General features: G+C 69.3%; 43 protein-coding genes. 11 read left to right on the top strand and 32 right to left on the bottom strand.

Annotated elements, in window-relative coordinates; genetic code table 11:
- The 15 genes from pglZ to HUW62_RS01725 all read right to left on the bottom strand — a co-directional run.
- Positions 1 to 2,650 (bottom strand): BREX-6 system phosphatase PglZ (gene pglZ / locus HUW62_RS01795; protein WP_176433377.1); only part of this gene is annotated, 2,650 nt, incomplete at its 3' end.
- Positions 2,647 to 6,585 carry a BREX-6 system adenine-specific DNA-methyltransferase PglX gene (gene pglX, locus HUW62_RS01790; RefSeq protein ID WP_176433376.1) on the bottom strand — a complete coding sequence of 1,313 codons (3,939 nt, stop codon included), beginning with the start codon at positions 6,583 to 6,585 and terminating at the stop codon, positions 2,647 to 2,649. The genes pglZ and pglX, both read right to left, overlap by 4 nt.
- Positions 6,582 to 10,193, bottom strand: coding sequence for a BREX system P-loop protein BrxC (brxC, locus tag HUW62_RS01785; RefSeq protein WP_176433375.1), 3,612 nt, complete (start codon positions 10,191 to 10,193; stop codon positions 6,582 to 6,584). Before brxC ends, pglX begins: the two co-directional genes overlap by 4 nt.
- Positions 10,194 to 10,207: 14 nt before the next feature.
- Complete coding sequence (locus HUW62_RS01780; RefSeq protein WP_176433374.1) at positions 10,208 to 10,846, bottom strand: BREX protein BrxB domain-containing protein; 639 nt, start codon at positions 10,844 to 10,846, stop codon at positions 10,208 to 10,210.
- A complete protein-coding gene (locus HUW62_RS01775; RefSeq protein ID WP_176433373.1) occupies positions 10,843 to 11,574 on the bottom strand; it encodes a DUF1819 domain-containing protein in 732 nt (243 codons plus the stop codon). The genes HUW62_RS01780 and HUW62_RS01775 overlap by 4 nt, the downstream gene beginning before the upstream one ends.
- Positions 11,561 to 12,160 (bottom strand): BREX-6 system BrxE protein, encoded by a 600-nt coding sequence (gene brxE, locus HUW62_RS01770; protein WP_176433372.1) that lies wholly within the window; start codon positions 12,158 to 12,160, stop codon positions 11,561 to 11,563. The genes HUW62_RS01775 and brxE overlap by 14 nt, the downstream gene beginning before the upstream one ends.
- Positions 12,161 to 12,484: 324 nt before the next feature.
- On the bottom strand, positions 12,485 to 13,636 hold the full coding sequence (locus tag HUW62_RS01765; protein WP_176433371.1) for a C-terminal helicase domain-containing protein: 1,152 nt from the start codon (positions 13,634 to 13,636) through the stop codon (positions 12,485 to 12,487).
- A gap of 252 nt (positions 13,637 to 13,888) precedes the next feature.
- Positions 13,889 to 33,448, bottom strand: a complete 19,560-nt coding sequence (locus HUW62_RS01760) for a non-ribosomal peptide synthase/polyketide synthase (protein WP_176433370.1) — start codon at positions 33,446 to 33,448, stop codon at positions 13,889 to 13,891.
- A 369-nt stretch (positions 33,449 to 33,817) separates the two neighbouring features.
- Positions 33,818 to 35,173: a glycosyltransferase family 87 protein gene (locus tag HUW62_RS01755; RefSeq protein ID WP_176433369.1), complete on the bottom strand. Its 1,356-nt coding sequence runs from the start codon at positions 35,171 to 35,173 to the stop codon at positions 33,818 to 33,820.
- 74 nt (positions 35,174 to 35,247) lie between these two features.
- Complete coding sequence (locus HUW62_RS01750) at positions 35,248 to 36,243, bottom strand: NAD(P)-dependent alcohol dehydrogenase (RefSeq protein ID WP_176433368.1); 996 nt, start codon at positions 36,241 to 36,243, stop codon at positions 35,248 to 35,250.
- A gap of 26 nt (positions 36,244 to 36,269) precedes the next feature.
- A complete protein-coding gene (locus HUW62_RS01745) occupies positions 36,270 to 37,919 on the bottom strand; it encodes a cyclic peptide export ABC transporter (protein ID WP_176433367.1) in 1,650 nt (549 codons plus the stop codon).
- The gene (locus HUW62_RS01740; RefSeq protein ID WP_176433366.1) at positions 37,919 to 62,464 is read right to left on the bottom strand and encodes a non-ribosomal peptide synthetase; all 24,546 of its coding nucleotides are present in this window, start codon (positions 62,462 to 62,464) and stop codon (positions 37,919 to 37,921) included. Before HUW62_RS01740 ends, HUW62_RS01745 begins: the two co-directional genes overlap by 1 nt.
- 84 nt (positions 62,465 to 62,548) lie before the next feature.
- Complete coding sequence (locus HUW62_RS01735; protein WP_176433365.1) at positions 62,549 to 63,955, bottom strand: cytochrome P450; 1,407 nt, start codon at positions 63,953 to 63,955, stop codon at positions 62,549 to 62,551.
- A gap of 175 nt (positions 63,956 to 64,130) precedes the next feature.
- Positions 64,131 to 64,814, bottom strand: coding sequence for a putative 2OG-Fe(II) oxygenase (locus HUW62_RS01730; protein ID WP_163870831.1), 684 nt, complete (start codon positions 64,812 to 64,814; stop codon positions 64,131 to 64,133).
- A gap of 253 nt (positions 64,815 to 65,067) precedes the next feature.
- The gene (locus tag HUW62_RS01725; protein WP_255203170.1) at positions 65,068 to 66,099 is read right to left on the bottom strand and encodes an aldo/keto reductase; all 1,032 of its coding nucleotides are present in this window, start codon (positions 66,097 to 66,099) and stop codon (positions 65,068 to 65,070) included.
- Between the two features lie 267 nt (positions 66,100 to 66,366).
- Between HUW62_RS01725 and HUW62_RS01720 the strand changes: the two genes are divergently transcribed.
- From HUW62_RS01720 to HUW62_RS01705, 4 genes are all read left to right on the top strand, one after another.
- Positions 66,367 to 67,875 (top strand): hypothetical protein, encoded by a 1,509-nt coding sequence (locus tag HUW62_RS01720; protein WP_176433364.1) that lies wholly within the window; start codon positions 66,367 to 66,369, stop codon positions 67,873 to 67,875.
- A gap of 22 nt (positions 67,876 to 67,897) precedes the next feature.
- Positions 67,898 to 68,551: a hypothetical protein gene (locus tag HUW62_RS49825; RefSeq protein ID WP_368670321.1), complete on the top strand. Its 654-nt coding sequence runs from the start codon at positions 67,898 to 67,900 to the stop codon at positions 68,549 to 68,551.
- 236 nt (positions 68,552 to 68,787) lie between these two features.
- The gene (locus tag HUW62_RS01710; protein WP_163870833.1) at positions 68,788 to 70,251 is read left to right on the top strand and encodes an ATPase domain-containing protein; all 1,464 of its coding nucleotides are present in this window, start codon (positions 68,788 to 68,790) and stop codon (positions 70,249 to 70,251) included.
- A complete protein-coding gene (locus HUW62_RS01705; protein ID WP_163870834.1) occupies positions 70,248 to 71,327 on the top strand; it encodes a hybrid sensor histidine kinase/response regulator in 1,080 nt (359 codons plus the stop codon). The genes HUW62_RS01710 and HUW62_RS01705 overlap by 4 nt, the downstream gene beginning before the upstream one ends.
- 42 nt (positions 71,328 to 71,369) lie before the next feature.
- Here HUW62_RS01705 and HUW62_RS01700 read toward each other — a convergent pair whose 3' ends face one another.
- The gene (locus tag HUW62_RS01700; RefSeq protein ID WP_163870835.1) at positions 71,370 to 71,987 is read right to left on the bottom strand and encodes a hypothetical protein; all 618 of its coding nucleotides are present in this window, start codon (positions 71,985 to 71,987) and stop codon (positions 71,370 to 71,372) included.
- 116 nt (positions 71,988 to 72,103) lie between these two features.
- Here HUW62_RS01700 and HUW62_RS01695 point away from each other — a divergent pair, with 116 nt between their 5' ends.
- Entirely contained in the window at positions 72,104 to 73,222 is a 1,119-nt protein-coding gene (locus HUW62_RS01695) for a hypothetical protein (protein ID WP_163870836.1), read from the top strand.
- A gap of 21 nt (positions 73,223 to 73,243) precedes the next feature.
- Here the strand turns inward: HUW62_RS01695 and HUW62_RS01690 are convergent, their stop codons facing one another.
- Positions 73,244 to 74,485 (bottom strand): GNAT family N-acetyltransferase, encoded by a 1,242-nt coding sequence (locus tag HUW62_RS01690; RefSeq protein WP_176433363.1) that lies wholly within the window; start codon positions 74,483 to 74,485, stop codon positions 73,244 to 73,246.
- 31 nt (positions 74,486 to 74,516) lie between these two features.
- Complete coding sequence (locus HUW62_RS01685) at positions 74,517 to 75,203, bottom strand: glutathione S-transferase (protein ID WP_163870838.1); 687 nt, start codon at positions 75,201 to 75,203, stop codon at positions 74,517 to 74,519.
- 104 nt (positions 75,204 to 75,307) lie between these two features.
- Between HUW62_RS01685 and HUW62_RS01680 the strand changes: the two genes are divergently transcribed.
- Complete coding sequence (locus tag HUW62_RS01680) at positions 75,308 to 77,611, top strand: lantibiotic dehydratase (RefSeq protein WP_255203169.1); 2,304 nt, start codon at positions 75,308 to 75,310, stop codon at positions 77,609 to 77,611.
- Positions 77,612 to 77,648: 37 nt separating this feature from the next.
- A complete protein-coding gene (locus tag HUW62_RS01675) occupies positions 77,649 to 79,106 on the top strand; it encodes a hypothetical protein (RefSeq protein ID WP_255203168.1) in 1,458 nt (485 codons plus the stop codon).
- Positions 79,107 to 79,122: 16 nt separating this feature from the next.
- Here HUW62_RS01675 and HUW62_RS01670 read toward each other — a convergent pair whose 3' ends face one another.
- From HUW62_RS01670 to HUW62_RS01640, 7 genes are all read right to left on the bottom strand, one after another.
- Positions 79,123 to 80,001 carry a cupin-like domain-containing protein gene (locus tag HUW62_RS01670; RefSeq protein ID WP_176433362.1) on the bottom strand — a complete coding sequence of 293 codons (879 nt, stop codon included), beginning with the start codon at positions 79,999 to 80,001 and terminating at the stop codon, positions 79,123 to 79,125.
- Between the two features lie 22 nt (positions 80,002 to 80,023).
- The gene (locus tag HUW62_RS01665) at positions 80,024 to 80,356 is read right to left on the bottom strand and encodes a hypothetical protein (RefSeq protein ID WP_163870840.1); all 333 of its coding nucleotides are present in this window, start codon (positions 80,354 to 80,356) and stop codon (positions 80,024 to 80,026) included.
- Between the two features lie 22 nt (positions 80,357 to 80,378).
- Positions 80,379 to 81,167, bottom strand: a complete 789-nt coding sequence (locus HUW62_RS01660; protein ID WP_163870841.1) for a thioesterase II family protein — start codon at positions 81,165 to 81,167, stop codon at positions 80,379 to 80,381.
- Positions 81,164 to 82,471, bottom strand: coding sequence for a glycosyltransferase family 4 protein (locus HUW62_RS01655; protein ID WP_163870842.1), 1,308 nt, complete (start codon positions 82,469 to 82,471; stop codon positions 81,164 to 81,166). Before HUW62_RS01655 ends, HUW62_RS01660 begins: the two co-directional genes overlap by 4 nt.
- A gap of 32 nt (positions 82,472 to 82,503) precedes the next feature.
- Positions 82,504 to 85,584, bottom strand: a complete 3,081-nt coding sequence (locus tag HUW62_RS01650; protein WP_368670320.1) for a type I polyketide synthase — start codon at positions 85,582 to 85,584, stop codon at positions 82,504 to 82,506.
- A gap of 15 nt (positions 85,585 to 85,599) precedes the next feature.
- Complete coding sequence (locus tag HUW62_RS01645) at positions 85,600 to 90,204, bottom strand: type I polyketide synthase (protein WP_176433361.1); 4,605 nt, start codon at positions 90,202 to 90,204, stop codon at positions 85,600 to 85,602.
- 199 nt (positions 90,205 to 90,403) lie between these two features.
- Positions 90,404 to 91,447 (bottom strand): LLM class flavin-dependent oxidoreductase, encoded by a 1,044-nt coding sequence (locus HUW62_RS01640; protein ID WP_176433360.1) that lies wholly within the window; start codon positions 91,445 to 91,447, stop codon positions 90,404 to 90,406.
- A 235-nt stretch (positions 91,448 to 91,682) separates the two neighbouring features.
- Here HUW62_RS01640 and HUW62_RS01635 point away from each other — a divergent pair, with 235 nt between their 5' ends.
- Positions 91,683 to 93,050, top strand: coding sequence for an MFS transporter (locus HUW62_RS01635; protein ID WP_163870845.1), 1,368 nt, complete (start codon positions 91,683 to 91,685; stop codon positions 93,048 to 93,050).
- 18 nt (positions 93,051 to 93,068) lie between these two features.
- Here HUW62_RS01635 and HUW62_RS01630 read toward each other — a convergent pair whose 3' ends face one another.
- Entirely contained in the window at positions 93,069 to 94,511 is a 1,443-nt protein-coding gene (locus HUW62_RS01630) for a hypothetical protein (RefSeq protein ID WP_255203167.1), read from the bottom strand.
- Between the two features lie 115 nt (positions 94,512 to 94,626).
- On the opposite strand from HUW62_RS01630, the gene HUW62_RS01625 reads away from it, so the two are divergent.
- Positions 94,627 to 94,986, top strand: a complete 360-nt coding sequence (locus HUW62_RS01625) for a hypothetical protein (RefSeq protein ID WP_163870847.1) — start codon at positions 94,627 to 94,629, stop codon at positions 94,984 to 94,986.
- A gap of 95 nt (positions 94,987 to 95,081) precedes the next feature.
- Entirely contained in the window at positions 95,082 to 96,410 is a 1,329-nt protein-coding gene (locus HUW62_RS01620; RefSeq protein WP_176433359.1) for a DUF2254 domain-containing protein, read from the top strand.
- Between the two features lie 4 nt (positions 96,411 to 96,414).
- On the opposite strand, the gene HUW62_RS01615 is transcribed toward HUW62_RS01620, so the two are convergent.
- From HUW62_RS01615 to HUW62_RS01605, 3 genes are all read right to left on the bottom strand, one after another.
- Positions 96,415 to 97,989 carry an AbgT family transporter gene (locus HUW62_RS01615; protein WP_217911045.1) on the bottom strand — a complete coding sequence of 525 codons (1,575 nt, stop codon included), beginning with the start codon at positions 97,987 to 97,989 and terminating at the stop codon, positions 96,415 to 96,417.
- 71 nt (positions 97,990 to 98,060) lie between these two features.
- Positions 98,061 to 98,879, bottom strand: coding sequence for a YdiY family protein (locus HUW62_RS01610; protein ID WP_176433358.1), 819 nt, complete (start codon positions 98,877 to 98,879; stop codon positions 98,061 to 98,063).
- A gap of 63 nt (positions 98,880 to 98,942) precedes the next feature.
- Positions 98,943 to 100,640, bottom strand: coding sequence for an alpha/beta-hydrolase family protein (locus tag HUW62_RS01605; RefSeq protein ID WP_176433357.1), 1,698 nt, complete (start codon positions 100,638 to 100,640; stop codon positions 98,943 to 98,945).
- 279 nt (positions 100,641 to 100,919) lie between these two features.
- Here HUW62_RS01605 and HUW62_RS01600 point away from each other — a divergent pair, with 279 nt between their 5' ends.
- Positions 100,920 to 101,741 (top strand): siderophore-interacting protein, encoded by an 822-nt coding sequence (locus HUW62_RS01600; RefSeq protein WP_176433356.1) that lies wholly within the window; start codon positions 100,920 to 100,922, stop codon positions 101,739 to 101,741.
- A 56-nt stretch (positions 101,742 to 101,797) separates the two neighbouring features.
- On the opposite strand, the gene mxcL is transcribed toward HUW62_RS01600, so the two are convergent.
- The 3 genes from mxcL to HUW62_RS01585 all read right to left on the bottom strand — a co-directional run.
- A complete protein-coding gene (gene mxcL / locus HUW62_RS01595) occupies positions 101,798 to 103,066 on the bottom strand; it encodes a myxochelin B biosynthesis transaminase MxcL (protein ID WP_176433355.1) in 1,269 nt (422 codons plus the stop codon).
- A 66-nt stretch (positions 103,067 to 103,132) separates the two neighbouring features.
- The gene (mxcK, locus tag HUW62_RS01590; RefSeq protein WP_176433354.1) at positions 103,133 to 104,356 is read right to left on the bottom strand and encodes a myxochelin export MFS transporter MxcK; all 1,224 of its coding nucleotides are present in this window, start codon (positions 104,354 to 104,356) and stop codon (positions 103,133 to 103,135) included.
- A 40-nt stretch (positions 104,357 to 104,396) separates the two neighbouring features.
- The coding region (locus tag HUW62_RS01585) for a TonB family protein (RefSeq protein ID WP_176433353.1) at positions 104,397 to 104,966 on the bottom strand (570 nt) is incomplete at its 5' end.

Below are 104,966 nucleotides of genomic sequence, written 5' to 3'. Positions count from 1 at the left end.
GTGCGGGCGGGGCCTTCTGCGCCAGTGCGAGTGGAGCCGCGGGTGCGGGTTCCGGTGCCTCCGGCTCCTTGCGAGTCGCTGGCACGTAGGACACAGGGTAGGTGGTGGGCGGAGAGGCCTTCACCGACAGGTCGCCCGCCAGCGCGAGCTCTACCGCGAGCCTGTCATTCACCGCGCCCTCGAGGACGAAGTACACCTCGGCCCACTCGCTCGTGCCCGGGCGGAGGCGGAAGCCCCCAGGCTGGGCGACGGCATCGGCTCCCGTCACGTCCTTCACCACCATCCGGACGTCCGTGTTGCCCGCCACCCGCATCACCACGTCCACGGGCTGTGAGCTGGCGAACTCCAGGGGCGCCTGTCCGCTCCGCTTCGCGGGACTCACCCGCACGAGCAGCCGCTGCACGCCCATGGCGGCGCTGGCGGGCTCGCATTCGATGGCGAAGCGCAGGCCGGTGTCCGCGGCGGCGCGCTTGCGCGAGACGTGCAGCACGGGGATGACGCGCTCCTGGAGCGAGTTGCCGCCGTGGGTGAACGAGCCCGGCGCGCGGCCCACGTCGTACTCGGCGGTGTCCTCGCGGAACACCAGGAAGCCCGGGGCCTCGTAGTGCAGCGAGGCGAGCGGCACGCAGAGGTGGCCCGCGTCCGTCCGCTCCATGTCGCTGAAGACGTAGCGCCGGTCCGCCTGCCCGCGCGCGCCGAACCCCTGCGTCCGCACTCCGCGCTGGAGCAGGAAGCCGTGGTCCGAGGTGAAGACGAACTGCTGCACGCCGGCCAGTTCGAGCTGGTGCCTCGCGGCGACGATGTCCCGGATGATGCCTCCGAAGACGCGGACCCCGAAGTCGGCCTCGCCGGCCTGGTCGATGTCGAGCCCGTGGACGACGATGAGCTGCGCCTGCTCGACGCGCTTCTTCAGCCGCGCCACCGACGTCTGGCCCACCTCCGCCAGCGGGAGCTGGAGCGGCGCCTTTCCGGCCGTGCGCGAGCCCATCACCTTCACCCGGTCATCGGGGCGGGTGACGGTGCCCTCGCCGGTGCGGAAGCCGGTGAAGCGGCCGTCTTTCACCAATGGAGTGAGCCGGCCGTCGCGCTCGATGGGGGGCAGGGCGTTCATGCCCACGGCGGTGACGGTGGGCAGCTCGGCCAGCCGGGCGCGCAGGTCCACCTGGACGCCGCTGCCCAGCAGTTCGTCGCGCAGCTCCAGCGCCATCTCGAAGCGGAGCGCGTCCAGCACGAAGAGGGCCACCTTCTCCCCGGTGCCCAGCAGCGGCAGGACGGCCTGGTCGAAGAGGCTCCGCTGTTGCAACTCGGGAGGGGGCAGGGCGCCGTGCTCGCGGCACACGCGCGCGAAGTCCCTCGCGAGCACGTCCGCCCAGTCCGCCCACGCGAAGCGCAGCTTCTCGAAGGCCAGGTTGAGCGCGGTGAGCTCCGGCAGTAGGGGCCCGTAGAGCGCGGCGTGGCGCTGCTCGAAGTGGCGGTGGGCCAGGTCCACGGGCGCGGCGGCCTCGGTGTAGCGCTGGACGGCCTCTTCCAGCCCGGTGACGCGCTCCAGCGGACGCGGGGCGCCCAGCAGCGCGACGCCCAGCCGCGCCGCGTCGCCCACCAGCGTCCAGGCCCACTGGCGCGGCGGCTCCTGCTTCACCCAGAAGCCCTGGCTCGCCTCATGCGCCTCCACCCAGTGCAGGGCCTGCGCATATTCACCGGCTGCCAGCGCCTGCACCGCGCCCCGGTAGATGGTGAGTGCTTCGAACTGGAAGGTGTCGATGCGGCCCAGGTCCTTCGGCTCGGTGTCCTCCTTGTCGCGAAGCCACAGCTCCACGCCGAGCGCCCACGTCCGGTAGCGCTCCGGCTGCTGCTGGCGGAGCCGGGTGGCCTCCTGCTGGCAGCGTTGGACGGTCTGCGGCGGCAGGTCCTTGAGCCGGGCTAGGTCGAGATGGCGCGGCGGCCGGCGAAGGTCATGCACGAACTCGACGCAGAGCAGCCAGGCGACGACGGACTCGGTCAACTCGGGGAGGGTGGCGAACCACGGGCCGTCGGTGCCGAAGAGCGTCTCGGCTCGGGCGCGGAGAGCGGACTCCACGCCCTGGAGGTTGGCCGCCTCGGTGCCGGTGAGCTGGTTGAGGAGCTCCGGGGCACTCAGACGGGAGATCCACTCGACGTGGGTGTCCACTGTGGGGGCTCCCGACTCGGCGAGCCACACGTCGGCGGCCGCGAGGGTGAGGCCGGGAGCGGCGACGAAGGCCTCGATGTCCGGCAGCGTCCGGCGGCCGTTGGCGGCGGCGCTGACGAGCGAGGCAAGGTTCTGCTGGAAGGGGTGCGCGCTCTCGTAGAGCTCGAGAAGGGGCGTGCCCCGGACTGAGCTGGGGCTCTGCTGCGCGGGGAGGTTGTTGTAGCCGGGGAGGTGGACGAGCAGGAGCGGCTTGTCGATGGTGCTGCCCTCGTGCTCGAGCGCGAGCATCAGCTCCAGGAAACTGTCGCGGAACGCGAGCACCGGCACCGGGAACTGTTTCGCCTGGGCGCGGAGGCGCAGCGCATCGACGAATCCCGTGTAGTGGCCCTCCACGTCCAGCCACACGACGAGCTTCTTGTCGCTCAGCGTGGAGAGGAGCTTCTGCTCGAGGAATGCGCTGACCGGGCCGAAAGAAGTTGTCATGCGGACACGGCCTCCTCGTCCTCGTCTCCCTCCGCTTCGGAGAGGTCGAGCTCCTCCTGATCCTGCTTCCGGGCCTTGCGCTCGCGTCGGGCCTGCTCCGCCACTTCGAGTTCCCGCGCTCGCGCGGGTTGCTTGTCGAGGAAGGCGGCGCGCAGGGCGCCCGAGTCCTTCTCATCCAGCTTGAAGTCCGGGCCGATCTCGTTTTGGAGCCGGAGTTCCCACTGGTAAGCCTTCTCCGGGTGGTACTTCCAGAAGCCTCCGTGGGCCACCGCTAGCGACGGGTCTTTCTGGCACTTCGCGTCTACGCGGTCAGGGAAATAGCGGGCGGCGAGGTGGGACCAGTCGTAGTCCTTTCGGCCCTTCGCATTGGCGAGCTCCTTCCACCACTTCTTCGGGTCCTTCCAAGCGGGATCGAGCAGCGGCCAGAGCGCACTGCTGTTCACCATGACGCCGTCGTCAATGTCCATGCGGTAGGGTGCGTCCACTTCACGAGGCTTCGTCTTGTCGTCCGGAGCGGGAGGGCCCTTCTCGGCGACCTCTCGCACCTTCTGGATGAACTCTTCCAGTTCCTCCAGCCACTTCATGTGCTGGGCGTAGTTCTTCTCGACGGCGGCGCGGATCCTCCTGTCCGGATTGTTGCGAGCGCTTCGCATGTCCACGAGAGCACCCTGGATCGCTCTTTGATCTGGGAGGAGGTGGTCGGCGAGAAGGGTGCTTAGTGTTGCCTCTGTCCAGCAATGGACCGAGATGAACGCGACGAACGACTTCTTCGCCGAGGACAGCGGGAAGTAGATCGGGCGGTTTTCATAGAGTTGGCGATGGTAGTCAAAGAAGCCTTCGCGTAGCCAGACGGAGACGTGTCCACCCGAATGGCCGCTTTTCGTAAATGCCTGTTGCAGCTTTGCCACAGTGTCGTCAGCCGAGTGGATGCCTCTTCGAGCGGACACATACAACATGGGGAAAGCGACGGATGCCTTCGATGCGCTGCCAGCGTCGCGTATGCCGCCGTGCTCAGAGAATCGGCTGAGCGCTACTCCGATCTGAAAGCTTAGTTCAGCGGTTGCGTCACTTGGATCCGGCATCGGCCTCCACGGCGGGAGCGTTGATTCTTCCAGTCTGTCTACGGCGCTACGAGCCCACTGTTGCGCGTATTCCCAAGATGCGGGGCCGGGCTTGAAGAATTCAATTGACGTCTCACGACGTTTTTCGTGCTCGGAAAACGACTCCTCGACTTGACGAAAGATGGCTTCTGAGTCTCGGATATGGAAAAGCGGTAGGCGATTGACGTCGGCAATCTCAAAGCCCATCCCCGCGCTAAGTGACTTCATGATGTGCTTAGCGTGGCTTGAGTTCAGAAGGCAAATCGCAGCCGCAACTTCCGGTCCCGGTGGGTAGAGCGAACATCCCTTTTTGCCGATGAGCCCCGGTGTTCGGTGCACCCGAGCTTCGAACTGAATTGATATCATTGAGAAGGCTATCCCTCTCTTGTAATAGTGTTCTGGATTCCCAAAGCGAGGGCTCTTGGAGACCTCTCTAAACATGGCCAATTCAAGTCCGCCATGGTGAAAATTTATGGCAAAGCGGGCCGGCTCAAACCAAGCCAGTCCCTTGGCACCCATCGTGAAGTAGGACCAGTGGCTCGTAGGTTTGTTGCCGACGTGGACTTCCCAGATGTATCGAGTGAAGCGTGTATCGTCGCCAGTGACGATGCCAGCTTCGGCTGGCCACTTGTTGCCAAGTTTTTCCGATTGGGTGTATGCTTCACGCACCGCTGCGGGCCACCAATAAATGACTGGCGTGCCGTCAATAGCGCTAAGGAAATTCGTAGAGAAGTCGTGCATGCCCGTCTGGGAATGTAGCGATGCGCGCCGACGGTCGGGCTTGCCAGCATCCCTTGTTGGATCTGAAAGAGGGGCGGCTTGGATGCCTATCGAACTAGACTGCGGAGGGATCTGTCTCACTACGGCCAATGCAGTGGAAATGATGTCATCCATTGACCGGGAACTGAACGCGCCAGTCCCTATGTCTGCGATCAATGAGAGATGGTGTCGGCTCAAGAGCCAAGTACGCAGGCTCTCGAATTGTCCTAGAAACATCCAGCCTCGCATCGTAACCATCGCGGAAGCGCCACCAGGTCGGCACAGGTCCAGGCCGCGCTCCAGGAACGCGGCGTATAGATCTGCCTTCCCGCGTGGATAGTGCTTCGCGATGTATCCGGCATCCTTCATCCGGGACGTGCCCTGGTACGGCGGATTGGCAACGACAAGATGGTACTCGCCATCGCGGACGATACTGGCGAACCGGAGCCCGGCCGTGAGTTGCCTGCCTCGCAGCCTGAGCCCCAAATCCTCCTCCCCCGAGTGGTCCGCGAGGAACGCATTCAGGCGCTCAAGGATGAGCTTCTTCGCGTCCTTCTTGTCCACAGCGATGCGCTTCTGATCCTCCGCTCCCGCGAACAGGTCGCCTTGCCGGCGCGCCTTTCCGAGCTTGCCCTCGTAGGCATTGATGGCGCGGTCCACGGCGTCACCCACCTTGAGCAGCGTGCCCAGGTGGTCCACGCCTTTGAGTACGTCCAGCAGTTGCCGGGTCAACTCTGGCGGGATGCCAGTCTCCAGCTCGATGTCCCGCTCCAGCTTGAGCAGCGCCGGATCCTTCTGGTCGAGCGCAGACAGCCGCAATGCCGGAGCAACCAAGTTCACCTGTCTGGGTGACGCTTCCTTCGCGAGCGTGCGAGCCTTGAGGAAGGTCGCCGCAGCGGCGATCTGCACCGCGCGCGGGTCGATGTCCACGCCGTGCAGGTTGTTCTCAAGAATCCACTCGGCGATCTCACGGTCCGACCAGCTCTCGCCACGGTGCCGCGCCTCCTCGCGGTAGAACTCCACGAGCAGGTCGAAGGCGACCACGAGGAAGTGGCCGCTGCCGCACGCCGGGTCGATCAGCTTGAACTCCCGGATAGACGCGGGGGCATGATTCACCACGTCGTCAGGCAGAGGCTGGGGCACGTAGTACTTCCAGCACTCTTCGAGCGTCCCCTCTGTAGGCATAAGCGCATCCAGCGCCACTGCGCCGGCCTCACGCTTCTTTCTCCACTCTGCCCGGCGCTCGTCCAGGGACTTGAGGATGCCGCGCTGCTCGACCTCCGCCACCCACCCGTTCTTGCGGCACATCGCTAGCCAAGTGGGGCTGAGCGAGTTTTGGAGCAGCCACTCCACCATGTACCGCTCGGTGAACATCTGCGTCTTGGACGCGAGTTCGTGCGGCTCCAACTTCTCTCTATCGAGAAGCTTCTTATCTAGCGCCTCACGGTCCGGGTCATTCCAGTACTGGTAGACCCAGCCGAGTGTCATGTCGTCGCGCCAGGCCTCCGCCGGCACCTCGTCGAGCTCCTCGACCACCGCGCGCAGTGTGGCGGGCGAGGCGGGGAACAGGGAAGTGAGGCCCACCTCACCGAACAACCCAGGGAGCTGCGCCGCCAGTTCGTCGAACAGGAGCCGGAGCAGGACGCCGTAGCCCTGGGTCTCGTCCTCAAGAAATCCTGGCGAGTACTCACGGAACTGCTGGTAGCCCAGACTCTTCCAACCGCCCGTCACCACCACCGGCCTGGACAGGCCCACCGCCTCCAAGTGCCGGATCAGCACCAAGCGATTCAGCAGCGTGGCGCCAGCCTCCTTGACGGCGTTCTCCAGCGCCCGCTTTCGATCCTCCGTCGTGCCACCTTCCTCCGCCGCGCGCTCTGCGAGCGCGGACTCCAGCCGCCTCCGATGCTCGCGCATCGTCTGGGACAGGCTCGCCTTCGCGAAGGGGACATTCAGCTGATACCGCTGCTCCGCGTACCCGCGCAGCTCCTCGAGGAGCTTGACCCGGAGGTCCCGGATGGTCTTCCGGAGCGCCGCCTTGGACTCAGGGGTGAGACGCGCCGACAGGTTGCCGTTCATCCAAGCCTCACTTTGTGCCCGCGCTCGAGCTGCTGGGTGACGCGCTCACGAATCTCATCCAGCACACGCCCGAGCTCGTCCGTGTCCGCCACCTCGCGCCCGCGCAGGTTGAGCTCCACCCGGACCACCGGCTTCTGGTCCTTCGCGGAGACGAGCTCATCCAGGGTCGCCTCCGCATCCTCCGCCGCTTTGTCGAGCCGCTGGAGGAAGTCCATCCGGAGCTCGTACAGCGTGGGGGCGATGGCCTCCGGCGAGCTGCGCGCCAGCGACTGCCCGATGGGCCGGAACACCTGGTGCGTCTCGTCGTCGTTCAGCTTCTCGAATCCGGCCCGCTGGCGCAGCCGGGCCCGGACCGCCTCGGCGCGCTTCTCCTGGTCCTCGAGGAGCGTGCCGCGCCGCAGCCGGTAGTGCGCGCGGATGCGCTCAAGCGGCGCGTCGATGGAGCCCAGATCCACCCACGGTCTCCGTCCGCCAAGCTGCGCTTCCACGGCCTTGACGTCCTCCGCTACCGCCTCCGAGGAGCCGTCCTTGACGAGTTGCTGGACGTGGTGGTCGCGGACGTCCGCGGCGGCCCGGACGCGCTGGATGACCTCCTCCGTCAGGTCCGTGTAGAGCCGGTTGAGGAGCTGGGCGCCTTCCTGCAACGCGGGTAGCGCCTCCTTGAGGGCCCGCACCGTCGGGTCGATGTCGCGCACCCGTCGGCAGGACTCCAGCGCGGCGGCGAGCTTCTGGAGCGGTTCCTCCGGCGCGGGCCGTCCAGGCAGCACGCTGAAGCGCTGCTCCAGCGTGCGGAGCCTCTCGCGGAGCGGAGCGAAGTGCTCGAAGACCGCGGCGGCCAGAGCCTCGTCGATGGGCTCGACGTCCTTGCCGAGCAGCTCGAAGAAGCGCCGCATCGCAGTCCTGTCCCGGGGCGTCACCGTCTCGTCGCGGTTGGGAAACAGGCTGGCTCGCTTGAGCTTCGTGACCTGGAGGAACACCTCCCTCGCGCTGGCGTCCATAGGCGAGGTGAGGACGGTGCCGTCCTCCGTCTTCACCTTCACCTTGCGCGCGCGCAGCAGGGCGAGCAGGCACGCGCGGACCACGTCCGGCGGGTAGCCGTAGGGCGGGCGTGCGAAGTCCTGCAGGAGCACGTTGCCCGCCGTGCCGTCGTGCTTGTCGACATACGAGAGGATGGCCGAGGGCACCGTGCCCTGGCAGCTCGGGAGGAAGTGGACGCCGTCCTGGGTTAGCAGCCCCAGTCCCTGCTCGAGGAACTTCTGCGAGACTCCCGCGAGCGTCGGCGCGAGCAGTTGCTCCAGCTCCCTGTCCGGCACCGCCACGTCGGTGTGGTGGGTGTAGAGCTGGGGAAGGCGCGCGCTGCCCACCGCGGACATGATGGTGCTGAAGGTGCCGCCGTGGTCCTTCGCCGGCTGGTGCTGGCCTCGGAAGTAGAGGTCGCCTTCCACGAAGGTGCGCTCAACGAAGGCGCGGGCCTTCGTCTCCAGGTCCTCGGCGCGGATCTCCTCGTCGAAGAGCAGCCGCTGCCGCTCCTTGGACATGGAGGCCTTCCGGGGGGCGTACTTGGCAATCATGCCTCGGGACTGGCCTAGCTCCCTGAGCGTGTCGCCCAGCTCGCTCTCGCCCGCGACCCAGACGATGCGGTCTTCGAGCTGCTTCTCAGCGCTGCGCTTCGACCACTCGGTGGGGGAGCGGTCCGCCTTCCCGGAGAGAAAGCGGAAGTCGAGCGTCACTGCGGCCTCGTCGCCCGCGTTGAGCAGTCGCTCGTCCTTCAGCTGCCGCCCGTCAGAGAAGTACGCGGTCCAGTAGAAGGCGCGGCCCTTCAGGCGCGGGCGCTCCGGATCGCGCATCAGCTCCGCCAGCTTCTCGCGGACCAGCCGGTGGCGGTCGTCGATGCTGACGGGCACCTCCTCGCGATCGCGCTGCCACTCCTGCCCGGCGGAGCTCTGGATTTTATAGCCCTCCTTCTCCGAGAACCCGATGAGGTTCAGGTTCCGGAGCCGCTCCAGCGCTGGCTTCACCTCGTTGAGCGGGTTGCCGTCGCCCAGCCGCGAGTAGAGGCACGAGGCAATCAGCTCCTGGGTGACGCTCGTCTTGTCGTTGTTGAGCTCGAGCAGCGCGATGGCCTTCACCACCCTCCGGGCCCAGGCATCGTCGGCGAGCGCCTGCTGCGAGAGGATGCGTGCCATCGCCGCCTGCACATCCGAATCGAACGCCGTCTGCTGGACGTCGTAGATGAGGTCGAGCGTGACGAGCTCGCCCACGTCCCGGGTGGCCAGCTTCTGCTCACGGAACAGCTCGCCCAGGAGCTGGAGGAGGCCGCGGATGGCGTAGTCGTCCCCCTGGGTGCGCGTGGAGCGCTGGCGGAGGCTCGTCGTCAGCGCCATGAGCAGGTCCACCTGCCCGGGCAGCATGGGGTAGACCTCGACGAAGTCCTCCTCGGTGAGGCCGCCGCACTCGTATCCGAACAGCTTGAGCTGCGCGCCGTACAGGCCGAAGAGGCGCCGCAGCTCCGGCTCACCGTCGCGGTGCTTCTTCAGCAGGCGTCGGTGCACCACGTCCCGGATGTTGGTGGTGGCCAGGTGCACCCGCAGCGACGGCGGGAAGCGGTCCTTCAGCTTGCCGATGGCGACGTTGGTGGACGCCTCCTCCAGCTTCTGCTGGCCGGTGGCGAGCAGCCAGGCCTTGCCCTTCAGCCGCTGGCCCAGCTCCGAGACGAAGCTCTGCAGCTTGAGCATCCGGTCGTCGTTCTGGTGGACGTACTGACTGACCTCGTCCACGACGATGAAGAGCGTCTTCCCGGGAGCCCGGCGCGAGAGCATGGCTTCCAGGTTCCGTACCGTCTCCGCCGAGCTCAGGCCGGTGTGGCGCGAGGTGCCCACTCGGCTGTCGAACCAGGTCATGGTGCCCGAGTAGGTCGCCGGCTCCATCACGCTGATGATGCGGGAGAAGTGCTCATCCGCCCGGGCCGTGGTGCGGACCTCGCTCCACTCGCGGCCGAGCGTCCGCCGGGCTACCTCGAGGAAGTGCTCCCACTGCTGGTCCTTCTCCAGGCGCAGCTCCGCATCCGCGACCAGCGGGTCAGTGCTGTAGCCCAGCCGCCGCTGCACCATCCGCGCGACGGCGGAGTGGATGTGCTCCCCGTCGTTCGCCTCGCCGCCAATGTCGAAGACGACGGCGAGGGAGTCCACCTTGCGCGCCAGATTCTCCCACGCGTCCACCAGCGCCTTGCGGTTCGGCGAGTCGTCCCGCGCGAGCAGGGCCTCGGACAGCTTCCGGCCGTCGGGCAGCGGGCGGCCGTCGAGCGCGAGGCCGAGGAGCTTGGCGAAGCTCGACTTGCCGGAGCCATAGAAGCCGGAGATCCACGAGGCGGGCAGCTCCGGGCCGGGCTTCTTGTCCAGCTCGCGGGCGATGTTGTTGAGCAGGCGGACGTACTGCTCGTGGATGCCCAGAGGGACGCGGCGGTGGCGCTCGTCGGCCTCGGGGTATCCGCCGGTGATGATGTACTCGCTCACCTCGTCGGCGAGCTTCTCGGGGCTCTGCTCGTGAAAGTAGACGACGGGCGGGATGTCGCGCGTGACGTCACGAGCGAAGAGGTCGGAGATCTTCAAGGGAAGGCTCACTTTCAGGCGTAGATGCGCGGCCGGTAGTCGCGGTCGGGCTCCAGCTCCTGCATGAACGAAAGGCCACCGTCCCGCTGCTCACCGGGGTAGAGCAGCACGACGGGCACGTTGTCGGTGCGGCCGCCCAGGTGCTTGAGCAGCGCGGACGAGCGGAAGAACGGGTAGAGCGCGCCGATGCGGCCGAGCAGCACCAGGGTGCGGTCCGGGTCCGCGGGGCGCCGCTCGCGGAAGGCCTTGATGCGCTGCTCGATGTCCGCCGCGAGCCCCCCCGGCCCGTCGATGTGCTCGGCGAGCCGCTGCCGGAGGTCGTTCATGGCGCGCTCGGGCGAGCGGGCGTGGAGGCGGCGCTCCCGCTCCACCAGGGACTGGAGCTCCTCGGCTCCGAGCCGCGTGCGGAGCCGCTCGAAGAGGACCTGGTGCAGCGCCAGGGAATCGACGGCCCAGTGCTCGGCCTCGAGCCGGCCAATCATCGTGCGGAGCAGCTGGCGGAGCTGGAACTCCTTGTCGGGCCGGTAGACCAGGATGGCGAAGTTGTGGTTGCGCATGGTGCTGATGCGCGGACCGGTGGGGGCGGTGAGGTCCCGTTCCAGGGCCATGACGGCGCCAGCGAGCCCCTCGCCAGGGTAGAGGTCGTCCGTCATCCGAGTGCTCCCAGCGGGCTCGCGTTCAGCTCCACCAGCGAGCCCATGCGGCGGTAGGTGACATCGGGAAGCCTCCGCAGGCGGGCGTCGACCGCGTCGTGCGTGAGTCCCACCGAGCGGAGGTAGGGATTGTCTTCCCAGCCACCGGTATGGGTGACGACCTGGAGGAGGCGGACCAGATAGCCGAGCGCCTCGTCGGGGACGCGGGGCAGCAGGGCTATGCGGGGGGCCTTTCCGGCGGAGACCAGGCCGGCCTCGGCGGCGGCCCGGGTGAGCTTGGTGGCGAACCCATAGCGGGTGGCGGGGGCCCAGTCGGCGTCCGGCCGAGCGCCGACCCAGCGCGCGACGGCGTCGGCGTCGAACTCCTTGCGGCCGTCGGCGAGGCGGGCGGGGAGCCAGTCACCAGTGAAGGCGCGGTAGAGCGGGTCCGCGAGCTGCATGTGCCAGTGGCACAGGAGGGGACGGGTGCCGGGGTCCGCCGGGCGCCAGCGCCGCAGCGCCGCGAGCGCGTCCGGGTAGGCGTCGAAGCGGACGGCGAAGTTGGCGAGGAGGAGCTTCACCCGGGCGAGGCTCTTGTTCCCGAACCAGCGCTCCGAGAACGCGCGCTCGACGCGGGCCGGGCCACGGACCTCCGGGTCCACGGCCTCCCAGTAGGCCCGTGACTCCTGCACCGCGAGCGTCAGTCGCAGGATGCGCGTGTGGAACGCGTCGACTTCAGCGCTCGCCACGGTCCGCCTCGGAGAGGATGAAGGAAAGCGGATAGGCCGCGGGAGGCTCGGTGAGCATGACGGCGGCGAACCGCCGGGCCTGGAAGACGGGCCCCTCTTCGGATCGAGCCTTCAGCTGCCGGGCTCCGAAGGCGGCGACCTTGTACGCGACGTCGAGGTTGGGGCTGTAGAGGCGCGAGAAGAGGGCCTCACGGTCGAACGGCGCACCGGTGACCTGGAGGAGTGGGAGGACCTCGACGGGCGGGTGCGCCTCGAGCTTGTGGTGGGCGAGCCGCTCGTCCAGCGCTTCGTCGATTTCGAAGCCGAAGTGGAAGAGGGTGCGCATGTCGTCCGCGCGAGCACTCTCGCGGCGCAGGCGCTCGTCGACGCGCCGCGCAGCGCGGCGGGCGGCGTCGAGGCCGGCCCAGTGGTGTGTGCGGGGCAGCAGGCGGCGCCAGAGGTCTCCGCCACCGTCCGGGTCGACGAGGTCCGTCTTCCACCAGCCAAGCCGGGGCTGCTGACCGCCGGGGGACTCGCCCGCCCATGCAAGTACGAGCTGAAGGGCTAGAATCTCATCCAGCTGTTCGGAGGCTACGCCGTGCGCCATGCTGGTGGTTGTACCAAAGCCACGCCTTTGAGTGCCGACAGAAGAATCCGCGCACTCACTCTTGAGCTGGCTGGCGCAGGACGCCGGGTGCGAGGCAACGGGCGCATCCCTTTTCCGGGCACCGCCCACATCGCCCAAATCGGAAGGCCTGGGGTGATTCGGAACCCCGTCAGGGTTCGGCCCAGAGGTCACGCCCATGGCGGCGGTCCACCCATCTTGAGCAGCCTCGAGCTCCGGCTCGGCCCCCAGGGCGATCGGTTCAAGAACCCGCGCTTCGTGGAGACCCTCAGCACGCACGAAGCGCCTCCGGGCGGCGTGGATATCTCATGCGGATGGAATCAGCACCGCGATCAATTCGCTCTCGAGAGCGCGAAACGGAAGGCGCTCTTTCTGCAGATGTTGATCGAACCTTCTGTGAAGGGATTCGACATCAGCGCTTTCGGAGCCCGCCAGCCTGTCGCTGCTTTGCGTACGCGCGAGCGCGACCGGACGTTCAAGGATCAGGTTGAGCGATCTGATGAGCTCCCAGTCCTCCAACACTGCGGGACCTTCGGATTTGACCTGGGCACCGAAGACAACCTTCCTCACGACCCCCGAGGCATCGGTCACCCTGTCCCGAACCGCCATGATGACAATCATGGACTCAAGGCCCGGGACCCGGGCCCGTGCATGCTCCAGCTTCTCCCCAACTTCGAGCGCCCGGTTGACGACGATGTGCCCGACCCCGGCGACATCGTCCTTGGTGCGCGTGCGCAGCCGCTCGAACGCCAGCCCATAGCGAGCCTCTAACTTCCAGTCCTCATTGCGCCAGCCGTCGGGTGTGAGGAAGGTGATCCGGTTGCCTTCCTGCTCCGGCCTCCGTCCCTCCAGGATCAGCAGCCCCTTCATGAACGGAATGAGATCCGGCAGGTCCACCTGTGGGATCTCGGCGACCGTCCTCCCGGAATCGAACTTCGACACGGCGCCGACCATCTTCTCCACGACGCGGACCACCGGTTCGCCCCCGAATGCCGCGGTTCGGGCGTCGAACCACGACGAGAGCTTCTCGCGGGACACAGCTCTCGGCGCGTCCGCGAAGAGTTGCTCGAACAACCCGGGCGGTGACATCCCGAGCACCAGCTGCAACATGTCCTCGGGATCGTCCATCGCGCGGGTGAACGCTTGCGAGATCCGCTGGAGCTTCTGCTCAAGGCATTCCCAGATCCGGCTCTCGAGGGTGTCGGGGTTCCTCAGGTTGAACACGTGCACCGGCTCCCGCTGGCCATATCGGCTCAGGCGGCCGACGCGCTGGTGCATGCGCATCGGATTCCACGGCAGATCGACGTGGATGAGCGCCGAGCAGCGCTCCTGCAGGTCGATGCCCTCGCCAGCAGCCTCCGTCGAGACGAGGAAGCGAGCCTTGCCCTCGTTGAACGCTTTGGCCGCGTCCGCGCGCTTGGACTGCAGCGTCGTCGTTCCTCCCGCCGTGGTGCGCACCTCCTCAAGGTAGCCTTCCCCTGTCGCCCCGACCGTTGGAGGCACTGGAGTCCTTGGCGAAAGCCGGTGACTCCAGGGCCTTCACCTTTTGGGCTCCCGGACTCCCTCAGCAAACAGAGACATCGCCTCGGACTCCAGTCAGCAACCGCTTTTCTCTCGGTGAACACAACCTGGGGCCTCCTCCATGGGTCCATGCCTGCTTCCTCTGGGGGCATGGACCCATGTGAGCACTCCTGGCGCGGACGCCGCTCCTCAGGACTCCTCTTCCAACTCGGCCATCATCCGGCTCAGTTCCTCGGGGTCGACCTGAGACGTGAGCGCGGCTTCGATGTGAGTGGAGAGGTTGGCGATGGTGGGGGTTTCGAAGATCTCTCTCAGCGGCAGTTGCACACCGAAGAGCTCATCGACTCGCGAGATGGCTTGTGTGGCCAGCAGTGAGTGGCCGCCCAACTCGAAGAAGCTGTCGTTGCGGCCAACCTGCTCGACGCCCAGTAGCTCCATGAAGATGGCGCCGAGCTGCGTTTCGATTTCGCCCCGTGGCGGCTCGAAGTCCACTCCCTGCAGCAGGGCCCGGTCCGGAGCGGGCAGAGCGTTGCGGTCGAGCTTGTCGTTGGAGGTGAGGGGCAGGGCCTTCAGTGTGACGAAGGCGGAGGGCACCATGTACTCGGGCAGCCGCTGGAGCAGGTGGGCTCGCAGCGCGGCCGTGTCCAACTCGTGGCCGCCCACCAGCACGGCGTAAGCGACGAGTCGGCTGTCACCGGGCACGTCTTCGCGCACGAGGGCGACGGCCTCGTGGATGGAAGGGTGCTGAGCGAGCACGGCTTCGACTTCGCCCAGTTCAATGCGGAAGCCACGCAGCTTCACCTGAGAGTCGGCCCGGCCAAGGAAGTCGAGCTCACCCGAGGCCAGCCACCGCACGCGGTCCCCGGTGCGGTACAGGCGCGTGCCGGGCTGGGTAGTGAAGGGGTTGGGGACGAAGCGCTCGGCGGTGAGGTCTGCGCGGTGCAGGTAGCCACGGGCGAGGCCGGGGCCGCCGACGAAGAGCTCTCCCGGGACGCCGAGGGGCACCGGGTGCAGGGCGGAGTCGAGGACGTACAACTGCACGTTGGGCAGTGCGCGACCAATGGTGAGGTGATTGGGATTGACGGGGCCGGGAGTCACCGAGGCGCAGACGGTGACTTCGGTGGGGCCGTAGGCATTGAGAAGCAGGCGTCCCTGGCCCCAGCGTCGGGCCAACTCAGCGGGCAATGCCTCACCGGCGGAGGCGAGCGTGCGCAGCGAGTCCAGGCCGTCGGGTGAAGTCTGTGCCAGCACCGAGGGCGTGAGGGTGGCGGTGGTGATGGCTTGCTTCTGCAGCAGCGAGTGCAAGGGCAGGCCGGGCATGAGGGCGTCGCGCGGCGCGAGGCAAAGCTGGGCGCCGCTGAGAAGGGCGGAGAAGCATTCCCACACCGAGGCGTCGAAGCCGAAGGCGGCGAATTGCAGTGCCTTCTGTCCCGGCTCCAGGCGCAGCGCGCCCGCGGCGGCGAGGGCGGTATTGCACAAGCCCCGGTGCGTCAGCAGTGTGCCCTTGGGTTGGCCAGTGGAGCCGGAGGTGAAGATGACGTAGGCCAAATGGTCGGCCTGGGCCACGGGCGTCAGGTCGTCGTCGGGAAGCGAAGCGAGCTGGGCCCAGTCGGAGTCGAGGCAGAAGAGCATCTCACTCTGGCTGGGGAGCTCGTCGGCGAGGTGCTGCTGGGTGAGGAGCACGGGGACGGCGGCCTGCTGAAGCATGAAGGCCAGACGCTGGGCGGGGTAGCTGGAGTCCAGCGGGACATAGGCGCCACCGGCCTTGAGGACGCCGAGGATGCCCACCACCATGTCGAGGGAGCGCTCGACGCAAAGGCCGACGAGAGTATCGGGGCCGACGCCGAGGGAGCGCAGGTGGCGAGCGAGTTGGTTGGAGCGGGAGTTGAGCTGGAGATAGGTGAGGGAGGAGGACTCGAAGCTGACGGCGGGAGCGTGAGGCGTACGCTGAACCTGGGCTTCGAAGAGCTGGTGAGCGGTGGTGTCCGGACGCGCCTGGTGCGTCTGATTCCAGTCCACCAGCACCTGCTGGCGCTCGGCGGCCGGCAACATGGACAACTGGGAGAGGCGTTTGCTGGGAGCGGCCACGGCCGATTCCAGCAGCGTCTTCAGGTGGCCCACCATCCGCTCGATGGTCCGCGCCTCGAACAGGTCAGTGCTGTACTCGCAAGAAGCCGTGAGGCCATGCTCGGTCTCATTGAATGACAGCGTGAGGTCGAACTTGGCGGTGCGGTGGTCCACCGGCACCAGCTCCAGCGTGAGGCCTGGCAGCTCCAGTTTGGATTGAGGCTGGTTCTGGAGGACGAGCTTGACCTGGAAGAGGGGCGCGTGGCCGAGGCTGCGCTCGGGGTTGAGTTCGCGCACCAGCTCCTCGAAGGGCACGTCCTGGTGGGCGTAGGCGCCCAGTGAGGCCTCGCGCACGCGGCCGAGCAGCTCGCGGAAGGTGGGGTCACCGTCGAGCTTCGTGCGCATGACGAGCTGGTTGATGAAGAAGCCGATGAGGCCTTCGGTCTCCGAGTGGGTGCGGTTGGCGATGTCGGTGCCGACGACGATGTCCGTTTGTCCGGAGTAGCGGGCCAGCAGCACGTCGAAGGCGGCCAGCAGCGTCATGTACAGCGTGACGCCCTCTCGCTGGCTCATCGTCTTCATCGCGGTCACGAGCTCCACGGAGAGCCCGAACTGGTAGTTCTCTCCGCGGACGGTGCGGCTCGTCGGGCGCGGCTTGTCGGTGGGCAGTTCGAGCAACTGCGGGATGCCGTCGAGTTGCTGGCGCCACCAGCCGAGTTGACTCTGGAGCACCTCACCCGCCAACCACTGGCGCTGCCACGCGGCGTAGTCGGCGTATTGGATGGCCAGCTCGGGCAGCGGCGAGGGCTGACCCGCGATGAGTGCCCCATAGCCCGTGGCCACCTCGCGCACGAGGATGCTCATGGACCAACCGTCCGAGATGATGTGGTGCATCGTCAGCAGCAGCACATGTCTGCGCTCAGCCAGTCGCAGCAGCGTGACGCGCATCAGCGGCGCCCGCGCCAACTCGAAGGGACGCTTTGCCTCTTCGTTGGAAAGTCGCTCTACCTCGGCCTCCAGCTCGGTGGACGGCACACCGGACAGGTCCAGCACAGGCAGAGGCAGCGTCAACTCGGGGGCGATGTGCTGCACCATGGAGCCCTGCTCCGCATGGAACGTGGCTCGCAGTCCCTCATGGCGGCGGATGAGCTCGTTGAAGCTCTTCTCCAGCGCGGAGGCGTCCAGCACGCCCTCCAGCCGCAGGACCGCCGGCATGTTGTAGAGCGGGCTGTCCGGCTCGAGCTGGTTGAGGAACAAGAGGCGGTGCTGAGCGAACGACAGCGGCAATGCGCTCCCTCGCGCATGGGGTCGGATTGGCGGAGCCTGGACTCCATGCCCGGCCCGTGCCGCCGCCTCGACGCGCGCCGAGAGCGCTGCCACGGTGCGCAGCTCGAAGAGGTCGCTCAGCGGCACTTCCACCTGGAAGGCATTGCGAATGCGGCTGATGACCTGGGTGGCCAGCAGTGAGTGGCCGCCAAGGTCGAAGAAGTCATCATCCGTGCTCATCACATCCACGGCCAGCAGCTCACGCCAGATGGCGGCGATGATCTCCTCCGCCGGCGTACGCGGAGCGATGAAGGGCTTGGCCTTCTCGCGCGAAATCTCCGGAGCGGGCAGCGCGCTGCGGTCGAGCTTGTCGTTGGAGGTGAGGGGCAGGGCCTTCAGTGCGACGAAGGCGGAGGGCACCATGTACTCGGGCAACCGCTGGCGCAGGTGGGCGCGAAGCGCGGCCGTGTCCAACTCGTGGCCGTCAGCCAGCACGGCGTAGGCGACGAGGCGGCTGTCACCGGGCACGTCCTCACGCACGAGGGCGACGGCCTCGTGGATGGACGGGTGCTGAGCGAGCACGGCTTCGACTTCGCCCAACTCAATACGGAAGCCACGCAGCTTCACCTGAGAGTCGGCCCGACCGAGGAAGTCGAGCTCACCCGAGGCCAGCCACCGGACGCGGTCCCCGGTGCGGTACAGGCGCGCGCCGGGCGTGGTGCTGAAGGGATGGGGGACGAAGCGCTCGGCGGTGAGGTCGGCGCGGTGCAGGTAGCCGCGGGCGAGGCCGGGGCCGCCGACGAAGAGCTCTCCCGGGACGCCGAGGGGCACGGGGTGCAGGGCGGAGTCGAGGACGTACAACTGCACGTTGGGCAGCGCGCGGCCAATGGTGAGGTGATTGGGATTGACGGGGCCGGGAGTCACCGAGGCGCAGACGGTGACTTCGGTGGGGCCGTAGGCGTTGAGAAGCAGGCGTCCCTGGCCCCAGCGTCGGGCCAATTCGGGGGGCAGGGCCTCACCGGCGGAGGCGAGCGTGCGCAGCGAGTCCAGGCCTTCGGGCGAAGTCTGCGCGAGCACCGAGGGCGTGAGGGTGGCGGTGGTGATGGCCTGCTTCTGCAGCAGCGAGTGCAGGGGCAGGCCGGGCATGAGGGCGTCGCGCGGCGCGAGGCAAAGCTGGGCGCCGCTGAGCAGGGCGGAGAAGCATTCCCACACCGAGGCGTCGAAGCCGAAGGCGGCGAATTGCAGTGCCTTCTGTCCTGGCTCCAGGCGCAGCGCGCCCGCGGCGGCGAGGGCGGTGTTGCACAAGCCCCGATGCGTCAGCAGCGTGCCCTTGGGTTGGCCGGTGGAGCCGGAGGTGAAGATGACGTAGGCGAGCTGGTCGGCCTGGGCCACGGGCGTCAGGTCGTCGTCGGGAAGCGAAGAGAGCTGGGCCCAGTCGGAGTCGAGGCAGAAGAGCATCTCACTCTGGCTGGGGAGCTCGTCGGCGAGGTGCTGCTGGGTGAGGAGCACGGGGACGGCGGCCTGCTGAAGCATGAAGGCCAGACGCTGGGCGGGGTAGCTGGAGTCCAGCGGGACATAGGCGCCACCGGCCTTGAGGACGCCGAGGATGCCCACCACCATGTCGAGGGAGCGCTCGACGCAAAGGCCGACGAGGGTATCGGGGCCGACGCCGAGGGAGCGCAGGTGGCGAGCGAGTTGGTTGGAGCGGGAGTTGAGCTGAAGGTAGGTGAGGGAGGAGGACTCGAAGCTGACGGCGGGGGCGTGAGGCGTGCGCTGCACCTGGGCTTCGAAGAGCTGGTGTGCGGTGGAGTCCGGACGCTCCTGGTGCGTCTGGTTCCAGTCCACCAGCACCTGCTGGCGCTCGGCGGCCGGCAGCATGGGCACTTCGCCTAGCGACCCGGAGGCATGCGCCACCACCCCTTCCAGTATCACCTGCCAATGCCCAAGGAGCCGGTCGATGGTCTCGGGACTGAAGCGCGCCTCCTCATACGAGAAGGTGAGCACCAGTTGCGGTCCCGGTGTGATGCCAATCGCCAGTGGATAGTTGGTGTGATCGAAGGTCTGGCTGTCGACCACCTGGAGGGCGCCGGAGCCCTGCCGTAGGGAGGCATCGAGGGGGAAGTTCTCGAAGACCAGCAGCGAGTCGAAAAGCGAAGAGCCGCGAGGCAACTGGCTCCAGGACTGCACCTGCACCAGGGGGGTGTGCTCGTACGCTGCCTGGGCGGACTGGCGCTCCTGAAGCTGGCGCAGCCAGGAGAGCACCGGCTGGTGGGCGTCGAGCTGCACGCGCACCGGCAGCGAGTTGATGAAAAGGCCCATCATGGACTGAGAGGAGGGCAGCTCATCGGGGCGCGCGGCGGAGGTGGCCCCGAAGACGACATCGGAGTCGCCGGAGTAGCGGCTCAGCAGCAGGGCCCAGGAGGCTTGCAGGAGGGTGTTGAGGGTGAGCTGGTGGCCGCGGGCGAAGTCCTGGAGGGCAGAGGTGGAGGAGATGGAGAGCGCCAGGGAGCGCTTCCCCATGGACCTCGGGCCGGACGCCGGGACGGAGGAAGACGCGCCCGGAAGCGGCGTGGGAGAGCGGAAGCCCTGGAGCTTTTCGCGCCAGAAGGACTCGGTGGAGGGGCGCGAGGGGTGGCGCAGCCAGGCGATGTAGTCGCGGTAGAGAGGCCTGGGCTGCAGGCGGGGCGGACGGGAGTGCAGCAGGGCCTCGTACGTGGCGAAGAGGTCCTGCAGAAGCTGACCCACGCTCCAGCCATCCAGGAGCAGGTGGTGCTGGCTCCAGACGAGCTGCCAGGAGGACTCGCCCATGCGGAGGATGGCCAGACGCATGAGGGGAGGGCAGGTCAAGTCGAAGCCGCGAGCGCGGTCCTCGGCGAGGAATGCGTCGCGCTGGGCCTGCTGCTGATCGGCGTCAAGGTCGCGCCAGTCGTGCTGGAGCCAGGGGAGCTCGGCACGCGAGTGCACCACCTGGAGCGGCTCGGTCAGCCCTTCCCACACGAAGCTGGTGCGAAGGACGGGGTTGTGCCGCACCAACAGCTCCCACGCGCTCCGGAAGCGCTGCGGATCGAAGTGGCCCTGGAGTCGGAACGAGGACTGGACGAAGTAGACCCCCGAGTCAGGGGCGAGCAGGGTGTGGAAGAGAATGCCCTGCTGCATCGGGGAGAGCGGGTAGATGTCCTCGAGGTCCGGACCGAGGCGCTTCAGGAGGCGGTCGAGCGCGTCCTGCTCCAGGGCGGCGATTGGGAAGTCCGCCGGAGTGAAGCGGCGCGCGTCCTCGGTGGTGCGCCCGGCGATCAGCGCGCGCAGACCGGACAAGAGCCCCTGCGCGAGCGCCTCCACGGTGGCGCGCTCGTGCAGGTGCGTGCTGTATGTGAAGGACAGATGCAACTGGCCTCCGCGCACGAGTCCACCCACCTCGAGCTGCTGGCTCGACTCGTGGCCTGGAGCCACCGATTCACCCACTGACTCATTCGCCAGGGCGAAGGTGGCGCTGCTAGCGGCGTCGAATTGACCGAGGTAGTTGAAGGAGACCTGGGCGCGCGGAAGGGCGCGGAGGCGAGCGGCGGCCTCTCCAGAGGTGAGATGCCGCAGCAGTCCGTACCCCAGGCCCTTGTTGGGCAGCCGGCGCAGCTCGTCGCGCACGGCGCGCAGCGCGTCGCCCGGCGAGGAGGAGTCGGGCAACTGGAAGAGGACGGGGTAGGTGGCGGTGAACCAGCCGACGGTGCGCGACAGGTCCACGCCCTCGAAGAGGTCCTCGCGGCCATGGCCTTCCAGCTCCACCAGCACGGAGCCGTGGCCCGTCCACTGGCGGAGGGACTGGGTGAGCGCGCCCAGCAGGACGTCCTCGAGGCGGGCCCGGTAGGCGGCGGGCACCTCGTGCAGCAGGGTGCGCGTCTCGTCGGCGTCCAGCGAGAGGCTGAAGGTGCGAGACGAGGCGAAGGTGTTGGGGCCGGCGGCGCGGTCCACCGGAAGCGGACGCACCTGGGCCCTGGCGTCGTTCAGCCAGTAGTCCAACTCGTGCGTCAGTGCTTCGGAGTGGGCGTGCTGCTGGAGCTTCTCGGCCCAGGCCTTGAACGATGTGGACTTGGCCGGCAGCTCGGGCTTCTTGCCCGAGCGCAGCTGGGTGCAGAGGCTCTCCAGGTCCTCGACGAGCACGCGCCAGGAGACGGTGTCGACCGCCAGGTGGTGGGCCACCAGCAGCACACGGGCTGGACGGTCAGCGCCCAGCGAAATGTGGGCGGCGCGTAGCAGCAGGCCCTCCTCCAACGAGAGGCTGGCTTGCAGTCGCGTGGCCTCGGCTTCCAGGGCCTGGGCCTGCTGGGACTCGGGCAGGGAGGTCAGGTCCACGCGCACCAGGTGCAGCGGGGCCTCCAGGCCCGAGGCATGCTGGCTCCATCCGCCCTCGGGCTGGGGCGAGTACTTCATGCGCAGCGCATCGTGGTGCTCGACGAGTCGGCGCAGGGCGTCCTCGAGCACGGAGGCGTCCAGGGGCGTGCGCACCTGCAGCAGCAGGGCCTGGTTGAAGGGGTGCGGCAACGGCGAGGACTCGAAGAAGGCATGCTGCACGGGGGTGAGCGGCACCGGCCCCCGCACCAACCCCTGCTCTCCCAGGTTGGACGGGTCCTGCCGGGCCACCGCGGCCAGCGCTTCCACCGTCTGGTGCTGGAAGAGCTGGCGCGGCGACAACCGCAGCCCGGCCTGGCGCGCCCGCGCCACCACCTGCAGGCTGACAATCGAGTCGCCTCCCAACTCGAAGAAGTTGTCGCGGATGCCGACCCGGGCGCGGCCCAACACCTTGGACCAGATGTCCACCAGCGTCTGCTCGGTGGCATCGCGCGGGGCCTCATAGGCCGAGGACACCTCGGGCTGCAGGCTGTCGGGGGCGGGCAGCGCCTTGCGGTCCACCTTGCCGTTGGCCGTCAGTGGCAACGCATCGAGGCGCACGAAGGCACCCGGAATCATGTACTCCGGCAGCCGCTCCTTGAGGTGCGCGCGCAGCTCGGCCACGGAGGCCTCGCCGACGACGTAGGCCACCAGGCGCTTGAGGCCATGGTCCTCTCGCGCGACGACGATGGACTGGTGAATGGCCGGGTGCTTCAGCAGCGCCGCCTCTACCTCCGGCAGCTCGATGCGGAAGCCACGGATCTTCACCTGCGTATCGGCGCGTCCGAGGAACTCCAGCACGCCGTCGGCGCGGCGGCGCACCAGGTCTCCGGTACGGTACATGCGAGCGCCGGCCTCGGGGCTGAAGGGGTCTCGGAGGAAACGCTCGGCGGTGAGCTCGGGCTGGCCAAGGTAGCCGCGCGCCAGGCCGTCACCGGAGATGAAGAGCTCGCCGGGCACGCCCACCGGGAGAGGCCGCAGGAGGGAGTCGAGGACGTACAGACGGGTGTTGCCGATGGGGGTGCCAATGGGGACGGAGGCGCCCACCTGGGAGGCATCCGTCATGCGGAAGCAGGAGGCGAAGAGCGTGGACTCGGTGGGGCCGTAGCAGGCCGTCACCGGAATGCGCAGCTCCTCCAGCACGCGGCGCACGTGGGGCGCGGAGACGACGTCGCCGCCGGTGAGCAACTGCTTCACCGAGCGCAGGCCCTCGAGGTTTGCGTCCACCATCTGGGTGAAGAGGCCCGCGGTGAGGTGGAGGGTGGAGACGCGGTGGCGTTCCAGGACGAGCTGAAGCTCGCTCACGTCATTGGGGGCGTGGGGCGGGAAGAGGACGAGCCGGCCACCGTGGAGCAGCGGTCCCCAGACCTCGAGCGTGGAGGCATCGAAGGAGATGGGGGCGATGAGCAGGAAGGAGTGCTGGGGTCCCAGCTCCATGAAGTCGACGCGGCCCAGCAGCAGGCGCATGACGGAGCGGTGCTCGATGCAGACGCCCTTGGGCCTGCCGGTGGAGCCGGAGGTGAAGTCGATGTAGGCCAGGTTGCGCGAGGTGGTGGAGGAGGCGGGCGCGGAGGTGGGCTGCCGCTCCAGGGCGTCGGAGACCTCGTCGAGCAGGACGAGCGTCAGGCCTTCGGTGGGCAGGCGCGAGGCGAGGGCACCAGAGGTGAGGAGGACCTGAGGTTGTGCGTCCTCGAGCATGTGGGCGAGGCGCTCGCGCGGGTAGTCCACGTCGAGGGGCACGTAGGCGCCACCGGCCTTGAGGATGGCGAGCAGGGAGACGACGAGCTCGACGGAGCGCTCCAGGCAGAGGGCGACGCGAGAGTCGGGGCCGACGCCATGGCGCTGGAGGAGCCAGGCGAGCTGGTTGGCGCGCTCGTCGAGCTGGCGGTAGGTGAGTCGCTGGTCCGCGGACTCCAAGGCGATGGAGTCGGGGCGCAGGGCGACCTGCTGGGCGAAGACGTCGTGGATGCAGGAGTCGCGCGGGTAGTCGTAGGCCGTGTCGTTCCAGCCCTCCAGCACCTGGTGCCGCTCCGCGTCCAAGAGCAACGGCAGCGAGGACGTGAGCTGCCGCGGGTCGGCGACCATGCCTTCAATCAGCCGCCGCAGGTGCCCCGCCATGCGGGCCACCGTCGAGGACTCGAAGAGGTCCGTGCTGTAGTCGAGCGTCCCGCGGAAGCCGTCCTTCGTGTCCTCCAGCGTCAGCGTCAGGTCGAAGCGCGAGGTGTGGCTGTCCACCGGCACCGGCTTCAGGGAGAGGCCCGGCAGGGCCAGCTCGGGAATGGGCGCGTTCTGCAGGATGAACATCACCTGGAACAGCGGCGTGCGGCTGAGGCTGCGCTCCGGCTGCAGCGCATCCACCAGCTTCTCGAAGGGCACGTCCTGGTGGGCGTAGGCGCCCAGCGTCGTCTCACGCACGCGGGCGAGCAGCTCTCGGACGGAGAGCTCCCCGTCCAGCTTCGTGCGCAGCACCAGGGTGTTGACGAAGAAGCCGATGAGCCCCTCCGTTTCGCCCCGCGTGCGGCCGGCGATGGGCGAGCCGACGCTGAAGTCGTCCTGGCCCGAGTAACGCGACAGCAGCACCTGCCACGCGCCGAGGAGCGCCATGAAGGGAGTGACGCCCTCACGCTGCGCCAGGGCCTTGAGCGCCTCGGACAGCTCCCTGGAGAGCGCCACGGGCTGCTGGGCACCACGGAAGGACTGCACCACGGGACGAGGCCTGTCCGTGGGCAGCTCCAGCGACTCCGGCGCCCCGGTGAGCTGCTGGCGCCAGTATGCGAGCTGCCTCTCCAGCACTTCTCCCTGGAGCCAGCCGCGCTGCCAGGACGCGTAATCGGCGTACTGGATGGGCAGCTCGGGCAGCGTCGCTTCATGGCCGGAGATGAAGCCCTCGTATAGCGCCGCCATCTCACGGATGAGCACGCCCAGAGACCAGCCGTCGGAGACGACGTGGTGCATGTTCAGCAGGAGCACGTGCTCGCGCTCGCCAAGCCGCAGCACCGTGGTGCGCAGCAGCGGCCCCCGGGCGAGGTCGAACGGCTGCGATGCCTCTTCGCGCGCCAGGCGGAGCATCTGCTGCTGGCGCTCATGCTCGGGCAGGTGCGTCAGGTCCACGGCCGTGAGCGGCACCGGGAGCTTCGAGGCAATGACCTGGATGGGGCCAGAGGACTCGGCGAGGAAGGTGGTGCGCAGGGACTCGTGGCGCTGGACGAGCGCGTTGAAGCCGCGCTCCAGGGCCGTGATGTCCAGCTCGCCCTCCATCCCGACCACGGCCGGGATGTTGTACGTCGCGCTTCCCGGCTCGAGCTGGTCGAGGAACCACAGCCGCTGCTGGGAGAAGGACAGGGGCAGGGCCTGCGTCCTGGGCACCGGCAGGATGCGCGGCGCCGAGACTTTTCCGTCTTCCACGGCGGACTGCTCGGGAATGACGATGCCTGCCTGCTTCGAGAGGAGCGCGGCGAGGCTGGCCACGGTCGGGGCCTCGAAGATGTCGCGCAGGGCCAACTCCACGCCGAAGGTCTCGTAGATGCGCGAGACCGCCTGCGTGGCCAGCAGCGAGTGTCCGCCCAGCTCGAAGAAGCTGTCGTCCAGGTCCACGCGCTCCACCTTGAGCAGCTCCGTGAAGATGGCGGCGACCTGCTTCTCCACGGGATTGCGCTGTGCCTCGGTGAGTTGCTTCACCAGGAGGCTGGAGAGCCCCGCGACCGTGGGTGCCTCGAAGACATCGCGCAGCGACAGCTCCACGCCAAAGGTCTCGTAGATGCGCGAGACGGCCTGCGTGGCGAGCAGCGAGTGACCGCCCAACTCGAAGAAGCTGTCATTGCGGCCGACGCGCTCCAGGGTGAGGAGCTCGGCGAAGATGGCCGCGATTCGCTCCTCTGTCTCTCCGAGAGCGGCGCTGTCTTCCTCGTTCAGATCGGACCCCGCCCGGTCCGGAGCGGGCAGAGCGTTGCGGTCGAGCTTGTCGTTGGAGGTGAGGGGCAGGGCCTTCAGTGCGACGAAGGCGGAGGGCACCATGTACTCGGGCAGCCGCTGGAGCAGGTGGGCTCGCAGCGCGGCCGTGTCCAATTCGTGGCCGTCAGTCAGCACGGCGTAGGCGACGAGGCGGCTGTCACCGGGCACGTCCTCACGCACGAGGGCGACGGCCTCGTGGATGGACGGGTGCTGAGCGAGCACGGCTTCGACTTCACCCAACTCAATACGGAAGCCCCGCAGCTTCACCTGAGAGTCGGCCCGGCCGAGGAAGTCGAGCTCACCCGAGGCCAGCCACCGCACGCGGTCCCCGGTGCGGTACAGGCGTGCGCCGGACGTGGTGCTGAAGGGATGGGGGACGAAGCGCTCGGCGGTGAGGTCGGCGCGGTGCAGGTAGCCACGAGCGAGGCCGGGGCCGCCGACGAAGAGCTCTCCCGGGACGCCGAGGGGCACCGGGTGCAGGGCGGAGTCGAGGACGTACAACTGCACGTTGGGCAGCGCGCGACCAATGGTGAGGTGATTGGGATTGACGGGGCCGGGAGTCACGGAGGCGCAGACGGTGACTTCGGTGGGGCCGTAGGCGTTGAGAAGCAGCCGGCCCTGGCCCCAACGTCGGGCCAATTCAGCAGGCAGGGCCTCACCAGCGGAGGCGAGCGTGCGCAGCGAGTCCAGGCCGTCGGGTGAAGTCTGTGCCAGCACCGAGGGCGTCAAGGTGGCGGTGGTGATGGCCTGCTGTTGCAGCAGCGAGTGAAGGGGCAGGCCGGGCATGAGGGCGTCGCGCGGTGCGAGGCAGAGCTGGGCGCCGCTGAGCAAGGCCGAGAAGCATTCCCACACCGAGGCGTCGAAGCCGAAGGCGGCGAATTGCAGGGCCTTCTGTCCCGGCTCCAGGCGCAGCGCGCCCGCGGCGGCGAGGGCGGTGTTGCACAAGCCCCGGTGCGTCAGCAGTGTGCCCTTGGGTTGGCCGGTGGAGCCGGAGGTGAAGATGACGTAGGCGAGCTGGTCGGCCTGGGCCACGGGCGTCAGGTTGTCGTCGGGAAGCGAAGCGAGCTGGGCCCAGTCGGAGTCGAGGCAGAAGAGCATCTCACTCTGGCTGGGGAGCTCGTCCGCGAGGTGCTGCTGGGTGAGGAGCACGGGAGGCCGTGCCTGCTGAAGCATGAAGGCCAGGCGCTGGGCGGGGTAGCTGGGGTCCAGCGGGACGTAGGCGCCACCGGCCTTGAGCACGCCGAGCATGGCCACGACCATGTCGAGAGAGCGCTCGACGCTCAGTCCGACGAGAGTGTCGGGGCCGACGCCGAGGGAGCGCAGGTGGCGAGCGAGTTGGTTGGAGCGGGAGTTGAGCTGAAGGTAGGTGAGGGAGGAGGACTCGAAGCTGACGGCGGGGGCGTGAGGCGTGCGCTGCACCTGGGCTTCGAAGAGCTGGTGTGCGGTGGAGTCCGGACGCTCCTGGTGCGTCTGGTTCCAGTCCACCAGCACCTGCTGGCGCTCGGAAGCCGGCAGCATGGACAACTGAGAGAGGCGCAGACTCGGAGCGGCCACGGCCGACTCCAGCAGCGTCTTCAGGTGGCCCATCATCCGCTCGATGGTCTGTGCCTCGAACAGGTCGGTGCTGTACTCGCACAGGAAATCGAGCCCGTGCGGCAAGTCGGTGAACTCGACGGTGACGTCGAACTTCGACGTGTGGTCGTCCACCGGCAGCAGCTCCATGGAGAGGCCGGGCACCTCCAGCCGAGGCTGAGGCAGGTTCTGGAGGACGAGCTTGACCTGGAAGAGGGGCGCGTGGCCGAGGCTGCGCTCGGGGTTGAGCGCGCGCACCAGCTCCTCGAACGGCACGTCCTGGTGGGCGTAGGCGCCCAGAGAGGCCTCGCGCACGCGGCCCAGCAGCTCGCGGAAGGTGGGGTCACCGTCGAGCTTCGTGCGCATGACGAGCTGGTTGATGAAGAAGCCGACGAGGCCTTCGGTCTCCGAGTGGGTGCGGTTGGCGATGTCGGTGCCGACGACGATATCCGTCTGACCGGAGTAGCGGGCCAGCAGCAGGTCGAAGGCGGCCAGCAGCGTCATGTACAGCGTGACGCCCTCTCGCTGGCTCAGCTCGCGCAGCGACGAGGCCAGTTGGGCCGGCAGGGTGAGGACGCGGGTGGCGCCGCGGTAGGTGCGCGCTGTCGGACGCGGCTTGTCGGTGGGCAGTTGCAGCAGTTGAGGAATGCCGTCGAGCTGCTGGCGCCACCAGCCGAGCTGGCTTTGGAGCACTTCGCCTTCCAGCCACTGGCGCTGCCAGGCCGCGAAGTCAGCGTACTGGAAGGCCAGCTCGGGCAGGGGCGAGGGACGGCCCGCTGTGAAGGCCTCGTAGAGGGCGGCCATCTCACGGACGAGGATGTCCATGGACCAGCCGTCGGAGATGATGTGGTGCATGGTCAGCACCAGCACGTGCTCGCGCTCGGCCAGCTTCAGCAGCAGCACGCGCATCAGCGGAGCGCGGCTCAGGTCGAACGGGCGCTGGACTTCGACGAGGATGCGGCGCTCCACCTCGGCATCCTGGGAGGCGTGCGGGACGGTGGACAGGTCCACCACCGGCAGGGCCAGGACGACGTCCGAGGCAATGCGCTGGACCGTCATGGCGTGGGCGGTGTGGAAGGTGGCGCGCAGGCCCTCATGGCGGAGGATGGCCGCGTCGAAGGTCTTCCGCAGGGCGTGCACGTCCAGCGCGCCTTGGAGCCGGAGGACGGCCGGCATGTTGTAGAGAGGGCTGTCCGGCTCCAGCCGGTCGAGCACCCACAGGCGCTGCTGCGCGAAGGACAGTGGCAGCGTGTCGGTGCGGGGCAGCTTCCGCATCGACGGGTGCTGCCTGACATCGCGGTGGGCCTGGATGGAGGCGTCGATGCGCGCGGCCAGTGCGGCAACGGTGCGTGCCTCGAAGAGCTCGCGCAGCGGCAGTTCCGTGGAGAAGAGCGACCGCACGCGGGCAACGACCTGGGTGGCCAGCAGGGAGTGGCCGCCCAGGTCGAAGAAGTCATCGAGCGCGCCGACCCGCTCCACTCCGAGCAGCTCGCTCCAGACGCGCGCGAGCGCCTCCTCCACGGGCGTGCGCGGCGCCACGTACTCCGCGCCCAGCTCGGGCCGGGCGAGGTCCGGAGCCGGGAGGGCCTTGCGGTCGACCTTGCCGTTGGGAGTCAGGGGCAAGGCGTCCAGGGCCATGAAGGCCGAGGGCACCATGTACTCGGGCAGTTGCTCGCGCAGGAAGCCGCGCAGCGCCGCCAGGTCCATCCCAGGCGCCGAGGGCACCACATAGGCCACCAGACGTGCCTCCGCCGGGCCGTCCTTGCGTGCCGCCACCACCGTCGCGCGCACGGACGGGTGCCGGGCGAGCACCGCCTCCACCTCGCCGAGCTCGATGCGGTACCCGCGCACCTTCACCTGCTGGTCGACGCGGCCGAGGAACTCCACCGTTCCGTCCGCGTGCCAGCGCACCAGGTCGCCGGTGCGATACATGCGCGCACCCGGCGTGGCTGAGTACGCGTCGGGCACGAAGCGCTCGGCGGTCAGTGCGGGACGCTCCAGGTATCCGCGGGCGACGCCCTCACCGCCGATGTAGAGCTCTCCGGCCACGCCCACCGGCACCGGACGCAGCCACGCATCCAGGATGTAGAGGGCCGTGTTGGCGATGGGGGTACCGATAGAGACGGGCCCTGTCACTGCTTCCACGGTGTGCGTGGAGGACCAGATGGTCGTCTCGGTGGGGCCGTACATGTTGATCAGCACGCCGCCGCGCAGGGCACCGCGCAGCCGGGTGGCGAGCTCTGGCGGCAGGGCTTCGCCGCCGACGAGCAACTGGCGCACAGAGGCGAGCGATTCGAGGCCACGGGACTCGGTGAGCAGCGCGTGGGCGCGCGAAGGCGTCAGTTGCAGGTGGGTGACGGCGTGTCGCAGCAGAGACTCGGCCACCTGGCCCTGCTCGGCCTCGGTGTGCACGACGACCTTGAAGCCGCGGCACAGCGTCCACAGCAGCTCCAGCACGGAGATGTCGAAGGAGACGCTGGTGACGGCCAGCCAGGTGCCGGAGGAAGAGACGCCCAGACGCGCATCCATCCCCGCGAAGAAGTTGGCGACGTTGCGGTGCTGCACCATGACGCCCTTGGGGGTGCCAGTGGTGCCGGAGGTGTAGAGGACGTAGGCGAGGTCCTCGGGGTGGGCGCCACCGGACGGGGATATGTCCGCGACGCTGCCGGCCTGGCCGGGCTCGTCCAGGAAGACGCACTCGATGCCCGCCGCCGGGACAGTGCCGGCCAGGTTCCGCTGGGTGAGCAGGACGCGAGCCCCACAGTCGCGAAGCATGAAGGCCAGGCGCTCCGCGGGGTAGGAAGGGTCCAACGGGACGTAGGCGCCACCGGCCTCGAGGACACCCAGGAGCCCTGTCACCAGCTCCACGGAGCGCGAGGCGCACACGGCGACGAGAGCACCGGGCCGCACGCCGCGGGCGCGAAGCTGGTGGGCGAGGGCGGAGGCACGTGCCTGCAGCTCCCGGTACGTCAGCGCGGAGTCACCGCACACCAGGGCCACGGCCTCGGGCGTGCGCGCTGCCTGCGCCGAGAAGAGCTGGGCAAGGGTGGCCTGACGTTCGAAGGGCGTGGCGGTGTTGTTCCACTCCCGCGTCACCCGGCGCTCTTCCTCGGGGGACAAGAGCTCCAACGCGCCGATGCACTGGCCGGGCTGAGCCACCGCGCCGGCCAGCAGCGCGCCCAGGTGCGCCACCATCCGCCGCGCGGTGCCGGCCTCGAACAAGTCCGTGCTGTACTCCAGCGTGCCGATCAGCCCGTCGGCCGTGTCCGTCAGCGACAGCGTGAGGTCGTACTTCGCGGCCGGAGACTCCACGTCCAGCGACAGCAGGGACAGGCCCGGCAGCGTCACGGAGGGAAGCGGGTCCTGCTGAAGCAGGAGCATCACCTGGAAGAAGGGGGAGCGGCCCAGGTCGCGCTGGGGCCGCAGCTCCTCCACCAGCTTTTCGAAGGGAACGTCCTGGTGCGCGTACGCGCCGAGCGTCACCTCGCGCACCCGGCCGAGCAGCTCGCGGAAGGTCAGCTCCGCGGAGAGGTGGGTGCGCAGCACCAGGTTGTTGATGAAGGAGCCCACCAGGCCTTGCAGCTCGGCGCGGCGGCGGCCGGCGATGGCGGTGCCGACGCTGACGTCCTGCTGGCCGGAGTAGCGGTGAAGCAGCGCCTGGACGCCGGCGAGCAGCACCATGAAGGGAGTGCCGCCCTCGCTGCGCGCCAGGGACTTGAGGGCCTGGGTCAGCTCACGCGGCAGGCGCACCGGCACGCTGGCACCGCGGAAGGACTGCGCCGTGGGGCGAGGCTTGTCGGTGGGCAGCTCCAGGGCGTGCGGGGCGCCAGAGAGCTGCGTGCGCCAGTACGCCACTTGAGAGTCCAGCACCTCGCCGCGCAGCCACTGGCGCTGCCAGCGCGCGTAGTCGGTGTAGCGCACGGGCAGCTCGGGCAGGGGCGAGGGGCGGCCCGCGGCCAGCGCCTCGTAGAGCGCCGCCAACTCGCGGACGAGCACGCCCATGGAGGTGCCGTCGGAGACGAGGTGGTGCATCGTCAGCGACAGCACGTGGGTGCGCTCGGCCAGCCGCAGCAACACCACGCGCAGCAGCGGACCGGTCTCCAGGTCGAAGGAATGTCGCGCCTGCGCGAGGGCGTGGTTGCGGGCCTCGTCTTCACGCCGCGCCTCGGGCACACCGCGCAGGTCCACCACCGGCAGCGCCACGGTGAGAGAGGGGGAGACGAACTGCACGGGCTGGCCGTCAGTGGTGGCCACCGTGGTGCGCAGCGCCTCGTGGCGCTGGACGAGGACGTCGAAGCAGCGCTGCAGCACGGCCACGTCCAGCGCCCCCTCCAGCCGGAGGGCGGCGGGGATGTTGTAGACGGGGCTTGTGGGCTCGAGCTGCTGGAGGAACCACAAGCGCTGCTGGGCGAAGGACAGCGGCGCCGGTCCGGTGTCCTCACCGCGCTCCAGCGCCGGCATTCCCCGGGTCGCCAGGGCCGAGGACCGGGCCGCGAGCAGCTCCAGTGCCAGCTCGCGAGGCGAGGGCCCGCGCAGCAGCGCGTCCATGGAGAGGGCCACGCCCAGCGCCCGCTCCGCGTCGTGCGCCAGCTCGGCGGCGCCCAGCGAGTCCAGGCCATATCGGGTGATGGGCTCGTCCGAGGCCACCGCCTCCACTCGCACGCCCGCGCGCGCGGCCAGCCGCTGCCGCAGCCAGTTCTCAATCGACTCGGCGGTGTCCAGCGCTCCTTCGCCCGAGGCCTCGGGCGCTTCGGCCGTGGGAGCGGTGGCCACTGTTTCGCGCCACGCCAGCACTTCCCGCAGCTCGCCCGCGAGCCAGGCCGCGCGCGTGCCCTGACGCTGAATCTTCCCGCTCGATGTCTTGGGAATGCTGCCGGGCTCGATGAGCACCAGCGCGTGCAACTGCACCTCGTGCAGCTCCGCCAGCCCCTGGCGCACCGCCGCGAGCACTTCCTCCACGGAGGCCAGCTGCCGGCGCGGGTCCACCTCCTGCACCAGCACCAGGCGCTCCTCGCCCTCCACCTCCACGCTGAAGGCCGCGCCACAACCGGGGCGCAGCGTCGGGTGGGCCTGCTCCGCCGTCAGCTCCAGGTCCTGCGGGTAGTGGTTGCGGCCGCGAAGGATGAGCAGGTCCTTGAGACGGCCGGTGACGAAGAGCTCGTCCCCGCGCAGGAAGCCCAGGTCCCCGGTGCGAAGGAAGGGCCCGTGGCCGTCGGCCGTCCTCGCATTGAAGGCACGCGCCGTCTCTTCCGGACGCTGCCAGTAGCCCTGCGCCACGCTGGCGCCACGCACCCAGACTTCACCCACCTGGCCCGCCTCGCACGCGCGCAGCGACTCGGGCTCGACGATGAGGACCTGCTGGCCCTGCATCGTCTGTCCGCTCCCCACCAGCACGCGAGCGTCCTGCGCGTCGGCCTCGGCGGGCTCCACGCGGTTGCGGCCCAGGGGCTCCGCCTTCACCGCGTGCTGCGCGGGGCCCGTGCCCTTCTGCACGCCGGTGACAATCAGCGTGCCTTCGGCCAGGCCGTAGCAGGGGTAGAGGGCCTCACGCCGGAATCCGCACGGGCCGAAGGCCTCGACGAAGCGCTCCAGCGTCTCGGGACGGATGGGCTCCGCGCCGCAGAAGGCCAGCTCCCAGCGGCTCAAGTCCAGTTGCTGGCGCTGCTCAGGGGAAATCTTCCGCGTGCACAACTCGAAGGCGAAGTTGGGTCCGCCGCTGATGGTGCCGCCGAAACGTGAGACGGCCTCCAGCCAGCGCAGCGGACGCTTGAGGAAGTCCAGTGGGGAGAGCAGCGCGACGGGGAAGCCACCGTAGAGCGGCTCGAGGATGCCGCCGATGAGGCCCATGTCGTGGTAGGGCGGCAGCCAGATGACACCCACGCTGTCGTCGTTCGCGCCGAACGAGCGGTGGATGTGGCTCAGGTTGTCCAGCAGGTTGGCGTGGGTGAGCATCACGCCCTTGGGCGTGCCGGTGGAGCCCGAGGTGTACTGAAGGAAGGCCAGCGAGTCGGAGGACAACTGGGGCCGCTGCCACGACGCCGCGGCGTCCGAGGGCAGCGCGTCGGTGGCCAGCCAGTGAAGGTCCTTCAAGTCCGGGGCGTGCTCGAAGAGGAAGTCGCCCATGGAGAGGATGAAGGAGGTGGTGAGCACCACGGTGGCCTGGGCGTCGCGGATGACGGCGCGAAGCCGGGGCAGGGTGCGCTCCAGGCGCGAGGGGTCCGGCGGATAGGCGGGGACGGCGACGAGGCCCGAGTAGAGGCAGCCGAAGAAGCCGGCGATGTATTCGAGTCCCGGAGGGTAGAGCAGCACGGCGCGCTCCCCCGAGGCCGCCACGGCCTGGAGGGCGCCGGCGATGCGGCGGGCGTGCGCTGAAAGCTGCGCGTAGCTGAGCGTCGGCTCGGCCTCGTCCTCGAGGAAGCGGTAGAGGAGGGCGTCGGGCTTGTCAGCGACGCGCCCGTCGAGCAGGTCGAGCAGCGTGGTGGAGCGGGGGGCGGGGGACGGAGAAGACATGGAGGTGGCGACTCGGGGCGGCCCGCGGAGGAGACGCGCGAAGAGAGAACGAGAGGAATTTCAGCGGCCGAGGGACAGGCGAGCCCTGGAGGGCCACGCACACGGCGGAGAACGGCCGGAGGCCTGGAGCCTCCTGCGAGGCCGCGGGGTGGGGCCGACTTCCTGCCCGCCACCCGATGCGACGCCCTCGAGAGAGAAGCGCCCGCGGGCGAAGGTATCAGGGGCGTCCCAGAGCGCCGGGAGCCGGTGAGGCACTGGCAGGCACATCATCATTCAGGCATTCCTGGCTTTAAATACTTAACAGTCATTCTAGATTTTACGGTGCCGATTGGAAAGCCAGGGTGGCCCTGGAAAGCCCGCTGGCGTCGCTCATCCGGTGCACGAGGCCGGGGAGGAAGCTGCCGTGGGCTCCCGCGCTGGAGACAGGCGCAGCAGCAGCAGCGCCATGGCGCTCCACACGGTGAGCGTCGCCAGTGCGCGAAGCGTGGCCACCACCAGCATGGCCGTGACGTCCTGGAGCCTGAGGAAGTAGGGGTGAAAGGCCAGGACGACGATGAGGGTCCCCAGCAGTACCCGCTGTGGCGCGGGAGCCCCCGGCGCCAGCACGACGTCGCGGCCCAGCAGGTACAGGACCGGGAGAAGGAACACGAGGTGGGGGCCCCAGGAGATGGGAGACACCTCGAAGGCCGTGGCCAGCACGAGGCAGATCTCCAGGTCGGCCCGCTCGGGCGTCCGCGGCATGCGGCTGGAGCGCCACAACACCCAGGCCATGACGCAGGCGAGCGCCGCGCACAGCGACGTGGCCACCAGGGAGGCCAGCTCCCTCGGGACGGGGTTGTTGGGGAACGCCGGGTTCTTCAGGAGGAAGCGGCCCGTCAGCCCCGGCAGGCTCAGGTTCGACTGCTCCGAGACACCCGGTATTCCCCTGGGCATGCGGATGAGCGAGCTGCCGCTCACGACATGCTCATGCCACTGCGCCCATGCGTCGAAAGGAAAGAGGGCCGCGGACAGGCCCACGCCCAGCACGAGGAAGGCGGTGCCCCACAGCGCCGGCCTCCACTGTCCGCGCAGCAGCACCGGCAGCAACAGCAGGCCGAAGTGGAACTTGAGGAACACCGCGGCCGCCGCGGCCAGGCCCCCGGCCCACGCCGCGCGGTTGCCTCGGTACGCGTACCACACGGTGCACAGCAGCAGCAGCAGCACCGGGTTCACCTGCCCCAGGCCCAGCGAGTCGTAGATGGGCGCGAAGCACAGCGTGTAGATGGCCCAGCACAGGAACATCCGCCGCGAGTTCCTCAGCTCGAGCATGCGCGCCAGGAAGGCGAACGCGGCCGCCGAGGCGAGGATGTTGACGACGAGCATGATGCCGGCCGCGGTGGTGAACTCCAGCCCCTTGAACACCCCGAACGCCAGCAGCGAGACCGGGGTGTAGATGAAGGCAGGGACCTGGGTGCGCTCGGGCATCCACTCCCTGCCCAGACGCGACAGCGTCCTCCAGTCATAGGGCGCGCCCTCGGGCGAGAACGCGAGCTGGGCCGCTGTCCAATACGCGCTGAAGTCGAGGTCGCGCTGCTTGGGGAGCCACAGCAGCTCGCGCGTGGCGAGCGTCACCGCGACGAACAGGACGAGCAGCAACAGGTGCGTCCAATACGCGCCGGCCTGGGGCGCGGAGACCTGGCTGGATGCGGGCGGGGACGTGATGCCAAAGGAGCTCTGCTTTTTCATGGATGGAAGGCCAGGGACTGAAGTTCGAATGGGTCCGGCATCCCAGTTCGCGAGCGAGGTCTCTGGCCCCGTTGCTAGAGGGAGGCCCCGGCCTCGTTGAGCGACTCCATGTCGACCACGAGCTTGCCGCCGGACTGTCCGGCCTCGGAGGCCCTGTGGGCATCCGCGAAGCGCGTGTAGGGGAACACCTGGCTGACGACGGGCCGGAGCTGGCCAGCGTCAATCCAGGCGCTGAGCTGCCGCAAGTCGTCGCCCCGCGGCGTGACGGAAGCCATCAGGAGGCGCGGCCCGGGGAGCAGGGAGGAGGCCACCCTGTCCACCCAGGGCGGAGGCAGGGCCACGGTGACGTACCGGCCCGTCCGCGCCAGCACCTGGCGGCACGCGACGAAGGAGCGGGCGAACGTGGTGTTGAACACGACGTCGTAGCGCTCCGGCTCTCTCGTGAAGTCCGTCTGGCCGTGGTCCAGCACGCGGCCGGCGCCCAGCTCCCGCACGAGCGCCACATGCCGCGCGGAACACACCCCCGTGACGTCGGCACCGAGGATGCGGGCAAGCTGCACGGCGAAGGTGCCCACGCCTCCCGAGGCCCCCACCACGAGCACCCGCTCACCCTGCTTCACCTTCGCCACGTCCCGCAGCGCCTGCAGCGCCGTGGTGGCGGAAAGGGGCACCGCGGCGGCCTGCTGGAACGTCAGCGAGGCGGGAATCACGGCCAGGGCGGAGCCGGGCAAGAGTGCGTACTCCGCGCTCGCCACGGACCGCATGCTGAAGCCATACACGCGCTCTCCTGGCCGCAGATGGGTGATGGCGGCGCCCACGCTCACCACCTCGCCCGCCACGTCCAGACCGACGCGCTTCGGGCCACTCTGCTCACCCCGAGGAGGCTTGCTGGCGCGCATCCGGCAGTCACCCGGGCTCACCGCGGTGGCCCGCACGCGCACCAGCACGCCCTTGTCCTGCAAGGCCGGAATGGGAAGCCGCCGCACCCGCAGCACCTCGGGCGGCCCATGCCGCTCCAGAACGATGGCGTTCATCTGGGTCTCTTCCAAGGGATTGGTGTGGGCTGCCATGTCGCCTTCCAGCGGGATTGAGGGAATCAAGAGGCGACCGTGGCCCGACGGGGCTCTGCCTTCTGCGAGGTGGACGGCATCTCCATCAGCCGGCCGGAGTCGAGCTGGATGATGCGATCCGCCACGTGGAAGTATTGGTTGTCGTGGCTGATGACCACCACGGCCTTCCCAGCGCGTTTCAGCTCCTGCAGGAGCTCCAGGTAGAAGACGTTCTTGAAGGCGGGGTCCTGGTCCGCGGCCCACTCGTCGAAGAGGTAGATGGGCCGGTCCTCCAGCCAGGAGGTGAGCAGCGCCAGCCGCTTGCGCTGGCCCAGCGACAGGGCCGTCGTGGACAGTTCGCCCTCCGCGTTGATGGAGACCTTCTTCTCGAGCTGGAGCCGCTCCAGGTAGCCCTGGAGCCGCTGCGCGCGCTCCGCGGGGGCCAGTCCGAGCAGGCTGTCGAAGAGGTGGAAGTCGGAGAACACCGCGGAGAAGTACTGCCGGTACTGCTGCCGGTTCTCCTCGGTGACGCTCCGGCCGTCGATGCGCAGCTCCCCGGACTCCGGCGTGTAGAGGCCCGTGAGCAGCTTGGCCAGCGTCGTCTTCCCACTGCCGTTGCCGCCAATGATGAAGACGATCTCCCCGGGGGTGAGCTCCAGGTGGATGGGGCCCAGCGTGAATCGGCTGTCGTCGTTTTCGCGGAAGTAGGTGTGGGTGATGCCCGTCACTTCCAGGCGCTCGAAGGAGCGGGGCGCCGGCGGGAGTGGAGCGCCGGTGTCCGGAGGCGAGAGCGTCAGCTTTTCGAGATGCTCCAGCGAGATGTTCCCCTGGGCCAGCACGGGGATGTTCCTCATGAGGGTGGTGAGCGGCTGCTGGAGGTAGAGGGCGGCGAGCGTGTAGCCCATCAGCTCACGGGGGCTCACGCTGAGGACGCGGGGCGCCACGTAGAGCATCAACCCGATGAAGAAGAGGAAGATGAAGGCCCCCCAGAGCGCGGCGGCGGCGAAGTAGTAGTTGGCGCGGGTATGGGCGCGTTGCAGGGCGGCCGTGGTGGGCTCGAAGCAGTCGTTGACGAAGGCCGTCCGCCGGTCCTGGTGCAGCTTGAGCTCCTTGATGCCGTCGGTGATGCCGCGGAAGGCCTTGAAGAGCAGGGACTGCTGTCCGTGCGACTGCCGGAGGATGGACACACCTCGCCCCTGGGGAATCCAGTAGGTCAGCCCACCCACCAGCAGGAAGAGCATCGTTCCGATGAAGCTGCTCCACGACAGCCAGGCCATGTAGGCCAGGCAGCCCACCACGATGGTGAGGTCGATGAAGATGACGGGGATGAGCCCCAGGCTGTTGCTCATGGACTGGATGTCGTTCGAGAGCGCGGTCTGCAGCCGGTGCGGGCCGGTCTCCTCCAGGCGGCGCAGGGGCGTGGCGAGGATCTGCCGACCCAACTGGAGCCTCAGTTGCTGGAGCTCGCCTTGATGCAGCGAGTTGAGCAGGACCTGGGAGAAGAACCGCGTCAGCAGGCCCATCGTGGAGAGGCCCGCGAAGGCCAGCATGCCCGCGTTCGCGGACATGGAGCCGTTGAGCGTGTTGCCGATGACGGCGAGGAGCCCGGCGCTCATGGCCCCTCCGAGCAGGCCACAGAGGGTGGCCAGGGCAAAGCGGCCCTTGGCCCGTTTGATGAGAAAGAGGACGAGCTTCATCAGGCCATTCCAGTCTTGTTGGGGTCCACGGCCGAGCTCCGTTCAAGGTACTCGGCCAGTCGCTTCGCCAGGTTCTCGACCTGGGGCGGCTGCAGCAGGGTGTAGTGATCGCCCGGAATCACTTCGACATCCACTCCCGCGGTGGCCAGGGCGGCGAAGCCCCGGTCCGACGTGGAGTGTTCCCTCTCGAGGTGCTCGGCGGCGCGGAAGAGGAGGAGGCGGCCCACGTGGGTGCGTGGCGTGTAGCGGCGCAGGGCCATCATGTGGCTTTCGAAGACCCGGCGCAGGGGCTGCAACTGCTCCGAGGCCAGCGTGACGCGCTCCTCGCTGGTGCGCACCAGGTCCCGGAAGAAGAGGGCCTGGAGGTCCTCCGCCGAAGGCGCGGGGGCGTCATGCCGCGTGGAAGGCAGGTGGCTGTCGATGAGCGCCAGGGTGTCCACTCGCGCCCCCTGCTCCTGGAGCTGCCGCGCCATCTCCAACGCCACCACGCCGCCGAAGGACCAGCCTCCCAGCCGGTAGGGGCCGTGCGGCTGGAGGCGCCGGACGGTCTCCAGGTGCCGCGCCGCGAGCGCCTCGATGCTCGTCATGGGCTCCTGCGCGCCGTCGATGCCCGGAGCCCGCAGGGCATGGAAGGGCTGCTCCGGCCCGAGCGCCCGCGCCAGCGCGGCGTAGCTGAGCACGTCACCGCCTACCGCGTGGACGCAGAAGAAGGGCGGGCGGGTGCCGTCGGTGTTGAGCGACACCACCGGCGCGTCGGGGGGCGCCACCGCCTCCTCGCGCAGCCGCCGCGCCAGGAGCTCCACCGTGGCCCCTTGGAAGAGGGTGGCCACCGGCAGGGAGCGCCCGAACCGCTCGCGGATGCGCGCCATCAGGCCCGCCGCCAGCAGTGAGTGGCCGCCCAGTTCGAAGAAGTCGCTGCGCACGCCCACCGGCTGGACGCCCAGCATCTCCTCCCAGAGCGCCACGAGCCGGGCCTCCAGTTCATCCCTGGGCGCCTCGTATCGGTCGAGGCCGGCCGACGCGGCGTCCGGAGCGGGCAGGGCCTTGCGGTCCACCTTGCCGTTGGGTGTCAGCGGCAGGGACTCCAGCACGCTGAAGGCCGAGGGCACCATGTACTCGGGCAGCCGCTGCCGCAGGTGTGCGCGCAGCTCCTCGACGGTGAGGGACGGCGCTGTCGCGGTGCCGGGGGCGGGGACCACGTAGGCCACGAGTCGCTTGTCGCCGGGCGGGTCCTGCCGGGCGAGCACGACGGCCTCGCGCACCGCGGGGTGCTGGGCCAGGGCCCATTCGATTTCTCCCATCTCGATGCGCAGGCCGCGCACCTTGACCTGCTCGTCGAGCCGGCCGAGGTACTCCAGGCTGCCGTCGGGCAGCGCGCGGACCCTGTCACCGGAGCGGTAGAGACGCTCGCCCGGCGTGGCGCTGAAGGGGTTCGGCACGAAGCGTTCGGCGGTGAGCGCGGGCTGGCCCAGGTAGCCGCGCGCCAGGCCCGCGCCGCCGATGTACAGCTCCCCGGCCGCGCCCGGCGGCACCGGCCTCAGGTGCCGGTCCAGCAGGTACACCTGGGTGTTGTCGATGGGACGGCCGATGGAGGGCAGCGTTCCAGTGGAGGATTGAGCGGCGACGTCGGCGCACGTCGTGACGACGGTGCTCTCGGTGGGGCCGTAGTGGTTGACCAGGCGGAAGCCCTGGTCCCGGCGGGGACGGCCGCGCAGCCGGTCGCCACCCGTCAGCAGGGCGCGCAGGGCGGAGCGCTCGGGCCAGGTCACCTCCAGCGCCGACTCCGCCAGGGGCGTGGGCAGGAAGGTGAGGGTGATGCCCTCGGCGCACAGCCAGCGCACCAGGGCCTCGGGGACGGTGCGCACGTCTTCCGGGGGCAGGTGGAGGCTGGCGCCCGCGGTCAGGTACGGCCACAGCTCCCAGACGGACGCGTCGAAGGCGGTGCCCGCCAACTGCGTGGCCCGGTCCCCGGACGTCACGGCGTAGGTGCGCTGGTGCCAGGCCACGAGGTTGGCCAGGCTGCCATGGCTGATCTGCACCCCCTTGGGGCGGCCGGAGGAGCCGGAGGTGTAGATGACATAGGCGAGGTTGTCCGCGGCGAGCTCCGGGGCCGGGGCCACGGCGGGCTGGACGTCGAGCGCGCCACGCTGCGTGTCGAGGCACACCACGGAGGTCGTCGTGGAGCCCAGGTCGAAGCGCTCCAGCAGGGCCGACCGGGTGAGCAGCACGCGCGCCGCGGAGTCCTGGAGCATGAAGCGCAGGCGCTCACGGGGATAGGCGGTGTCGAGCGGGAGGTAGGCGCCGCCAGCCTTGAGGACGGCCAGCAGGCTCACCCCCAGATCCACCGAGCGCTCCAGCAGCACGCCGACGCACACCTCGGGGCCGACGCCCAGCGCGCGCAGGTGGTGCGCGAGCTGGTTCGCACGCCGCTCCAGCTCTCCGTACGTCAGCGCGTCGGACGCCGAGCCGATGGCGAGCGCCTGGGGCGCCCCCTGGGCCTGGGTGGCGACCTGCTCGTGGACGAAGAGGTCCGGGCGGTAGGCCACGGCGGTGTCGTTCCAGGAGGAGAGGACCTGTTGGCGCTCGGAGAGGGTGAGGAGGGGCAGCTCGGAGAGACGCTGGTCGGGATGGGCGACAATGCCCTCCAGGAGAACGCGCAGGTGTTCGAGCATGCGGCCGGCGGTGGCGGCGTCGAACAAGTCGGCGTTGTAGACGAGGGAGGCGGCGAGGCCGTCCGGCGTGTCGTTGAGGCTGAGCGTCAGGTCGAACTTGGCGACTTCGCCGCCCGCCTCCACGCCGCGCAGCAGCAGCCCTGGCAGGGACAGCTCCTGGCGAGGAGTGTTCTGCAGGGTGAGCATCACCTGGAAGAGAGGCGTGCGGCTCAGGCTGCGCTCGGGGTGGAGCTCCTCCACCAGCTTCTCGAAGGGCACGTCCTGGTGGGCGTAGGCGCCCAGCGCGGTTTCACGCACCTGGGCGAGCAACTGTCGGAAGGAGGAGTGGGAGTCGAGGCGGGAGCGCAGCACGAGGGTGTTGACGAAGAAGCCGATGAGGCCCTCGGTTTGAGCGTGGGTGCGGCCGGCGATGGGAGAGCCGACGACGATGTCGTCCTGGCCGGAGTAGCGGGAGAGCAGCAGCTGGAAGGCGGCCAGCAGCAGCATGAAGGGGGTGGCGCCCTCGTGCTGGGCCAGGGCCTTGAGGGAGTCGGAGAGCTGGCGGGACAGGCGGGAAGAGAGGCTGGAGCCGCGGTGGGACTGCACGGCGGGACGGGGCCTGTCGGTGGGCAACTCCAGGGCCTGGGGCGCGCCGGAGAGCTGGTGGCGCCAGTAGTCCAACTGACGCTGGAGCACGTCGCCTTGCAGCCAGGAGCGCTGCCAGGCGGCGTAGTCGGCGTACTGCACGGGCAGCGGGGCAAGGGCGGGGAGGGTGCCGGTGGCGCGCGCGGAGTAGAGCGCCGCCAACTCGCGAACGAGCACGCCGGAGGACCAGCCGTCGGAGACGATGTGGTGGATGGTGACGAGGAGCACGTGCTGCTGGGCGTCGAGGCGCAGCAGGGTGGAGCGGAAGAGGGGCCCTCGGGCGAGGTCGAACGGACGCATCGCCTCTTCACTCGCCAGTCGCCGGACCTCGGGCTCGAGGCTTCCCTCCGGAAGCTGGCACAGATCCACCACCCCGAGCGGCCAGGCCTGCGCGGCCGGAGCGAAGACCTGGATGACCTGTTCGCCCGTGAGCTGGAACGTGGTGCGCAGCGACTCGTGGCGGCGGATGAGTTCCTCGAAGGCATACTCCAGGGCCGCCACATCGAGCGTTCCCTCGAGCCGCAAGGCCATGGGGATGTTGTAGAGCGCGCTGCCCGGCGTGAGCTGATCCAGGAACCACAGGCGCTGCTGGGGGAAGGACAGCGGCATCGGCCCGGCATCACGCGCGACGGGGACGAGCGGCGGCACCTGCAGCCCCTGCCCGGCGCGCATCGCGGCGTCCACTCGCGGGGCGAGCGCGGCCACGGTGGGCGTCTCGAAGAGGGCCCGCAGGGGCAGGTCCACCTGGAAGGCGGAACGGATGCGGCTGATGGCCTGGGTGGCCAGCAGCGAGTGCCCGCCCAGCTCGAAGAAGCTGTCGGTCACCCCCACCTGACTCAAGCCCAGCAACTGGCTCCAGATGCCGGCCAGCAGCTCTTCGGTGGGCGTGCGTGGAGCCACGGAGGAGGCCCCCCCGGCGGTCAGGTCCGGCGCGGGCAGGGCCTTGCGGTCCAGCTTGCCGTTGGGCGTCAGCGGCAGGGCGGGCAGCACCACGAAGGCCGCGGGCACCATGTATTCGGGCAGCCGCTCCTGGAGGCGCGCGCGCAGATCCAGGATGGAGACGCCCGTCGCATCCCGCGTCGAGGGCTCGTCCTCGGGCACCACGTAGGCCACCAGGCGCGGGTTGCCGGGCATGTCTTCGCGCACCAGGGCCACGGCGGTGCGCACCGCCGGGTGCTGCTCCAGCGCTGCTTCGATTTCACCGAGCTCGATACGGAAGCCGCGCAGCTTCACCTGGAAGTCGAAGCGGCCGAGGTACTCGAGGGTGCCGTCGGCCAGCCAGCGCACCTTGTCGCCGGTGCGGTAGAGGCGCGCGCCGTGCTCGGTGCCGAAGGGGTTGGGGACGAACTTCTCCGCCGTCAGCTCGGGTCGGTCCAGGTAGCCGCGCGCCAGTTGGGCACCGCCGATGAACAGCTCGCCGGGGATGCCCACGGGCACGGGGTGCAGGTGCGCGTCGAGTACGTACGTCCGCACGTTGCGCAGCGCGCGGCCGATGGAGGGCCCCGCGGGCCTGCTGCTGGCGGCGCAAGCTGTCGAGTCCACCGTGCACTCGGTGGGGCCGTAGACGTTGAAGAAGGTGATGCGGGGATGGTGCGCGAGCAGCTGCCAGGTGGACTCGCCAATGGCCTCGCCACCAATGAGCACCCGGCTCGGGCCGTCCTCGTCCCGTGTGGCCAGGCCCTCTTCAAGCAACAGGCGCAGATGCGAGGGGGAGCAGTCGAGCACGTCGAGCCGGTAGCGGCGAATCTGCTCGAGCATCAAGCGCACGTCACCGCGAGCCTCCTCGGAGATGAGGCAGAGGGTGTGGCCATTCGCGAGCTGGATGAGCTGCTTGACGGAGGCGTCGAAGGACAGCGGAGCGTTGACGCTGACACGCAACGGCGGCTGGGCACCTGAGTAGACGGCGGAGTCGAGCGCTGAGAGGAGGTTGACCACCGAGGCGTGCTGAATCATCACGCCCTTGGGGCGGCCGGTGGAGCCGGAGGTGTAGATGACGTAGGCGAGGTGCTCGGCGGTGACGTCGGAGACAGGGAGCGTGGCGGGCTGACGCTCGAGCTGCGCCCGAGCCGAGTCGAGGAACACCACGGCCGGAGTGGCGACGGGGAGCCGGTCCACGAGCCAGTCCTGGGTGACGAGGACCTTCGCGCCTGAGTCCTGGAGCATGTAGCCCAGCCGCTCGCGGGGGAGGGCCGTGTCCAAGGGGACGTAGGCGCCGCCGGCCTTGAGGATTCCGAGCAGGCCTATCAGGGCTTCGACGGAACGCTCGACGAAGAGACCGACGCGCACGTCGGGGCCGACGCCCAGCGCGCACAGGTGGTGCGCGAGCTGATTGGCGCGCGTGTCGAGCTCGCGGAAAGTGAGGCTGGAGTCCTCGAACATCACTGCGGGGACGTGAGGTGAGCGCGCGGCCTGGTCCGCGATGAGCTGATGCAGGAGGGCGCTCCGCCGTGGGGCCGCGGTGTCGTTCCAGGAAGAGAGGACCTGTTGGCGCTCGGAGAGGGTGAGGAGGGGCAGCTCGGAGAGACGCTGGTCGGGATGAGAGGCGATGGCCTCCAGGAGAACGCGCAGGTGTTCGAGCATGCGGCCGGCGGTGGCGGCGTCGAACAAGTCTGCGTTGTAGACGAGGGAGGCTGCGAGGCCGTCCGGCGTGTCGTTGAGGCTGAGCGTCAGGTCGAACTTGGCGACTTCGCCGCCCGCCTCCACGCCGCGCAGCAGCAGCCCTGGCAGGGACAGCTCCTGGCGAGGAGTGTTCTGCAGGGTGAGCATCACCTGGAAGAGAGGCGTGCGGCTCAGGCTGCGCTCGGGGTGGAGCTCCTCCACCAGCTTCTCGAAGGGCACGTCCTGGTGGGCGTAGGCGCCCAGCGCGGTTTCACGCACCTGGGCGAGCAACTGTCGGAAGGAGGAGTGGGAGTCGAGGCGGGAGCGCAGCACGAGGGTGTTGACGAAGAAGCCGATGAGGCCCTCGGTTTGAGCGTGGGTGCGGCCGGCGATGGGAGAGCCGACGACGATGTCGTCCTGGCCGGAGTAGCGGGAGAGCAGCAGCTGGAAGGCGGCCAGCAGCAGCATGAAGGGGGTGGCGCCCTCGTGCTGGGCCAGGGCCTTGAGGGAGTCGGAGAGCTGGCGGGACAGGCGGGAAGAGAGGCTGGAGCCGCGGTGGGACTGCACGGCGGGACGGGGCCTGTCGGTGGGCAACTCCAGGGCCTGGGGCGCGCCGGAGAGCTGGTGGCGCCAGTAGTCCAACTGACGCTGGAGCACGTCGCCTTGCAGCCAGGAGCGCTGCCAGGCGGCGTAGTCGGCGTACTGCACGGGCAGCGGGGCAAGGGCGGGGAGGGTGCCGGTGGCGCGCGCGGAGTAGAGCGCCGCCAACTCGCGAACGAGCACGCCGGAGGACCAGCCGTCGGAGACGATGTGGTGGATGGTGACGAGGAGCACGTGCTGCTGGGCGTCGAGGCGCAGCAGGGTGGAGCGGAAGAGGGGCCCTCGGGCGAGGTCGAACGGACGCATCGCCTCTTCACTCGCCAGTCGCCGGACCTCGGACTCCTCGCGTCCAGTCAGGTCCACCACCGGCATCGAGAAGTCAGGGGTGGAGTGAATGACCTGGACGGGCTCGCCGCCGTGCTCCGCGAAGGTGGTCCGCAACGACTCGTGGCGCTCGATGAGCGCGCGGAAGCCGTACTCCAGGGCCGCGACATCCAGCACTCCGGAGACCTGGAGGGCGATGGGAATGTTGTAGGCGGGATTGCCTGGCTGGAGCTGGTCGATGAGCCACAGGCGCTGCTGGGCGAAGGACAGCGGCGGCGCACCCGTGCGAGCCATGGGTACCAGGGGCGGAGCCGCCGAGGCCTGGGGGTGTGAGGCACTGGCGATGCGCTGGGCGAGCGCCGCCACGGTGGACGCCTCGAAGAGCGCCCGCAGGGGCAGCTCGACCTTGGCGGCGGCGCGGATGCGGCTGATGACCTGGGTGGCCAGCAGCGAGTGCCCGCCGAGGGCGAAGAAGTCATCCGTGATGCCAACGTGTGGCAGTCGCAACACGCTGGCGAAAGCCGTCGCGAGCTGGGCTTCCAGGAGCGTGCGCGGAGGCACGTACACGGCGGAAGCGGAAGCGGAGGCCTCCGGGGCGGGCAGCGCCTTGCGGTCCACCTTGCCATTGGCGTTGAGCGGCAGCGCGGGCAGCGTGACGAAGGCCGAGGGCACCATGTACTCCGGCAGTCGCTGCTGCAGGTGGGCGCGCAGCGAGACGGTGTCCAGCGCGTCAGGACCGGACGCCACTCCATACGCCACCAGCCGCTTGTCGCCGGGCACGTCCTCCCTCGCCACCACCACCGCGTCCTTCACCGACGCGTGTGCGCGCAGCGACGCTTCGATTTCGCCCAGCTCGATGCGATAGCCGCGCACCTTCACCTGGAAGTCCAGCCGGCCCAGGTACTCAATCGTCCCGTCCGCTCTCCAGCGCGCCTTGTCTCCGGTGCGGTACATCCGCGCGCCGGCCTCGCTGCTGAAGGGGTTGGGCACGAACTTCTCCGCCGTCAGGTCCGGCCGGCCCAGGTATCCCCGCGCCAGGCCTTCACCCGCGAGGTACAGCTCGCCGGGCACGCCCAGCGGCGCCAACCGCATCCGCTCATCCAGCACGTAGGCCCGCAGGTTGGGCAACGGGCGACCGATGACGGGCACCGCCACCGCGGACTGCTGCACGCACCAACTGGTCGCGTACACCGTGCACTCGGTGGGGCCGTAGGCGTTGAAGGTCTTCGTGCGGGCCGTGCGCGACAGCGGCTGCCACAGTGTCTCGCCCATGGCCTCGCCCGCGCACACCACCATGCGCGGCACGTGTGACTTCTCCAGGAGGCCCGCTTGCAGCAGCAGCGTCAGTTGGGCGGGCGTGCAATCCAGCACGTCCACCTTCTGCTGCTCCAGCCACTCCAGCATCGCCTCCGGGTCCTTGCGGGTGTCCTCCGGCACGAGGCACAGGCAGTGGCCGTCCACCACATGGAGGATCTGCTCCATGGAGACGTCGAAGAAGATGGGCGCGTTGACACTGAAGCGCAGGCCTTCGAGGGGCTGGCCCGCGTAGAGGACCTGGGCGGTCGCGGCCCTCAGGTGCAGCCACGAGCGGTGCTGCACCATGACGCCCTTGGGCTTGCCGGTGGAGCCCGAGGTGTAGATGACGTAGGCGAGGTTGTCCGCGCCGGAGGACGCCGACACATTGTCCTGGGGCAGGGCCGCCAGCGTTGCCGCCTGGAGGTCGAGGCACACCAGGTGCTTCACTCGCGGCTGCCATGCCTCGGCCAGGTGCCGCATGGTGAGCAGCACGGAGGCTCCGCAGTCCTCGAGGACGAAGGACCTGCGCTGCGCGGGCGCCGCCGGGTCGATGGGCACGAAGGCGCCACCGGCCTTGAGTACGGCCAGCAGGGCGACGATGGCCTCCGGGGTGCGCTCCAGGCACAGGCCCACGCGCACGTCGGGGCCGACCCCCAGCGAGCGCAGGTGCCAGGCGAGCTGATTGGCGCGGGCGTTGAGCTCGTGGAAGGACAGCGCCAGGTCCCCGAGCCGCACGGCTGGGGCCCGTGGCGTGCGGACCGCCTGCTGCTCGAAGAGGGTGTGGAGGCAGGTCTCGCGCGGGAAGCTGGCCGTGGCGCCGTTCCACTCCACCCGCAGCCGTTGGTGCTCTTCGGTCGTCTGGAGTTCCAGGGTGGACAGCGCCACGTCTGGTGCAGCCAGGGTCCCTTCCAGCAGGCTTTGGAGGTGTGCCAGGAGGCGCTCCGCGGTGGAGCGCTCGAACAGCTCGGTGCTGAAGACGAGCCCGCCGCGATAGCCGTCCGGCGTGCGCGTCAGGCTCAGGCTCAGCTCGAACTTGGCGGAGTCGGCGTCGACTTCCACGCTCCGCAGCGTGAGGCCGGGCAGGACCAGCTCCGTGCGCGGCGTGTTCTGCAGGACGAACATCGCCTGGAACAGCGGCGTGCGGCTCAGGTCTCGCGCCGGTTGCAGCTCTTCCACCAGCTTCTCGAACGGCACGTCCTGGTGATCGTAGGCGCCGAGCGTGGTGTCACGCACCTGGGCCAGCAACTGGCGGAAGGTGAGCTCCGGGGTGAAGCGGGCGCGCAGCACCAGGGTGTTGATGAAGACGCCAATGAGGCTCTCCGTCTCCGAGTGGCGGCGTCCGGCGATGGGCGAGCCGACCAGCACGTCGTCCTGGCCCGAGTAGCGCTGCAGGAGGGCCTGGAAGGCGGCGAGCAGCACCATGAAGGGGGTGGCGTCCTCGCGCTTCGCGAGGGCCTCGACCGCTTCGCTGAGCCCGGATGGCAGCGCCACCGGCACCGAGGCGCCCAGGTTCGAGAGGGCCGCGGGCCGAGGCTTGTCGGTGGGCAGCTCCAGCGCGTGAGGAGCGCCGGCGAGCAGTTGCTTCCACCAGCCGAGCTGCGCATGGAGCGTCTCTCCTTGTAGCCAGGAGCGCTGCCAGACCGCGTAGTCGGCGTACTGCACGGGCAGTTGGGGCAACGGCGAGGGCTGGCCGTGGAGGAAGGCCTCGTACAGAGCGGCCAGCTCCCGCACCAGCACGCCCATGGACCACCCATCGGAGATGCCGTGGTGCATGCACAGCAGCAGTACGTGTTCGGCGGGCGCCAGCCTCAGCACCGTGGCGCGCAGCAGCGGACCCGCTGCCAGATCGAAGGGGCGCAGGGCATCTTCGGTGGCAAGTCGCCGGGCCCGGGCCTCGCGCTGCTCGGCTGGCAGCGCGCTCAGGTCCACCACCTGCATGGGCTGTATCGCGGCGGGGTGGATGACCTGCCAAGGCTCGTCACCTTCGGCCTGGAAGGTGGTGCGCAGCGCTTCATGACGGAGCACCAGCGCCTCGAAGGCACGCTGGAGTGCCGACAACTCGAGTGTGCCCTCCAGTCGCAGAGCGGTGGGGATGTTGTAGGCGGGAGAGTTCGGCTGGAGCTGGTCGATGAGCCAGAGGCGCTGCTGAGCGAAGGAGAGAGGCAGCACGCCGGTGCGAGGAACGGGGCGCACGGGTGGCGCTTGGAGCGCGGAGTGGGGATGGGCGGAGTCGATGCGCCGAGCGAGGGCTGCGAGGGAGGGGGCCTCGAAGACGGCGCGCAGGGGCAGCTCAGCGCCGAAGCTGGAGCGAATGCGGGAAACGAGCTGGGTGGCGAGAAGCGAGTGGCCGCCGAGGGCGAAGAAGCTGTCGTTCAATCCGACGCGCTCGACGCGAAGCAGTTGCAGCCAGAGGGAAGCGAGCTGCAACTCGGTGGGCGAGGAGGGAGGGAGGAAGGCGTGGTCGTGCTGGGAGTCGGGAGCGGGAAGGGCCTTGCGGTCGAGCTTGCCGTTGGGAGTGAGAGGCAGGGCCTGCAGCGAGACGAAAGCCGAGGGCACCATGTACTCGGGCAGAAGCCGGAGTAGGGCAGTGCGCAGGGTTTCGGCTTCCAGTGCCAGGGCGGCTTCCGAGGGCACCAGATAGGCGACGAGGTGCTGGTGGCCAGGGACGTCGTGGCGCACGAGGGCGACAGCGTCACGCACGCCGGGCTGCTGCAAGAGGGCGGCTTCGATTTCGCCCAGCTCAATGCGCTGGCCGCGCAGCTTCACCTGGAAGTCGACGCGGTCGAGGTACTGGAGGGTGCCGTCAGCGAGCCAGCGCGCCTTGTCACCGGTGCGGTAGAGCCGAGCACCGGGCTGGGCACTGAAGGGGTTGGGTACGAAGCGCTCAGCGGTGAGCTGAGGGCGCCCGAGGTAGCCGAGGGCCAACTGAGCGCCACCGAGGAAGAGCTCTCCAGGCACGCCGATGGGCAGCGGGTGAAGGGCCGAGTCGAGGACGTAGGCGAGGGTATTGGCCACGGGGCGGCCAATGGGAAGGGTGAGGCCGGACTCCAGGCCCGAAACCTCGGCGAAGGTGGCGTCGATGGTGACTTCGGTGGGGCCGTAGAGGTTGACGAGCCGGACGGAAGGCAGGGCGGCGCGCAGGCGGGAGGCGGACTCGGAGGGAAGAGCTTCGCCGCCGCAGAAGAGCCAGCGCAGGCGTGAGGCCTGGGAGAGGGAAGTCTCCTCCAGCATGAAGCGCAGCAGGGAAGGCACCACCTGGAGGACGGTGACCTCGTGGCGGACGACGCAGGCGAGAAGAGCGGCCGGGTCGCGGTGCGCGTCGGGAGGCGCGAGGACGAGGGGAGCGCCCACCAGCAGCGGAGCCCAGCACTCCCAGACGGAGGCATCGAAGCTCAGTGGCGTCTTCTGCAGCACCTTGTCGCTAGAGCTCAACTCAAAGGTGGAGAGCAGCCAGGCCATATGATTGGCCAGGGCACGGTGGGAGACGACGGTGCCCTTGGGCTGGCCAGTGCTGCCGGAGGTGTAGATGACGTAAGCCGGGTGCTCGGCACCGGAGACGGATGCTGGTGAGGCCGTGCCGGAGAAAGCATCTTCCTGAGCATCGATGCAGATGACAGCGGGGCCTTCGGGGAGCAATGAGCGCAGCGAGTGCTGGGTGAGAAGCACTGGCGCGGCGGAGTCGCGCAGCATGAAGGCGAGCCGATCGCGCGGGTAGCTGGGGTCCAGAGGCACGTAGGCGGCGCCGGCTTTGAGGATGCCCAGCAGCGCCACCGGAAGCTCCAGCGAGCGCTCCATGCAGAGGGCAACGAGAGTCCCAGGTTTCACGCCCAGGGACGCCAGGTGCGAAGCAAGCCGGGAGGAACGCGCCTCCAACTGCCCATAGGTGAGCGAGTCGGAATCACTGACCGCCGCCAGGGCCTCGGGAGTGCGAGAAGCCTGGGCGCTGAAGAGCTGGTGCACGCACGCATCCGCCGGGAAATCCATGGCGGTGCGGTTCCACTCCACGAGCACGCGTGACTGCTCGGCCTCATCCATCATCGACAAAGAGGAGACTGGGAGAGAGGGCTGAGCGAGAGCGGAGCGCAGCAGCGTCCGCAAGTGCTCCACCAGGCGAGTGATGGAGGCGGAGTCGAAGAGGTCGGAGCAGAAGTCGAGCGAGCCAACGAAGCCGTCGGGGGACTCGGCGAGGGTGAGGCTCAAGTCGAACTTGGCCACGCGGCTGCCGCCCTCGATTCCGCGGAAGGTCAGCCCCGGGAGGCGCAGGGTGCTGGAGGGCGTGTTCTGCACCGCGAGCATGACCTGGAAGAGAGGGGAGTAGCTGAGGCTGCGCTCGGGGCGAAGCTCCTCGACGAGCTTCTCGAAGGGGACGTCCTGGTGCTCGTAGGCGCCAAGGGTGGACTGCTTCACCTGGGCGAGCAGTTGGGAGAAGGAGGAGCGCGAGTCGATGCGAGAGCGAAGGGCGAGGGTGTTGACGAAGAAGCCGATGAGGCCTTCGGTCTCAGCGCGGTTGCGGCCAGCGATGGGAGCGCCGACGACGACGTCGTCCTGGCCGGAGTAGCGGGAGAGGAGAAGCTGGAAGGCGGCCAGCAGCGTCATGAAAGGAGTGGTGCCCTGGCGCTGGCAGAAGGCGAGCAGCTCCTCGGAGAGGGGGTGGGAGAAGGAGACAGGGACGGAAGCGCCGCGGTGGGACTGGACGGAGGGGCGGGGCTTGTCGGTGGGCAACTCCAGCAGGGCAGGTGCACCGGAGAGATGCTGGCGCCAGTAGTCCAACTGACGCTGGAGCACGTCGCCTCGCAGCCAGCCCCGCTGCCAGGCCGCGAAGTCGGCGTACTGCACAGGCAGAGGTGGAAGGTGGGACTGGGTGCCTGAAGTCCGTGCGGCATAGAGCTCCGCAATCTCGCGCACGAGCACGCCAGAGGACCATGCATCGGAGACGATGTGGTGCATGCACACGAGCAGCAGGTGCTGCTCCTCCGAGAGCCGGAACAGCAGCGCTCGGAAGAGCGGGCCCTGGGCGAGGTCGAAGGGCCGCATGACCTCCACGCCGATCAGTCGCTGTGCCTCGGCCTCTCGCTGCTCGGAAGCCAGCGCGCTCAGGTCCACCACCGGCAGCGAGAAGTCCGCGTCGGGGTGGATGACCTGGATGGGCTCGCCGTCCAGTACCGTGAAGGTGGTGCGCAGGGACTCATGGCGGCGGACCAGCAGGTCGAAGCCGTGCTCCAGCGTGTCGACCTCCAGCGAGCCCTCCAAGCGCAGCGCGGCGGGCATGTTGTAGACGGCGCTGCCGGGCTGGTACTGGTCGAGGAACCACAGTCGCTGCTGGGCGAACGACACGGGCAGCGGGCCCCCTCGGGGCACGGGGACGATGGCGGGCGCCGGGCCCGCGCTGGCGGAGCGCCGGGCGGAGTCGACGCGCTCGGCGAGCGCGGCCACGTTGGGGGCCTCGAAGAGGGCACGGACGGGCAGCTCCACCTGGAAGGACTGCCGCAGCCGCGACACCACCTGCGTGGCCAGCAGCGAATGGCCTCCCAGTGCGAAGAAGTCCTCGCGCACGCCGACCTTCTCCACGCGCAGCAACCCCGCCCAGATGGAGGCGACCTCCTCCTCGGTGGGCGTGCGCGGGGCGACGTAGGAGGCCTCGCTGGAGGGCGCCTCCGGAGCGGGCAGGGCCTTGCGATCCACCTTGCCGTTGGCCGTCAGCGGAAGGGCCTCCAGTGCGACGAAGGCGGAGGGCACCATGTAGGCCGGCAGCCGCTCCTGCAGGAAGGCCCGGAGTGACTCGGTGGGCACGGGCTCGGACGGGACGACGTAGGCGACGAGCCGCTTGTCGCCGGGCACGTCCTCGCGTGCCACGACCAGTGCCTCGAACACGGCGGGGTGCTCGCGCAGGGCAGTGGCCACCTCGCCGGGCTCCACGCGGAAGCCACGCACCTTCACCTGGAAGTCGGCGCGGCCGATGAACTCCATGCGGCCGTCCAGCAGCCAGCGGACCTTGTCGCCGCTGCGGTACATGCGCGCGCCCGGCACCGGGCTGTAGGGGTCCGGCACGTACCGCTCGGCCGTCAGCTCCGGCTGGCCCTGATAGCCGCGCGTCACCTGGGCGCCGCCGATGAACAGCTCACCGGGCACGCCCACGGGCACCGGTTGCAGGCGCCCATCCAACACATAGAGGCGTGTGTGGTCCAGCGGCCGCCCCAGGGGCACGGTGGCGGGTGCCATGCCCGGAGCGGGCTGCTCCACGCGGCCCGCGAGCACGCCGACCGTCGTCTCGGTGGGGCCGTAGTGGTTGAACACCTCGCAGTCGGGAGCCAGCGCGCGCACCTGGTCCAGCAGGGCCCACGTGGAGGTCTCGCCGCCCAGCACCAGCTTCTTGCGGGGCAGGACGTGCCGGGGCTCGGCCGCCGTCATGAGCGCCGCCAGGTGCGAGGGGACGATCTTCACGCAGTCCACGGGGTGGCGCTCGAAGTACTCGGCCACGCCGGCGGGGCTGCTGGCGCGCTCCTGGGTGAGCACGTGCAGCAGTCCGCCGGTGCAGAGGGCGGGGAACAGCACCGTGTTGCCCAGGTCGGCCACGAAGGTGGACACCAGGGCGAAGCTGGCGCACTCCGTCAGGCCCAGCCGCGCGGTGGCCGCGCGCACGTACTGGACGAGCTGCGCGTGCGTCACGGCGACGCCCTTGGGCCGGCCGGTGCTGCCCGAGGTGAACAGCACGTAGGCCACGTGGTCCGCGGAGGACTCGCGCGGCGGCGCATCCGTGCGCTGCACCGCCAGCGTCGCGGCGTCCACGTCCACCAACACCCGGTGCGCGAGGGACTCACCGAACGCCGCGGCGTACCGCGACTCCGTCACCACCACCGGTGCGCGGACCTCGTCCACCAGCGAGCGCAGGCGCGGGGCAGGCTGGGAAGGATCCAACGGCACATAGGCGCCGCCGGCCTTCCAGACGCCCAGCAGCGCCACCACCATGTCCACCGAGCGCTCCAGGCACAGGGCCACGCACCGCTCGGGGCCCACGCCCAGGGAGCGCAGGTGCCACGCGAGCTGGTTGGCGCGAGCGTCCAGCTCGCCATGGGTGAGGACCTGCTCCTCGCAGCGCACCGCCGGCTTGCCGGGGTTGAGCGCGGCCTGCTCCTCGATGAGGGCGTGCAGGACTCCCCCGGCGGAGAAGGGGGCTGGCGAGGCGTTGAAGGACTCCAGAACCTGGTACCGCTCGGAGGCCGGCAACAGGGAGAGCTCACCCACGCGGGTGTCCGGCGCGGCGGCCACGGCCTCCAGCAGGGTGGTCAGGTGCGCCACCATCCGGGCGGCGGTGGACGCGTCGAAGAGGTCCGTCCGGTAGTTCAGCGTGCCGCCGATTCCTTCCGGCGTGTGTCCCAGGAACAGCGTCAGGTCGAACTTCGCGGCCTGATGTCCCGTGTCCACGGGGTGCAGCTCCAGCGGGTCACTGCCCGGGGGGCCCACCAGCTTCGCGGACGCCGTGGGCGTGGTCTGCAGCGACAGCATGACCTGGAACAGCGGCGAGTGGCTGAGGCTGCGCTGGGGCTGCAGCTCTTCCACCAGCTTCTCGAAGGGCACGTCCTGGTGCTCGTAGGCCCCCACCGTGGTGGAGCGCACCTGGGCGAGCAGCTCGCGGAAGGTGGCCTCGGGCCGCACGCGGGCGCGCAGCACCAGCGTGTTGACGAAGAAGCCGATGAGGCCCTCGGTCTGTCCCTGGGTCCGGCCCGCGATGGGCGAGCCAACGCAGAGGTCGTCCTGGCCGGAGTAGCGCGACAGGAGCACCTGGAAGGCGGCCAGCAACACCATGAAGGGAGTGGCGCCCTCGCGCTGGCCCAGCGACTGGAGGCCCCCGGTCAGCTCCGCGGACAGGCGCACCGGCACGTGGGCGCCGCGGTGGGACTGCACGGCGGGGCGGGGCCTGTCGGTGGCCAGCTCCAGCAGCGCGGGAGCGCCGCCGAGCTCGCGCTTCCAGTAGTCCAGCCGCTTCGCCAGGGCCTCGTCGCGCAGCCAGCCGCGCTGCCACGCCGCGAAGTCACCGTACTGCACCGGCAACGGGGGCAGGCTTGCCTCGGTGCCGGAGGCATGCGCCGTGTACAGCGCGCCCAGCTCGCGCACCAGCACGCCCATGGACCAGCCGTCGGAGACGATGTGGTGCATCGTCACCAGCAACACGTGCTCATGCGCGTCCAGCCGCAGCAGGCCGGCGCGCAGGAGCGGGCCGTTGGCCAGATCGAAGGGCCTCACGGCCTCCTCGTGGGCCAGTCTCCGGGCGGAGTCCTGCTGCTCGGATGCGGGCAGGTCCCGCAGGTCCACCACGGGCAGCGGCATGCGCGCGGGCGGGTGGATGCGCTGCAGGGGCTCGCCGTCGCGCGAGGTGAAGGTGGTGCGCAGCGCCTCGTGCCGGGCGACCACGTCCGTGAGGGCCCGCTCCATGGCCTCCACGTCCAGCGCTCCCGCCAGCCGCACCGCCGTGGGGATGTTGTAGAGGGCCGTCCCCGGCTCGAGCTGGTCGATGAACCACAGGCGCTGCTGCGCGAAGGACAGCGGCAGCTCGCCCGTGCGGGGCACCGGGGTGAGCGCGGGGAGGGCCAGGCCCTGGCGGGCCAGTCGGGCGACGTCCACCTCCCGGGCCAGGCCGAGGACGGTGGGCGCCTCGAACAGCTTTCGCAGGGGCAGCTCGGCGCCGAAGCTGGCGCGGATGCGGGAAACCAGTTGGGTGGCCAGCAGCGAGTGGCCGCCCAGCTCGAAGAAGCTGTCGTTCACACCCACGCGCTCGACGCCCAGCACCTGAACGAAGATCTCCGCGAGCGCGGACTCGGTGGGCGTGGACGGCGCCACGTATTGGGTGCGACCGGCCGCCGGGGCCTCCGGGGCGGGCAGGGCCTTGCGGTCCACCTTGCCACTCGGCGTCAGCGGCAGCGCCTCCAACCGCACGAAGGTGGAAGGCAACATGTACGCGGGCAGTTGCTTCAGCAGTGCGTCCCGCAGCGCCGCCTCGTCCAGCGTCCCGCCGTCCGCGACGACGTAGGCCACCAGGCGCTGATCTCCCGCCGCGTCCTGGCGCACCACCGCCACCGTGTCGCGCATGCCGGGCCACGCGAGCAGCGCGGCCTCGACTTCACCCAGCTCGATGCGGAAGCCGCGCAGCTTCACCTGGAAGTCGGCGCGGCCCAGGTACTCCACCGTGCCATCCGGCAGCCACTTCGCCAGGTCGCCCGTCTGGTACATCCGCGCGCCCGGCGTGGCGCTGAACGGGTCCGGGATGAAGCGCTCGGCGGTCAGCTGGGGCCGGCGCCAGTAGCCACGACCCACCTGCACGCCGCCGATGAAGAGCTCCCCGGGCACACCGGGGGGCACGGGCTGGCCATGGCGGTCCAGCAGGTGGATGCGGGTGTTGGGAACCGGGCGGCCAATGGGCACGCTCCGGCGCTCATCGCCCCTGGGGCAATCCCAGGCGGTGACCTCCACCGCGGCCTCGGTGGGGCCATAGAGGTTGTGCACCTCCGCCACCGGCAGGCGCGCGTGCGCCTTGCGCACCAGGTCCGAGGGCAGGGCCTCGCCGCTGCACACCACGCGGCGCAGCCCGGTCAGCCCCTCAAGCCCTGGCTCCTCCACGAAGGCACGGAGCATCGAGGGCACGAAGTGCACCGTGGTGACGCGCTCCTGCTCCATCACGCGCACCAGGTAGGCCGGGTCCTGGTGCCCACCCGGGCGGGCCAACAACAGCCTCGCGCCCGCCATCAGGGGCCAGAAGAACTCCCAGACGGAGACATCGAAGCTGAACGGCGTCTTCTGGAGCACCGTGTCCGCGGCGGTGATGCCGTAGCGCTGCTGCATCCACAGCAGACGGTTGACGACACCCGCGTGCGCATTCATGGCCCCCTTGGGGCGGCCGGTGCTGCCAGAGGTGAAGATGACGTAGGCCAGGGCCTCGGGGCCGGCCAGCGGGGCCGGGCGGGACTCCGGCTGGCGCGCCACGATGTCCCACTCGGAATCCAGGCGGAGCAGGTGGGCGGAGTGCGGCGGCAGCACGTCCTTCAGGTGCTCCTGGAGGAGGATGACGGGCGCGGCGGTGTCCTCGAGCATCCACGCCAGCCGCTCACGCGGGTAGGCGGGATCCATGGGGACGTAGGCGGCGCCGGCCTTGAGGACGCCGAACAGGGCGACCACCATCTCCAGCGAGCGCTCCACGCAGACGCCGACGAGGGACTCGGGGCCCACGCCCAGCGTGCGCAGGTGGTGCGCGAGCTGGTTGGCGCGAGCGTCGAGCTGGGCGTAGGTGAGCCGTTGGCCCTCGAAGTCCAGGGCGATGGCGTCGGGGGTGAGGGCGGCCTGGTCCTCGAAGAGCTGGTGGATGCACACGTCGCGCGCGTACTCCACGCGGGTGTCATTCCACTCCACCAGCACCTGCTGGCGCTCCTGCTCCGACAGCAGGGACACGGAGGTCAGGAGGGCCTCGGGCCGCTCCAGCATCGCCTCCAGGGCCGTCAGCCAGTGCCGCAGCAGCCGGTCCACGGTGCCGGGCGGGAAGCGGGTCTCATCGAACGTGAGGCGCAGCTCCAGCCGCGAGCCGGGCGACACGAGCGCCACGAGCGGCAGGTCCGGCTGCTCGGTGGTGGTGAAGTCGCGGATGTCGTACTGGCCCCCGCTGGAGCGGACGGCCTCGTCCACGGGGTAGTTCTCGAAGACGTAGAGGCTCTCGAACAGGCGCGAGCCGCGCGGCACGTCGCTCCAGGTCTGGGCGAGGGCCAGCGGCGTGTGCTCGTACTGGCGCAGCTCGAGCATGCGCGCGTGGAGGTCCGCCAGCCACTGCCGCACCTGCACCTGGGGCTCGACCTGGATGCGCACGGGCAGGGTGTTGATGAACATGCCCACCATGTGCTCGATGCCGGGCAGCTCGGCGCCGCGTCCGGAGACGGTGGCGCCGAAGAGGACGTCGGGCTCTCCGGCGTGGCGGGAGAGCACCAGGGCCCAGGCGCCTTGCAGCACCGTGTTGGCCGTGAGCTGGCGCTGCCGGACGAAGGCCTGGAGCGCGCGGGTGCTCTCCTCGCTCAGGTAGACGGCCTGACTGCCCTTGCGAGGCCTGGCCCTGTCCTGTCGGGGAGGCAGCGCGCCCGGCAGCGGGGTGGGCGAGGAGAAGCCGCTCAGGACCTTGCGCCAGTATTCCCGGGTGCGCTCCTCGGACTGCTGCCGCAGCCAGGCGATGAAGCCGCGGAAGGCGGACGCCTGCTCCAGCGAGGGCTGGCGGCCACCGACGGCGGCGTCGTAGGCGGTGAACAGCTCCTTGAAGAGGATGCCGAGGCTCCACCCGTCCAGCAGCAGGTGGTGAGAGCTCCAGAGCACGCGGTACGCGCCGTCCACCAGCCGTATCACGGTCAGCCGCATCAGCGGCGGCTGGCCCAGGTCGAAGCCGCGCTCGCGGTCCGCGGCCAACAGCGCGTCGAAGCGGGCCTGCTGCTCGGACGTGGGCAGCTCGCTCCAGTCGAGCTCCTCCCACGGCAGCACCGCGTTCGGGCTCACCCGCTGAAGGGGCTGCTCGAGTCCGTCCCAGGCGAACGAGGTCCGCAGGATGGCGTGCCGCTCCACCACCGCCTTCCAGGCGAGACGGAAGGCTGCCATGTCGACGCCCGCGCCGAACGTCCACGCGCACTGCGTGACGTAGACGCCGGAGCCGGGCGCCATCAGGGACTCGAACAGCATGCCGTGCTGCAGGGGCGACAGCGGGTAGAGGTCCTCCACGGGCGTGCCAGCGGGCAGCACGTGGTCCAGCGCCGCCTGAGACAGGCGCGCCAGGGGGAAGTCCGCGGGCGTGAATCGGAGCGCGTCCCCGGTCGCGCGGCCGTCAATCAACGCGCGCAGGGAGGCGAGCATGTCGCGGGCCAACCCCTCGATGGTGGTGCGCTCGTGCAGGTGCTCGCCGTAGGTGATGGAGAGGTGGAGCTTCCCGTCGCTGACGCGTCCGCCGACCTCCAGCAGGTGCGAGCGCGGGTCGCCAGCGTCGCGTGACGCGCCGGAGGACTCCCTGGCGAAGGCGAAGGCGGTGGAGGCCGAGGTCGACGCGTCGAGCTGGCCGAGGTAGTTGAAGGAGACCTGGGGCTGGGGCAGCGCGCGCAGGCGCGACGCCGCGTCCTCCTCGCCCATGTGGCGCAGCAGCCCGTAGCCCAAACCCTTGTTGGGCAGTTGGCGCAGTTCGTCGCGCACCGCGCGCAGCATGTCCCCTGGCGAGCCCGAAGGAGGCAGTTGGAAGAAGACGGGGTAGGTGGCGGTGAACCAGCCGACGGTGCGAGACAGGTCCACGCCCTCGAAGAGGTCCTCGCGGCCGTGGCCTTCCAGCTCCACCAGCACGTGGTGCCGGCCCGTCCAGCGCGACAGGGCGTGGGCGAGCGCGGTGAGGAGCACGTCCTCCAGGCGGGCCCGGTACGCGGTGGCCACGTCCTGAAGCAACAGTCGCGTCTCCTCCACCTCCAGCGAGAAGTCCACGGACTGGCTGGAGCCGAAGGTGTTGGTCTCGGGCGCGGACGCCTTGTCGACCGGCAGCGGCTGGACCTCCGCGCGCGCGCCGCTCAGCCAGTAGGTCAGCTCCTGTTGAACGGACTCGGAGCGGGCGTGCCGCTGGAGCTTCTCCGCCCAGGCCTTGAAGGACGTCGTCTTCGGAGGGAGGGCGGGCTGCTGGCGCTGGGCGAGCTGCTGGTAGACGGCCTCCAGGTCCTCCATGAGGACTCGCCAGGAGACGGCATCCACCACGAGGTGATGGGCCACGAGCAGCAGGCGGGACGGCTGTCCCGCGCCAGGGTCCATGAGGGTGGCGCGCAGCAGCAGCCCCTCGTCCAGGACGAGGCTCCGCTGCACGTCATTGGCCACGACCTGGATGGCGGAGGCGAGGTCCTCCGGAGCGACGCCGGAGAGGTCCTCCCGGCGCAGGCGCGGCGGGGCCTGCGGGCCCGGGGACTCCTGGTGCCAGGCGCCGTCGGGCTGGCGGGTGAAGCGCAGGCGCAGGGAGTCGTGGTGCTCCACCAGCTTGCCCAGGGCCTGCTCCAGCAGGGCCGGCTCCAGGGGCCGGCGCACCTCCAACAGCAGGGCCTGGTTGAAGTGGTGGGGCTGGCGAGGGGCCTGCTCGAAGTAGCCGTGCTGCACGGGCGTGAGGGGCACCGGGCCTTGCACCAGGCCCTGCTCGGCCGACGACGCCTGGGCCACCTTCACCACCGTGGCCAGCGCTTCCACCGTCTGGTGCTGGAAGAGCTGGCGCGGAGTCAGCTGCAGTCCGGCCTGCCTCGCCCGCGCCACCACCTGCAGGGTGATGATGGAGTCGCCGCCCAGCTCGAAGAAGTTGTCGCGGATGCCGACCTGGGGAAGGTTCAGAACCTGGGCCCAGACCTCGGCCAGTGTCTTCTCCGCGGCGTTGCGCGGCGGCAGGTATTGGGAGGACAGCTCCGCCTGCGCGCCGTCCACGGCGGGGAGCGCCTTGCGGTCCACCTTGCCGTTGTCCGTCAGCGGCAGCGCTTCCAGGCGCATGAAGGCGGCGGGCACCATGTACTCGGGCAGCCGCTGCTTGAGGAAGGCGCGCAGCTCGGTGATGGGGGCCTGGCCCTCGAAGTAGGCCACCAGACGCTTGAGGCCCTTGTCCTCGCGCGCGACGACGACGGCCTTGGTGACCGCCGGGTGGGCCAGCAGCGCCGCCTCCACCTCGGGCAGCTCGATGCGGAAGCCGCGGATCTTCACCTGCGTATCCGCGCGGCCCAGGAACTCCAGCACGCCGTCGGCGCGGCGGCGCACCAGGTCTCCGGTGCGGTACATGCGCGCGCCGGGCTGCGGGTGGAAGGGGTCGGGCAGGAAGCGCTCGGCGGTGAGGTCCGGCTGCCGCAGGTAGCCCCGGGCCAGGCCATCGCCGGAGATGAAGAGCTCACCGGGCACGCCGAAGGGCAGTGGGTGCAGGTGCTTGTCCAGCACGTACATCCGCGTGTTGCCAATGGGGGTGCCAATGGGCACCGAGGAGCCCGGCTGGGAGGGCTCCGTCATGCGGAAGCAGGAGGCGAACAGCGTGGACTCGGTGGGGCCGTAGCAGGCCGTCACCGGGATGCGCAGCCGCTCCAGCACGCGGCGCACGTGGGGCGCGGAGACGACGTCGCCGCCAGTGAGCAGTTGCTTGACGGAGCCCAGGCCCTCCAGGTGGGCATCCACCATCTGCGTGAAGAGGCCCGCGGTGAGGTGGAGCGTGGAGACGCGGTGGCGCTCCAGGACGAGCTGCAGCTCGCGCACGTCATTGGGCGCGTGGGGTGGGAAGAGGACCAGCCGGCCGCCGTGGAGCAGCGGTCCCCAGACCTCGAGCGTGGAGGCGTCGAAGGAGATGGGGGCGATGAGGAGGAAGGAGTGCTCGGGCCCCAGGTCCATGTAGTCGACGCGGCCCAGCAGCAGGCGCATGACGGAGCGGTGCTCGATGCAGACGCCCTTGGGCCTGCCGGTGGAGCCGGAGGTGAAGTCGATATAGGCCAGGTTGCGCGAGGTGGTGGCGCAGGGCGGAGGCGACGCGGGAAGCCCTGCCAGCTCCTCGGTGAGCTCCTCGATGAAGAGGCACGCCATGCCTTCGCAGGGGAGCTGGGAGGCCAGGGCGCGGGAGGTGATGAGGACCTGGGGCTGGGAGTCCTCCAGCATCTGGGTGAGGCGCTGGCGGGGGTAGGAGGCGTCGAGGGGGACGTAGCAGCCACCGGCCTTGAGGATGGCCAGCAGGGAGACGACGAGCTCGACGGAGCGCTCCAGGCAGAGGGCGACGCGAGAGTCGGGGCCCACGCCCTGGCGTTGCAGCAGCCAGGCGAGCGAGTTGGCCTGGGCGTCCAACTGACGGTACGTCAGTTGATGGGAGGCGTCCTCCAGGGCGATGGCGTCGGGGCGCAGGGCCACCTGCTGGGCGAAGACCTCGTGGATGCAGGCGTCGCGCGGGTAGTCGTAGGCGGTGGCGTTGCACGCCTCCAGCGCCTGGTGCCGCTCGGCGCCGGTGAGCAGGCCGTGGACGGAGAGCGGAGCGTCCGGCCGCGCGGCGAGCGCCTCGGACAGGCCCTGGGCGTGGGCGGCGATGCGGCCGGCGGTGGCGGCGTCGAACAGGTCGGTGGCGTACTCCACCACGCCGTGGAAGCCCTCTTCTGATTCCACCAGCGTCAGCGTCAGGTCGAACTTGGCGGCGGTGCCTTCCGACTCCACCGGGCGCAGCACCACGCCGGGCAGCGAGAGGGGCGCCATCGGCGCGTTCTGCAGCGCGAACATCACCTGCGCCAGCGGCGTATGGCTGAGGTTTCGCTGGGGCTGGAGCGCGTCCACCAGCTTCTCGAAAGGGAACTCCTGATGGGCGAAGGCGCCCAGCGTCATCTCCCGCACCTGGACCAGAAGCTGGCGGAAGCTCCGCGTCCATTCCACCTGGGAGCGCAGCACCAGGGTGTTGATGAGGATGCCGATGAGTCCACCCAGTCCCGGGCGGTTGCGGCCAGCGATGGGGGTGGCGACGGAGATGTCGTCCTGCCCGGAGTAGCGGGAGAGCAGCACCTGCCACGCGGCCAGCAGCGCCATGAAGGGCGTGGCACCCTCCTTCTGGCACAGGGCCTTCAGCTCGTCGGAGGCCTGCCTGGAAAGGCGCACCGGCACGGTGGCGCCGCGGAAGGACTGCACCGCCGGACGGGGGTGGTCCGTGGGCAGCTCCAGCACCTGCGGCGCCCCGGAGAGCTGCTGGCGCCAGTAGCCGAGCTGCGTCTCCAGCACCTCGCCCTGGAGCCAGCCGCGCTGCCACACCGCGTAGTCCACGTACTGGAGGCCGGGCTCGGGCAGGGGAGAGGGACGGCCCGAGAGGAAGGCGTCGTAGAGCGCCGCGAACTCGCGGATGAAGACGCCCATGGACCAGCCATCCGAGACGATGTGGTGCATCGTCAGCAGGAGGATGTGGTCCTGGGGGGCGAGCCGGAGCAGGGTGCCGCGGATCAGCGGACCCTGGACGAGGTCGAAGGGGCGCAGGGCCTCCTCGCGCGCCAGGCGGAGCGCCTCTGGCTCACGTGCGTCCTCGGGCAGGTGGCCCAGGTCGACGACCGGGAGGGTGACGGACGCCGCGGGTGCGATGACCTGGACCGCGCTCTCCGGGCCGGGCCGGAAGGTGGTGCGCAGCGACTCGTGGCGGCGGACGACCTCGGACGCGCTGCGCTCCAGCGCCGCCACGTCCAGGACGCCCTCCATCCGGACGGCCGCGGGGATGTTGTACGCCGCGCTCCCCGGGTCCATCCGGTCGAAGAACCACAACCGCTGCTGTGAGAAGGACAGCGGGTAGGCATCCGCGCCGCGGGGTTGGACGGGGATGGCCGGCTGCTGGGCGCGAGTCGACTTCTCGCGCAGCTGCCGCATGAGCTGTTCCCGCTTGTCCGCGGGGAGGGAGGCGAGACGCTTGAGAATGTCACTGCTCATCTGACTTCACTCCAGGCGCAGCGTCCGTGCCATCCGGGGCCGCGAGCATCCGCTCCCGCATGTGACTTTCCGGAAGAGTTGGGTTCAGCGGGCCGACGAGGCCCGCAGCGGGCCGGAGGCGGCGGGAGCAGGGCTCACGGACACCTGGAGCCCATGGCGTGACCGGAGCGTGACGACGGGGTCTGGAATCACCGTCTGTCCCGGCACGACATTCACCTTGAAGCGCTGAAGCATCATCGTCAGCGCCACGGTGGACTGCATCAGGGCCATGTTGCTGCCAATGCACAGCCGCTGGCCCGCGCCGAAGGGGAAGTACGCGAAGCGCGGCCGCTTCCCGGCGCTCTCCGGCATGAAGCGCTCCGGCATGAACTTCTCCGGCTCTTCCCAGAACGCCGGGTGCTTGTGGACGATGGGCTGCATCATCATCATGACGGTGCCCGCCGGCACGTCGTAGGCGCCCAGCTTGTCCTGCTCCTTGGCCTGTCGGGCCATCACCCACGCGGGGGGGTACAGTCGCAGCACCTCCTCGAACACCGCGGTGATGTAGCGAAGCTTCGGCAGGTCCTGGAGCTGCGGGGGCCTGTCGCCGAGGGTGGAGGCGATCTCGTCGCGCATCCGCTGCTCCACCTCGGGGTGCTGGCTGAGCAGCAGCCAGGTCCACGCCAGCGCCACGGCCGTGGTCTCATGGCCCGCGAAGAAGAGGTTGACGCACTCGTCGCGAAGCTGCTCGTCGCTCATGCCTTCGCCCGTCTTCGGGTCCCGAGCCGCCATCATCTGGCCGAGCATGTCGGGATGGGCCGTGGGGTTCTGGCGGCGGCTGGCGATGGCCGCGTACACGGCGGCGTCCAGGGTGGCGATTCCCGCGCGGAAGCGCTTGCGGCGCTGCGTGCGGAGCTTCAGCGCGGTGATGAGGTACACCATCCACCACTTGCGCCGCATGTTCTGCATCCGGACGATTTCCTGGCACGCCTCCAGGATCTCCGGCTGCTCTTCCACCATGTCGTCGGTGAAGACGCCGCGGCCGACGATGGAGAGCGACAGCCGGGTCATGTCGTTGGCGATGTCGAAGACCTCTCCCGTGCGCGTCCGGGCCTCCCACCGGTCCAACATCTTCCGCACGCTGTCCACCATGGTGGGGACCAGCGCCGCCATCCGCTCGGGGTGGAAGGCCGGCTGGATGAATCGCCGCTGCTGGCGCCAGAATTCGCCCTCGCTGGGGAACAGCCCCTTTCCGAGCAGCTTGCCCGGCGGGTTGTGCGGCTTGGGGTAGTTCTGCGCGTTGTCGACCAGGACATGTTTCACGTAGTCCGGGTGGCTCAACAGGAAGACGGTCTGTCGTGGACCGACCCGGATGCGGACCGCATCCCCATATTGCTGGAAGGTTCGTCCGAAGAAGCCAAGCGGGTCGGCCTGCGCCTCCAGCATGCTGCCGAACAACGGCTTTCCCTTGGGCCCGGGTGGGAGGGTCAAGAGGTCTTTCCCGGTGGTCATCGTGGTGTCTCCAGCGGAGCGCGTCAGGGGCACGGGCGCGGATCGAACCCGTGCCGCCTCCGTGCGGGTGGCTTTGCGAGAGGGAGCAGGGCTCCCGCGCGGTGGGGGATGGAATACGCTCCAGCGGAAGGGCCGCTCGCACCTGGCGGGGAGCGGCCTTCCACCCGGAGGCGGCCTACTTTCCGACGGGCATCGCGCGCCGCGCGGGAGCGGGGGCCTTGCCCGGGATGAACCAGCGAGGCCCGCCGAAATACATCAGCGCTTCCTGCTTCTTCACGAAGATATCCATCGCGATGGAGATGCGCTCGTGCTTGCCCAGGTAGGGCCGCACCTCGTGCCGGACGTAGCTGGGGAAGAAGAAGAGCTTGCCCTCGACGGGGGTGACACTCACTCGCCAGTCGTTGTCCCACGGGCTGGTCTGCCCCGCGGCCTTCCCTCCGTGGCTGCGGTCCAGGAAGCCGGGACGGAAGTACACCGTCTGACCGCCCTCGGACTCGTCCGGCGCCTCACCCGGGCCGTAACCCGTCTGCACCTGGTAATGGCCGCTGATGTACGAGGGGTCGTGGTGGTGGACCTCGAGGAACTCCCCGTACCGCAACACGTTCGCCCAGCAGGAGATGCCGACAATCTGCATGCCGGGGTCGTCCGGATTCTCGCCCTGCAACTTGAATGTCTCGCGGATTCCTTCCAGCACGTGCTTACGGAACTCGGCGATCTCAGGGTACTCCCAGTTGAGGACGTTGAACTCCAGCCAGTACGCCGTCAGGCCCTGCTTGATGCCCGCCACCAGCGTCGGCTTGTGCTTCGCGAGAATCTCCTGCTCCTTCTCCCGGATGATTCGCGCGAGCCCTTCGTTCAACTCTTTGGAATCCTTGAAGTGGATCGCCAAGGTGGTGGTCGGCCACATCACTTCTGCCTTGACGATTTTCTCCATCGGTTCTGCCCTGTGCCTTTTCGCGAGGTGTCGTGACTGTGCTGAAGGGGCCGCATGGTTCAGTCATGCGGTTCCCGGACAATCCTAGCAAAAGAGCCGAAAAACTGGGAATAGCCCTGGGAGTTGCTTCCTTGGGATGCAGGGGAGAGACTGCGGTCACCGGAATCAAGAGCGCGGGCTACCAGCGGCCCTGCATGTGCCGGATGAAGGCATAGGGGGTGCCGGGGTCCAGCACGCCCGCCGCATCCAGCCGCTTCATCTGCGCGGCGTCCAGCTTCAAGGCCGCCGCCTTCAGGTTCTCGTCGAACTGGCTCACGCTGCGCGCCCCGAACACGACGGACGTGACGGCCTTCTTGTGTAGCAACCAGGCGAGTGACACCTGGGCGGGAGTGGCGTCCAGCTCCTTCGCCACGGCCTCCACTTCGGCCAGGACACGCCAGTTGCGAGGGGTGTCGAACTCCGCCCTGCGCTCGCTCTCCACCGCCAGTCGAGTGGCCTCTGGCGGCTCCTGTCCCTGGCGATATTTGCCGGACAGGAAGCCCGAGGCGAGCGGTGCCCAGGCGAGGAGGCCTACGCCCAAATGCTCACAGAGCGGCAGGTACTCACGCTCGGCATCGCGCACCACCAGGCTGTATTGCGCCTGGAGCGACACGAACCGGGACAGCCCCAGGTGGCGGCTCGTCCACAGGGCGTCCACCATCCGGTAGGCGGCATAGTTGCTGGCGCCGATGTAGAGCACCTTGCCCTGGCGCACGAGGTCTTCCATGGCACGGAGCGTCTCCTCCACGGGCGTGTCCACGTCCTGCATGTGCACCTGATACAGGTCGATGCGGTCCGTTTTCAGCCGCCGCAGGCTGTCCTCCACCGAGGTGCGCAGGCTGAGTCGCGAGCCCCCCGCGTTGTTCGGCCCCGGCATCAAGCGCAGACGGAACTTGGAGGCCAGCACCATCTGGTCCCTCCGCTCGTTGCCTTGCCCGAACCACTTCCCAATCAGGGTCTCCGAGACCCCCATCCCGTACACGTTGGCCGTGTCCAGGAAGTTGATGCCCACCTCCAGGGCCCGATCCAGGATGGCAAGGGAGGTCTTCTCGTCCGTACCAAAGCCCTGGCTGGCCGAGCCCTCCAATGGCTCGCCGAGCGCCATGGTCCCGAAGCACAGCGTCGACACTCTCAACCCGCTTTGTCCCAGCCTGCGGTATTCCATACGCATGCAGCTCTCCGGTGTCATCCGCGTCCGGGATGGATGGCGGCGCCCCGTGAACTACTCCAGCCACGCATGATGCGCTACGGGTGTTCCAGGGATGTCTCGTGCGAGCCCTTCACCTTTTTGGGAAGCACGTCTGGAAGTTCGTCCTCTGCCGGGTGCGTCATTGGAGGCCCGTCCCGCCGGGAATGAGGCCCGAGGAAACAAGTCCGCGCCCAGGGCCGACAACTCCGGTGGCAGTGCAGTTCATTCGCCACTGGGAGAGAGCTGGCCATGTCCACCCGCATCGACCGAAACCCTCGCACGAACGTGGGGGCGACGCAGAAGCAGGAGCCCGCGTCCACCGCGGCCAAGAGCACTGCCGGGAACAGCGTCGCGGAGCGCTCTCGCCTGAACGGCGCCACCGTGGATGCCTTTCAGGGGGCACCACTGACCCAGCGGGCGCTGGCCAGCCTGGGCAATCCGACGGCGACGGCGAACCAGATCGCCGCGACACCCGCTCCGGTCCTGAGTCGTGAGGAGGAGGCCGCGGCGAGGAAGGCCCTCGAAAACGCGACGAACCGCGAGGACCCCTCCTACATCACCGAGTGGCTGAAGGCCCATCCAGACCCCGCGCAGCAAGCGGCCTTCATGGACATGCTCTTCGAATACGGCGCGCCGGCCGGCAACCTCCTCGACAAGGCGGGGAAGCTGAGCCCCGAGGACCAGAAGCTCCTCTCCAAGGCCGTTGACGCGGCCTACCGCTCGGGCGCGCTCACCCTCGACGAATTGACGGAGGCGGTCGGCTCCCACGGCAACGGCTCCTGGGGGGGTGAGACGCACGAGACGCTGGCGAACATCATCGCCGGAACGGGGAACCCCGAGCTCATCAACGCCTATGTGGAGCGCGAGCTGGAGATCATGACGGCCAGCAACGCCGAGGACCCGGCGCGCGCCGTCGCCATCGCCACGGCCCTCGCGGGGCTTCCCCCGGCCGAGCTCCAGAAGTTCCTGGAGCGCCACCCGGACATCGTTCCGCTCCTGCTCAAGAACCTCGAGGACCCCATCGTCATCGGCGGCGGCTCCGCGCTCGGCAAGCTCCTGGACGCGGCCAGCGCCATCCAGCCTCCCACCGAGCAGTCCCTCCAGGTGTTCATGGACAGCATCAGCCACTTGGGGGAGAACTCCGACTCCCGCGCGGCGGCGGCAAGGTTCTTCCAACGCAACGCGGACGCGATTCTCTCCGCGCTCGAGGACGCCTCCGGGTCCATTGGCAGCCACGGTGCCGGAAAGCTCTCCGAGTTCTTTACCCGCACGCTCTTCACGGAGCCCGCCTACGAAGGACAGGAGGCGTTCCATGAGTTCGTCACGGGGAAGCTGAGCGAGATGCAGCAGGCGCTGGAGACGCAGGCCCAGGCCCGCTCTCCGTCGGAGGAGACCCAGCGCCTGGCCCGGACCATGGGCAGTCTCGTGGGAGCGATTGAGGGTGGCTTCCTTCTGGCCGTCGAGGAGCTGGACAAGCGCAACGAGGCCGTCGAGGGACTGGTGGGCCTGCTCTTCAAGCTCAAGGGGCTGCTCCCCAGCTCGAAACTCCCCGGCGCCGGGAAGCTCCAGGACCTCACCATCGACCAGATCGAGAAGTGGGTCGTGAATGCGCTGAAGGAGCACGCGGACGACCCGAAGGACGCCATTCCCTTCCACCGCCTCTTCGGGGAGCAGATCTCCAATCCCATTCTCCGCAGCCTCTACGACGCCGCCCGGTTGACGTCCCTGGAGAACCGCGAGCTCGGGCTCAACGATTGAGCCAGCGGTCTCCGCCCTGACGATGTCTGGCCATGCCCTCCAGGTGTGCGGGCATGGTCAGACAAGGCTGCGGGGCTCTTCCGGGCACCCTGATGCGCTCCAGTCAACGCCAATAACATCCACAATCCGTCGCGCGTGGAGGTTGGGTTGCGTCTCGCTTTCTCGATTGATTTATGTGCGGCCCGTTTTGCCGGTCCGTTCCGAGAAGCGGGTTTTCCTGGAGGTTGTCGTGGTTTCTCAGCGTCATGTGTCGCGCGGTGTGGTGTTGTCCGTGGTGTCCCTGGTCCTGGCGTTCTCGTCGGCGTGTGGTGGCGGGGCTCCTGAGTCTGTCGATGAAGTGACGGAGCCTGTCCTGATGGATGAGGCCTCTGTCGAAACGCAGTCACAGGAGCTCGCCGGGCCGTGCGACTTCTACAATTACTATCGGGATGAGACCCGGAACCCGGGCGGGGCCTACCGGTGCAACAACAGTTGTCAGTGTGACGGCATGCGCACCTGCAGCCAGTGGGGGTGGTGCCAGGGCGCGGCGCGTCCTTCCGTGAGCTGCACCAGTCCCCAGTACCACTGGAACGAGGCCTGGAACTCGGGGGGCTCGAACCGCTGCTCCAACGCCTGCCAGTGTGATGGTCGTCGCACGTGCAGTTCATCCGGCTGGTGCCAGGGGACCGCGCGCTAGGTCCGGCGCACGGGGCTGGACGGCATGTGGCAGGCGTCCAGCCTTTCGCTGGTCCAGCACCCAGCCCGGCGGGGCTGAAGATTGCCGACTGCTGAACAATCCGGGGACGTCGAACGGTTGTTCGGGCTGGCAAGTGGCCCGAGTCAACCGCAGGTTGGGCCCTGTGTGCTCGCGCGCGCACACCTCTTGACCCGGGCCCCCCACACCTGGGTCCTCACGTTCCCCGGAATTCCCCAATGAGTCCGCCGCAGAACTTCGACACCGGAATCCCCAGCCTCAACGTGCTCCTGGCGGGTGGGCTGCCTCATCGCCAGTCCATCATCGTCACCGGCACGCCCGGCAGCGGCAAGACGGTGCTGTGCAGCCAGGTGGCCTTCGCGGCCGCGACGCGGGGCATCCCCGTCGTGGCGGTCACCGTCACTTCCGAGCCTCATGACAAGCTGGTGGAAGCGCTGTCCGGCTTCGCCTTCCACAAGCCCGAGGTATTGGGCGAAAACCTGTTCCTCATCAGCGCCTACTCGGCGCTGAAACGGGGCGCCAAGGAAGCAAGAGACCTGCTCCTCCAGACGGTGCGCGAGCGAGGCGCCCGCCTGCTCTTCATCGACGGCCTGCGCTCCATCCGCGACCTGTGGCAGGACGAGGCGCGGCTGCGCGAGTTCCTCTACGAGCTGGGGCTCGGCCTGGCGGCGCTCAACTGCATCGGCATCTTCACCACGGAGTATCCGCTCCAGCGACTGATGGAGCTGCCGGAAGCCACCACCATGGATGGCATCGTGGCGGTGTCCGTCCGGAGCCAGGGCGCGCTCCGCATGCGCCGGGTGGAGGTGGTGAAGCTGCGCGGTCGTCCGCACCTGCTGGGTGAGCACGTCATGCGCATCACCACGCAGGGCGTGGACTTCGTGCCTCGACTGGAGGCGACGCTGCCAGCCTTGCCGGAAGCGCCTCTGGACCACGAGCGCAGGGGCTTCGGGCTCCCGGAGCTGGACGCCTTGATGTACGCCGGCTTTCCGTCCAACAGCGCCACGTTGATCGCCGGGAGCATGGGCATCGGCAAGACGCTGCTGGCGTCGTACTTCGCGCTGGACGGCGCTCGCCGTGGGGAGAAGTCGCTCTTCGTCTCGTTCTTCGACTCACCCGAGCGCGTGCTCGCCCGAGCGCTGCGGGTGGGGCTGGACATGCGGCCCGCATACGAGTCAGGGATGCTGGAAATCATCAATGAGCTGCCCGTGGAGGTCGAGGCCGACGTCCTCGTCCGCCGCGTCCTCCAGCGCATCGAGGAGCGGGGCGTGAAGCGCGTCGTCCTGGATGGGCTGGCGGAACTGGAGCAGTCCATCATGGAGGGCGAGCGACGCCGCCCCTTCCTGGCGACCCTCGCGCTGCGCCTGCGACAACTGGGGGTGACGTCGTTGTTCACCCGCGAGGTGTCCAAGATCGTGGGCACCGAGCTGGATTTCAGCGACTCGCCCGTGGCCATGCTGGCGGAGAACGTGCTGCTGCTGCGCTTCGTGGAGCTGCACGGCCGCCTGCACAGAATCATCTCCATCCTGAAGATGCGCGACAGCAAGTACGACAGCACCGTGCGCGAGTTCGAGGTGGCCGACACGGGCCTGCGAGTGCTCGCCCCCATGCGTTCCTCCCAGGGATTGTTGACGGGGCAGGCCCGTCCGGTGGGAACCACCATCGGGGGGAGCACGACATGAGCCTGATCCTCATCGCCGAGGACGAAGAGGCGCTCCTGGAAGTGTTCTCCGAGGTGCTGGAGGACCTGGGCCACCGCGTCGTGCGCGCGAGCAATGGCGAGGAGGCCCTGATGCTCGCGCGCACGGAGCCTCCGGACCTGGTCATCAGCGACCACATGATGCCCCGGCGCACGGGGATGCAGTTGTTCTATGCGATGCGCTCGGAGCCCGCCCTGGCGCACGTGCCGTTCGTGCTGCTCAGCGCGGCGCGACCACCCGGTCGCGAAGAGGCGGAGACGTTCCTGGCCAAGCCGGTGGACCTGGCCACCTTCGAGAGAACCGTCACCGCCGCGCTGGCCCGTCACGACCGGACCCTGCCGGACACCCCTCCGCCTTCGCGCGAGTCCGCCTCCTCCTTGGGCGCGGCGCGCGAGGAGATGCTCAACTGGGTCGCACACGAGCTGAAGACACCGCTGAGCTCCGCGCGGCTCAACGTCCAGCTCCTGCTGCGCAGGCTGCTCAAGCGCGGCGCCTCCGAGGACGAGCAGCGCTCCGCGGAGTCGGTGATGCGCCAGCTCGACCAGATGAATGGGTTGGTGACCTCCATCCTGGACGCCTCACGGCTGGCGGATGGAAAGCTGGAGCTCCAGCGCGTGCCCGCGCCCCTGGTTCCCTTCCTCCAGGAGGTCGTCCAGGACTGGTCCGAGGCCCAGCCGGAGGTGACCTTCCGGCTGGAGGCGCAAGAGCCTCCGGAGCAGGTGTCCTTCGACGCGGAGCGGACGCGGCAGATCCTCAACAACCTGCTGTCCAATGCGGTGAAGTATCGCGGCAACTCTCGCGAGGTGGACATCCGGACGGCGTTGGACCCGGGCGCGGTCCTCATCCATGTGCGGGACAAGGGCGTGGGAATCCCGGCCGCTTCGCTGCCCCACGTCTTCGACCGCTTCCGCAGGGCGGACAGTCAACAGGGGCGAGGCCATGGACTGGGCCTGTTCATCGCCTCGTCGCTCGCGCGGCTTCACGGTGGCTCGCTGGCCGCCCGCTCGCAGATGGGCGAGGGCTCCACCTTCACCCTCCGACTGCCCCTCCGCTCCTGAAGAAGGGGGCCGGGATGTTCCTCCCGGTCCCCCTCCCGAGGGTTACTGCTGACGGCCTTCGATGGCGCACATCAGGACCGCCGCGGCGATGCCGAGCCGCCGGTCCAGCGCGTGCCGGTCGTCCATCGAGAAGTCCAAATCGATCTTCTGGATGAACGGGTTGAAGCGCTGGTGGAAGGCGAGGACCTGCGTGGTGCCCAGCGTGCCGGAGAAGGACTGGGGCACCAGGTTGGTGAGCAGGCGGCGCACGAGCGCCAGCATGATGCTGTCCTCTTCAATCTTCCCCACCTCCTGGTCGTTCGTGTCCAGGACGAGCCACTGGTCTCGGAGGAGGGAGCGCAGGCCCTTGCGGCGCAGCGCGCCCACGCGCTCTCCCGAGACGGCGTCCGTCACGTCGTAGGTCATCCCGAAGTCGAGGATGCCTCGGGCCTTGATGGTGAGCAGCTCCTCGCGCATGTCCTCATCGCCGTAGATGCGCAGGTCCTCCTTCAGCTTGAAGGCCTTCATCTTGGAGTAGAACGCGAGGTTGCCCGCCTCGTCGTAGATGTGGAAGGCGCCACCGAACAGCTTGAAGAACTGCCGGCGAATCATGTAGCGCGTCTGGCCAAAGCGGCCGGGGGCCAGCGTGCTGGGGGAACGGGTTTGGAGTGCGGAGGACATGGGGCCCTCCCATAGCAAAATCCGGGTCCGCTGGCCCAAGCCCACCAGGGCAGGGTCCGTGAGGACGCAACTCCCGGTCCTCATTCTGAGAGAATCGAATACCCGGAGGCCTGCTCTTGATCCCCTCGATTCCTCGCCGCGTCGCCACCCCCACGACCCAGACGGACGCCAAGAAGGCGCCGGCGGCCGAGGCTCCCGTGACGCCTCCAGCCCCCGCGCCCTTTTTCAAGGATGGCCTGGACGCCGCCAGGCCCAGCCCCGTGAATCTCACGGGCATCGGGCCCCAGGCCGCGGTCGCGGATTCCGCGCGAGTGGCGACTGCCGCGACTTCCACGAGTGGCTCGGCGCCCGTCGGTCCGGAGCTGCTGCATCTGGACGCGGGCTGGACGCCCCAGGGGCAAGGGTACGACGCGAAGCGCGGTGAAGTGCTCACGACGTATTACTCCGACGACCACGATGTGTTGCTGTCGGTGCAGGACAAGGACTCGGGCAGTGAGTCGCTCCAGGTGCAGCTCGGTGGGACCGACCCCAAGCACCCCGAGGAGGGCAAGCCCACACATGGCGGTGGTGTCTCGACGGACGGTGAGTTCGTCTACGTCTCCGACACCCGGGGCATCTACGTCTATACGCGCGAGGAGTTGGAGCGGGCGGCGAAGACGGGGACCGTGGCACAGGCCTCCCAGGTGATGGAGGTTCCGTTCCCCGAGGGCGTGAAGGACCCCGCCACCGGCATGGACCTGGTCTCCGCTGGCAGCTACATGACCGTGAAGGACGGCTACGCGTACATCGGCAGCTACAGCAAGGATGGCGATGGCAAGGCGGGCGCTGTCTGGCGTTACAAGCTCGACGAGAAGACAGGTGAGCTCATCCAGGACTCGCGGCAGGGTCCCATCCGTGCGCCGGACCGCGCGCAGGGCATGACGGTGGTCGACGGCGCGATCATCTTCACCACGGGCGACCAGAAGCTCATCTACCAGCCGTTCGAGGCCAGCGAGGACTCCTTCACGGCGAACATCGACAACCGCGTGGACATCGGCAACGGGTTGATCGACCCGTATGCCCAGGGCGTGAACGTCATCGATGGCGAGCTGTGGGTGACGTACGAGAGCGGCTCGCACAAGTATCGCGACGGCCTCAATTCCAAGTACGAGCCTCGCGAGCACATCCAACGCATCCCGCTGGAGGACCTGGACCTCGGCGCGGCCTGCGTCACGCCGGAGCAGCTCGACAGCTGAGCCAGACTGCCTCCCTCCGGGTCAGGGAGTCTTGCGCATCCGGTTCTTCTGGGGGCTTCCCGTCGCCATGGCCTTGCTCACGCGCGAATAGGCAGACACGTAGGGCTGAAGGACCGCGCGAGGCCAGCGTCCCGGAATCCACAGGTAGCTGTAGAGCGGGTGTCGTCGCGCGCCCCGGCGTCGCTTCGTCTCGTACGCGCTGGGGCCGAGCCAGAGCTTCCGTGCGCCCAGCTCGTAGGCCCGACGCAGCGGCTCGTAGAAGCCGAGGTTGAAGTACAGGGGCGTCTCCGAGGCGCCGGCCTCGGCGCGACCGACGCGGTAGAACCACACCTCGTCGTGCTTCTGCAGCAGCAGGGAGAACCCGATGGGCGCTCCGCCCTGATAGCCCACCACGACCTCGGCCTCGGGGGTGACGTGCTGCTCCAGCGCGGACCAGAACGCGGGCGGGTGGCGGAGGTGCTCGCTGCCGTACTTCGAGTAGGTCACCTCGTAGAACCGCTCCAGCAGCTCGCTCAGCTCGCCCATTCGCGAGACGCGCTCGAAGCTCACGCCCGCGTCCCGGACGTTCGCCATCTCCTTCTTGATGAACCTCCGGGCATCGCTCTTGAACTGGCCCAGGTACGCGTCGAGGCTCTCTCCCGGCGGCACGTCGATGACGTTGTCGTCGTAGATGAAGACCTCTTGGAACGACGCCGTGGTGAGCGCCTCTCGCAGCGCCGCATCGTCTCCATCCACCCCGTAGAAGTAGACGGGGAGCCGCTCGCTCGTGGCCAGCTCACGCAGGCCCCGGACGATGAGCTCCCGAGCCTGGCGCGCCAGGTCCGGTGTCTGGGGTGAGCAGATGATGCCGCTGCGCATGCTGAGCGGACTGGTGACGAAGACACCTCCGTCAATGCCAGCCCCCGTGAGCCGCGCCAGCGAGTGGTAGAGGTCCGCCACCGAGACGGCCACCCGGCTCAGGCCCCCCGCGTTGGCGAAGCCTTTCTTCCAACTGCTGAAGAAGAAACTCTCCAGGGCGTAGGGGGTGTAGATGTTCTTGCTGCGGGTGATGAAACACGGCGCCAGCGCGACGGGGATATCACCCTGGCTGACAATGGCATACCGAAGCGACAGCTCCCCCCGGACCATGAAGGGGAGGTCGACCGCGTCCAGCATCCGGAGCCAGCGCCGGCCGAAGAACACACTCGACTCGGACGTGAGGACATCCAGCGCCGCGTCACTCAGATGGCTGACGGAGTCATGGAACTTCAGGGTGAGCGTCATGGCCGGAGGGCTTCGGATGCCAGGGTTCCGCTCAGCCGTTGAGGAGCTGGACGGGCGGGTTGCGCTTCGGGGAGGCGATGTATCGCGCGAGGTTGGGGCGCTGGCCCATCCGCTCGAAGAACGAGCGCAGGCGCGGGTAGTTGTTCTCCAGCACCTCCATCAGCCCGTTGTCGACGAGCAGCTCCAGGAAGCCGAAGACGCTGGTGTCCGCCACGCTCACCGCGGTGCCGACGAAGAAGCCGTCGCCGCTGCCGTTGTTCGTGAGCACCCGCTCGAAGTGGGCGAGCCACTGGGGCAGCTCCTCGCCCAGGATGATGGGGAGCTGCTCGCCCAACTGGTCCGGGCTGAGGGACGTCAGGCTGCGCGCGCGCGCGGTGACCTCCTCGACGCCTTCGATGATCATGTCGCAAGCGGCGCTCTCACGCGGGTTTGAGCCGTAGAGGCCCCGGGTGCGCGCGACGTGGCGCAGGATGGCCAGGCTCTGGACGACGCGGAACCCGTCCGGCTCCTCCCACAAGGGCACCTTGTCGAAGGCCAGCTTTCCAGCGCGCTTCAGCTCCTCGAACGGAGGCGTCTTCTCCTTCGCCTGCACGTCGTACTTGCCCAGGTCGATGTCCTCGTACTCGGTTGCGGACTCGGCCAGCGCCAGGCGGATCTTCTCCGCGACACCTCGGCCCGTGAAATACGAAAGACGCGGCAATGATGATTGATCGCTCATACAGGGAACGCCGTTGAGAGGGACGGGCTGTATACTAGAGTAGGCGGACAATCCGGAAGGGGCAGACTTCCTTGACCGCTGTACCCGAGCCTCTGGAATTCACGATGTCCGTTTCACCCTCGCTTGTCCCGCTTGCTCCAGGCATGGCGCTGTGGCCCTGGGCCGCGCTGCGCGGCGCCGGTTTCCCCGCGGAGGATGTGCTCCGGCTCGCGGCGCCCACGGCCGCGGCCGCCGCCGAGGCCTGGCTCGAGACGGGGTCTGATACACCCGGTGACGCGCTGCGTGCCGCGTTCGACGCGGACCTGCTGAACATCAGCGGAGCGCTGCGCTCACTGGCGGGTGAAACACGACTGCGCGAGGCCCTCCTCTGGCAGAACCGCCATGCCTACAAGACGGGAGTCGAGCCGCTCGCGGCGCTCCCCGCCACGGCTCGCAACAGCAAGGCCCGGCAGCGCGAGCGCCTGGTGGCCTCCTACGTCCAGCGATACAGCACGAAGAACGACACCATCGGCTTCTTCGGCCCGGTGGGTTGGGCGCGGCTGACGCAGTCGAGCGACGCCCTGAGTCTTCTCCCCGGACAGCAGCTCGTCTCGCGGCGCGCGGTCTACTTCGAGGCGTGGTGCATGGACACGCTCGGCGCCGCGCTGGCCCAGGACGCGTCCTTGCGCCGCTGGGCTCAGCCCCGACTGTTGCCGTACTTCCGACTGGAGGGCCACGTGCTCCACGGCCCCATGCCCGAGCCCGTGGAGCTGTTGCCGTCGCAGGCCGCGGTGCTCGCGCGGTGTGATGGCTCGGTCAGCGCCGTGGCCATCTCGGAGGCGCTCACGCGTGGCGACGCGCCCGCCTTCGCGAACGTGGACGATGTCTACGACGCGCTGGACCAGGCGAGCGGCATGGGTGTCCTCGCATGGGGTTGGGATGTGCCGCTGCTGGTGCGACCCGAGGCGGTGCTGCGCGGCGCGCTGATGGCGATTCCCGATGCGGAGGCGCGGGCTCGCGCGCTGGCCCCGCTGGAGCGGCTGGAGCGCGCGCGCGCCGGTGTCGAGGCCGCGGCGGGTTCTCCCGAGGCGCTGGATGCGGCGCTCGCGGAGCTGGAGGGCGTGTTCAAGGACGTGACGGGCGCGCTTCCGACGCGCGCGGCGGGCAAGACGTACGCCTCGCGGACGCTCATCTACGAGGACTGTGTGCGAGATGGCTCGCTGGAGCTGGGAGCTCCGCTGCTCGCGCGGCTCGGTCCCGTGCTGGAGCTGCTGCTGACAGGAGCTCGCTGGTTGGTGGGCGAGGTGACCCGGCGCACCGGCGTGGGGTTGGAGGTGCTGTTCGACAAGCTGTCCCAGGGGGGCTCGCCCGTGGAGCTCACCACGCTCCAGCTCGCCTTCGTCCAGGGCATCCAGGACCCGGCGTCCTCGGGAGCGCTGATGCCCATCCACGAGATTGTCGCCGAGCACCGTCGGCGCTGGCGTGAGCTCTTCGCGCTCGAACCGGGCGTGCGCCGGCAGACGCGCACCGTGGAGTCGCTGCGTCCTCTCGTGCGCGAGGCCTTCGTCACGCGCGGGGCAGGGTGGAAGCCCCGGTGGCACGCGTCACCAGACGTGATGATCGACGCGGCGAGCGCCGAGGCGGTCCGCGCCGGTGACTACCAGTTGGTGCTGGGCGAGCTGCACCTGTGCAACAGCCTCTCCTCGCTCTTCGTGGAGCAGCACCCCGCGCCCGCGGAGCTGTTCGCGCTCGCGGAGCGCTGCGCCTCCGAGGCGGACATCGTCCCCGTGTTCCCCAAGTCCGAGTGGAGCCAGCGGACGTTGCCGTGCCTCTTTCCTCGCGGCAGCCTCCACTACCTCTCCGGACAGGAGCCGTCGCCCAATCCGGGCGCGCGGGCGCTGCGCGTGGGCGACCTGGTGGTGGAGCGGCGTGACGGGGCGCTGGAGGTGGTCGACCGCGTGAGCGGGCGTCGCTTCGGGCTGATGGACTTCCTGGCCGTCTACCTGGAGCACCGCTGCGCGAGCGCCTTCGACCTGGCGCTGGGCGAGGACTACTCGCCGCGACTGACGGTGGACGGGGTCATCGTCGCCCGCGAGCGGTGGAGCGTGCCGGCGGCCAGCCTGGGCTTCGCGGGTATCACGGAGGCGCTGGAGCAGTGGCTGGAGGCCCGGCGCTGGCAGCGCGGACTCGGCATCCCACGCTTCGCGTTCTTCAAGGTGGAGAACGAGCGCAAGCCCTGCTTCGTGGACTTCGACAGCCCGCTCCTGGTCGAGATGCTGGCCAAGCTCGTGCGGCGGGCGGTGGAAGAAGCTCCCGCTTCACGGGTCGGCTTCTCGGAGATGGTGCCGGACCCGGACCACCTCTGGCTCACGGATGCGGCGAAGCACAGGTACACGAGCGAGCTTCGCGTGGTCTGCGAGCTGTCTTGAGCCACTCCCACGCGGTCAACGTGTTTCACTTCTACACATGAAGGAGCAGTACGGCATGCGCGCGCCCGAGCGGATTCCCGGCGGAACGTTCCCTCCCGACATCAAGGCGTTGCACGGGGGATTGTCCTCCGCGGCCGCGGAGTTCCTGGACTTCGCCGAGCGCGTTCCAGAGACCTTCGCGCGGCACCATTTCACGCCGAGCGAGGCGTCGCCGCTCTTCCCTTATCCGCTTCACGCCTGGCCCCTCTTCATCGACGGCGCGGCGGTATCGACGATGCGGGAGATGGCCACGGGCTTGTGCCGACTCATCAAACGCGCACCTCGGCGACTGCTCGGGGACGCGGCTCGCGCTGCGGCCTGGTATGGGCTCTCCCAGGAGCGCGCCAGCGTGGCGCTGGACTCCCTCGCGCGCACGGACGACGCGCGGGGCGCCATCAGCCGGGGGGACTTCATCCACGATGGCACGGCCCTGAAGTGCCTGGAGTTCAACCTGACGGCGGGCGTCGGTGGCTGGGAGACGGCCTTCCTGGTCCAGCAGGTCATGTCGCAGCCCGCGATGCACCGCTTCGCCACCGAGCAGGGGCTGCGCATCCGTCAACCCCGCACACTGCGCGACTTCTTCGCCAACATCGTGACCTGCGTGCGCCGCGACACCGAGTGGGAGGGCGAGTGCAACATCGGCATCCTCTTCCCTCCGAGCGGCCTTCCAGCGCCGGCGCTCGCGGAGCAGGCGTGCGGGCTCTTCACCGGCCAGCTCATGGAGCTCCTTCGGCCGGAGGGTGCACGGGGCGAGGTCTTGATGACGACCTACGGCGCGGTGAAGAGCGCCGAGGGACACCGCCTCACCACCCAGGGCAAGCGGCTGCACGCCGTGGTCGAATATGAAGCCAGGGATCGCCTCCTGATGGCGGGCCCGGAGTTCATCGCGAACGCCCAGGCCGCCAGCTCCGCCCGCGCCATCAGCCTCTTCAACGGCCCGGCGCAGGACGTGCTCGACGACAAGCGCAACCTCGCGCTCCTGTCGGAGCATGTGACGTCGTCCCTGCTGTCTCCCGAGGAGCAGGCGCTGGTGCGCCACCACGTTCCCTGGTCTCGCCGCGTCGAACGGGCCCACGTCGAGCGCGGAGGCGAGCGCGTCTTCCTGCCGGACCTCCTGTCCTCCCGGCGCGAGGAGCTGGTGCTCAAGGCGGGGCGGGACTTTGGTGGCGCCTCGGTGTTGCTCGGGGAGTCGACGCCCGCGCCGGAGTGGGACGAGGCCGCGCGCGAAGCGCTCGATGATGGCGGCTGGGTGGTGCAGGAGCGGGTGCGGTCCGCTCCCTTCCAGTACTCGGGACCCGACGGCGTGGTGACGCCCCACAGCGTCATCTGGGGCCTCTTCGTCCTCGGTGAGACCTACGGCGGCCACTCGCTGCGCGTGTGCCCCATGGGGAAGGGCACCGGCGTCGTCAATGTCTCGCAGGGCGCGATGTTCGCCGCCCTCATCGAGGTGGAGTGAGCCGCCGGCCTCCGCGTCACTGCTCGCGGAACTCGCGACCGAGCGTCTGCTGCTTGCGCATCTTCTTCACCGCGCTCACCGCGATGGAGGGGATGAGCCTGGGGCCGATGCGGGCCAGCATGGACCACGTCCACCACCAGTAGTTGGTGGCGATGGCGTCCTCCACCGTGTACACGCGGTGCCACCAGCCATAGGGCAGGTAGAGAATCTCTCCGGCCTCCAGGACGAAGTCGTAGTCCGGAAGCTTGCCCGCGGGGAGCTGGTCCGGCTGGCCACCATGCGGCGTCAGGTCATGCGAGCTCATCACCGACCAGGGGTGGCTGAGCTTCGCCGGCTTCAGCTCCACGTCTCGTGACGGCGCGTACAACTGCCACTGCTTGCGGCCCACCATGACGGCGTGCAGGTTGTGCGCGCGGTCGAAGTGGAGCTGGGTGAACGTCCCCTTCGGCCCCATGAAGAAGAGCTGCTCGGTGAGACGCCGCTGCACGGCGTACTCGTCGAAGCGCACGTCGCGGTGCAGGGCGGGGAGGGTGCGGAACAAGTCGTTGCCGATGAGGTAGCCCGGCGTCTCCTCGCCCTCCTTCCCCTTCACCTTCAGGGACGCGACGTAGTCCTTCATCGTCATCTTCCGCACGCGGCCCACGCGCTCCACGTCGCCAGCGGGGCGGGCGTTGTAGCGCAGCCACTCCACGGGGACGCTCACGTCGCCGTACTGCTGGGTGAACCAGTCGAAGGACCACCGCTCCGCGGCGGGCCAGCCCTTCATGGCATCGGTGAAGATGATGGGCTTGTTGTTGGCTTCCAGGCCCTCGTAGAAGGCCCGGCGGTTGTCGAGCGGCATGCGCTCGGGGACGAGGGGCGTGACGACATCCCGTGGTGCGGTGGCGGTGCTCATGACTGCTCTCCTGGGTGGCGCGTCACGCCGCGGTGTCTTCGGCCTTGGCCGGAGGGCCGTCTCGCTTCAGGCGCTCGAAGTTGTTGTCGATGCCGTGGCGCACGTCCGCCAGCATGTGGATCTCGAACTCCTGGAACGCGAACGACGGCCACGCGCGCAGCAGCGTCAGCAGCGATTCGTGCGAGTCGGCGTTGACGATACACAGCCCCATCTTCGGCAGGACGTAATAGGCACAGTCGATGGTGCCGTCCTGGAGGCGGGCGCCCACCCAGTCGCGGACGGCGCGGTTGAGGGCGATGGGGTCGGGGGGCACGGGGCCCGACGTACGGTCCTTGACGTAGATGAGGTACTTCATCTGGGCAGCTCCTTGAGAAGGGTCAGCGAGATTGCGCGGGCCGCGACTTCGCGAGGCTCCGGCGGATGTTCTGCAACAGGCCGCGAGGCGTCTGCCGCAGGAAGAAGTGGTCCCCCAGGAACGTCTGGGTGGAGAACGCGCCCGAGGTGAGCTGACGCCACGCCTCCGTCGCGTCCTCGGGGACGTAGTCGTCGAAGCCTCGGAAGGCGGACAGCGGGCAGACCAGGGCGGGGCCCGGCTTCCACGTGTAGCCCTCGCACACGGCGGTGTCCGCCAGCAGGGTGGTGCGAATCAGCTTCAGCAGCTCTTCGGCCATGTCACCCGACACGGAGATGGCCTCGCCCATGCGCCGCGCCTCGGACGCGTCGATGTCGTGGGTGATCGCCGTGGGCGGGTGGGCCCGCAGCGTCTGGGGCGCGCGGTAGCTGGCGACGAAGAGGTGCAGCGGCGTGGGGAGTCCCCGCTCGCGCAGGGCTCGCGTCAGCTCGTAGGCGAGCAGCGCGCCCATGCTGTGGCCGAAGAGGGCGAAGGGCTTGTCCGCATGCCGCGCCACCACCTCCACCAGGAAGTCGACGACCGCGGGCAGCTCGCGCAGGGGCGGCTCACGCAGCCGGTTCTCCCGGCCAGGGAGCTGCACCGGGCAGACCTCGATGTCCTGACCCAGCTCCGCCTGCCAGGTGCGGAACAGCGAGGCGCTGCCTCCCGCGTGGGGCAGGCAGAACAGCCGCGCCCAGGCGGTCGGCTGCGGGACGTGGAAGGCCAGCCACTCCACCGCGGCCAGCGCCGAGGTCGATGACACTTGCGACGTCATGAGTGCACCTCGCGCCGTGCAACGGGGGCTTCAATCCGCTGATGGGCGGGAAGGTCGATGAGCTTCTGGTACACGACGCGGTTGGCGGCCACCATGCGCGGCAGGCCGAAGAGCTCCACCACGCGCTGCTGACCGGCCTGGCCCATGCGCTTCGCGCGCTCACGGTCCTCCAGCAGGGCGAGCTGCGCGTCGGCGAGCGCCTCGATGTCCACCTCGCGCGGACCGCCGGGCTCGCCGGGAAGCACCGGGACGAGCATCCCCGTCTTCTCGTGCTCGACAATCTCCGCGGGGCCACCGGAGCGCGTCGCCACGAGGGGAAGGCCGGACGCCATGGCCTCGATGGCCGTGTAGCCGAAGGGCTCGTACAGCGAAGGCACCAGCGCCAGGTCGGAGATGCGGTGCAGCAGGCCGAGCTGACGGCGCGGCAGCTTGCCCAGCAGTTTGATGCGATGGCGCAGGTGCGCGTAGCGCTGGCTCAACCCCTGGACCATCTGCGTGGACTCGCGCGAGTCGGTGCCACCCGCCAGGAGGAAGCGCACCTCGGGACGCTTCGCGAGCACGCGCTCGGCGGCGGCGAAGATGGCGGTGATGCCCTTCTGCGGATGCAGCCGGCCCGTGTAGAGGACGACCGGGTCCTTGGGCGTGGCCACCGTGGCGCGCAGCCGGGCGTACTGCTCGGGCGTGTGCGAGGGCTGGAGGAACGGCCCCGCGTCCATGCCGCAGTGGATGGTGTGCAGCAGCGACGCCGACAGGCCGTAGGTCTCCCGGATGAGCTCGCTCATGGACTCGCTCACCGAGATGACCGGCGTCGTCCCGTCGTAGAAGCTGCGCTCCTCCTCGAGGATCTCCGGGTCGGGCGTCTGGCCCCACCAGCGCTCGGCGGGCTCGGAGATGTAGTGGCTGGTGCCCAGCACGGGCACGCCGGCCTCGCGGCCCAGCTCCCGCGCGGCGCGGTGCGTGTGCCACTGGTGGAAGTGGATGAGGTCCGGCTGCTCCTCGCGGATGCGCTCACGGCCATGGTGGAGCAGGTCCTCGTTGAAGAGGCGGATGCCGCCCACGAGCGACAGTTGCGCCGCCTGCGAGAGGCTGCCCCGGCTCGGGGGGACCATGTGCACGGTGAGCTGCGGCTCGCGCAGCACGGCCGGCTCGCCCGGGGTGTACGCCACGACGGTGACCTTGCAGCCGCCACGCGCCAGCCCTCGGGCCAGTTCGTAGACGTAGGTGCCTACGCCGCCGGCCACGTTCGGCGTGTACTCCATGGCCAGGATGAGGACCTTCAGGGGGGTGGAGTTGGGGAGTGCCATCGGCTGTTTCTCGAAAGGGGTGTGGAGCGCGACTAGCGACTGACCGCGACCTCTTCGGGGGTGAGCTCCGTCAGCATCCTCAGCAGGGCTTCGACTTCCGGGTCATCGTGGCCGGGGCTCTGGCGCTGCTCGGCCACCAGTGACGCGAGGCGGGCGACTGTCGGTGCCTCGAACAGGGACTGCAGGGGCACGGTGAAGCCGAAGGTGTCTCGCAGCCGGCCCACCACCGTGGTGGCCAGCAGCGAGTGTCCGCCCAGCGCGAAGAAGTCGTCGTTGAGGCCCACCGGTCGCACGCCCAGCACGTCCTCCCAGATGCGCGCCACCGTGCGTGCATCCTCGGTGTCGGGCGACACGTACGGCGTGGCCAGCGCGGGGCGCGTGTAGCCCGCGGACGCCGCCTCTTCATGCTCCCGGGCCTCGGGTGCTCGCTCCGGTGCCAGGGATGCGCCCAGCGCGCGGTGTCCGTCCGGCGACACCCAGTAGCGCTTGCGCTCGAAGGGGTAGGCGGGCAGCGGCACGCGAAGGCGCCGCTCTCCTCCGTGGAAGGCCTCCCAGTCCACGTCCACGCCCGCCATCCACACCTGTCCCAGCGCGCCCAGCAACACGGCCGCGTCGGGCTGCCGCGTGTCGGGGTGGCGCAGCGAGGTGATGGTGGTGGGGACCTGCGCGAGCGCGCCGGGCTGCGCCGCGAAGGTGGACAGCGCGCGACCGGGACCGACCTCCAGCAACACCTGCGCGGGCCGCAGCAGCCCGAGCCCCGCGGCGAAGCGCACGGGCTGGCGCAGGTGACGGGCCCAGTAGCCCGGGTCCGTCGCCTCGGCGGCCGTCACCCAGGTGCCGGTGACGTTGGAGATGTAGGGCACCTGGGGCGCGGACAGCTTGACCTTGCGCACGCGCCCGGTGAACGGCGCGAGGATGGGGTCCATCATCGCCGAGTGGAACGCGTGCGAGGTGTGCAGCTTGCGGCACTGGATGCCGCGCTCCTCGAGGCGGGTCTTCACCGCGGCCACCGCGTCCTCGGGGCCAGCGACCACCGTGAGCGACGGCGCGTTCACCGCGGCCACGGACACCCGCGCATCCAGCAGGGGCGCCAACGCCTCCTGCGAGAGCACGACGGAGAGCATGGTCCCCGGAGGAAGCTCCTGCATGAGCTTCCCGCGCGCGGCCACCAGCGCCAGCGCATCCGGCAGGCTGAAGACCCCCGCGAGGCACGCGGCCACGTACTCGCCGATGCTGTGGCCAATCATCGCCTCGGGCTTCACGCCCCAGCTCATCCACAGCTTCGCCAGCGCGTACTCGATGGTGAAGAGGGCGGGCTGGGCCAGCCGCGTCTGCTGCAACTGGCGCTGCGCCTCCTCGGCGCGCTCGGGGGAAGGGAAGAGGACGTCGCGCAGGTTCAGGCCCAGCTCGGGGGCGAGCCGGGTCGCGCAGTCATCCACCACCGCGCGGAAGGCGCGCTCGCTCTCGTAGAGGCCCTGGGCCATTCCCGCGTACTGCGCGCCCTGGCCGGGGAACATGAACACGGTGGAGCGGCTCGTGCGCTCCTCGGTGACGGACAGGTGCCGCGTGGGGTCGAGCAGGGCCGCGAGCGCGTCCTCTCGTCCCTGACAGACGATGGCGCGGCGCTGCGTGTGGCGACGCCTGCCCACCTGGAGGGTGTACGCCGCGTCCGCGGGCTCCAGGCCCGGGTTCGCGCGGAGGTGCTCCGCCAGCCGCTGCGCCTGCGTGTTGAGCGCGGTGGAGCTGCGCGCGGAGAGCAGCAGGAGCTGGTGCGCGCGGGTGGCCCGGACAGGCGCGCGAGCCGGCGGCTCCTCCAGGATGACGTGGGCGTTGGTGCCGCCCATGCCGAAGCTGCTCACGCCGGCGCGCCGGGGCCCGTGGGCCGAGGCCTTCCACTCGCGCAGCGCGGTGTTGACGTAGAAGGGACTCTCGCCCCAGGGGATGTTGGGGTTGGGCGCCTCGAAGTTGAGGCTGGGAGTCAGCTTGCGGTGCTTGAGCGACAGCGCCGTCTTGATGAGGCCCGCCACGCCCGCGGCCGCGTCCAGGTGGCCCACGTTCGGCTTCAGCGAGCCGATGGCGCACGTGCGCGGTCCCGCCGCTTCGTCGCCGAAGGCCCGGGTGAGGGCCTGCACTTCAATCGGGTCGCCCAGCGCGGTGCCGGTGCCGTGCGCCTCCACGTAGCCGATGCTCGCGGCGGACACGCCCGCGGTGCCCAGGGCCTCGGAGATGACGGCGGCCTGTCCCTCGACGCCCGGCGCGGTGTAGCCCACACGCGCGGCGCCGTCATTGTTCACCGCGGAGCCCTTGATGACGGCGTAGATGGGGCTGCCGTCCGCCAGCGCGTCCTCCAGCCGTCGCAGCGCCACCACGCCCGCGCCGCTGCCGAAGACGATGCCCTTCGCCTGCGCGTCGAAGGTGCGACATCGACCATCCGGCGAGAGGATTCCACCTTCCATGAAGCGGTAGCCGCCCTGGAGCTGGAGGTTGATGGACACGCCTCCCGCGAGCGCCACGTCGCACTCATGGTTGAGCAGGCTCTGGCAGGCGACGTGGACGGCGACGAGCGACGTGGAGCACGCGCTCTCCACGTTGAAGCTGGGGCCTCGCAGGTCCAGCTTGTAGGAGACCCGCGTGGTGAGGAAGCTGCCCGCGTTGCCCAGGTTGAGCTGGAGCGGGTCCGAGGTGCGCAGCAGCTCCGAGTTCCCCATCAGGTTGAGCAGCAGATAGGTGCTCAGCGCCTGTCCGCCGAAGACGCCCACCAGGACGTCCTGGGACGGCGCTCCCTGGCCCGCGTCTTCCAACGCCTCCAGCGCGCACTCCAGGAAGAGGCGCTGCTGCGGGTCCATCACCTCCGCCTCGCGCGGCGTGTAGCCGAAGAAGGCCGCGTCGAAGCCCGTCACGTCCTCGAGTCGCGAGGCGACCTTGATGAAGTGCGGATCCTTGAGCACCTCCGGGGGCAGGCCGGCCTTCAAGACGGCTTCATCCGAGAGCGGCTCGATGGCCTCCACGCCGTCGCACAGGTTGCGCCACAGCTCCTCGAGGCTGCGCGCGCCCGGGAAGCGTCCGGCCATGCCGGTGATTGCGATCTCCATGCCCGTGTTGCCTTCCGACACGCTGAATCCTCCCCCTCAATGACCGGACTGGCGGCGCTGCATCTGCTCCCGGCGCCGCGCCCCACGGCTCCTCCGGTCGCTGGTGTTCGTCGTCGGGGCCTGCTCCTGCCCTCGGGTCAGCAGCCGTGCCATGGCGCTCAACGTCGGATTCTCGAAGAGCGCGACGACGGGGACGTCCGTGCCGAAGCGGCGCTTCACCTCGTTGATGACCTTGAGGCCAATCAGCGAGTTGCCACCCAGCTCGAAGAAGTTCTCGTGCAGCGACACGCTCTCCACGCCCAGGAAGCGCCGCCAGATGTCCGCCAGCTCGCGCTCCGCCTCGTCCATGGTGGCGAGCACCGCGCGCTCCACCGGGGCCGAGTCATCCGTCTGGGCCGGGCCCATCAGGTCCTGGAGGAACGAGGCGCTGCGAGCCATCGCCGCCCGCAGGTCCTGCGTGGACACCACCACGTGCGTGGGCATCTGCGCGAGGACGCGCTCGAACACGTCCACGCCCTCCGCGGGGGACAGGGCGTGGGCGAGCATCGCCTCGCGCAGCGCGCTGGCCCCGTCGGGGAGCTGCGTGGTGACGGCCTGGCCCACCTCGCGCCAGGTGTCCCAGCCCAGGGAGACCACCGGCAGGCCTCCCGTCGCCGAGGCGTGGTGGGCGAAGGCGTCCTGGAAGGCACACGCCGCGCAGTGGTCAATCTGCCCGGGCTCGGCGGTGAACGCGGTGCGGGACGAGCACAACATGAGGAAGTCGAGCGGCATGCCGCTCAACAGCTCGTTCAGCACCCACGTGCCCTGGAGCTTGGGGCGCAGGACGTCCTCCACCGCCTTCCGGCCGCGAAGCTGCGCCAGTCCGCCCGCGGGAACACCCGCCGCGTGGATGACGCCGTGGAGGGTGCCAAAGGTCTCTCGCGTGCGGCGCAGCACCTCCGCCATCTGCCCGAGGTCGCCCACGTCCGCCTGGAGCACCAGGACCTCGGACCCGAGCGCCTCCAACACGAGGACCCGGCGGATGCGCTGGCTCACCGTGTCCTGTGCGTCGTGCGTGGCAAGCCACGCATCCCAGGCAGCGCGCTCCGGCAGCGCGCGGTGGCCCACCAGCACCAGCTTCGCTTGCACCTTGCGCGCGAGGGACTCCGCCAGCACCAGGCCGATGCCACCCAGGCCACCGGTGATGAGGTACGTGCCGCCCGAGCGCAGCCGCGTCGGAGTCCCAGGCTCGTGAGGCGTGAGGCGCGCGGACTCGAGCGCCTGCTCCCAGCGCTGGGCCCCTCGCAGCGCCAAAGCGCCGTTGGAGGAGGCCGCGCACACCTCGCCCGCCAGCCGTGCCGCCAGCGTCTGGAGTTCCTTCGGTCCCTCGGGCAGCTCCACGTCGATGCTTCGACACGTGAGGCCCGGGACCTCGTGGGGCAGCACGCGACATGCGCCCAGCAGCGTGGCCTTGGAGGGCGCGAGCGCCTCGTGCCCGCTGACGGCCTGCACCCCCGTGGAGACCACGGTGAGGTGCACCTGTCCGGGAGTGCCCTGTCCGCCCAGCGCCTGCGCGAGGAAGAGCAGGCTGAGGAATCCGGTGTCCTGGGCGCGCTCGATGCCGGCCAGTCCCGTGACGGCGGCCTCCGTGCTCCACAGGTGGATGATGCGCTCGGGCTTCGTCCCGTCCTCGGCGAGCGCGGCCATCAGCGCCGCGTAGGAGTCCGCGCGGCCCGGGTTCACTTCGTAGTCTCCGTCCTCCAGGCGGCGGAAGTCGGGGCCCTGCTTCACGCGGGTGACGCGGCCACCGGTCTCCATGAGCCGCGCGGCCAGCGCGTCGCCCAGGCCTCGCTCGTCGACGAAGAGCAGCCAGTGTCCCAGCGTGGCGGCGGGCGGGCGCGGGGCCAGCGTCCGCTTCCACGACGGCAGGTAGAACCAGTCGGAGGCGTCCTTGTGACGCGCGAGCGAGGCCTCCGCGCTCACCATGGCGCTCCTCGGCTTCGGCTCCAGCCAGTGCCGCTTGCGCTCGAAGGGATAGGTGGGAAGCACCACGCGCCGACGCTTCTCGCCGGCATGCAGCCGATTCCAGTCCACCGGCACCCCCGCCACCCAGAGACGGCCCAGCGTGGTGAGCACGAAGCGCAGGTCCGAGCCGGGCTCGCGAGGCGCGCGCATCGACGTGAGCACCACCGCTTGTTGATCGCGCTCCAGTTGCAGGCGCGCGAGCGAGCCCAGCGTCCGTCCAGGGCCCACCTCCAGCAGCACGCGCGAGGGGTCCTCCATCAAGCAGCGCAGGCCGGGGCCAAAGCGCACCGTCTGGCGGAGGTGCCGCACCCAGTAGCTCGGATTCGTCGCCTCCTCCTCGGTCACCCACGTCCCCGTCACGCCGGACACGAAGGGCAGCTTCGGAGGCAGCAGCTTCAGGCGACCGACGAACGAGGAGAACGCCGGAAGGATGGAGTCGATGAGATGCGAGTGCGCCGCCACGTCGATGTGGACGCGCCGGTGTTCGATACCCCGCGCCGCCAGCTCCGTCGAGAGCGCGTCGACCGAGGCGGTGTCGCCCGCCACCACGCACTGCGTGGGGCCGTTGACGGCGGCCACGGACAGGCGCTCGTTCAAGAGGGGCAGCAGCTCCTGCTCGGACAGGGCCACGCTCACCATCGCGCCCGAGGGGAGCTGCTCGAAGAGGCGACCGCGCTCCGTCACCAGCGCCAGCGCGTCCTCCAGCGAGAAGACGCCCGCGAGACACGCGGCGACGTACTCGCCCATGCTGTGGCCAATCATCGCCTCGGGCTGGACGCCCCAGGACTCCCACAGCTTCGCCAGCGCGTACTCCACCGTGAAGAGCGCGGGCAGGCCCACGGACGGGCGGGGCAGGGGCGCCGAGGCGTCCGACTCACCCGGCGGATAGAGCACCGCGCGCAGCGACGGCCCCCCTCGTCGCTGGTGCAGGGCGGCGCACGCGTCGAAGGCCTCGCGGAAGGCGGGCTCCTTCTCGTACAGCTCCTGCCCCATGCGCATGTGCTGGGCACCGCCGCCGGGGAAGAGGAACACGACGGGACGCCCGCCATCCTTCGCCATGCCGGTGAAGACCCGCTCGGGAACGCCATCCGTCAGCACCGTGGCCGCGTCCTGGCCGTTCTCGCAGACCATGACGCGCCGATGCGCGAACGCCTTGCGGCCGAGCTGGAGCGTGTAGGCCACGTCCGCCAGGTCCTGCTCGGGATGCGCGCCCAGGTGCGTGGCCAGGTTCTGCCCGAGCGTGTCCAGCGTGCCCGGCTTCTTCGCGGAGAGCGCCACCAGCTTCCAGGACCGCGAGGGGCCGGACGGAGGCGGCGGAGGCGGCGCCTCCAGCAGCGCGTGCGCGTTGGTGCCGCCGATGCCGAAGGAGCTCACGCCCGCGTGGCGCCGGTGGCCCTTCGGCTGCCAGTCCTTCAGGGTCGCGTTCACATAGAAGGGGCTCTGAGCCCAGTCGATGTTGGGGTTGGGCGTGCGGCAGTGCAGGGTGGGAGGGATTTGCCCGTGCTCCACCGTCAGCGCCGCCTTGATGAGGCCGGCCACGCCCGCCGCCGCGTCCAGGTGGCCGATGTTCGACTTCACGGAGCCGAGCGCGCAGAAGCTCTTGGCCTCGGTGCCCGCGCGGAACGCGCTCGTGAGCGCGGAGACCTCCACGGGGTCTCCCAGCAACGTGCCGGTGCCGTGCGTCTCCACGAAGCCCACCGTGTCCGGCGTCACACCCGCCAGGGCGTGCGTCCGGGCGATGACCTCCGCCTGCCCCTCGGCGCTGGGGGCCGTGAAGCCGAGCTTCGAGGCGCCGTCGTTGTTGATGGCGGTGGCGCGGATGACGGCGTGGATGTGGCTGCCGTCCGCGAGCGCGTCCTCCAGCCGCTTGAGCACCACCACGCCCACGCCGCTGCCGAAGAGGGTGCCCTGGGCCTCCGCGTCGAAGGGGCGACAGTGCCCGTCCGGTGATGCGATGCCGCCGGGCTGGTGCACGTAACCGGTCCGCTGGGGCATGTCCACGGACACGCCCCCCGCGAGGGCCACGTCACACTGGAAGCCGAGCAGCGCCTGACAGGCCAGGTGCGTGGCGACCAGCGACGTGGAACATCCCGTCTGCACGTCCAGGCTCGGGCCCTTGAGGTCCAGGTGGTACGCGAGCCGCGTCGCCAGGAAGTCCTTGTCGTTGCCAATCATCACCTGGAAGCTGTCGCCCGATTCGAGCAGCTCCGGGTGGGTGTGCAGGTTGAAGAGCAGGTACGTGCTCAGGCTCGTGCCGGCGAACACGCCCACCGAGCGCGTCTCCGTGTCGAGTCCGTGAGCCGCGTGCTCCATCGCCTCCCAGGCGCACTCCAGGAAGATGCGGTGCTGCGGGTCCATCAGCGCCGCCTCGCGAGGCGAGTAGCCGAAGAAGCCCGCGTCGAAGGCGTCCACGTTGTCCAACACCGCCCCGGCCCGGACGAAGCCTGGCTGCTTCAACCGCTCCTCGGGGACGCCCCGCGCGCGCAGCTCGTCGTCCGTGAAGAAGCGGATGCCCTCCACGCCGTCGCAGAGGTTGCGCCAGTACGTCGCCACGTCGGGGGAGCCCGGGAAGCGGCCCGCCATGCCGACGATGGCAATGGCCAGGGCATCGCCCTCATTCAGGTTGGCATCGCTCATGTCAGTCGGAGAACTCACATCGAGGAAGAGTCGTTGAGCTGGGGCTTGCGCGCCGAACCCGGAGTCGAGGGGGCCTCGCAATATACGGAAATATACGGAAGACGCCGGTTGACGGTTTCAAGCGTGGGGTGCTCCCGGCGAAAGCGCGGTGGCCTTCACCGACGAGAACTCTTCCGGGGTCGTCACCCCCGGGCGCGACTCACGTCCCCGTTCGGACGGGGGTTGGGGCTTCCTCACGGGGGTTCGTGAGGGAGAACGCGTCGGCGAGCAGTTCGTAGGAGCGCAGCCGGGCCTGGTGGTCGTGGCAGATGGTGGTGATGAGCAGCTCGTCCGCCTGGAAGTCCGCGGCCATGCTCAGCAGGGTCTCCTTCACCTGAGCCGGGCTCCCGCAGACGACGCGCTTGCGGTCGAACTCGAGCGTGGCCTGGTCCTCGGGTGTGTAGGCATACGCCTCCGCCTCCTCGACGGAAGGAATGGGCTCTTCGTTGCGCCCCTTGCGCGTGTTGATGGTCAGCAGGTCGCTGCTTCGTGCGATGCGCCGGGCTTCCTGCTCTGTCGGGGCACAGATGACGTACACACTGACGGAGGAGCGCGGCGCTGATTGCACGTGCGACGGCTGGAACTTCGCGCGGTAGCCCCGCGTCACGGGACCGCCGTGGATGGGGTTGAAGAAGTGGGCGAAGCAGAAGGAGATTCCCAGCCGCGCCGCGAGCACGGAGCTCTGCTCTCCCGAGCCCAGCGCCCACAGCTGCGGCATCCCCGGCGCCATGGTCTTCAAGCTCAGCGCCTGGAAGTCCGCCGTCGCGGGCGTGCTCCCGGAGAGGAACGCAATCAGGTCCTCGAGCTTCGTCGGGAAGCTCTCGTTGCTCGCGGGCACGCCGTAGGCCAGCGCCTTGGCCACCAGGTCCGCGCTGCCGGAGGTCCGGCCGATGCCCAGGTCGATGCGGCCCGGGTGCAGCGCCTCCAGCAGCCGGAAGACCTCGGCGACCTTGAAGGGGCTGTAGTTCGTCAACAGCACGCCGCCGGTGCCCACGCGGATGCGCGACGTCGCCGCGGCCACGTGAGCCACCATGATTTCAGGCGCCACCCCGGCGAAGTGTCCGGAGCCGTGGTGCTCAGCCACCCAGAAGCGGTGATACCCGAGCTGCTCCGCCGTCCGGGCCAGCTCTACCGTGTTCCGGAAAGCCTCATGTGTCGTGCTGCCTCGGGCGACGATGGAATGATCAAGAACACTGAGCTTCACGGCGAGCATTTCTCCCCGGGCAAACCACCGCCTCGGAGGCCGCTGACTCCACGGGCCGAGGGGTCGGGTTGACCGCGTTTCGTTGGGGGTGGGCACTATAATAGCACTGTCAGCCAAGATAAATATGGCTTGGCTGATTTTGATTGAAGTCCGAGAAAATGTGACAACCTGGAGGACTCGTGGACTCGCGGGTTCCTTCATCACCCGCGTCGCGACCTGTTATCAGCGCCCTCCCATGTACCAACGCGTCATCACGCACCCGCCCGCGGTCTTCGGGCTCACCTGGTTCGCGCAGTTGGTCTCGTCCCTGGGCTCGGCGCTGGCTGGCTTCTCGGTGATGGTCCACGTGTATCGGAGCAGCGACTCCATCACCGAGTACTCGCTCGCGTCGTTCTTCTCGTTCCTGCCGATGGTGTTGATATCCCCCGTGGCGGGAGCCGTCGTGGACCGGTGGGACCGGCGCCGCATCATGATGCTGGCGGACGTGGGGGCGGGGCTCACCATGCTCCTGATGTGGCTCATGCTGATGGCGGACGGGGCGGGGCTCTGGGCCCTGCGAAGCTGGCACCTGTACCTGCCCATCGCGGTGTGCTCGGCGGCGGGGACGTTCCGGGCCCTGGCCTACTCGGCCTCCACGGTGCTGCTGGTGCCCAAGCAGCACCTGGGGCGGGCCAACGGGCTGATTGAGCTGGCCCTGGGAATCGGTCAGCTCGGGGGGCCCGCGCTGGCGGGGCTCCTGGTGGTGCGAATCGGGCTGCAGGGGGTGTTGCTCATCAACCTGGGGTCCTTCTTCCTCTCGGCGCTGGTGCTGTTGTGCGTGGGGTTCCCCCAGCCCGAGCGCGGCGCCGCGCACGCGGTCCGGGCATCCCTGCTGGAGCAGGTGGCGGTGGGGTGGGATTTCATCCAGAAGAGACCCGGCTTGCTGGGGCTGCTCACATGTATCGCCGTGGCCAACCTGTTCGTGAGCCTGGTGACGGTGCTCATCACACCCCTGGTCTTGAGCTTTGCTGACGCATCGACCCTGGGCTGGATTGCCTCGTGTTCAGGCATGGGCGTGTTGATGGGGGCGCTCTTGATGAGCGTATGGGGCGGGCCGCGGCGACGCATCCTCGGGGTGCTTGGCTTCGAGCTGCTGGCTGGGCTGGCCCTGTTCGCGGCGGCGCTGCCTGCCTCCGCCACGGTGGTGGCCGGCGCGGCGTTCGTCTTCATGTTCACCGCCCCAGGGGTCATGGGGTGCTCTCAGTCCATCTGGCAGAGCAAGGTGCCCTCGGACCTGCAGGGGCGGGTCTTCGCGGTGCGTCGGATGATTGCCCTGTCCACGCCTCCGGTGGCGGCGCTGGTGTCCGGGCCGCTGGCGGACGGCCTCTTCGAGCCCTGGATGGCTCAAGGCGGCGCGCTGTCGGGGCGGTTGGGCCCCATGCTCGGCGTAGGCCCGGGGCGGGGCATCGCGCTGCTCTACCTGGTGCTGGGTGTGTTGTGCGCGGTGAACGTGCTGGTGGCGTGGCTGTCTCCCCGCGTCAGGAACGTGGAGCTGGAGCTGCCGGATGTCCTGCGCGAGCCGCCCGCGAGCGTGGGGCCCCAGCCGACGCCGACCTCGGCGTGAGACGGGGCCTCGGAGCCGCTACTCGACGACGACGAGCGCGCACATCAGCGCGCCCTGCGTCGCGTTGACCACGTCCTTGCCACGGCCCATCGGGTTCATCCGCACCATCGTCCCGCCGTAGCGCTCGCCGAAGACGAAGGAGCCCCAGATGAGGATGTGGGGGCCCACGGAGCCGTCGTCCCGCATGAAGTGGTAGGGGCGGGGCTCGACGCGCTCCTGGATGATCCACCCTCCGCTGGCCAGCGCCTCCAGGACGGCCGCGTCCCAGGCCTCGGCCGTCATCGAGCGACCGATGAGCACCGACTTGCCGCCGTAGGCGCGGCCCGCCTTCAACACGAGCCCCTCGCGCTTGTCGGCGGTGACCTGGTCGGGCAACCACACGCGCTCCCCCCCGCGAAGGCTGTGGGTGCGAAGGAGCCGCCGCGTCCAGGGGATGTGCTGGCGGATGAGGTCGCGCTCCTCGGCGGAGAGCGTGGGCGCGTCCTCGTTCTCCGACAGCAGCGCGATGTTGAGCTTGTCGTCGAGCAGCTCCTGCGCGGGGCCGTTGTAGAGGCAGAGGGTGCGCGCGGAGAGCGCCGCGCGGACGCGCGCATCGAACGGCAGTCCCACCACTTCGAGCCTGTCCCGCGCGTCGTGCTCCTGCATGGCGTGCACGCGCCGGCCGCGCATGGTGAAACAGTGGCCCTCCGCGTCCTGGACCTCGCCATAGGTGCCGATGAGCACCTCGCCCTTCGCGCCTTCCGCTTCGAGCAGCTCGCCGAACGTGGTGTTGAGCAACAGGGTCGCCATCTCGACACCCACCGGGTCCGGCAGCTCGTTGTCCGGGAAGAGCACGGCCAGGTTGCACTCGCCCTCCCAGGTGACGGTGCGGCGCACGTCGTCGAGGACGTGGGCGAGGAAGGCGCGCAGCGTGTCCTGGAGCTGGATGCGCAGGCCCTGCTCCTGGGTGAAGCGTTGGAGCACCGGCTGGTCCATCACCACCTGGGCCTTGAGCGCCGTCTCCCAGCCACCCAGGCCCGCCATCATGTTGACCTCGAGGCACTTCAGCCCGTCCGCCGAGTCGATGAAGTCTCCCCGGCTGAGCACACCGCGCGCGTCCTCCGTGAGGGCCAGGGCTTCGACAGCCACGCGGGCCCGCTCCAGCGGGAGGCCGAAGTAGTCGGACACGAGGGCGGGGTCGCCGCCGAGCAGCAGGCGCGGCCCGCGCTTGACGAGCCGGCTGAGCTTCACCGAGACATCTTCCAGCTCCCGGTTGCGGCGTTCGTCGATGAGGATGGGCCAGCGGTGCAGCTCGTAATACATGAGCGGTGACTCTTCGAACTTGCCGAACCGGTGCTTCTCGAAGGCCTCCGGAGTCCGCTCCGCGAACTTCAGGAACGCCACCGCCGCCGCGGAAAGCTCACCGTGCAGCGCGCGCGTCTCCTCGGAGAACATCGAGCTGGGGACCGACTCCGGCTTCATGGACATCTCGAAAGCTCCACTCCAAGAAATTCACGCAATTGCACTCTGTCGCTGTGCGCAAGTAAAGCAGTTGCTTACGCGGAGCGGGGTTTGAGTCATCCTCCACGCCGACGCCATGAAACTCGAGCGCCATGTCGGAGGGCTCTCCCTCGCGCGGAAGGCCAACTACCTGCGGGCGCGCGGCTGGCGTGAAGACGAGGGCCAGTGGTCGAGTGAAATCTTCGGCCAGCATCCGTTGGCGAAGGCCATCCACCACCAGCTCACCGACGACCTGGCCCAGGCGATGTGTCAGCGCGGCTGGCAGGTGCTCGGCTACTCCGAGAGAGGCTACGTCCAGCTTCGAGATGGAGAGCGCGGCAAGCCGTGCTCGTTGCCCAAGGCGCTGCGCACCCAGGCTCGCCGCGAGAAGCGGCCGGTGGCGGAGCTGACCTACTCGCTGTTCCTCGCGGCGCTGCTCGAAGCGGACGCGGGGTAGGGCGCCCGAGAGCACGGGCCGTGGCCCGGCCGTGCGTCTGCTGCGTACCGTGTCGGGCAGGGCCATCTTTCCCTTTTGAGCGAGAGGGAGTTCGCATGGTCGCCCGCCGTCTCCGCAGGCTCATCCGGGACCCGTATTGGTTGCTGCTCCTCGCCGCGCTCGTCATCGGAGGCATGCTTGGCCTGGAGCTGTCGCGCATCCAGTCGGACAGCGCCTCGCCCTTCTTCGGGCTGGCATGGCGAGGCGACCCCAGTGAGACGCGCTCCGTGCTCACGGCGCTGTTCGGACTGCAGATCACCGTCCTCACGGTCGTCCTGTCCTTGAATGCCCCCGTCATCCAATCCGCGGCGAACCAGTACTCGCCCCGGCTGGTCCCGCTCTACTTGAAGAGCGCGCCGTTGCGCCGGGCCATCCCCCTGTTCTGCCTCTCCAGTGGATTCATCCTCGTGTCCGTGCGCGAGCTGGGGCTGATCGCGGATGAAGCGGTTCGGCCACGCCCCGTCCTCTCGGGGGCCTTCATCCTGGTCCTCTGCGCGCTCGTGGCCCTGAGCCTCTGCATGATTCGCACGTTCCGCTACATGCGCGTGGAGCGGGTCCTCGGCCTCGTCCAGGACCTGGTGGTCTCCGCGGCGGAGCGACGCATCCGCGCGAGACTGAGCCGACTCCCGCTGGACCCCACCGCGACGCTGACGCTGCCTCCCGAGTCCATCGCGCTCATGGTGCCATCCTCGGGCTACCTCACCGAGGTCGACCTCCGACGGCTCACGCGACTTGCACGAAAGTGGAGCGTGCGGACCCGCATCGACGCCCTGGTGGGGGACTATCTCGACGCGGGTTCGGTCGTCGGCTGGGTGGTGCCGGAAGTTCCAGGGCTCATGGACCCTCGCGCGATGCATGACCTGGGGAGCGCCCTCATCCTCACCCCGGCGCGCGAGCCCGACTGTGACCCCGCGCTCGGGATTCGCATCCTCGTCGATGTCGCCAACCGGGCCCTCTCTTCCTCCGCGAACGACGCCTATACGGCCCGACAGGCGCTGCAACAGGTCCGCTCGGTGCTGCGCCGGCTGGGACACCTGCCGCTGGGGGACTGGAACGTGGTCGACTCCGACGGCCAGGTGCGGGCGTCCGTCGCGGGGATGCGCCTGCGCGACTATCTCTTCCTCGCGGTCGATGGTCCCCTCCACCACGCCATGGGCAATCCCGAGGTCCTGGAGGAGGTGCTGCAGATCGCCCTCGCGGTGGGGCTGACCGCCGAGGACGAGGAGGACCGTGGCGCGGCCCAGGCCCTGGTGACTCGCGTGCTCTCGGAGGCCGCCACGCAGGAGCCTCCAGCGCGTGAGCGCCTCCACCGCCTGCTCACGGAAGCGCGGCGGGTCCGCGCGTCATATGCGCTGGACCCACCGCGATGGGACGACGCTCACTGAGTCCTCACCCGAGGCCCCACGGCAGCCCCAGCACCTGCCACGCCACCAGGAGGAGGATCCACGCGATGAAGACGACGACGACGTAGGGCAACATCAGCGCCACGATGGTGCCTACGCCTGCTTCCTTCTGGTACTTCTGGGCGAAGGTGACAATCAACGCGAAGTAGGCGTTCAGCGGTGAGATGGCGTTGAACGGACCGTCACCCACGCGGTACGCGGCCAGCACGGCCTCCGGGTCGACATTCAGCCGCATCAGCAGCGGCACGAAGACGGGGGCGAAGATGGCCCACTTCGGGATGGCGCCCGTCATGATGAGGTCCAGCACGGCGACGACGCCGACGAAGCCGACGAGCAATGGCAGCGCCCCGAGCCCCGCGTCCTCCAGGAAGTCGCCCATCTTCACGGCCGCGAGCGTCGCCATGTTGGTGTACGTGAACAGGGCGATGAACTGGCTGATGATGAAGAGCAGGAAGATGAGCGCGCCCAGCCCCGACACCGCCTTCTCCATCGCCTTGATGACGTCGACGCTGCTCTTGATGGTCTTCGCGCCGATGCCATAGGCCGCGCCCGCCACGAGGAACAGCAGGGTGATTGCGACAATCAGGCCGTTCATGAACGGCGAGTCGCCCACGATGGCGCCCGTCTCCGGATTGCGCAGCGGCGCCCCCGGCGGCAGCGTCAGCAGCCCGAAGAACACCAGGACCGCCAGCACCCCCAGCCCCGCGAACTTGAGGCCGCGCGATTCGTCCGCGCTCATCGTCGCACCCGCCGCGTCCGGCTTCTCGCCCTTGTACTCACCCAGTCGGGGAGAGATGACCCTGTCGGTGATGAACGAGACGATGAAGGTCAACATGATGACCGACGCGACGGAGAACCAGAAGTTCGCCGTCAGGTCGATGGAGCGCTCGGGATTGAGGATGTGGATGGCGTCGTTGGTAATCTCCGTCAGGATGCCGTCGAGCGGTTTGATGAGGATGTTGACGGTGAACACCGCCGCCACGCCCGCGAAGGACGCCGCCAGACCCGCCAGGGGATGACGCCCCACGGTGAGGAAGGCCGCCGCCGCGAGGGGAATCAGGACCAGATACCCGGCATCGGCCGCGATGCTCGACAGGATGCCGACGAAGACGAGGATGTACGTCAGCGCCTTGCGAGGCGCGACGGCCACCAGCTTGCGAATCAGTGCCGCCACCAGGCCCGCCGCGTCAGCGACACCGACGCCGAGCATGGCGACGATGATGACGCCCACCGCGTTGAAGTTCATGAAGTTCTGGACGACGCCCTCGAACATGAAGCGAAGGCCGTCGCCCGTCAGCAGGCTCTTCGCCGCGGCGGTCGTCTGCTCCGGGACGTGGGTCTCCGGATTGATGGTCTGGTAGGTGACGCTGATTCCCATCATGTAGAAGACATGGGAGAGCAGGATGACGATGCCGATCAGCGCGACGAAAATCACGGCGGGGTGGGGGACCTTGTTCCCCACCCGCTCGACGGTGTCGAGGATCCGCTCCAGTCCCTTCTTCTTGGGCGGTGTCTCCGACTGTCGGTCTGGCATCGAATCGTTGAAGTGAGCTGCCTTCATGGTCGTCCCGATCCTTTCCTTCCGGGGACACGCGGCCGCTCATTTCCGCGACGATGCGCGAGCCCCCTGCGTCAAAGCGTCAGCTCTCCACCCACGGTGAGCGCGGTGTCCGTGGAGGCTTTGCCCTCCGCGGGTGAGCTGTCATGCCGTACGTCGAAGAACGTGGTGAGCGCGAAGCGCCCGGTCAGGTTCACGGAGAGCTTCGTGGTGGAGGTCAGCAGCACGCGCGTGTCGCCGAAGACATCCGGGAGCAGCATGGCGTACTCGCGAAGCTCCACCCGCTCGTTGATGTCATAACGGAACATCACCGCGAGCGAGGGCGACCACAGGTCCACACCGGGGAGGTCTTTCCTCGTGGGCACATACTGGAACCTGCGGTCATGGGCGTAGTGCGCGCCGAGGTAGGCCCGCAGGAACAGCTCGTCCGACTTGCGCTTCTCACGCTCCAGCAAGGTGAAGCCGATCCCCAGCTCGGCTTCCGCGCGCAGCTCCAGGCTGGCCAGGTGGTCGGTCTCCGCCCCCAGGTACGCATACGCGCTGAGCAGGGGCGTGGCCCGATACTCTCCGCGCACCCACGCTCCGAGCGCCTCCGCGATGAGCTCCCGCTCTTCCTCATCCGCCGCCGCGGCCTTCCCGTAGGCCCCATCGGCTTCCAGCGTGAGCGCCCACTTGGGCGACTCGTACTCGGCCAGCGCGTTCGCGGTCAGCGTGTAGGAGCGGCTGTTGCCCGAGAGGAACGAGAAGCCGACGCCGAAGGAGCCGGTCCAGGGAGGAATGTCCTCCTCTTCGTCCTCGTTGCATTGTCGTGCCGGCGTGTCCTCCACCGCCGCGTCGGACGACGGCGTGGGCGTCTGTGCCAGGACAGAGAGGAGGAGGAGGAGCGGATTCATGTTCCGGCAAACACTCGGCATGGGTGACGGGGCGCGCAATGGAACGCGAGGGCAGCCAACTGGTCACGGCTCGGGCTGCAAATGCTCCCTCAGTCGCGCGGTCTTCTCGTTCGTCCAGCCCTCGGGTCGCAGCAGCGCGAGCCAGCCGTCCACGTGCTCGCCCGTGTAGACGTGCCCGTAGCCTGGAGGGACCTCCATCCCGAGCGGCAGGTCGGCTGTCACCTGCCAGAACGTCACGAAGGGCAGCCACACCATCGCGCTCGAGACATCGTCGCCACGTGGCTCCCGCAACCAGTCCGGACGCCGCAGCAGGAGCCCGGGGCTCCACCACGTAATCGGGTCCGACGGATGGAGGAGATACAGCACCCGGGAGTCGCCCCACGGCGCGGACGCCGGAGGAATCTCCTCACCCGGGCGACGGCTGAAGCGCACGATGCGCCCGTCGCGGTAGATGGGCTCCACCTCGGGGCTGCCCGCATCGCGCTGGTCGGTGAACTCGCGATACAGCGTGTTGAAATTGGGCGGACCGACGAAGAGCGCGCCGTCCGTCCGGTTGGCCAGGTCCCGCTCACCACTGAACGCCGTCTCGCCGCCGTACGAGCCCAGGCTCTCCCCGAACACGAGCAACTTCGGGCGCTGACCCTCGGGCAGTCGCGACCACCGTTCGTAGACGGCGTCGAAGAGGGCCCTGCCGGCCTCGCGGGCCCGCTGCTGGTCCACCAGGACGGAGAGCCACGACCACAGATGTGAGTACTGCATGGAGACGATGGCGGAGTCGCCGCCCGTCAGATACTCGAAGGCGTCCACGGACTCCGGTACCACCCAGCCGCTGCCCGTCGTCGTCACCACGAGCAGGTACTCGCGCTGAAATCCGCCGGCGCGCTCCAGGTCTTCGACCGCCAACTCCGCGCGCGCCTCCGCATCCGGTGCGGACGCGTAGCCGGCATACACGCGGATGGGCTCCTTCGCGGTGGTGCCGGTGAGCGCGGACAGCTCCTCCACGGAGGGGCCCCGGCCCACGAAGTTCCGTCCCTCGCGGCCCAGTGTCTCCCAGCCCACGCGCGAGCCGGGGCCACCGGAGCGCAGCGCGCTGCGCGGGGGATGCACGCCCTCCGCGGTCGTCTTGTCCTGCACGGCCAGCGTGCGGTCCGCCAGTGAGATGAGTCCGTCCCACAACACGCCGCTGGCGACGAGGACGGTGAGCGCCGCCACCACCAGGCCACTCGTCGCGCGCGCCGCACGCGGGCCGATGTGTCGCGCGAGCCGAGCGTCGAGGCGACGATAGAGGGCGCGCAGCCCTCGTCCCGCCGCGACGAGCAGGAAGAAGAGGAGCGCCGCGACGAAGGGCGCGAACAGGTAGCCGGCCCGGCCAGGGTGGGGCATCCCCATGCGCTCGCGGATGCCCGCCTGCCAATGCCAGCCCATCGCCAGCGCGGCGACCAGGGCCACGCCTCCCACCATGAAGAAGCCACGCCAGGCACGGAGACTCGCGACACGCGCGGGACGGTTGGCGAACTCGCGCCAGAGCCACGCGCCGAGGACTCCCAGCCCATAGCCGATGACCGCGCTGATGCCACTGACCAGTCCTTGGAAGGGACCGCTTCGTGGCAGCAGGGACGGGGTGAAGGAGAGACACGCGAACGCGAGCGCCGCCCAAGCCCCCGGCAGCGTGTAGTGGAGCCACCGGGACGCGGTCCGACTCCCACGCCAGACACCCCGTGCCAACGGTTGCGGCGCGGCGCGATCAAGTAGGCGCTCCATGTGAATCCCCCCGGGGAAGCACGCTCGCGGACCCGCACCGCACCCCTCGTGTAAGGAGGGTAGGGCTGGACACAAGGAGCGGCGGGAGACCGCGGGCGCGTGCCTGCTCGCCCGTAGCCCCCCAGCCAGGCTTCAGCTTCCTGCCCGTCAGGCCCTCAACGCTGGAGACGAACCCGCTCTCTTGTGGTAATGAAATTGCGAGTCAATATCGCAGTCTTGGCTGTCGGACCGTTCCTCGGGGCGGGCCTGAAGGCAGCGTGAAGAGAAGAGGAGCGCGGCGTGACGACGAGCGTGAGCGAGAAGGTGTTCCGTCGGGGACCCTTCCCCGTGAAGTTCCGACTGCTGGAGGTGCTGCGCGTCACTCGCATCACCCCGCATGTGGTGCGCATCACCTTTGGGGGCGAGGACATCCAGGGCTTCAACAGCGAGGGTGCCGACGACCATGTGAAGCTGCTGTTCCCCGAGGAGGGGAAGCTCAAGCCGGTCATCCCCACCATGGGGCCCACCGGCCCGGTGCTGCAGCCGGGTGAGAAGAAGCCGGACTCGCGCGACTACACGCCCCGGCGTCATGACGCGGTGGCGGGCGAGCTGGACATCGACTTCGTCCTCCACGGCTCCGGGCCCGCGTCGTCCTGGGCGGCCAAGGCGAAGCCGGGAGACTTCCTCGGCGTGGGCGGGCCCAAGGGCTCGCTGTTCGTCTCCAACGACTTCGACTGGTACCTGCTCGCGGGCGACGAGACGGCCATCCCCGCCATCGGCCGCCGGCTGGAGGAGCTGCCCGCGGGGTCTCGCGCCATCGTCTTCATCGAGGTGTCGGACGCCAGCGAGGAGCAGAAGTTCGACACCAAGGCGAACGTGACGCTCACCTGGCTGCACCGCGATGGCGCGGAGGCCGGGACGACGGACTTGCTGAACCAGGCGATTCGCGGGCTCGACTTCCCGCCCGGTGACTACTTCGCCTGGGTGTCGGGTGAGTCGATCTCCATGCGCCCCATCCGCGACCACCTGCTCAACGAGCGGGGCACGAAGAAGAGCTGGGTCCGCGTCACCGGCTACTGGAAGCGCGGCCTGTCGGACCACCACCACGATTCGCAGAACTGAGTCGTCGCCCCGGGGAGGTTGAATTGCCTCGACCTCCCCGGGACTCGCGACGAAGGCTACGCGGGCTTCGCGAGCGAGCGCAGCACTTCGCCCGCCATCTCCACCGTGTAGTCGATCTGCTCCTCGGTGTGAGCGGCCCCGGGGAAGTTCACGTCACGGCGCAGGAGGACGCCCCGGCGCGCCATTCCGCCCTGGAACGGCGTCATCAGCTTCGCGTGCTCCACCATGTCCGTGGAGTAACGGAAGAAGGGAATCGAGTCGTAGCCGAGCACGCGCAGCGGCGAGCCCACCGCCTCCGCGTGGGCGTTGATGCCCTCGCGCAGCTTGCGGCCCAGCTTCGCCACGTGCTGGATGTGGTTGCCGTTCTTGTAGAACTTCAGGACGGCCTCGGTCACCGCCAGCGTCAGCAGCTCACCGCCGAAGGTGGTGGAGACCTGGAGGTCGGCCAGCTTGCTCAGGTACTTCGCGGGGCCGGAGATGGCCGACAGCGGCATGCCCGCGGCGATGCCCTTGGACATGCAGACGATATCGGCCTGCACGCCGAAGAACTCCTGCGCGCCGCCCATCGCCAGACGGAAGCCGGTGACGACCTCGTCCATGACCAGCAGGACGCCATTCGCCGTACACGTCGCGCGCACCTGCTGCATGAACTCGGACGTGAGCACGCGGTTGTAGGGGATGGAGAGAATCACCGCCGCCAGCTGGCTGGCCTGCTTCTCGATGGTGGACAGCAGCACCGCCTCGTCCGGAGGCGTGAAGAGCGGCAGGCGCGTCGTCAGGCTCGCGTGCGCGGCCGGCACGCCCGGTGTGTCGAACATGAAGTGGTCGTGCCAGCCGTTGTAGCCGACCGTGATGATGCGCTCCTTGCCGGTGACGTAGCGCGATAGGCGCACCGCCGCCGACGTCGCGTCCGCGCCCGTCTTGAAGAACCGGGCCTGCTCGGCGCCGGGGACCAGCTCCAGCAGCGCCTGGATGGAAGTCACTTCCACGGGCGTGGGCAGCGAGTGGAGGACGCCTTCCTCCAGGTGCTTGCGGATGGTGTCCACCACCGCGGGGTGGTTGTGGCCCAGCATGTTGGCGCCGAGGCCGCTGATGAAGTCGATGTACTCCTGCCCGTCCACGTCCTCCACCAGGGCGCCCTGGCCCTTGGCGAGGAACACGGGGAAGGAGCCGGGCGCGAAGAACTCCGGCTTCTTCATCATCGACTGGGTGACGCCGGGGACCGTCTTGCGCGCCTCGGCGAGCAGCTGGTTCGAGCGCTCCAGCTTCAGCTCACCCAGGATGGGGCGAGGGAGGGAGGGGTGCTTCCTGACGGGCATGTCCATGAGGCTTCCTTTGCTTGATTCGGGGGTCGCGTACCGCGGTTCAGGTTTCAGGGAAGAGGCAGGGGCTCAGGTCGTCGCGGCCTTCAGCGCCATGGCGCTACGGCCCAACGTCCAGAGCAGGCACAGCGAGAGCGTCGTCACCGCCACGGCGATCCAGCCCACCTGACCGAAGCCGATGAGCGCGCCCTCCGGCGACGTCGCGATGAGCAGACCGCTCACCCAGGCGGAGAGGCCGGAGGCGCCGTCGCTCGCGGCCATGTTCACCGCGAGGAACCGGCCGCGCAGCGCGGGCGGCACGCGCGCCGTCACCAGGGCGATGGTGGGGATGGCCCGCGTGGACGTGAGCGCCATGAACATCACGAACGCGCCCATGACGACGGGCAACGGCGAGGGCGACAGGTGCGTGAAGAGCAGGTGCGGCCCCACGGTGCCCACCAGGAGCAACGCGAGCATCCGGCCCGCGCCGAGCCGGTCCGTGAACCGGCCCACCAGCTTCGCCGACACGAGCGTCCCCGCGCCGCCCGCCAGATACACCCACGGCAGGTCCGTCTGCGCGAGGCCCAGGTTCCCGACCATGTATGTGCCCAGGTAGGGGATGAGCAGGAAGCTGGCGAACGCCACGCTGAAGGTGAGCAGCCAGCCCAGCGCGAGGCCCGGCGCGGCCAGCGTCGACAGGGGATTCTGGCGGGTCTCCTCGGCGCTCCGGGAGAGGTGCTGGTCCAGGCGCGGCAATACCTTCAACAGCCCCAGCCACAGCACCGCGGCCAGCGCGCAGATGGCCCAGAACGGAGCGCGCCAGCCCAACAGGTTCGCCAGGGCGAGTCCCAGCGGAACCCCCGCGACGGCGGACAGGCCGATGGTGGACATCACCGTGCCGATGGCGCGGCCCCGTCGCTCGGGAGGAACGACATCCGCGATGATGGCCATGATGACCGCGCCCATCAGCCCCGCGCACGCGCCCGCCAGCGAGCGCGCCACCAGCATCGACACGTAGCCAGTGGCCGCGCCACACGCCAACGTGGAGAGGATGAAGCCCGCGTAGATGGCGAGCAGCGTGCGCTTGCGGTCGAACCGGTCCAACCAGAACAGGCCCAGCACGCCCATGGCCGCGGAGGCCAGGGTGTACGAGGAGACCATCGCTCCGAACTGCGCTGTCGTCAGGCCGAAGCGCCGGATGAACTCCGGCCCCAGCGGCATGATGATCATGAAGTCCAGGAGGTGGCTGAACTGAACCCCTGAGAGCAGCAGGGTCAGCACTCTTTCCTGTCGAGGTGGAGATGCGGCGTTCACGAAGGACTCCAGGTGTCGCGCGCGGCGGGGGCCGCGAGGCTCAAGGGCGGACGAACCGGACCCGAATGGGCGGGGAGGTCGCCGCGTAGGGCCGGCCATCGCGGTCCAGCGCGGTGTCGAAGCGCGCCTTGCGCGCACAGGCCAGGGCCGCCTGGCCAAAGCCATGCCCCGGGTCCGACAGCAGCTCGGTCGACGTCACTTCACCGTCGGCGTCCACGGCGACGCGTAGCACCACGAGCTGGTCATCGATGCGCAGGGCGTCGGCCTCCTTCGGCCACGGGCAGCTCCAACTTCGCGCCGCGAGCTGGATGGAGCGCGCCCGGCTTCCACCGGCGCCCTGGCCCCGCGTGTCACCCGCGGGCACGGTGTCGACCGCCGTCGCCGAGCGGCCGGTGGACGCCGTCACGCCTCCCGCGTAGCGAGGTGCATCCCCGCTCGTCATCTCGAAGTCCGTGAAGTCGAGCGGGGCCGCCGGCTCCTTCGCGGCCACCACGGCTCCCGCCTGCGCGGGCTCGGCCTGCGCGGGACGTGACGATTCGCGGGGCGCGGGGCCCGGCGTCTTCACGCGCGGCGGAGGGTCCGCCTTGGTGACGCGCTGGGGTGGAGGAGG

The sequence above is a fragment of the Myxococcus sp. AM011 genome (assembly GCF_013372595.1).
GTDB classification, from domain to species: Bacteria; Myxococcota; Myxococcia; order Myxococcales; family Myxococcaceae; genus Myxococcus; species Myxococcus eversor.
Note: the sequence above shows the minus strand (reverse complement) of the source record. Positions and strands in the feature narration are given on the sequence as shown.

Bases quoted from the DNA above. Each gene is read 5' to 3' on its own strand.
- HUW62_RS01665 (WP_163870840.1), bottom strand. From the start codon at position 80,356: ATGAAGTACCTCATCTACGTCAAGGACCGTACGTCGGGCCCCGTGCCC.
- HUW62_RS01655 (WP_163870842.1), bottom strand. From the start codon at position 82,471: ATGGCACTCCCCAACTCCACCCCCCTGAAGGTCCTCATCCTGGCCATG.
- HUW62_RS01780 (WP_176433374.1), bottom strand. From the start codon at position 10,846: ATGACGGACGACCTCTACCCTGGCGAGGGGCTCGCTGGCGCCGTCATG.
- pglX (WP_176433376.1), bottom strand. From the start codon at position 6,585: ATGAACGGCAACCTGTCGGCGCGTCTCACCCCTGAGTCCAAGGCGGCG.
- HUW62_RS01685 (WP_163870838.1), bottom strand. From the start codon at position 75,203: ATGAGCGATCAATCATCATTGCCGCGTCTTTCGTATTTCACGGGCCGA.
- HUW62_RS01745 (WP_176433367.1), bottom strand. From the start codon at position 37,919: ATGAAGCTCGTCCTCTTTCTCATCAAACGGGCCAAGGGCCGCTTTGCC.
- HUW62_RS01635 (WP_163870845.1), top strand. From the start codon at position 91,683: ATGTACCAACGCGTCATCACGCACCCGCCCGCGGTCTTCGGGCTCACC.
- HUW62_RS01660 (WP_163870841.1), bottom strand. From the start codon at position 81,167: ATGACGTCGCAAGTGTCATCGACCTCGGCGCTGGCCGCGGTGGAGTGG.
- mxcL (WP_176433355.1), bottom strand. From the start codon at position 103,066: ATGGACATGCCCGTCAGGAAGCACCCCTCCCTCCCTCGCCCCATCCTG.
- HUW62_RS01690 (WP_176433363.1), bottom strand. From the start codon at position 74,485: ATGACGCTCACCCTGAAGTTCCATGACTCCGTCAGCCATCTGAGTGAC.
- HUW62_RS01755 (WP_176433369.1), bottom strand. From the start codon at position 35,173: ATGAAAAAGCAGAGCTCCTTTGGCATCACGTCCCCGCCCGCATCCAGC.
- HUW62_RS01720 (WP_176433364.1), top strand. From the start codon at position 66,367: ATGTCCACCCGCATCGACCGAAACCCTCGCACGAACGTGGGGGCGACG.
- HUW62_RS01680 (WP_255203169.1), top strand. From the start codon at position 75,308: ATGTCCGTTTCACCCTCGCTTGTCCCGCTTGCTCCAGGCATGGCGCTG.
- HUW62_RS01605 (WP_176433357.1), bottom strand. From the start codon at position 100,640: ATGGAGCGCCTACTTGATCGCGCCGCGCCGCAACCGTTGGCACGGGGT.
- brxE (WP_176433372.1), bottom strand. From the start codon at position 12,160: ATGGCGCACGGCGTAGCCTCCGAACAGCTGGATGAGATTCTAGCCCTT.
- HUW62_RS01630 (WP_255203167.1), bottom strand. From the start codon at position 94,511: ATGAAGCCGGAGTCGGTCCCCAGCTCGATGTTCTCCGAGGAGACGCGC.
- HUW62_RS01710 (WP_163870833.1), top strand. From the start codon at position 68,788: ATGAGTCCGCCGCAGAACTTCGACACCGGAATCCCCAGCCTCAACGTG.
- HUW62_RS01750 (WP_176433368.1), bottom strand. From the start codon at position 36,243: ATGGCAGCCCACACCAATCCCTTGGAAGAGACCCAGATGAACGCCATC.
- HUW62_RS01725 (WP_255203170.1), bottom strand. From the start codon at position 66,099: ATGCGTATGGAATACCGCAGGCTGGGACAAAGCGGGTTGAGAGTGTCG.
- HUW62_RS49825 (WP_368670321.1), top strand. From the start codon at position 67,898: ATGTCTGGCCATGCCCTCCAGGTGTGCGGGCATGGTCAGACAAGGCTG.
- HUW62_RS01705 (WP_163870834.1), top strand. From the start codon at position 70,248: ATGAGCCTGATCCTCATCGCCGAGGACGAAGAGGCGCTCCTGGAAGTG.
- HUW62_RS01625 (WP_163870847.1), top strand. From the start codon at position 94,627: ATGAAACTCGAGCGCCATGTCGGAGGGCTCTCCCTCGCGCGGAAGGCC.
- HUW62_RS01610 (WP_176433358.1), bottom strand. From the start codon at position 98,879: ATGAATCCGCTCCTCCTCCTCCTCTCTGTCCTGGCACAGACGCCCACG.
- HUW62_RS01615 (WP_217911045.1), bottom strand. From the start codon at position 97,989: ATGAAGGCAGCTCACTTCAACGATTCGATGCCAGACCGACAGTCGGAG.
- HUW62_RS01670 (WP_176433362.1), bottom strand. From the start codon at position 80,001: ATGAGCACCGCCACCGCACCACGGGATGTCGTCACGCCCCTCGTCCCC.
- HUW62_RS01735 (WP_176433365.1), bottom strand. From the start codon at position 63,955: ATGACCACCGGGAAAGACCTCTTGACCCTCCCACCCGGGCCCAAGGGA.
- HUW62_RS01700 (WP_163870835.1), bottom strand. From the start codon at position 71,987: ATGTCCTCCGCACTCCAAACCCGTTCCCCCAGCACGCTGGCCCCCGGC.
- HUW62_RS01675 (WP_255203168.1), top strand. From the start codon at position 77,649: ATGAAGGAGCAGTACGGCATGCGCGCGCCCGAGCGGATTCCCGGCGGA.
- HUW62_RS01620 (WP_176433359.1), top strand. From the start codon at position 95,082: ATGGTCGCCCGCCGTCTCCGCAGGCTCATCCGGGACCCGTATTGGTTG.
- HUW62_RS01645 (WP_176433361.1), bottom strand. From the start codon at position 90,204: ATGAGCGATGCCAACCTGAATGAGGGCGATGCCCTGGCCATTGCCATC.
- HUW62_RS01760 (WP_176433370.1), bottom strand. From the start codon at position 33,448: ATGTCTTCTCCGTCCCCCGCCCCCCGCTCCACCACGCTGCTCGACCTG.
- HUW62_RS01740 (WP_176433366.1), bottom strand. From the start codon at position 62,464: ATGAGCAGTGACATTCTCAAGCGTCTCGCCTCCCTCCCCGCGGACAAG.